Raw genomic sequence first — 114040 nt, forward strand, 5'->3', positions numbered from 1 at the left:
GTGGTCGGCCTGTGCGTCGCCCGGGCCCCAGACCCAGTCGGCGCCGAACTTCAGCGGCAGCGGCTGGCCGTTGGCGACCAGGCCGATGCTGCTCTTTTCCGGCAGCGCGCGCACGCCGGCGATCTTCACCGGCTGGCGGAAGCTGCCCCCGTTGACCGGCTGCAGGCCGATCGCGGCGGCCTGGGTTTCCAGGTAGGTGACGGTCAGTTCGCCACCGCGCTGGCCGGTGCCGCGGCCTTCGACCGCGTCGGAGGAGAGGAAGGCGAGGTGGGCGCGCAGCGGCGCTTCCTTGACGGTGGCGGCGGAGGCTGGCGCCTTTGGCGCGGCTGCCTGTGCCGGATAAGCCAGCGCCAGGCTGCCGGCGAGGGCGGTGAGAACCAGGGAGGAGACAATCTTGTGCATGGTTTCCTGCTGCTTGGGTTGATCGAGTGGCACGGTGTGCAGCAGGCATTGTATGCCAGGCCGCGGGCTCAGTAGAACCGCAACACGTCCGACGAAACCGTCATGCCGGTTCCCGCCAGCCGGTGCGGGCCACCCGGCGGCAGCAGGTGCACCGGCAGGCCTGGCATGCGCTCCTCCACCACCACCGCCAGGATATCGTCGGCGGGGGCGTCGAGCGTGAAGCGCAGCAGCCGGTCCTGCATCCCGTACAGGGATAGCGACCACGCGCTTTCCCTGGCGGTGAGCTGGCGGCCGTTGAGGGTGGAGCGCTGCGGCTTGGTACCCGCTGCCCACATCTCGATGTGCGGCGCCCGGTTCTTCGAGCGCAGCGTGAATTCCACCTGGCGCAGCGCTGGCCGCTGCCCGGGCCTGGCCAGGCGCGGGTTCTTCAGCATGAAGGCTTCCGGATAGGCGATGGCGTCCTCGCGCGGTGCGATCGCAAGCCACTGGCGCGGGCTGTTCCAGCCGAACACGTCGACCTGGACCTCGGGTTTGGTCAGGTTCGGGAACAGTTCCCTGGTCCAGCGGTCGAGCGGCCGTCCCTGGCGCTCGTCCCGCAGCAGCCAGTAGGCGCGCCAGCTGTTCATGTCCTTGAAATACACCAGGCCTTCCGGCGCGCGCGCCGGGTGCTCGGCTAGCGTGGCTTGCATGGCTTGCGTGCGTGCGGGCTGGCCTGGCGTCGCCAGGCCGGGCGCCAGCGCCGTGGCCAGCAGCAGCGCCGCCCCGACCACGCGTCCGAGCGGCAGCAGCAGCAACAGGCTGGCAAAGCACAGCAGCATCACCGTCAGCACCAGCGCCGGCAGGTAGATGCCGTGCGGGGCCAGCGCGCTCCAGCTGGTGCGCAACGCGGGTACGAACAGCAGGAGCGCGGGCACCAGCCCGAGTGCCAGGATCAGGAACCGGGAGTTGGTATCGCGCGGCGTTTGCAGCGCAGTGAACGCGGCCAGCGCCGCCACCAGTGGCCAGGCCAGCAGGTAGGCGGCATCCGGCGCCAGCGCCAGCACCCCGAGCAAGGCCACGGCCAGCCAGGCCATCGTTCCGAGGAACACGGAAGCGGCGCCCGCCAGCCGCCGCAGCAGGTAGAGCGCGCCGATGAACAGGCAGGCACCGGCCAGGGCGAACACCAGGGCCGCCCCGCCGTCCTGGTCCCGGGTCAGCGCGGCCAGCTCGTGGCGCCGTTCCCAGAGCAGCATGCGGGTGGCCAGCAACAGCACGGCCACGCCGAAGAAGCCGCGCAGCAGCGGGACGGCACCGGCCGCGCTGCGGGCCAGCGTCGTGTGGTAGCCACGCACCAGCAGCAGGGCGGCCAGCGCCGCCAGGCCCCAGGACAGGATCGCCGGATGCCGCACCTGGCCCAGCACGGGCAGCGTGAACCAGGCATGCGGCTGGCGCGCACCGCGTGCCAGCGGCACGTTGCCGAACTGCTGCGCCAGGCGCAGCATGCTGTCGCCCAGCTGCGCCAGCAAGACCGGGTCGGGACGCTCGGCAGCGGCCCGCCGGCCGGTGTTGGCAAATAGCAGGGCCGGGGCATCGATGTCCGCGAGCGGGCCGGTGCGCGGCATGTCCGGCAGCAGCCGGTACAGGCGCGCCGTCAGCGCGCTGCCCGGCATGCCGGGCGTGGCCGCGGCCCAGCCGCGCAGCACCTGGCTGCCCGCGCCGCTTGCATCGGCCAGCACCAGCGGCCCGGCGCCGCCGGTGCCGTCGAACTTCAGCACCAGGCCGATCCTGCGCGCCAGCGGATGCTGCTGGACGAAGCCGCTGGCGCCGAGCGCCCCCACATCTTCGCCATCGGCGAACAGCAGCACGATGTCGTTCAGGTGCGCCTGACCCGTGTGCAGCGCACGTGCGGTCTCGATCAGGGCCGCCACCGGCGCCACGCCCCGGTTGCCGAGCGCCGCGCCAGGCGTCAGTGTGCCGCTGTCATAGTGGGCCGCGATCAGCAGGGCGGGACGGCGCAGCCGGTCCGGTGCGCTGCCGGGCAGGTGCACCACGATGTTGTGCACGACGCCCAGCGTCACGTGCGTGCCGCCCCACTTGCGGATGCTGGACTTCTGCACCGTGGCCGTCTGTACCTGCGGTGCCAGGCCAATGCCGCGCAGCTGGCCGACGATGTAGGCGCGCGCCGCCGCATTGGCGGCGGTGGCGATCGGGCGCGGCGCGGCGCCCAGCAACGCCATGTGGCGCAGCATGGGCGCGAGCCGTGGGGCGGCCTGCGCATCCGGCGCCGGCGGGGCGGCCGGTCTGGTGAGCCAGCCCAGCGCCAGCAGCACAACAGCAATCAGCAAGCCGACGCCCAGTGCAGCCCGGCCCGGCGCCCGCGCCGGCGCCGTCGGTATTCCAGCAGTAAACATGTCTCTCTCTCATTCTTGATGTTGTGGTTGGTGCTGCGGTGCTGCGGTGCTCATGCAAGGGGCGAAAAAAAGCCCGCGAACCAGGCGGGCCAAAAAGGGAACCAATGTGGTTTATTCGAGTGTCCAGACATAGGCGATCTGCCCCCAGCCCGCTTCGGCGACGCCGTTGTTCATGGCCGGCTTGAACTGGCACAGGCTCAGGGCGTTGAGGGCGGCGCGATCGAGTTCGCGGTGGCCACTCGATGTCCGGACCTTGGCGTTCTGCACCCGGCCGTCGGCGCCGACCAGCAGCGCCAGTGTCACGGTACCGGTGTCGCCGTTGCGCGCCGCGGTTACCGGGTAGTCCGGCTTGGCGCAGCCGTCGGCATTGGCCAGCACGGCGCTGAACATCTGGCCCGGGTTGCCGCTGCTGGCCGCCGGCTGGGCGGGCGGCGCGTCGCTGGCCGAGGGCAGGGCGGGTTCCGGCGCCGGCTCGGCCTCGGTGGTGGCCTGCACGGTATTCTCGATCGGCGGCGGCGGCACCTCGACGTCGGGCTTCGGCACCACGATGTCCGGCTTGACGGCTTTTGGCCGGGGCGCCGGCGGTTCCGGCGGCGGTGGCGGGGGTGTCTGCGGCTGGATCCACACGGTGGCGTCCTCGATCAGCTTGGGCAGCACGATGCCTTTCGAATTCATCACATTGATCAGGCCCATCGCCACCAGCACGTGCAGGCCGGCCACCAGGGTGAACTTGCCGGCCTTGCCGCCGGCGCCATCGTTGAGTTGCGTGAAGTGCATGACGAGCTCCTTGTTATTGGGCCCAGCGAGCGGGTCGCAGGACTTTTTGCTTAAGGAAAGATATGCATCTGGCAGTTCATGGAATTAATATATGCTAGGTCCTAGCAATGTGTAAAGCTATTTGTTGGTAGTTATGCTTCTATTTGTAAGTCGTCCCCCCCTCGGGGCCGAGATCAAATGGGGTCTCGCGTCGCGCCGCGTTGTATGAAATAATCGTCCTGCTACCCGCGTTCTTTCCGTCGCTTGGCACACATAGCTGCCACAGATTGGTAAGCGGATGTAAGCGGGTCATGTCAGCAGGCGAAACAACAGGAGTGAGTGTGGTGTCCGAACAGAAAAAACCGATCCGTGTCATGCTTGCGGACGACCACCCGATCGTGATGACCGGGTTTGCCATGTCGCTCGAAGCGGCCGGCATGCAGGTGGTGGGGCAGGCCAAGACCCCGAGCGAAGCAGTGGCGCTGTATGCGGCGCAGCAGCCCGATGTCGTCATCCTCGACATGCGCTTCGGGACCGAGCTGACCGGCCTCGATGCCGCCCAGAGCATCTTGAAGGACGATCCGCGCGCGCGCATCATCTTCCTGAGCCAGTTCGACCAGGACAGCCTGATCAAGGAAACCTACCGCATGGGCGCGCATGCCTTCGTCACCAAGGACTGCGATCCGTCTGACCTGGTGACCGCGGTACGCCATGCGCACGACGGCAAGCTGTATTTCCTGCCGCAGATCGCCTCGCGCCTGGCCAGCATGGCGGTGCGCGGCGACGTCACGCCACAGTCGCAGCTGGACGAGCGCGGGCTGGAAATCTTCAAGCTGATGGCCGAGGGGCTGACCAACGCCGAAATCGCCGAGAAGCTCGACCTGTCCACCAAGACCATCAGCAACATCAGCCAGTCGATCAAGGAAAAGCTGGGCGTGCACCGCCAGGCCAACATCACCCTGCTGGCCGTGAAGCATGGCCTGATCGAGCCCTGAGCGAGCGATGGGTTTCCTCGCCTCCCTGTGCGCGGCCCTGGCTGCGCTCGCGCTGCTTGCCGGCCCCGCGCATGCGCAGGACGACGCGCGCAAGGACGAGGAGGGCGTGGGCTTTCGCTTCCAGATCCTGACCGGCGACGACAGCGAAGTCACGCGCCGTATCGCCGAAGACCTGTACAAGCGCCTGGTGCCCACCTTCGCCGGCTTCCGCACCGAACTGGCCCAGCGCCGCCGCATGCTGTACGTGGCGATCGGCCCGGCCGCGCTGCGCGACGCGGTAGCGCGCCGCTGCGACTGCGTGGTGATCTCCGCATTTACCTCGAGCCAGGTGTGGCGCGCGCTGACCGACAGGACCCCGGCCGCGCGTGCCGGCCTGCTCACCGCCGTGTATGCCGAACCGGCGCCGGCCGACCAGCTGCGCCTGGCGGCGCTGCTGTACGGCCGGCCGGCGCGGGTCGGCGCCATCCTCGGCACCGACACCGCCTTCCTGCGCCCGGCGCTGGGCAGCGAGGTCGAGGTTCAGCTGTTCGCTCCTGGAGACGACATCAACCATACGCTGAGCCGCATGACGCGCGCCGAGGTGCTGCTGGCCATGCCCGACGGCGACGTGTACAACCCGGAGAACGTGCGCAACATCCTGCTGTCGACCTACCGCCGCAAGCAGGGCGTGATCGGCTTCTCGGCCGACATGGTGAAGGTGGGCGCGCTGGCCACGACCTATTCGGAAATCGAGGACATCAACACCCAGGTGGCCGAGATCGCGGCCGCCTTCGTCGTCACCGGAGAGTTGCCGCCGCCGCAGTTCCCGCGCTACTTCCGCACCCTGGTCAACGAGGGCGTGGCGCGCTCGCTCGACGTGCGCGTGACCGACGCCGCGCGCCGCTTCTCGCACCTGCCGGCCCGCCTTGGCGCGCGGCCGGCGGCCAAGCCATGAAGCTGCGCGTCTGGCCCGGCTGGCGTTTCTGGCGCGGCTGGAGCATCGGCCGGCGCATGACCTTCATCACCATGCTGCCGGTGACCTTCCTGTTCACCGCCTTCGTGTGGTATTCCTATTATTCGCACCGCGCCCAGGTGGCCGAGGAACTGGCCGAGCGCGGGCGCACGCTGGCGCGCGCCCTGGCCGAGACCAGCGAATACAACGTCATCTCGGGCAACCTGTCCGACCTGCGCCTGACCATCAACGGCCTGGTGCAGTCCGACAGTAGCATCTACCGCATCGAAGTGGTGGGCACGGACGGCATCCAGGCCGTGCGTGTCGATTCCGAATCGGCGATCGACGCCCAGTCGCACCACTACGAGGCGCCGATCAAGAAGCAGGTGGTGTGGATCAACCTGTTCACCGACAACGGCACGCCGCACGTGTCGGCGTCGAGCGATTTGCGTCCGCCCACCCTCACCACCGAGATCGTCGGCTGGGTGCGGGTAACGATGTCGCCCTCGAACATGATGGCCAAGCAGACCCGGCGCTTTCGCTTCGAGGTGGGCATGGCCGCGCTGGCGCTGGTGGTCAGCGGCGTGCTGGCCTGGGTGCTGGCGCGCTCGCTGACAGTGCCACTGCGCGAGGCGATCGGTGCCCTGAGCCGCATCCGCAACGGCGACTTTCGCGTGCACCTGCCGGTCACCACCGGCGGCGAGGTGGGCGAGCTGCAGGCCTCGATCGGCGAGATGTCGCTGGCCCTGGACGAATCCAAGCGCGACCTGGAAAACAAGGTGGCCGAACGCACCCGCGACCTGCTGGCCTCGCGCAACGAGGCGCTGCGCGCCGACGCCGACAAGCGCAAGCTGATCCAGAAGGTCAATTCCATCATCGAGGACGAGCGCAAGAGCATCGCGGTCGAGATCCACGACGAACTGAACGCCTCGCTGATCGCCGCGCGCCTGGAGGCGCAGTCGATCGGCGCGCTGGCCGCCAAGGCGCCGCCCAGCACGGAAGTCGAGGAAATCGGACGCAAGTCGCAGGCCATCACCAAGCTCGCGCTCGACCTGTATGCCAACGGCCGGCGCCTGGTGCGACGCCTGCGTCCGGAAGTGCTCGACATGCTCGGGCTGCACGGCGCGGTGGAAGAGATGGTGCGCCACTACGACGGCAGTTCCGGCTGCAGCTTCGATTTCCACGGCGAGGGCGATTTCTCCGGCCTGTCGAACGAGCTTGCGATTTCCGCCTACCGCATCGTGCAGGAAGCGCTGTCGAACGTCATGAAGCACGCCCATGCGACGTCGGCCCAGGTGCGCCTGGTGCTGGACGAAGGCGCGCAGACCCTGCGCATCGTGGTCGCCGACGACGGCAACGGCTTCGATCCGGCCAGCGCCTCGGAAGGCATCGGCATCATCGGCATGCGCGAGCGCGTGTATGCGGTGCACGGCGTGATGGACGTGCGCTCCAGCCCTGGCGGCGGCACCGTGGTGGCGATCACGCTGCCCCTGCAGGCGCCGGCGGCGGTATCATCCATCCCTTCGATCTAACTACTTCCCATCCATGTCCACTGAACTGCTGACGCCCTACGAACAGGGTAACCTCAACCAGACCACCACCCACGCGCAATGCATCGCCTGGTACGACACGCTGGCGCGCCTGTATCCGGGCGTGCTGCGCTTCGAGCAGGTGGGCGTGTCGGATGCGGGCGTGCCGATCCATGCGGGCGTGGTCAGCAGCGACGGCGTGTTCGCGCGCGCAGAAATCAAGGCTGCCGGCCGCCCGGTCTTCTTCAACAACAACGGCATCCACCCGGGCGAGCCGGAAGGCGTGGACGGCTGCATGGCGCTGGTGCGCGATTTCTGCACGCAGCCGGAACGCCTGGCGGCGCTGGGCAAGACCGTGTTCCTGTTCATCCCGCTGTACAACGTGGACGGCAGCCTGAACCGCGCCGACACGTCGCGCGTGAACCAGGACGGTCCCGAGCAGTTCGGTTTCCGCGCCATGAGCCGCCACCTCGACCTGAACCGCGATTTCGTGAAGTGCGATTCGCTCACCGCGCGGGTGTTCAACCGCCTGTTCTCGGACTGGGACCCGGACGTGATGGTGGACACCCACACCTCCAACGGCGCCGACTACAGCTATACCATGACCCTGATCCACACCCAGCCGGACAAGCTGGGCGGGGAGCTGGGCGCGTTCCTGCGCGAGACCATGCTGCCGGCCCTGTACGCCGGCATGGAGCAGCGCGGCTGGCCGACCTGCCCCTACGTGAACCCGGTCAAGGACAGTCCGGACCACGGCATCGCCGACTTCCTCGAAACGGCGCGCTTCTCGACCGGCTACGCGGCGCTGCACCACACCATCGGCTTCATGCCCGAGACCCACATGCTCAAGCCCTTCAGGGACCGCTACGAGTCGATGCGCGCGCTGGTCGACACGGCGCTGGCATTCACGGTGGCGAACGCGGACCGGATCCAGGCCCTGCGCCGCGCCGCCAAGGCGGCCAGCGGCACGCGCCGCGAGTGGCCGGTGCACTGGGCGATGGACGAGGCCAATCCGGACAGCTTCCGCTTCAAGGGCTACGAGGCCGGCTACAAGCCGAGCGTGCTGGGGAACTATGCGCGCCTGTGGTACGACCGCAGCAAGCCCTGGGAGCGTGACATCGCCTGGTACAACCGCTTCCCGGCCGACATCCACGTGCCGGCGCCGCGCGCCTATGTCGTCCCGCAGCAGTGGGTTGAAGCGATCGAGCGCCTGCAGTGGAACGGCGTGCGCATGGAGCGGGTGGAAGCGGACCGCGTGGAAGAGGTGGACTATTACCACATCGTGTCGGTGATTTCGCGTCCTAACGCCTACGAGGGCCACATGTTCCACGACGACGTGGTGCTGGAACGGCGCCGCGCCCGGGTCGCGCTGCGCGCAGGCGACTTCATCGTGCCGCTGGACCAGGACAATGCGCGCTATGCGGTCGAGACGCTCGAGCCGCTGGGCCACGACAGCTTCTTCCGCTGGGGCTTCTTCAATAGCGTGCTGGAGAAGAAAGAGGCGTATTCCGACTACGTGTTCGAGGACCACGCGGCCGAACTCCTGAACGACGAGCCGGTACTGGCGGCGAAGTTCGGGGCGTGGAAGGCGGCCAATCCTGCGCTGCTGGGGAATCAGGAGGCGGTGCTGGACTTCATCTTCGCCAATTGCGCGCGGTACCACGAGCCGGAGTGGCGCCGCTACCCGGTCTTCATGATCGCTTGACCGGGTACTGCACACCATCATGATGCTTCAGCCCGGGCAGCACATCGTCATGAGGGGAGCCTACCTGTATGACGAACTAGTCCCCTGCGAGGTCGTGATCGTGCGCGGCCCGGTCTTCTATGGTTCCGGCGACGACGAAGACCCGCCGGAGCTGGCCGATGACCGGGAACAGGCGAGCTTCTATATCTGGTATGGAAGCCCTGCTGCAGGCGGTCAGTTCAATGCGGGAGGTGGCGTGCGCTTCTCGCTGCTCGAAGCGATGCAGGCAGTCGAGAACGCGCCGGGGATCGGCAGCTCGGTGCGCTGGATCGACGCTTAAAGCCTCAGAACACCGCGTCCGCCCTGTGGCTGGCATCGCTCGCAGAGATGCTGACCAGCTTCCAGGTCTTTCCTGACTTGGACCAGACTTGCGTTTCGCCCCCGGCCTGTCGAACGAGCTCGCCGTTTTTCAGACGAATGGTCTGCCTGAATTCGTTGACCAGGATGGCGGTCGACGGATTGATGACAGTGACCTTGACCCTGGCGAATGCAAGATCGACGATCTCGTCGATCATCTGGAAGCCGTTCGAAATGAGCTGCTCCAGAGCCTGGAAGGAATGCCAGGTCGTGCCGTCGGCACTCAAGCCGGTAAATCTTTCTTGATCGATGGCGGCGAAATAGCGCCCCGGGTCGAGCGCTCGCGAGGCCTCGACCAGCTCCCTGAATGCCTCCACGACTTCTGCTTCGGTCAGGCCTGTCTCTGTCATCCTCGTACCTGCTTTGCTTGATCTTCGCCAGCCGCGGACCTTAGCACGAACCGGATTGGCGGTTTCCACTGTTGATGCTCGGCTAAGCCTCGAGCCTGGCGTCACGCGCGCCGAGCTCGAGGCGGGTGCCGAGCAGCCCCACTTCTTCGCCCAGCGCGTCGAGCGGCGCCGACGTCGGCTGCCAGGACGCCAGCGCCTGCATCAGGTCGCGCACCAGCGTATGCCGTTCCGGCATCGTGGTGTCCGACTTCAAGCGTCCGAGCACATAGGTGCGCACCCGCTCGGACTGGCTCACCGATTGTTCGAGGCGCGCCGCCTGAAGGCTGCCTTCCATGTAACCAAGCGCGACGCTGCTGCGGGCGCTGTCGTCGATCTCGTGGTAGCGGTAGTTCTGGGTCTCTGAACGGAAATCGAAGGCCAGCGGGGCGTCCTTGGACAAGGCTTCGTGGAAGCTCGCTTTCAAGCGTGCTTCCTGGACCTGTACCAGCGAACGACGCGCTCCCTTCTCCTCGACCTGCGTGGCCTGGGACAGCGCGTAGTGAAAGCCCGTGACCTCTTCGCGGCGCGCCGGATTGTCGTGTCGCGAGCTTGCGGTGATGCTCGCTTCGAAGTCCGCCATGCCGGTCATGACGGCGCGCTCAGCCCCGGGCTGGACCCGGACCTGCGGCGCCCGGCTGGAAGTCCTGCTCAGGTCGCTGAAGCCGTCCTTGAACATCATAGCCAGTTGCGGATCGCCATGACCACGCCGTGCAGCCTGCTCGAACTGCTTCAGGTAGTTGTCGATGGCGCGCGACTGCTGCTCCGGTGTGCCGAGCAGCTCGGGCCTGCTGGTGTCGATGCCGATGGCGATCGCGCCGCGCGGCCCGTCGATCGCGAGCGTGCGCCGCTGCGCGTCGATGTGCAGTTTCAGCGACTGCCGTTCCGGCGGATCGCCCGGCAGGGTGACCCGGGCTTGCAGGTCGACCGACTGGAGCAGGGGATGGCCGAAGCGGGCGAGTTCGGCCAGGCGCACCTTGGGCGGCACCAGCGCCAGGCCGTCGATCGCGTCCTGGAAACCGCGCGCCAGCCCGGCCAGGGCCTCGCGTTCCGCCGCACTTAGCTCGGGATCCGCGTCGACCCGCACGAACAGCTCGCCGCCCGCGTCGGCAAGCACCAGCTCGGCCTTCCTGCCGCTTGCCGTCAGCACACTGAGCGCGAAGCGATTGTCCGGTGTGTCCGGCAGCGCCGCATCCGCCAGCTTGCCCGCGGCGCCGCTCGCGAGGGTATGCAGCAATCCCGCCGCCTGCCCCTTGTAGCGCAAGGCCGTCGATATCGCTGCCGGCGCCCCGCTGTCGGCCAGGGCGCTGGCCAGGCCGGCAGTACTGAGGCTGACCACGGACGATGGTCCCGCGGCGCCGGCCTGCGGGGCGGCAGCCGGCCTGCCCTGAAGCCGTGGGAATGCGGTGGATGGCTGAAGCTGGGTAAAGGACGATATCGCGCTCATAGGTGCATAACGGCAGGGATGGCGACGGCATGAGCCCATGCGAAGGAGAGAGGCCGGCGCCGGCTGGCGCTCACGACGCGCTAGCCGGTCCGCGTGCCGCGGCGCACCAGCGCCAGCGGCGGCTCCTGCGCCTTGACCAGCACCCGGTCGCGGCCTGCTTTCTTGGCCGCGTACAGGGCCTCGTCGGCACGGGCCATCGCGCTCTTGACGTCGTCTTCGGGCGAAAACAGCGTCACGCCGATCGAGAGGGTGAGGACCGGCGCCGCATCGCCTGCGTTTCCCGCGCCACGCACGGCATGCTGCAGCCTGGCGCCGACGGCCGCCGCACCGTGCAGGCCCGTCTCGGGCAGCAGCAGGACGAACTCGTCGCCGCCCAGGCGCGCCACGCAGTCAACGGCACGCAACATGCCGCGCGCGGCCAGCGCGACGCGCTGCAGGGCGGCATCGCCCGCCTCGTGCCCCCAGCTGTCGTTGATCGCCTTGAAGTTGTCCAGGTCGACCAGCAGCAGGGCGAGCGGCTGCCTGTTCCGGTCGGCGCGCGCTTTCTCGCGCGCGGCGATCTCGAAGAAGGCACGCCGTGATGCCGCACCCGTCAGGTAATCATGGTTGGCCGCATGTTCGGCCCGGACCAGGATCTGCCTGTGCGCGACCAGCAAGGCGCCGACCATCAAGGCCGGCAGGGCCAGCGCAACGGCGGTAAGGAAGGAAATGCTCCATGCACTCGGCTGCAGCAGGGAACCCGGCGGGACGCTGGCCAGCGCCAGCCATGCCATCCTGCCGCCGTGCCCCAGGGCGACGAGGATGCACATCGCCAGCACGAAGAAGTACACGTAGAACGGTCGATGCCAGCCCGGGCGCGACGCCAGCATCAGCATGGCAATCTCCATGCATGCAGCGATCTGGAAGGTGGAGACGATGGCGCTGCGCGCCACGAACGAGTCGAAGCGATAGTGGAACAGCGCCACGAGCAAGCCCAGCAACAGTACCAGCGAAGTCAACTGTGCCACCCGGGGCGGCTTCCCCCACAGGATGCGGTAACCGGCGACCAGCGCCGCGCTGGCGGCCGCGTACACCACATTCGCCGCTTCGTAGGCCAGCAGGGGAGGCAGCTCGCGCCCGAATGCATACAGGACGTTTCCTCCAATGCCGAGCACGGAGGATAGAAGCAGTGCACGCGTACCCCGAACGTCGTTCGACGTCACCGACAGCAATGCCAGGAAGCTCAGGAAACAGAGCAGCGCTGCAATGAGAAAAATCTGTTGAGTAGCAAGTATCGGTTGCTGGGGCAGCTATCGAAGGCGGCGGTGGAGGCGGAGGTGGACAGAAAGCGCGCAAGTTGCACTGCATCAGTGTAAGACCAATCCTACATTTCATTGCAGTATTTTTGAATATTTCACATTGCTGTGGCGGGCAGGGCACACTGCTGGCGCGGGTTGCGGCGAGTTCCGGCCCGGTTCGATGCGCTATCGCTGCGCAGCGAACCGGGCGCCGGCCTGTGCCAGTCTGGCAGGCCGGACAAGGCGTCTAGGCGACTGCCAACGCCGCCTCGTGTTCGGCAATCCAGGCGTTGTCGCGTTCCGCCACCCGCTTCGATGCCGGACGCGCCGCCATCCGCCCGGCATACTCGACCAGGGCAGGCAGGCGCGGTACGCCGGCGAAGGCCATGCCCCAGACCAGTGCCGACCCCCATAGCACGTCGGCAGCCGACATGGTGTCGCCGAGCAGGTAGGGTGAGCGCTGCAGCTGGGCGTCGATCACGCCGATCATGGCGTCGAAGTCCCCGTAGGGCGAGCTCATGGCAGGACCCGGGTCACGGCCCAGCGAACGGTCCACCAGCGCCGGCTCGAAGCACGCCGCATAGTAGACCAGCCAGCGCAGGTAGGCGCCGCGCCGTGGATCGTCGAGCGAGGGCGCCAGGCCCGCTTCGGGAAACCGGTCGGCCAGGTGAATGAAGATCGCCACCTGCTCGGTGACGATGGTCGCGCCGTCCACGATGGCCGGCACCTTACCCAAGGGGTTCACGGCCAGGTAGGTGGGTTGGCGCTGTTCGCCGGCTTTCATGTTCAGGACCCGCAGTTCGTAGGGGACGCCAAGTTCTTCGAGAAGGATCAGGGTGCTCGAGGCACGCGTGTGGGGCGAATGGAAGAAGGTGATGCTGTGCTGGGTGCTCATGGTATGCCTTGATGAATGGTGGATGTCGGTGGGCCGATCCGCGGTCGACTGACAGCATGGTAGGCCTGTCAAGCTGACATCTCCTGTCAGGTATGCGCTACACTCGAGCGATGCGCGCCAGCCGACTCCTGTTCATCCTCACGACGCTGCAGGCACGCGGCCGCGCCAGCGCACGCGCGCTCGCCGACGAGTACGGGGTGTCGCTGCGTACGATCTACCGCGACGTCGACGCCCTGAGCGCCGCCGGCATCCCGATCTACAGCGAACGCGGCAACCAGGGCGGCTACCGCTTGCTGGACGGCTACCGCACGCGCCTGAACGGCATGTCGGCGCTGGAAGCGGAAGCCCTGTTCCTGAACGGCTTTTCCGGCCAGGCGGCCGAACTCGGGCTGGACGCGGCCTGCGCCAGCGCGAAAGACAAGCTGCTGGCCGCGCTGCCCGCCGACGTACGCGCAGGCGCCGGCCGGATGCGCTCGCGCTTCCACCTGGACGTCCCCGGCTGGTTCGAAGCGAGCGAACGGCCCGCCTGCCTGCCGCAGCTGGCGCAAGCGGTCTGGGGCGAGCGGCCGATCCGCATCCGCTATCGCAGCTGGAGGGCCGAGAAGGAGCGCCTGCTGGACCCGCTCGGCATCGTGCTCAAGGGCGGCGCCTGGTACCTGGTCGCCAGCAGCGACGGCAAGGCGCGTACCTATCGCGTATCCCGCATCCTCGAACTCAATGTGCTCGACGGCCGCATCGAGCGCGGCGCCGATTTCGACCTGCCGGCCTACTGGGCCGAGAGCGCGCGCCGCTTCGAGCAGGAGCAGCATCCGGAGCAGGCCACCTTGCGGTTCTCGCCCTGGGGATTCAAGATGATGGAGGTGATCCTGCCGCCATTCGCGCTGGCCCACGCCGTGATCGGGGAAGCCGGCCCGGACGGGTGGCGCACCGTTACCGTTCCCGTCGGACCGGTGCGCTACGCCGCCCACGAACTGCTGCGCTTCGGCGCGGATGCCGAAGTCCTTGCGCCGGAAGCGCTGCGTGCCCACGTGGGCAGCATTGCGGCGGCGCTGGCGCGGCGCTACGGCACTGCGGCCGAGGTGGACTCGGTGATGGCCGCAGACTGCGTCAAGGACGAGCACCGTTCGAACAGCGGCTGTTGCAACCGGGCATAAAAAAACCGGGGCGCACCCCGGTTTCGCCGCGACCTGCGCGGACATTCGCCTCGAGTAAGGCGTTGCGGCTCGCTCAGTGAGCCTTGCGAGCGCGCAGGAAGCCCAGGCCCAGCAGGCCGGCGGCGAACAGCGCCATGCTCGCTGGTTCCGGCACCTCGCTGGCGGGTGGCGGCGTTTCGATCGCGGGTGCCTTGGCCTTGAAGTCGGCCGTGATGTACATGGTCGAGGTCCGGCTTTCGGGATTGAACCAGTAGGTGCCGTCGAAGCTGCCGGCGCCGGCGAGCTGGTATTTCAGGTCGGAGATCTCGAGCCCGTCCAGGGCGAAGGATAGGCCGCTCAGGTCGGCCAGCGTCAGGCCCATCAGCACGTCGCCGGCCGGGTTCGCGGTATTCAGGATCGAGAAGTTGAACACTTCCTTGTCGCTCACCGCATTCGGCTGGTTGAAGCGGATGTTCAGCGTGTAGTCGACGTTGAAGCGGTCAGGCGTGAGCCAGTCGACGGTGGCGCGGTTGGTCCAGACCAGTTCGGCGAGGACCACGTCGTTGGCCTGCGCGAGATCGACATTCCACTGGCGCTCCTGCGCAACCAGCGTCGAACCGTTGGTGAACAGGCCGAAGCCCCACTCGAGTTTCGAATCCGGCTTGCCGCTGCGGTCGAACACGTAGCAGGTTCCCCAGCAATGCGAGACATTCGAAAACTTGCCATCGGAACTACCCTGGATCGTGGTGGCCTGGGCGCTGCCTGCACCGAACAGGACAGGCAAGACGAGCGCAGCGTGCAACAGCGTGGAGCGGAAGAAATTCATATTTCCCTCGAATAAATAAAATTATGAATATGCAAGGAGAAGTATGCCATATTGCAAAGTATTATTATCAGGAAATTATCTTTTTTATTGTGTCGCTGTGTAAAAAACAACATTGCGTGCCGGATTGCACGCAAAAAAGCCGGGGGTGCCATGCACCGCCCGGCTCCCGATCGCGTCTGCGGTCTTATTTCGATGCGGCGATCCAGCGATCTACCTTGTTTTCCAGTACTGCCAGCGGCAGCGTGCCTTCACCCAGCACGATCTCATGGAACTTCGGCAGGCTGAACTTGTCGCCCAGTGCATCCTGCGCGCGCTTGCGCAGTTCCATGATCTTGAGCGAGCCGATCTTGTAGCCCAGCGCCTGGCCCGGCCACACCATGTAGCGCTCGATCTGGGCGCGCGCTTCGTGTTCCGAATAGCCCAGCGTGTCCTGGAAGTAGCGGATGGCCTGGTCGCGGCTCCAGCCCTTGGCATGCAGGCCGGTGTCCACCACGAGGCGTGCCGCGCGCAGCATCTCGTCGTTCAGGTGGCCGAAGTAATCCTCGGGCTTGTCGAACAGGCCCATCTCCTTGCCCAGGGTCTCGGCGTACAGGGCCCAGCCTTCGGTAAAGGCGTTGTTGCCGCCGAACTTGCGGAAGTTCGGCAAGCCCAGTTCCTGCACCAGCGCGATGTGGAAGTGGTGGCCCGGCTGGCCTTCATGCAGGTAGAGCGTGACCATGCCGGTGCTGCCGTACTGCTTCGGGTCGTTCACCACCGACCAGAACACGCCCGGACGCGAGCCGTCTGCCGCGGGCGGGGTGTAGTGGTCCGAGGCGGATGCCCGCGTCAATTCCGGCTCCAGGCGCAGGTCGAGCGGCGCCTTCGGCCGCAAGGTGAACAGGGCCGGCAGCTTGGCGCGCACCCTGGTGTCGAGTTCGCGGAACACGTCGATCACCTGCTGGTCCGAGGTGAAGGGCTTGTACTTTGGCTGTTCCGACACCCAGCGCGGCAGGCCGGCCGCCGGGCCGGTATAGCCCATCTTCGGACCGGTCACGGCGTATTCGCCCTGGATGCGCGCCACTTCCTTCAGGCCGATCTGGTGGATCTGTTCCGGCGTGAGGCTGGTGGTGGTCATCGCCGCCACCCGCGCCGCGTACCAGGCGGCGCCATCTGGCAGGGCGTTCCAGCCGGCGCTGGTGCGCGTCTTCGGCAGGTAATCCTTCTCCAGGTAGGTCGCCAGGCGCTTCAGGGCCGGATTTAGCTTGTTGCCGATGGTCTCGCGGTAGGCCTGCTGCAAGCTGCGCTTCTCGGCGGCCGGGAAGCTGGCCGGCATGTTCTTGATCGGCGTGTAGAAGATGCTCTCGTCGGCCTTGCTTGCCACCAACTGCTGGAACTGGGGCAGGGCGGATTGCATCGGCTCGCGCGGTTGCACGACGCCGCGCTTGACGCCTTCACGCATGTTGGCGATCGCCTGGTCGATGTGCGGCACCAGCTGCGCCAGGCGGCTCAGGTAGGCGCGGTAGTCGCGCACGCTGCTCAGGGGCTGGGCACCCTGGCCGCCCGCGTAGTTCGCCAGGATCACCGGCATGCTGACCATCTGGTCGATCGGCAGCAGGTGTTCGGGGAAGGCGGCCAGGCGCAGCGCGCTGTCGAGCTCGAACTTGAGGATGTCGTAGCTGGTCTGGTCGCGGCTGTCGAGGCGCGCGCGCGGGATGGCGGCCAGGCGCTTCAGGTAGCCGCGATACAGGGCGAATTGCTGCTCGCGCAGCTTGGGCGAGATCGACAGGCCGAGCTTGTCGTTGAAGCGGCTGTCACCATTTTCGGTGGCCCATACCGGCTCGAAGCGTGCCAGTGCCTCGTAGTATTCGTCGGCCAGCGCATTGAGCTGGCGGCCTTCCCGGCTGGTCGCCGTGGATGCGGACTGCGGCGCGTCGGCCGGTGCGGCCTGGGCCGGCGCGCAGGCCAGCAGCGCGGCCGCAGCCAGCGTAAAGCATGCTTTCATCGTGTGGTCTCCGGAATCAGTAGCTGGCCAGCGGCGTGAGCGCCCCGTTCTTGAAGGTATAGACGGTGACGGTGGTTTTCTTCAGGTTGCCCTTCGGGTCGTAGCCATAGGTGCCGACCACGCCCTGGTAGCTGATCGCATGCATGGCCGCGCCGACCTTGGCCGCGTCCAGCGAATTCGCGGTCTTCATGGCCTGGGCGATGAACTTCGTCTGGTCGTAGAACGACGGCGCGTACACGTCGGGATCACGCTTGAAGCGCGCCTTGTAGGCGTCGATGAAGGCCTGGCCGCCCGGTTGTTTGGCGACGATGGCGCCAGCCTGGGCGCAGCGCACGTTCTCGCCGACCGCGGCGCCGCCGAGCTTGGCCATCTCGGGGCTGCACAGGGTGTCGCCACCCAGCAGCGGCACGTTCAGGCCGAGCGCCTTCATCTGGCGCGCCATCGGCGCGGCCTGTGGCGCGTAGCCGCCGAAGAACACCGCGTCCACGCGCCTGGCCTTGAGCGTGGTGAGGATGGCGGCGAAGTCGGTCGCCTTGTCGTTGGTGTATTCGTGGCCGGCGATCCTGATGCCGTTGGCCTGGGCCTGGCGCTTGAATTCCATCGCCACGCCCTGGCCGAAGGCGCCGCGGTCGTCGATCACGCCGATGTTCTTCACCTTCAGCTCCTTGGCCGCATAGGCCGCCACCGAGCCGCCCACCTGGGTGTCGCTGGCGACGATGCGGAACACGGTCGGGTAGCCGGCCTGCGTGATCTTGGGGTTGGTGCCGACGGTCGACATCAGGATGCCGTTGTCGTTGTAGACGCGCGATGCGGGGATCGCCACGCCCGAGTTGTAGGGGCCGAGCACGAACTTCACCTTGGCGTCGGCGAACTTCTGGGCCACGGTCACGCCCTGTTTCGGGTCGCCCGCGTCGTCCTCGGACTGCAGCTCGAAGCGGATGGTGTTGCCGCCGACCTGGAGCTTCTGGGCGTTCAGTTCTTCGACGGCGAGGCGCACGCCGTTCTCGTTGTCCTTGCCGGCGAAGGCATTCGCGCCCGATAGCGGGCCGCTGACGCCGATCTTGACGACCTGTTCGGCGGCGCAGGCGCCGGCGGCATGCAGCGCGAGCAGCGCGGCCAGCGCTGCCTGTGCAAGCGGCGCCTTGTGCAGTGTGGATGGCATTCCCTTTGGTCTCCGTGTTATGCGAACGGATGCCATCATCGCATGAAACCCGGCCGTGGTTAAGCCGACCGCGTTCGCTTCTTCAAGCGGGCACGCCGTGCGAAATCAGCTCCAGCGGCAGCGCGGTGGTGCACTTGATCTGCTCCATCGAGAAGGCCGACGAGACCCCGGTCAGGCGCGCCGCCTTGATCAGCTTCTTGTAGAAGCGGTCGTAGCCCGCGATGTCGGTGGTGACCACCTTCAGCAGGTAGTCGACGTCGCCGCTCATCCGGTGGAACTCGAGCACCTCCGGCAGCGCCACTACGGCGGCGGCGAAACGCGCCAGCCATTTTTCATCGTGCTCGCTGGTGCGCACGCTGACGAATACCGTGACCGGCAGCCCGACCTTGTCGCGGTTGACAATGCTGACCCGGCTTTCGATATACCCCTCTTCCTCGAGGCGCTTGACGCGTTTCCAGCATGGGGTACTGGACAGGCCGACCTTTTCGCTGAGGCCGGAAATGGAGAGGGTGGCATCTGCCTGCAATGCGGCAAGGATGGCGCAATCAAACTTGTCGAGTGAGTTCATTTTCCCTATATCGATATATCGAGAATGTATATGCCAATTCGACGCAACAAAGCGCATAAATGAGGATATCTTTGTCGGTGCGACTCCGTAACATATTCACGAACAATAACACGATCCGCAGCAACAAATTACCTTTTTGTAATTCTCATGAGCACTGAACTCTACCTCGACGCCAACGCCACCTCGCCTGTCCTGCCCGCCGCCGCCGCGGCCGCCATGGCGGCCATGCAGGATTGCTTCGGCAATCCGAGCAGCAGCCACGCCTGCGGCCTGCGCGCCCGCGCGCTGCTGGACGGGGCGCGGGCGCGGGCGCGCCGCGTGCTGGGTGCGGCCAGTGGACGGGTACTGTTCAACAGCGGCGCCACCGAGGGCATCCAGACCGCCGTGCTGTCGGCCCTGTGCGCGGTGCGCGAGCGTCGCCAGCGCGGCGAAGCCTGCGGCGACCTGCTGGTATACGGCGCCACCGAGCACAAGGCGGTGCCGGAAAGCCTGGCGCACTGGAACCGCCTGCTCGGCACCGGCCTCGAACTGCGCGTGCTACCGGTCGGCGCCGATGGCCGCCACCGCCTGGACCTGCTGCGCGAACTGGCGCCGCGCGCCGCCTTTGTCTGCACCATGGCCGCCAACAACGAGACCGGCGTGGTGTCCGACCTGGACGGTATCGCCCGCGTACTGGCCGAGGCGCATAGCCCGGCCCTGTGGATGGTCGACTGCGTGCAGGCCCTGGGCAAGCTGCCGCTGGCGCTGGACGCGACCCGTATCGACTATGCACCGTTCTCCGGCCACAAGCTGTATGCGCCGAAGGGTATCGGCATGCTGTACGTGCGCGAAGGCGCGCCCTACACACCGCTGCTGTGCGGCGGCGGCCAGGAAGCGGGACAGCGCTCCGGCACCGAGAACATGGCCGGCATCGCCGCCCTCGACGCCGTATTGCAGGCGCTGGAAGAAGGCGGTACCTTCCGCACGCCGGCCCAGCTGCAGGCCGGCCGCGACCGGCTCGCCGCCAGCCTGCAGGCCGCGTTTCCGGCGCTGGTATTCAATGCGCCGCTGGCGCAGGCGCTGCCGACCACGCTGAATTTCTCGGTGCCTGGCCTGGGCAGCAAGGAACTGCTCGACCTGTTCGACGCCGCCGGCGTGCGCGTCAGCGCCGGCTCGGCCTGTTCGGCGGCCAAGGCGGCGCCGAGCTATGTACTGGATGCGATGGGTGTGCCGCCCGAACGCAGCGCGTCCGCGGTCCGCCTGTCGTTCGGGCCGCTGGCCGACGATGCCTTCATCGATGCCGCCTGCGAGCGCATCGCGCACTGCGGCCGCGCGCTGAGGCTGACGCAAACCCCGGCGCAGACGGCAGGCCAGGCCGCAGCGCACCTGCAACAGGTCGAATCCTGCGGCGCCAGCGGCTGGCTGCTGTTCGACGAGGCGGGCCGCGACTGCGTCGCGATCGACCCGCCGGCCGCGCTGGCGGCGCGCATCGCCTCCGACCTGCGCGCCCGCGGCTGCCGCCTGCTGGCCTGCTTCGACACCAGCCACGGCGCCGGCGGCGCCGATACGCTGGGCGAACTGCTCGGCCTCGCACCCGGCTGGCCAGCGGGAACGCCGCTGCTGCAGCCGGTGCGCCTGGCCAGTGGCGCGATCGTGGACGCGCTCGCGCTGGGCGCGGACATCCTGGCCAGGGACGGCGACGCCTACCTGCTGGGCCGTGCCCGCAACGGCATGCTGGCCAGCGCGGACGTGCGTTTCGTGTTCGGCGCCTTGCCCGCCGATGCCGGCTACCCGGGCGCCCTGTGCTGCCACCGCATCGGCGAGCCGGCCGTGTCGCGGCCCGGCACCGCGTCCTGGCCCGACGGCGACATCGACCTCGATGCCGGCGCTGCCGCGGCCTACCTCGCGGCCCATCCGGACGCGCTGCTGGTCGACGTGCGCGAACTGCCCGAACACGCGGCGGGGGCGGCGCGTCTGCATGGCCACGACGCCCGGCACGTGCCGCTGTCACAGCTGGCCGGGCATGCCGCCGGCTGGCTGCGCGCGGAGGCGCGTCCCCTGGTGTTCGTGTGCCGCAGCGGCAACCGCAGCGCGCGCGCCGCGCGCCTGCTGCGCCGCCTCGGCCATGGCCAGGCCTGGCACGTGGCGGGCGGGCTGGCGCTGGCCGGCTGAGGTGGCGCGCAGCCCCTGAACGGAGGCTGCGCTACTGTACGCCAGCGCACAGTCCCCGCCGCCGGCTTCTCCTAGCATGGCGAAGGCCGTGCGCGCCCTGCGTTTCCCTTCCCCTCGACCCGCCCCCCGGCGCCTGCCGCGCCAGCAGTCGACAGCGCGCGCCTTTGTATCGGTGCTCCTGCGAGCTGTCTGCGAGGTTTGGTTTTGACGCGAGAGAAGAATCCGAAGGCCGACGATGTCCCCGCCGCCAGCCTGGCTGCCGGCATTCCCGGCCTGCGTGCGGCACTCGAGCGCGCCTGTGACGCGCTCGAGCGCGCACGCCAGGACGGCGCCGTGCTGCCGCCCGCCGCCGGCGCCATCCTGGACGGCACGGCGCTGATCGACGCCCAGCTGCGCCAGGCGCGCGGCCAACTGCTGCACGACCGTGGCCGCCTGCCGCTGGCAGACGCCGGCGGCGCGCGCATCCTCGTGCTGGCCCGCAGCCTGGCCGCCCGGGAGGACGGCCGCATTGAACGTTCAAGCCTCGCGCACTTCCTCGCCGCGCCACCCGCTGGCGCCGCCCTGTGCCTGGCCGAACTACGCCTGTTCCCCGCCGCGCTGCGCCTTGCCCTGTTTGATACGCTGCGCGAGGTCGCCGAGCGTGCGTCCGCCAGCTGCGCCGAGCGGCGCCTGGCCGCCGGCTGGGCCGACCGCATGCTCGACACCGCGACCTACCGCTCGGGCGACCTCGTGCTGCTGGTGGCAGACATGGCGCGCCAGGTCACGCCGCTGGGCAGCAGCTTCGTGGCCGAACTGGCGCGCCGCCTGCAGGGGCAGGGCGGGGCGGTGGCGCAGGCGCTGGCCTGGATCGACGCGCGCCTGCTCGACGAGGGTTCCAGCGTCGGCCAGCAGGTGCAGCGCGAGCGCGACACGCTGGCGGCCGACGGCGCGCTGGCGGATAACCTGTTGGCCAGCCTGCGCCTGCTCGGTACCCTCGACTGGCGCGCACTGGCGGAACAGGCTGGCGCCATCGACGCGTTGCTGCGCGCCGATCCGGACGGCAGCTATCCGCGCATGGATGGCCCCACGCGCGACCGCTACCGCCTGGCCGTCGAGACGCTGGCGCGCAGCAGCGGCCGCAGCGAAGAGACCGTGGCGCAGGAAGCGCTGGCGCTGGCCGGCGTGCACCGCGTCCCCGGCGAGGGGGGACTCGACACGCGCCGCCGCCATATCGGCTACTACCTCGCCGGGCCCGGCCTGGCGACGCTGGAGGCGCGGCTGCAACCCGCGCCCGGCCCGGTGGCGCGCCTGCGGCGTGCCTTGCGTGCGCAACCGGGTACGGTGCCGCTGGCGCTCGAGGCAGGCGCCATGGCGCTACTGACCCTGCTGTTCGCGGCCAGCGTTGTCCTGTGCGCGCGCCGCGAAGGGGCAGGCCTGCTGCTGCAGGTGGCGGTCGCCCTGCTGGCGCTGCCTGGGACGAGCGGGCTGGCGCGCGCCCTGGCCGACATGATGGCGGCCTGGCTGGCGCCGCCGCTGCCCATGCCGCGCATGGATTTCAGCGCCGGCATCCCGGCCGATGCCCAGACCCTGGTGGCGGTGTCCGCGCGCCTGGCGAACGCCGACCAGGTCGACGCCCTGTGCCGCGACCTCGAGGTGCGCTATCTCGCCAACCGCGATCCCGGGCTGCGATTCTGCCTGCTGGCAGACCTGCACGATGCCCCGTCCGAAACCATGCCGCAAGATGCCGCCCTGGTCGCGCATGCGGTGGCCGCCATCGATGCCCTTAACCAGCGTTATGCGCGCAAGCACGACTTCACGACCATCGACGAGGACGGCCATCCCGCCACCGAATGGCGCCGGGTCGAGCCCTTCCTGTTGCTGCAGCGTCCACGCGCGTGGAGCGAGGGCGAGCGGGCCTGGATCGGGCGTGGCCGGCGGCGCGGCCAGCTGGCTGATTTGAACGCCTTCCTGGCCGGCGCCGCGCGTGAAGGTTTCGCGACGACCGCCGGCAGCACCGCCGGGCTGGCCGAGATGCGCTACGTGATCGCGCTCGATGCCGCCACCGATCTGCCGCGCGACACTGCGCGGCGCCTGGCGGGCGCCATGGCGCATCCGCTCAACCAGCCGGTGCTGGACGCAAGCGGGCGCCAGGTGGCCGAAGGGCATGCCTTGCTGCGTCCGGACACCGGCATCGCGCTGCCTGGCCAGCAGGCGAGCCGCTATCAACGCCTGTGGAGCGAGGCACGCGGCAGCTGGGCCGCGCGCCTGCCGGGCGCCGACGGCGAGGAGCGCGCCATGCTGGGCTGGGCCGCGATCTACGATGTCGACGCCGCTGACCAGGTGGCGCGCGCGCATTTGACGCACGAGGCGCTGCCGGCGCCCGGGCTGGTCGATGAAGGTTGCCTGCACGCGGCGCGCGACTGCGGCGTGCGGCTGGAAGAAGCGGCGCCCGCCAGCCATGGCGAGCACGCGGTGCGCCGGCACCGTGCGGTGCGCGCGGCCTGGCAGGTGGCGGGCTGGGTAAGGCGCCGGCTGCCCGCCGCCGATGCCGCGCGCGCTCCGGGCCCGCGCGTGCCCAATCCGATGACGGCCGCGGCGCGCTGGCAGCTGTTCGACAGCTTGCGCGACAGCCTGGCGGCGCCGGCGCTGGTGGCGCTGCTGGTGCTGTGCTGGAGCACGCTGGCGGCGCCCGCGTTCTGGACCGCCGTGCTGCTGGCGCTCCTGTTCCTGCCGGCCCTGCTGGGCAGCCTGCTGGCGCTGGCCGACCGTCCGCACGACGCGCCCTGGCGCCAGCATCTCGACAGCTGGGTGCGCGGCGCGCGCGTGGCCCTGGTGCGGGCCGCCCTGGCCACCGCCTTCCTGCCCCACGCGGCCTGGTGCCAGCTCGACGCGCTGGTGCGCGCGCTGTGGCGCCGCTACGTGTCGCGCCGCGGCCAGCTCGAGTGGCGCCTGCCGGCGCTGGCGCGTCCGGCCGCCGTGGTGCGCAACAACTGGCTGGCGATGTGGTTTGCGCCGGTGCTGGCGGTGGCCATCGCGCTGCTGCTCACCTTTGCCAACCCGTATTCGCTGTTCAGTGCCGCGCCGGTGCTGCTGGTGTGGTTCCTGTCGCCGCTGCTGGCCTGGTGGACCGGGCTGCCGCTGCGCTCGTGGCCGCCGCGGCTGCCGCGCCTGCCGCCCTCGCGCCGCGCCGCGCTGGAGCGCCTGGCGCGGCGCAGCTGGCGCTTCTTCGAAGACCATGCGGGCCCGGCCAACAACTGGCTGCCGCCGGAAGGCGTGCAGGAGCACCCGCAAGCACTGGCCGACGCGCGCAGCACGCCGGCCGGCATCGCCATCTACCTGCTGTCGGCGCTGGCCGCGCGCGACTTCGGGTTCTTGCCCCCGGGCGCGCTGCTGCGCCGCCTGGACGCGTCGCTGGCATCGCTGGCGCTGCTGGAGCGCTGGAACGGCCACTTCCTGGCAGCCTACGACAATGCCACGCTGGCGCCGCTCGAGCCGGCCCGCGTCCTGACCCGCGACAGCGGCTGGATGGCGCTCGGCATGCGCCTGCTGGCGGGCGGCCTGGACGAACTGCCCGATTGCCCGATCGCCGGCGCGCAGGACCTGGACGGCCTGCGCGCCGTGCTGCAGGTGGTGGACGAGCTGGCGCAAGGCCAGCCGCCGCAGGTCGGCACCCTGGTGGCGGCAGCCTGGGCGGCGCTCGACCCGCAGCGCTGCCGCGCGGCCGATACCTTGCCGGGCCTGTGGGAATGCCTGCAGCAGGCCAGCGCCGCCGCCGGTGCCCTGGAAGACGGCCTGCCACAGGACGCCGGCCCGGCGCTGCGCGACTGGAGCGCCTGCCTGGCGGCGCAAGCCCGCACGCTGTGCGACGAGCTGCTGGCGCTGGCGCCCTGGATGCGCGCTTCCCAGGAATACGTGCTCGACGCCAGCCTGACGCGCATTCCGACCCTGCGCGAACTGGCCCGGCTCGACACCGCCCCCGGCGCGCAGCATGGGCTGGCGCGCCTGGTGCGCGACGGCCGCCAGCACGCGGGCAGGCTGCTGGGCGAGTGCGAACGGCTGGCGGCGCAGGCGCGCGGCTTGGGCGCCATGGATTTCGGCGCGCTGCTCGACCCGGCCAGCGGCCGGCTGGCCACGGGCTGCGACGTGCGCGAGGAGAGCCTGGCGCGCACGAGCTGCGACCTGCTGGCATCGGAAGAGCGCCTGGCCAGCTACCTGGCGGTGGCCCAGGACCAGCTGGCGCAGCAGCACTGGTGGGCGCTCGGGCGGCCGATGCGCGTGGCGGGCGCCGAGCAGCTGCTGCTGTCGCACGAGGGCGCGCTGTCGGACTACCTGGCGCCCCAGGTCCTGCTGCCGTCCTGGCGCGACACCCTGCTCGACCAGGCCGGCCGCGCCGCGGTGCGCGTCCAGGTGGCGCACGGCGCCCGCCTGGCCATGCCCTGGGGTTTTGCCGAGTCGGCCTGCCATGCGGTCGATGCCCAGCTGCGCTACCAGGATGGCCGCTTCGGCGTCCCGGCCGCCGCCCTGGCGCGCGGCGCCAGCCAGGACCTGGCCGCCGCGCCCTACGCGGTCCTGCTGGCGCTGCCGGTGGCGCCAGGTCCGGCGCTGGCCAACCTGGAGCGCATGGCGCAGGAGGGCATGTCCGGCAACTACGGCCTGTTCGATGCGATCGACTACGGGCCGGCGCGCCTGCCGCATGGCGAGCGGCGCCACGTGGTGCGCGTGGTCGCGGCGCGCCACCAGGGCCTGGGCCTGCTGGCCCTGCTGCAGGTGCTGCGCGGTGCGCCGATGCAGCGCCGCTTCCTGCGCGATGCCGAACTGCGCGCCGCACTGCCACTGCTGCAGGAAGCGCCGCCGGCAAGCGGCGCCACCGTCATTCCCTTGGGCACGAGTGCGGCGCTCCATGCCGGCCCTGCGCACGGGCGCCGCATCGACCGCGCAGCGCAGGACGCCGCCCTGGCCGAGGTGCAGCTGCTGTCCAACGGCAGCTACCACCTGGTACTGGACAGCGATGGCGCCGGCCGTAGCCTGTGGCAGGGGACGGCCCTGACACGCTGGGAGCCGGATCCGCTCGGCGCGCGCGGCGGTCTGGCCTGCGTGCTGCGCGATACCGGCTCGGGCGAGCTGTGGTCGGCCACCTTGGCGCCGCTGTACGGTGAACCGGAGCGCTACGAAGCCGTGTTCGCCGAAGGCCGCGCGAGCTTCGTGCGCGAAGAGCGCGGCCTGGAAATCGCCAGCGACGCGGTGGTGGCGCCGGACGACGATGCCGAGCTGCGGCGCATCCGCATCCGCAATACGGGCGCCGCGCCGCGCACGCTCGAGGCTACCTGCCACGTGGTGCTGGCCGCGGCCACGCCGCACGCGCGGGTGCGGGTAGATGGGGCGTCGGAAGCGCTCCTGTGTTCCTTCGGGCCGGGCGCGCCGGTGCTGTGCTGCGCCATGCGGGTGCGCGGCGCGGCCGGCGCGCCGGCCTACAGCAGCAGCTGCGCCGATCCGGCCGGCGCGCTGCCGCCGCTGGAGGAAGCGCCGGCGCTGGCGGCGCTGGCGATCCGGCGCAGCCTGGCGCTGGCGCCGGGACAAGAGATCACGCTCGACCTGGTGCTGGGCGCCGCCGCCACGCCCGCCGCCGCGCGCGCGCTGGCGGCGCGCCACGCCGGCCCGCAGGCGGTGGAAGCGGCGATCGAGGCTGCCTGGACCCATGGCCAGGCGGCGCTGCAGGCGGCTGGCCTGGACCAGGCCCGGGCCCAGCGCTTCAACCTCCTGGCGGGCTGCCTGCTGGCGCCGCGCCCCGGGCTGCGCGCCGATGCGGGCATACTGGAGCGCAACGTGGGCGGCCGCGCCGCCCTGCGCGCCCTCGGACTGGACCCGGGACGCCCGCTGCTGGTGCTGCAGCCCGGCCTTGACGGCGGCCTGGCATCCGAGATCCTGCAGGCGCATGCCTACTGGCGCGCACGCGGCTTCGCGGCTGAACTGGTGCTGCTGTGCGAGAACCGTGCCATCCGCGACACGGTGCTGGCGCTGGCGCCGGAAGCGCTCGATGGCGCGCCGGGCCCGCACCTGTTCCTGCTGGACGAACTGGCGCAGGAAGACCGCATCCTGCTACTGGCCGCGGCTGGCGTGCTGTTGCAGGAGGAACGCGGCAGCCTGGCCGACCAGCTGCGCCGCGCGGCCCCGGTGCTGCCCGTCCTGCCAGCTCCCTTTACGCCTCCGGCCGACGCTCCTGCATGGACGGCCCCGCCCGCGCCGGTGCAGGAAGAGACGCTGCGCGGCGATGACGGCGCGATGGGGTTCTCGCAGGATGGCCGCGAAGCCGTGGTCCGCAGCGGCGTGGCGCTGCCGGCGCCCTGGGAACACCCGCTGGCCAATCCCGGGTTCGGCGCGCTGCTGCCGGCCACCGGCCCCGGGCGCAGCTGGTACGGGCAGCGCACGCAGGCCGTGAGCGCGCCGCAGGGCGAAGCCTATTACCTGCGCGACGAGGATAGCGGGGCAGTGTGGTCGCCCACGCCGTGGCCGCTGCCGTCCGGCGCGCCCTACCGCACGCGCCACGGTTTCGGCTACACCCTGTTCGAGCACGAGGCGCACGGCATCGCGTCCGAATTGCGCTGCTTCGTGGCGCACGAAGCGCCGCTCAAGTACGCGGTACTGCGCCTGCATAACCGTTCGGATGCGCCGCGCCGCCTGTCGGCCACCGGCTATGTGCAATGGTGGCTGGACGGGCTCGAGGACGGACAAGCGCCGCCCGGACCACAGGTGGTCAGCAGCATCGATGTCGCCAGCGGCGCGCTGCTGGCCCGCCACGCCTTCGGTACCGGCTTCGGCGACCGGGTCGCCTTCTTCCACGTGGATGCGCCGCAGCCGGCCTACACCGCCGACCGGCGCGAATTCGTCGGCCGCCACCGCAGCCTGGAACGGCCGGCGGCGCTCGCGCGCAAGGGGCTGGCGGGCACGCTCGGCGCGGGGCTCGACCCGTGCGCGGCGCTGCAGGCCCGCATCGCGCTGGAGCCGGGAGCCAGCACCGAGCTGGTGTTCCTGCTCGGCGTGGCGGGCCCGGACAGCCTGGCGGCCAGCCGCGCCGTGCAGCAGCATGGCGGCGCGAAAGGGGCGGCGCTGGCGCTGCGCCAGGTGCACGCCTACTGGGACACGCTGCTGGGCGGCCTGCGCCTGGCCACTCCCGAGCCGGCCTTCGACCTGTGCGCCAACGGCTGGTGGCGCTACGCCGCGGTGGCAGGGACCCTGGGCGGCACGCCGGCTGCCCAGCTGCAGGGTGCGCTGGCAGCGCTGCCGGGCAGCCCGGACACGCTGCGCGCCACGCTGCTGCGCGCCGCGCGTGCGGACCTCGGCGCGGCCGGCGCGCCGGCAGAAGACTTTCTGTGGCTGCCCTGGGCCCTGCAGCGCTACCTGGGCGCGACCGGCGACTATGAGGTGCTGCGCGAGCCGGCCGGTGGGGAGCCGACCAGCGGCACGCGGCTGGCGCGCGACGACCTGTACCAGGTCTGCATGCATGGCCTGCGCGGGTGCCTGCGCTTCGGCGCGCGCGGCCTGCCGCTGCGGGGAGCCGTCATGCACGAGGACGTAGCGGAGCTTGATACGCGGCCGGAAGACCTGCGCTTGGCCTTCCTGCTGGCCACGGTGCTGCAGCGCTTTGCCGAGGTGGCCGATCGGCGCGCCGATTTCGGCTTCGCCACCACCTGCCGCGGCGCGGCGCTGGCGCTGGCGGCACAGGCCGAGGAACATGGCTGGGACGGCGCCGCCTATGCGCTGGACGGCGCCGCGCCGGAGAGCGCCACCCAGGCCTGGGCCGCCATCGCCGGCGCCGACCCTGGCCGTGTGGATGCGGCCCTGGACGCCACCGCCACTGCCGGCAGCGGCGCAGCGCAGGCGCCGCATGCGCCCTGGCTCGGGCTGGCGCTGGCGGGCAGGGGGGCGGGCACCCGCGCCTGGCAGCTGGCACGCGTGCGCTGCGCGGCCACGCCTTGCCTCATGATGGCGCGTGAAGACGCCATCGCTGCGGCCTGGGCCTGCGTGCTGCTGGACGAAGGCCTGTTGGGACTGCGCCCCGGCGTGGGCCGGCTGGCGCTGGCGCCGCTGCTGCCCGAGGACTGGGACGCGCTGCGTTTCCGCTATCGCCATGGCCGCAGCGATTATCATGTCGTGGTGCGGCGCGCCACGGTGGGTGAAGTGCTGGTGCTCGATGGCGTGCCGCAGCCGGAACTGGGGATCGAACTGGCCGATGACGGCCGCGAGCACCAGGTGGAACTGACTGTGGAACGGCGGCCGGGCGATGCGCGTGCCGCTCACGGAAACAACGAGCAAGGAACAAGGACATGAGCTCATGAGCACGAAATCGATCGCGGCCGCCTGCGCCGCCCTGCTGTGCTGCAGCACCCCCGCCGCAGCGGTGGACTGGAGCGACAACGCCATCAGCTACCGCTACGGCACCCGCTTCGCCGAACCTTTCAATGCGGAGCACATCAACAAGCACATCGTCGCCTTTACCCACGCCAGTGGCTACAAATACGGCAGCAACTACCTGAACCTGGATCTGCTCAAGTCCGACAGCCGCGACCCGCGCTCGCTGGGGAGCAGCAGCGGTGCGCGCGAAGCCTACCTGCTGTACCGCCATACGCTCGACATCGGTGCGCTGCGCGGTTCCGAGATCCGCTTCGGCAAGGTCAAGGGACTGGGCCTGACGGCCGGCTTCGACCTCAATCACAAGGACGATGTCGGCTACAACTCGCGCAAGCGCATGCTGGTGCTTGGGCCGACCCTGATGTGGGACGTGCCGGGTTTCCTCAACACCAGCATCCTGTGGCTGCGCGAATCGAATGCACCGAGCGGCGCCTTCCCGCCGATCTCGAACGTGCGCGGGCGCTATACCTACGACACCCACCCGATGTTCGGCGCCAGCTGGGGCATTCCGGTGAGCGAGGGCTGGTCCTTCGAGGGCTACCTGAACTTCATCGCCGCGAAGGGGCTGGACGAAACCGGCAACCCGACCGGGGCCGAGACCAACCTCGACATGGCGCTGATGGTCGACATCGGCCCGCGCTTCGGCCAGGCGCCGAAGAAGATCCGGGTCGGGATTGGCTACCAGTTCTGGAACAACAAGTTCGGCAACACGCGCCGGACCACCGGCGGGGCGGGGCAGCGCGCCAGCACGCCGATGCTGCGCGCGGATTTCCACTTCTAGTTCAGGCGCCCGCCAGTCCGCCCGCGCCGAGCAGGGTCGCGATGCCTGCTGCGGCAAACACGAGGGCCGCGATGCCGTGCGCGATGGCCAGTGCCGCGCGTCCGGCGATGCGCCCGCCGGCAAACACGAGGGGCACGTTGGCCAGCATCATGCCGAACGTGGTGCCGGCCACCACCGCCGCCATCGGCTCGTAGCGCGCCGCCAGCGCGACGGTCGCGACCTGGGTCTTGTCGCCCATCTCGGCGATGAAGAAGGCGAGCGCGGTGGCCAGGAACACGCCATGGCGCCCCAGCGGCGGCTCCTCGCGTTCGCCGGCATGGGGAAGATTCTGGAGCACGGTCCAGATGGCGATGCCGAGGAAGGACAGGCCCAACAGCCAGCGCACCGCCACGGGACCGAGCAACTCGCCCACCAGGACGCCGGCAGCGGCGGAAAACGCGTGGTTGAGCAGCGTCGCCACCAGGATGCCGAGCACGATCGGCAGCGGGCGGCGCAGGCGGGTGGCGAGCAGGAGGGCCAGCAGCTGGGTCTTGTCGCCGATCTCGGCAAGTCCCACGATGCCGGTCGAGACGAGGAATGCATCCATGAAGCGCAGGCTGGCCGATACGAAGCTCAGGTAAGGGGCCCGATCTTAGCAGAGGTGGCGCTCGCGGCAGCGCGCGCCTGTCCGGCGGTGCGCCGCATCCACTTCTCCGCCACGATCGAAAGTGCTATCCTGCCTGCGCCCACAGTCCAGCCGGGCTGATCGACGGGCTCGAACCTTCCACGAGAGACCATGAAGACAAGCACCCTGCTGCGCGCCACGGCCTGCGCCTTTATCTGCCAGTGGAGCGCCTACGCGTTCGCACTCGACCCCCTCAGCTACGCCAGATACGACCAGGTCAAGACCACGGCCCTGCACCTGGACCTGAAGGCCGACTTCACGCGCAAGACCCTGGCCGGCTACGCCGACTTGACCCTGAACTGGATCGACAAGCAGGCCGCCACGCTCGACCTCGATACCCGCGAGCTGCGGATCTCGAAGATCGAGGCGCAGGATGCGAAAGGCGCCTGGCAGCCGGTGAAGTACACCCTCGACAAGCTCGATGCCGAGAAGGGCCAGGCGCTGCACATCGCGCTGCCCGGCCAACCGGCGAAGGTGCGCATCCACTACCAGACCGCGCCGACCGCCCCGGCCCTGCAGTGGCTTACGCCGAAGCAGACCATGTCGGGTAAGTATCCCTTCATGTTCAGCCAGTCGCAGCCGATCGCGGCGCGTTCCTTCATGCCGGTGCAGGATACGCCGGCGGTGCGCTTCACCTACACCGCGCGCATCCAGGCCCCGGAAGGCATGCGCGTGGTGATGAGCGCCGACAACGATCCCAAGGCCACGGGCAAGGGCGGCTGGACCTTCAAGATGCCGCAGCCGGTGCCGTCCTACCTGGTGGCGATCGGCATCGGCGAGCTGGAGGCGCGCACCCTGGGCGGGCGCACCGGCGTGTATGCCGAGCCGCAGCGCATCAAGGCCGCCGAATACGAACTGGCCGACACCGAGAAGATGGTGGCCGCGGCCGAGTCGCTGTATGGCCCGTATCGCTGGGGCCGCTACGACATGCTGGTGTTGCCACCGTCCTTCCCGATCGGCGGCATGGAGAACCCGCGCCTGACCTTCCTGACCCCGACCATGATCGCGGGCGACCGCAGCCTGGTCGACCTGGTCTCGCACGAGCTGGCGCACAGCTGGTCGGGCAACCTGGTGACCAACGCCTCCTGGAAGCACTGGTGGCTCAACGAAGGTTTTACCACCTACGTCACCACCCGCATCCTCGAGAAGCTGTATGGCGAGGAAGTCGCCAACATGAACCTGCAGCTGGAGCAGGAAGAAGCGCTCGACTCGCTCAAGGATATCCCGAAGGCCAAGCAGGCCCTGGTCACGCGCGACCCGGACACCAGCTCCCAGCACTACACGGATGAAGGCCTGGCCTATCCGAAGGGTGCCTGGTTCCTGCGCACCCTCGAGCAGCGCGCCGGCCGCGCCGCCTTCGACCCGTTCCTGCGCGGCTGGTTCGACCAGCACGCCTTCCAGAGCGTGACCACCGACCAGTTCGTGCAATACCTGCGCGCCAAGCTGCTGGCCAAGAATCCGAAGATCATGAGCGATGCGGAACTGGACGAGTGGCTGTACGGCCCGGGCATCCCGGCCAGCGCCAAGAAGGTCGTCTCGACCCGCCTGGCCAAGCTGAACGACACCACCGCGCGCTGGCTCAAGGGCGAGATCACGACCGCCCAGCTGCCAGCCAAGAACTGGAATGCGGCCGAGTGGATGAAGTTCCTGAACGATATCGACAACAAGGCGAATGCGGCCAAACTGGAAGAACTGGACAAGGCCTACGGCCTGGCCAGGACCGGCAACAATGAAGTGGCCTTCCGCTTCTACCGCGCCGCGGTGCACGCAGGCTACCGTGCGATCCGCCCGAACCTGGAAGCGTTCCTGATGAGTGTCGGCCGCCAGAAGTTCGTGGTGCCGCTGTACGGCGCGCTGCGCGCCAATAGCGAGGACCGTGCCTGGGCCGAGCGCGTCTACAAGGCTGCGCGCGAGCGCTACCACCCGGAGACGCAGGGCAGCGTCGACAAGCAGATGAACAAACAGTAAGAGGATGAACCCCGTGCTTTCCATGAACCGAATCGCAGCCGCGGTCCTGATCGCGATGTCCACTGGCGGCGCTGCCCTGGCGCAGACCGCCGCCGTGCCGGCGACCGCCGTCCAGTCCCCGGCCTACAACCTGAAGCTTGATGTCGAACGCGTCATGAAGGAATTCGACGTGCCGGGCATCGCCATCGCCGTGGTCAAGGACGGCAAGGTCCTGGCCGCCCAAGGCTTCGGCGTGCGCAAGCGCGGCGAGCCGGCGCCGGTCGACGGCAAGACCATCTTCGAGATCGCCTCGAACTCCAAGGCGTTTACGGCCGCCGCGCTGGCCATGCTGGTCGACCAGGGCAAGCTGGCCTGGGACGACCCGGTGATCAAGCACCTGCCGGACTTCCGCATGTACGACGCCTACGTCACCGCGGAGATGACGATCCGTGATCTGCTGACCCACCGCAGCGGCCTGGGCCTGGGTGCCGGTGACCTGATGTGGTGGCCGACCACCAATTTCACCACCGACGAGATCATTCACAACCTCCGCTACATCAAGCCGGCGACCAGCTTCAGGAGCAGCTACGCCTACGACAACCTGCTGTACATCGTGGCCGGCAAGATCATCGCCGCCAAGTCGGGCAAGGGTTGGGGCGAGACCATGCACGAGTGGATCCTCAAGCCGGTCGGCATGACGGGCACCACCACCAGCCTGGACGAAAACAAGAACTTCGCCAATGTCTCCGCGCCGCACAGCAAGATCAACGGCAAGGCGGTGCCGGTCAAGCCGATGCCGGTGGCGAACGCCGTCGGCGCGGTTGGCATCAACACCAATGCCGAGGACATCGCACGCTGGATGCAGGTGCTGCTCGATAATGGCAAGGTTGGCCCCGACAAGCGCCTGTGGTCGGACAAGCAGGCGCGCGAGATGTGGACCGCCCAGACCCCGATGACGATCAGCACGCCGCGTCCGCCGCTGGCGGCGACCAAGCCGAACTTCTTCGCCTATGGCCTGGGCTTCCAGCTGCGCGACTACCAGGGCAAGCTGGTGGCCATGCACGGGGGCGCGCTGCAGGGCTTCTATACCCGCGTGATGCTGGTGCCGGAAGCGAAGCTGGGCATCGCGATCTTCACCAACGCCGAGAGCGGGCCGTCGCTCAACGCCCTGCAGTACCGCCTGCTGGACCAGTACCTGGGGGGGGCGCCGACCGACTGGATCGGCCGCATCGCGGCGATCGACCGCGAGAACCAGGCCAGGGAAGCGGCGCGCGTGAAAGGCGAAGCGGCCACGCGCGCGGCGGCGTCGAAGCCTTCGCTGGCGCTAGCCGCGTATGAAGGGGAGTACCAGGATGCCTGGTACGGCAAGGCAACGATCCGCCGCAATGGCGACAGGCTGGTGCTGTCGTTCGCCAAGACACCGGACCTCACGGGGGAGATGGAGCACTTCCAGCACGACACCTTCATCGTGCGCTGGAAGGAGCGCAACTTCAACGCGGACGCCTACGTGACCTTCTCGCTGGACCACGACGGCAGCATCGAGCGGATGCGCATGAAGCCGGTGTCGACCGAGACCGACTTCAGCTATGACTTCCAGGACCTGCTGTTCGTGCCGGTGAAGAAGGACAAGGAGGGCTGATTCACCGCTGGCCGAGCAGCCCACCCCGACGCAGGGTGGGCAGGGTAAAACAGTCCGATGGACTGTTTTACCCCTACGCGTTCAACAACGCCCAGAGGCGTCGCACCGCCTCACTTCCCGTTCCACACCTTCATCATGTCGTCCGAGCCCTGGGTCCGGATGCCGTTGTCCGACAGGATGCCCTCGGTCGCTTCCAGCGCGGCCTTGCGCGGCAGGATCAGGTTCTCGCCGTAGCGCTGGTCGAACTTGAACACCACGAACTCGTCCTTCAGGTCGCGCAGCAGCGCCACCAGGTGGGCCAGGCTGCGCACCCTGGTGCCGTTCACCGATTCCACGACCGACCCGAAGCGGTTGCTGTAGCCGGTAACCAGCTTGTGCGGGAAGAAGGGACCGCTGACCACCACCAGTTCCTCGCGCGCCGCGTCGGGCGAATCGCCGCGCTGCGTGACCAGCGGGCTGTTGTTGAAGGCGTAGGCGGCGGTAGCGGCCGGGTTCACCATCAGGAAGGTGAGGAATTCGCTGGTGGCGCGCGTAAACACCACCGGGCCGTACACGAAATAGGACGGATAGCCGCCGTTCAGGTCGGGGATCAGGAGCGGCCGCGGGCCGCTGGTGGGCACCTCGACCTTCATCGGCTTGCCGCCGCGGACGATGCTCATCGGGACCTTGCCGTTCCTGGCCACCTGCTGGATACGGTACTGGAAGCGCACGCGCAGGTTCGAGCCCAGTTTCACCATGCCCTGGTTGTCGATCGGGTACTCGCCGATGTGGGTGATGATGTCGCCTTCCTTCAGCGGCCAGCTGGCGTCCGTCTTGTAGGGACGGTGCACCAGCGTGCCTTCCACCGAGCGGTCGATCTTCAGGTATTGGCGCAGCGCCGGGTTTTCCAGCGTCTGGGTGCTGTCGTGCAGCAGCGGCTTGCCGTCGTAGCGGCCGTCGGCCACGTCCTTCAGGAACAGCTCGATCTCTTCGTTCGGGATCACGTAGCCGATGTTCTGGGCCCCGGCCGCCATCGAGAAGGCCAGGCCGATCATCTTGTCGCCGGCGATCACCGGGCCGCCGCTGTTGCCGGGGTTGATCGGCGCATCGATCTGGATCCGCAGGCCGGAGCTGAACGAGCCGTAGCCGACGAACTCCACGCGCGAGACGATGCCGCGGGTGGTCGACAGCGAATTGCCGCCCACCGGATAGCCGTAGGCGAACACCGCCTCGCGCACGTCCGGCAGCACGGCCGCGCGCGCGAGCGGCGGACGCTTGTCGAAGAAGGACGGGTCGTCCAGTTCCAGCACCGCCAGGTCGAGGCCGCGCGCCAGCGCGATCACCCTGGCCGACACCTTGTCGCCCGACTGGCTCGCCTGCACCTCGACCTGGCTGGCGTAGCCCACCACATGGGCATTGGTCAGGATGCGCTTGCCCTCGATGATGACGCCGGAACCGGTGACGTCGGCGGGCGACTGCTTGCTCCAGGGTTTATACGGGTCGGGACGGCGCACGGTGGCGAAGATCTTGACCACCGAGTTCTCGACGGCCGGCAGGGCCGGCGCCTGGGTGGCCGACGGCGTCGCCACGGCGGCCGAGGGCGGGGTGGCAGGCGTCGGGCCCGCGGGGGGAGTCGTGTCCTGTGCGTGGACGATGCCGGCCAGGGCGAATGCCACGGCGGCGGCGAGGCGTACGGTTTTCATGGGTTCCTTCGGTGGCGTGCGAAATGATGCAAATCGCAAGAATATACACGCTGGCCGCCGAAGGAAATGCACAAAATTTCACGTTGGGAGGCCGCGCTCCCCGCGCAGGCTTATTGCTTGACGAACTTCAGGGTCATGCGGTCGCTCTCGCCGATCGCCATGTACTTCTCGCGGTCCTTGTCCTTGTTGGCCAGCACCGGCGGCAAGGTCCAGACACCTTTTTCGTGGTCGGCCTTGTCCTTCGGATTGGCGTTGACCTCGGATTTTCCGGCCAGCTTGAAGCCCGCGCTTTCGACAGTCCTGATCACCCACGCTTCATGCACGTAGCCGCTCGAGGCTTTCGCATCCTGCGTCATCGACGCCGGCAGGCGGTGGTCGACGATGCCCAGCACGCCGCCAGGTTTCAGCACCTTGTGGATTTCCCTGAAGGTGGTCTTCAGCGCGTCTTCGCCGTTGCCGACCCAGTTGTGCAGGTTGCGGAAGGTGAGCACCATGTCGACGCTGTTCGGCGCCGCGATCTGGTAGGTGGCGGGCGGTTCGAACACGGCCGGCACGACCTTGTCGTACAGCGCGGGCGCCGCGTCGAACTTGGCCTTGAGCGCCATGCCGCCGCGCTTTTCCGGCACGAAGGCCTGGCCGGCGGCGATCAGCTTGCCGTTCGGGCGCAGGTAGGGCGCCAGGATCTCGGTGTACCAGCCGCCGCCCGGCACCAGTTCGACCACCGTCATGTTCGGCTTGATGCCGAAGAAAGTGAGGGTCTCGTAGGGGTGGCGCGCCGCGTCGCGCGCCTTGTTGGCGGCGCTGCGGTGTTCGCCCGCGATGGCGGCTTTCAGGGCGTCGTCGGCCTGGGCGGCGCCAGCGGCAAGTCCGGCAGCCAGGCCGGCGGCAAGGATCAGTCGTTTCATCGGTTCGAGGTCTCCAGGTGATTGTGCGCGGCCGGACGGGACGCCGCCGCCGCGCCGATGATCGGCCACACTTGGCGGACAGTCAAGTGTTCCATGTATATGCATATGCTAGCCGCAGGCTGTCCGGCAAGTGTCCGCTGCGGACGGCCGGACACCCTCGCGGACAGGCGTGGCGGACAGCGGATAGGAAGCCAGGCGCATACCAAAACATGTACTTGGAAAATGCTTTGATCTGGCACAACAATTGCCTATTCAAAAGCTTAAGTTGCTGCTAAGGTTGACAAGTTTGCCGGGGCCATCCAACCCGGCGAAGAGCTCATTCCGCCGTACATACAAGAGCGGACCGCGTTGTCCACGGGACGCTGCCCAGAAATAGCTTTGATTTCAGGAGACATGATGGAACGCCGTACTTTTCTTAATTTCAGCAGCCTGGCGCTCGCCTCGACGCTCGTCCCCTTTACCCGCGCCATCGCCGCTGAAGAGCTGCTGAGCAGCATGCCGACGGCCGCCAAGAAGGCGCTGGCCGACGTCGCCCTGAACGCCGCCACCAAGGCCGGCGCCAGCTACGCCGACGTGCGCATCGGGCGCTACCTGAACCAGTTCATCACGACCCGCGACCTGAACGTCGAGAACGTGGCCAACACCGAATCGGCCGGCATTGGCGTGCGCGTGATCGCGAACGGCGCCTATGGCTTCGCCGCCACCTCGGACATGAGCAGCGACGGCATCGCCAACGCGGCGCGCCAGGCGGTGGCGATCGCCAAGGCCAACGCCAGGCTGCAGTCCGAGCCGGTGCGCCTGGCGCCGGTCAAGGGCGTCGGCGAGGTTTCGTGGGCCACGCCGATCAAGAAGGACTGGCGCACGGTGCCGATCAAGGAAAAGGCGGACCTGCTCATCGCCGCCAACAAGGCCGGCATGGACGGCGGCGCGACCTTCATGAATTCGATGCTGTTCCAGGTGAACCAGCAGAAGTATTTCGCCTCCACCGACGGTTCCTACATCGAGCAGGACGTGCACCGCCTGTGGGCACCGTTCCAGGCTACTGCCGTGGACAAGGCCACCGGCAAGTTCCGCTCGCGCTCGGGCTTGGGCGCGCCGGTCGGCATGGGCTACGAATACCTGGACGCCCGCCCCGAGCACAAGCTCAAGGCCGCGGGCGGCGTGGCGACGCTCTACACCGGGTCCTATGACCTCATCGAGGATGCGAAGGCGGCCGGCCGCGATGCCAAGACCAAGTTGACGGCGAAATCGGTCGTTCCGGGCAAGTACGACCTGATGCTCTCGCCGGAACACCTGTGGCTCACCATCCACGAGAACGTCGGCCACCCGACGGAACTGGACCGCGTGCTCGGCTACGAAGCCAACTACGCCGGCACCAGCTTCGCCACCCTCGACAAGTGGGAAACCAAGAAATTCAAGTACGGCAACCCGATGGTCAACCTGTTCGCCGACAAGACCACCCCGGGCTCCCTGGGGTGCGTGGGCTACGACGACGAAGGCGTCAAGACCAAGAAGTGGGACATCATCAAGGACGGCATCCTGGTCAACTACCAGGCCACGCGCGACCAGGCCCACATCATCGGCGAGAAGGAATCGCACGGCTGCTCGTACGCCGACTCGTGGAACTCGGTGCAGTTCCAGCGCATGCCGAACGTCTCGCTGGCCGCCGGCAAGAAGAAGCTCACCCCGGACGAGATGGTCAAGGACATCAAGAAGGGTATCTACATCGTCGGCGACGGCTCGTTCTCGATCGACCAGCAGCGCTACAACTTCCAGTTCGGCGGCCAGCTGTTCTATGAAATCAAGGACGGCAAGATCGGCCCGATGCTGGAAGACGTGGCCTACCAGGCCAATACCCAGGAATTCTGGAATGCCTGCTCGGCCATCTGCGACGAGCGCGACTGGCGCATGGGCGGTTCCTTCTTCGACGGCAAGGGCCAGCCGCCGCAGATCAGCATCGTCTCGCACGGCTCGTCGACCGCGCGCTTCAACGGCATCAACGTGATCAACACCGCACGCAAGATCGGCTGAGGCGAGGGACACCATGAGCATCCTGAGCCAAGACCAGACCCGGCGCATCGCCGAGCGCGTGATGTCGCTCTCGAAGGCCGATGAGTGCATCGTCAACATCGAGGGCGCGCGCATCGGCAACATCCGCTTCGCGCGCAATGCGGTGTCCACCGCCGGCCTGTCGGACGACACCCAGATCCAGGTGCAGGTCGCCTTCGGCAAGCGCCAGGGCACTGCCACCATCAACGAGTTCGACGACAAGTCGCTGGAAAAAGCCGTGCGCCGCGCCGAGGACCTGGCGCGCCTGGCGCCGGAGAACCCGGAATTCATGCCGGCGATCGCCAAGACCGGCTACCAGGCCTCCGAGACCTACGTCCAGAAGACCGCCGCCATCGACCCGGAATTCCGCGCCCAGGCCGCCGCCTATGCGATGGAAGCCTGCCGCAAGAAAGGCCTGGTGGCAGCCGGCTTCTTCACCGACCGCGAGACCTTCGAGACCGTGGCCAACTCGAACGGCGTGTTCGGCCACCAGGTCGCCACCTCGCTCGACTTCACTTGCACCGTGCGCACCGAAGACGGGCGCGGTTCGGGCTGGGTCAAGCGCTCGGCGCGCGACGTGGCGCGTTTCGATGCGCGTGAAGCGGCCGATGTCGCCATCGAGAAGGCGCTGCGCTCGGTGGACGCGAAAGCGCTCGAGCCGGGCCGCTACACGGTGGTGATGGAGCCATCCGCCACCAGCGACCTGCTGACCTTCATGATCGGCGGCTTCAATGCGCGCATGGCGGACGAAGGCCGCAGCTTCCTTTCCAAAAAGGGCGGCGCCAACCGCCTGGGCGACAAGCTGTTCGACCAGCAGGTCAACATCTGGACCGATCCCTGGGACAAGGACGTGCCGGTGCTGCCATGGGACGGCAGCATGCTGCCGCGCGAACGCATCCACCTGGTGAAGGATGGCCGCATCAATGCGCTGAACTACTCGCGCTACTGGGCCCAGAAGAAAGGCCAGCGCGCAACCGGCAGCGCCGGCAACATCATCATGGCCGGCACCGACAAGAGCACGGCGGAACTGATCGCGAACACGAAAAAAGGCGTGCTGGTAACCCGCACCTGGTACATCCGCATGGTCGACCCGCAGTCGGTGCTCGTCACCGGCCTGACGCGCGACGGCACCTTCTACATCGAGAACGGCAAGGTCAAGCATCCGATCAAGAACTTCCGCTTCAACGAGAGCCCGGTGAGCATGCTGAACAACATCGAGGAGATCGGCAAGCCGCTGGTGATCGGCGGCGACGAGGCGAATTATTCGATGCTGATCCCGGCGATGAAGATCCGCGATTTCAACTTCACCTCGCTGTCGGACGCGGTATAGATAACGGAAAACCCCACATGGAACGTCGTAAATTCCTCCAAATCGGCGCCGGCACGGCCGGCGCCATGCTGATCCCGGTGTTTGGCCATGCCATCGCCGCCGATGAGCTGATGAGCGCCATGCCGGCCAGCGCCAAGAAGCTGCTGGCCGACGTCGCGCTCAACGCCGCCACCAAGGCCGGCGCGTCCTACTGCGACGTGCGCATCGGTCGCTACCTGAACCAGTTCATCGTCACGCGCGACCTGAATGTCGAGAACATCAGCAATACCGAGTCGAGCGGCGTCGGCGTGCGCGTGATCGCCGGCGGCGCCTATGGCTTCGCCTCGACCAACGACATGAGCCCGGACGGCGTGGCCAACGCGGCGCGCCAGGCGGTAGCGATCGCCAAGGCCAACGCCAGGCTGCAGAGCGAGCCGGTACGCCTGGCCCCGGTCAAGGGCGTGGGCGAGGTGGCCTGGGCCACGCCGATGAAAAAGGACTGGCGCGGCATCCCGGTCAAGGAAAAGGCCGACATGCTGATCGCCGCCAACAAGGCGGGCCTGGACGCCGGCGCGACCTTCATGACCGCGTCGCTATTCCAGATCAACCAGCAAAAGTATTTTGCTTCCACCGACGGTTCCTACATCGACCAGGACGTGCACCGCCTGTGGGCACCGATCAACGCCACCGCCGTCGACAAGGCCAGCGGCAAGTTCCGCTCGCGCGCGGGCCTGAGTTCGCCGGTGAGCATGGGCTACGAGTACTTCGACGCGAAAGCCAGCGACAAGGTGCAGGCCGCGGGCGGCGTGACCACGCTGTACACCAACTCCTACGACATCGTGGAAGACGCCCGGTTGTCGGGCAAGCAGGCGCGCGAGAAGCTGGGCGCCAAATCAGTGGAGCCGGGCAAGTACGACCTGGTGCTCTCGCCGGAACACCTGTTCCTCACCATCCACGAGAACGTCGGCCACCCGACGGAACTGGACCGCGTGCTCGGCTACGAAGCCAACTACGCCGGCACCAGCTTCGCCTCGCTCGACAAGTGGGAGACGAAGAAATTCAAGTACGGGTCCGAGCGCGTGAACTTCGTTGCGGACCGCACCACGCCGGGTTCGCTCGGCCTGATCGGCTACGACGACGAAGGCGTGCGCGCCAAGAAGTGGGACATCATCCGCAACGGCATGCTGGTCAACTACCAGGCCACGCGCGACCAGGCCCATATCATCGGCGAGAAGGAATCGCACGGCTGCTCGTATGCCGACAGCTGGAGCACCATCCAGTTCCAGCGCATGCCGAACGTGTCGCTCGAAGCCGGCAAGGCCAGGCTGACGCCCGACGAGATGGTCAAGGACGTGAAGAAGGGCGTCTACATCCTGGGCCGCGGCTCCTATTCGATCGACCAGCAGCGCTACAACTTCCAGTTTGGCGGCACGCTGTTCTACGAGATCAGGAACGGCAAGATCACCGGTCCGCTGGAAGACGTGGCCTACCAGGCGAATACCCAGGAATTCTGGAACGCCTGCTCGGCCATCTGCGACGAACGCGACTGGCGCATGGGCGGCTCGTTCTTCGACGGCAAGGGCCAGCCGAGCCAGGTCAGCGCGGTCTCGCATGGGTCGAGTACCGCGCGCTTCAATGGCATCAACGTCATCAATACCGCACGCAAGATCGGTTGAAGGGGAGACATACATGAAACAGCTGAACCAGGAACAAGCAAAACGCATCGCCGATCGCGTCATCGGTTTCTCGAAAGCCGACGAGTGCAACGTCTCGATCACCGGCAACCGCACCGGCAACATCCGCTTCGCGCGCAACAGCGTGTCGACCGCGGGCCTGACCGAGGACACGCAGCTGGCCGTACGGGTTGCCTTCGGCAAGCGCACCGGCACCGCCGTCATCAACGAGTTCGACGACAAGTCGCTGGAAAAGGCCGTGCGCCGCGCCGAGGAACTGGCGCGCCTGGCGCCGGAAAACCCGGAATTCATGCCGGCCGTGGGCAAGCAGGAATACCGCAGCACCCAGACCTTCGTGCCAGCCACCGCCGCCATCGACCCGGACTACCGCGCCGAAGTGGCGGCCGCCTCGATCGGCCAGGCGCGCGCCAAGAAGCTCGTCACCGCCGGTTTCTTCACCGACAGCACCAGCTTCTCGTGCGTGGCCAACTCGAACGGCGTGTTCGGCTTCCAGGAATTCACGGATCTCTCCTTTACCTGCACCGCACGTACCGAAGACGGCCGCGGCTCGGGGTGGGTGACCCGCTCGGCGGTCGATGCGCGCCGCTTCAACGCCGCCGAGGCAGCCGAGATCGCGATCGACAAGGCGCTGCGCTCGGTCGACGCCAAGGCGCTGGAGCCGGGCCGCTATACCGTGATCCTGGAGCCGGCGGCGACGTCTGAAATTTTGGGCAACATGTTCAGCTCCTTCAGCGCGCGCGCCGCCGACGAAGGCCGCAGCTTCCTGGCCAAGAAGGGCGGCGGCAACCGCCTGGGCGAGAAGCTGTTCGACCAGCAGGTCAACATCTGGGCCGACCCGTGGAATCCGGACGTGCCGGTGGCTCCGTGGGACGGCGGCACCATGCTGGCCCGCAAGCGCACCGACCTGATCAAGGATGGCCGCGTCGCCTCGCTCGGCTACTCGCCCTACTGGGCCAAGAAGACCGGCAACATCGCCACCGCCGGCCACGGCAACATGATCATGGCCGGCGGCACCAAGTCGCTGGAAGAGCTGGTTCAGGGCACCAAGAAGGGCATCGTGGTCACCCGCACCTGGTACATCCGCATGGTCGATCCGCAGTCGCTCCTGATCACGGGCCTGACCCGCGACGGCACCTTCTATGTCGAGAACGGCAAGATCAAGCACCCGGTGAAGAACTTCCGCTTCAACGAGAGCCCGGTCACCATCCTCAACAACATCGATGAACTGGGCAAGCCGGAAGTCATCGGTGGCGACGAAGTGCCGTTCCAGATGGTGCTGCCGCCGATGAAGGTGCGCGACTTCAACTTCACCTCGCTGTCCGACGCGGTCTGAACCGGGGGCAGCGGCGCGCATATGGCATCCTTCGATTTCTACTTCACCCGCCTGAGCTACGAATCGGGCGACTGGGACGTGGATATCCGTATGCCCAGCAACGTGCTGAACTCGCTGGTCGAGTACACCACGCTGCGGGTGGATCCGGCGGAGCGCATCGTCGCGCTGTCGGATCCGAAGATGCTGCAGGCGCCGTTCTGCTACTTCGCGGGGCACAAGCTGGTGCAGTTCACCCCGCAGGAACGGCGCAACCTGGAAAAATACCTGCGCGGCGGCGGCTTCGTTTTCGTGGACGACTGTAACCACGACATCGATGGCCTGTTCGCGAAGTCCTTCGAGGCCGAGATGACGAAGATCTTCGGCGCCTCGGCCCTGAAGAAGATCCCGAATACGCATCCGCTGTATTCGTGCTTCTTCAAGTTCGACGGACCGCCGACCACCGGCGGGGAACTCAATGGCTGGGGCGACGACCTGGTCCACGATTACCTGAAGGCGATCGAGTTCGGCGGGCGCATCCGCCTGCTGTACTCGAACAAGGACTACGGATGCGAGTGGGACTACGACTTCCGCAACAAGCGGTTCCTCGCGGTCGACAACACCCGCTTCGCGGTCAACATCATTCAATATGCGTTGGGAGCTTGAGCAGTGTCGGAACGTGATGCGGTAGCGTGGAGTGAAAGTGAAATCGCGTCCCTGGGCGCGAAGATTGGGGCGCTCAAGGCCAGCATGGCGCGCGTGATCATCGGCCAGGAAGAGGTGGTCGACCTCCTGGTCACCTGCCTGCTGGCGGGCGGCCACGCCCTGGTGGAAGGGGTACCGGGCCTGGGCAAGACCCTGCTCGTGAAATCGCTGGCGCAAGCCACCGACATGGAATTCCGACGGGTGCAGTTCACGCCCGACCTGATGCCCTCGGATATCGTGGGCACCGAGATCCTGGAAGAAGACGCCAGCACGCGCCAGCGCGTATTCCGCTTCCAGCAGGGCCCCGTGTTCACCCAGGTGCTGCTGGCGGACGAGATCAACCGCGCGCCGCCCAAGACCCAGTCAGCCTTGCTGGAAGCGATGCAGGAGCGCGCCGTGACCTTCGCCGGCACCACCCACAAGCTGCCGCGGCCCTTCTTCGTGCTGGCCACGCAGAACCCGATCGAGCAGGCTGGCACCTATCCGCTGCCGGAAGCGCAGCTCGACCGCTTCCTGCTGCGCATCGACGTGGTCTATCCGACCGAGGACGAAGAGGTGCTGATGGTCTCGCGCACCACCCATGCCGGGCTGGACGATGCCGAACCGGCGATGACGGTCGAGGAGCTGCTGCGCCTGCAGCAGCTGGTGCGCGACATCGAGATCGGCGAGCACCTGCTGCGCTACGCCACGCGCCTTGTGCGCAACACCCGCCCGGCCTTGACGACGGTGGCGGCGGTGAAGCAGCACATCGGCTGGGGCGCCGGCCCGCGTGCCGGCCAGGCGCTGGTGCTGGCTTCGAAAGCGCGCGCCCTGATGCAGGGGCGCCTGGCGGTCACGCGCGACGATATCCAGGCCATGCTGCTGCCGGTGCTGGCGCACCGCGTGCTGCGCAACTTCGAAGCCGAAGCGGACGGCATCGCCATCGCCGACATCCTGCACGCCCTCCGCAACGAGATCCGGGTCGATTAATCTTGTCGCTGGCGAAGACCGCGCTGATCGCGCACACGCAGAAGCTCGACCTCGTGATCCGCCATGTGCTGGCGGGACTCGGCCACGGCGTCCACGCCGGGCGCGAGCGCGGGGCCGGCGTCGAATTTTCCGAATACCGGGCCTACGCGCCCGGGGACGAGTGGCGCCGTGTCGACTGGAAGCTGCTGGCGCGCGCCGACCGCTATTTCGTGCGCGAAGCCGAGCGCGACAGCCACGTGGCGGTCTGGCTGGTGCTGGACGCCAGCGCCTCGATGCTGGAACCGAGCCGGATAGTAAGCGGGGTCGACAAGCTGGCCTATGCGCGCACCCTGCTCGGCTGCGTGGCGGCGATCGCCCAGCGTCAAGGCGATGCCTTCGGCCTGGTCGTGCTGGGCGAGGGCAGGGTGCAGTTCACGCCCGCCCTGCGCGGCCCACGCCAGTTGCAGCGCATCCTGCTGCAACTGAGCCGGGCGCAGGCGGCCGGCGCGCTGCCCGATGCCGATACCCTGCGCGCCAGCCTGCACTTCGCCCAGTCTCCGAGTGTGATCTTCGCCGCCAGCGACCTGCTCGACTGGCCCTCGCCCCTGTCGCAGGCCCTGGTGCGCCTGCGCGGCATGCGCCACGACGTGCGCGTGCTGTGCCTGCAGACCCAGGCCGAGGTCGACGCCAGCTTTTCCACCGCCCAGGCCTATCGCGACCCGGAACGGGACGATGGCGTGGTGCGCTTCGGCGCCGACCTGAAGGAAGGCTACCGCAAGAACCGCGAACAGCATTTCGCGAACGTGACGGCGGGCTGCCGCAAGCGCGATATTCCGCTCGTCGCCGCGCGCATCGAGCAGGCGCCCGGCGAAGTCCTGCGCCTGTGGTTGCGCCGTCCCGGGAGCCGGCCATGAACGCGCTGTGGTGGCTGGCCCTGCCAGTCCTGCTGCTGCCCATCTGGTGGCACCGGCGCAAGCGCGAGCAGCACCAGGCCGAAATGCTGGCGACCAGCCGCTTCCTGCCGCGCACCGAGCCGCGCCAGACCCGCGCCTGGCGCTGGCAGGACCTGCTCCTGCTGCTGCTGCGCTGCCTGCTGCTGGCCACCGCCATCGCCTGGCTGGCCGACCCGGTCATGCCCTGGCGCGGCGACACCGTCATCGTGGCCACCGGCACCGATGCCGGCTGGACCCGCGGCCAGGCGGCCCAGGCCGGGCTGGAGAAAGCCGAACGCATCGAGATGCCGGCCGCGCAGGCCTTTGCCTGGCTGCGCGCCCATGAGCGCGAGTGGCGGCCGGATGCACGGCTGCTGGTGCTGGGCGACCTGCCGATGCCGGCGCAGCCGCCGGTCTTCGGGCGCCGCATCGAACTGCGCACGCTGGCGCGCCCGCCCCAACAGACCGAACACCGCGTCCACATCGCCAGCGAGCGGCCGCAGGCCTGGCGGCGTGTGTTCTCCGCCGCCGGCATCGCCATCGACGAGGCGCCGGGCCCGGAGACCTCTGTCGTCGTCTGGGACCGCAAGGACGCGCCGCCGACCGGGCTGCGCGCGCCGCTGTGGCTGGTCACGGATCGCTCCGCCTTCCCGGAACTGGCCAGGGCGCCGCAGGTGGACGGCCTGCGCTACGCCGACAGCGCGCACGGCCGCCTGTGGCAGTCCGACGCCTGGCCGCCGGCCAGCGCCGCAGCGGCGCGCGCCCTGCTGGACGACTGGCGGCGCCTGCACCTCGGCCCGCAGGTCCACACCGCGCCTTCGCAGGTGTTCGGGGCGGCCGCCGGCGTCCGTGCGCCGGAGCCCAGCGGCGCCCTGCGCGGCCTGCTGATGGCGCTGCTGGTGGCCCTGTTCGTACTCGAAAGGATCCTGACGCATGCAAGCAGGCGCTGAGATTGCCCGGCGCGTCTGGCGCGCCGCCCGGCTGCGCCGGCTGCCCCTGTGGATTGCCGGGGCCCTGCCATGGCTCGTGATCCGTTCCGCGCCCGGCCTGATCGCCTGGAGCGCATTCTGTGCCTGGGACTGGGCGCTGCTGCGGCGCCGCGTGGCGATCGAGTGGAGCGCCTGGCTCGATGGCGCCGTGCCCGAGATGGAAGACAGCAGCGCCCTGCTGGCGCATGCGCCGACCCCGGTGGCGCAATTGCAGCAGCGGCGCCTGCTGGAACGGCTCGACGCCGCCCTGAACCGCCAGCAATTGCGCGCGATCGCGCGCCGCCGCGTGACCACGGGCCTGCCCTGGCTGCTGGGCAGCGTCGTGGCGGCCGCCTCCATCTGGTTCGCCACCGCGCCCGCGCAGCAGGGCGGTGTGTCCGCGCCCGGTGCCGCACCACATGCATCGGCTGCGCCAGCCTCCGCCCAGCTGCTGGTGCGCAGCACGCCCCCGGCCTACACCGGCGTCGCGCCGGCCGAATCGGCCCCGCAGGACCTGCAAGTACCGGAACAGACGGTGCTCAGCTGGTGCCTGAAGGCGCCGGCCGGCGGGCTTGAAACGATCGAGCTCAGTACCGGGCAGAAGCTGGCGCCGGGCCGCGAATGCGCGCGCTGGACCGCCACCGAATCGGTGTTCTGGCGCTGGCGCGGCAAGCGCTACACGGTCAAGGTGATTCCGGACCAGGCACCGGAAATCACGGTCATCGCGCCGACCCAGATGGTGCAGGAACTCCCGGAATCGGCCACGCACGCCGCGATGGGCGTGCAGGTGCGCGACGACTACCGCATCGTGCGCGCCACCCTGCACATGACGCTGGCGCGCGGCAGCGGCGAGAACGTGCGCTTCACCGACCGCGAGATGCCGATCCCCGCCTCGGCCAACCCCAAACGGCGCGACTGGTCCAGGAACTGGTCGCTGGCCGAGCTGGGCATGGAGCCGGGCGACGAGCTGTACTTCTTCGTGCGCGCGGTCGACAACGCGGCGCGCCCGCATACGGTGCAGTCGCCCACCTATACGCTGCGCCTGCCGGCCCCGCCTGAAGAAGCGGAGGAAGAAAGCGCCGCGATGCCGATGCTGGTCAAGCCGCAGAGCCTGCGCAGCCAGCGCCAGATCATCATTGACACCGAGCAGCTGGTGGCCGACATGCGCAGCACGAAGATGAGCGAGGAAGCGGTCCTTGAACGCAGCCAGAAGATCGCCAGCGACCAGGGCGCGCTGCGGCGCCGCTATGGCCAGTTCCTGGGCGAGGAATCCTCGCTGTTCGCGGACGGCGACGACGACCATGACGACCATGGAGGTGGCGGCGAAGGAACCGGTGGGGCGCAGGACATCCTGCACCAGTACGGCCACGCCCACGACGAAGCCGAGAACGCGACCCTGTTCGACGAGGAGACCAAGAAGGTGCTGCGGCGTGCGCTGATGGCGATGTGGGATGCCGAGAAGGCGCTGCGCGCGCTCACGCCGAAAGTGGCGCTGCCGCCCGAGCACAAGGCGCTGGAAGCGATCAAGCAATTGCAGCAGGCCGAGCGCGTCTACTTGCACAAGACCGCCTTCGCCCCGCCGCCGATCAAGGAAGAGAAGCGCATGACGGGCGACATGATTGGTGCGGCCAGCTACCGCCGCGCGCAGGGCGGGGCCGAGCGGCAGGTGCCGGAAGACATCGGCCTGCTGGTGGCGGCGCTGTCCGGCGACGGTGCGCTGCCGGCGCTGTGGACCCGCGGCGCCCACGATTGGGTGCGCACCCACCTGCAGGACGATGCACAGCGCCTGGCGGCCCAGGGTGCGATCCAGGACGTGGCGGATGGCTGCCTGCCCTGCCGCCCGGTGCTGCGCGCCTGGCTGCGCCAGGGTGCGGGGCAGGGCCAGGTGCTGCTGCAGGCCCGCCCGGTGGTCGAGACACCCTTTACACGCGCCTGGCGCGAAGGGAACAAGCCGTGAACGGGATCCTGATGAACACGACGCTGTTGCTGGCCCTGGCCGGCGTGGCGGGCCTGGCCAGCGCCGCCCTGTATGCGCGCCGGCGGCAGTGGATCGATGCCCTCTTGGTGCTGGTGGCCGCGCTGGCGCTCGGCCTGTTCGCGGCCGGCATCCGCCTGCCGGGCGAGGCCGGCCATAGCCTGGCGCTCGCACCCGACACCCCGTCGCCGCTGCTGGAGGGCGTGGCGAGTTTCAGCGTGGACGGCGACGGCCTGCGCGCCGCGCAATGGAACGACCTGCCGGCACTGCCCCTGCAATGGCAGCGTCCCGAGGGCGGCACCCTGCGCCTGCACCATCCGCGCCAGCTGGCGCTCGGACGTACTTTCACGCTGCGCATGCAGCGCGACGACAAGGCGGAGGCGCGCCTGCAGCTGCTGGCCGAGAACGGCCAGCTCATCGCCGAGGCGCGCGGCAGCGGCGACCTGGCGGTGAACTGGATGCCGCCGCTGGCCGAGCGCATGGTGCTCAAGGCGCGCCTGCTGGACGCGGCCGGCAAGCTGCGCGCCGAGGGGCCGGTGCCGCTGACGATCCACGCGCCGGACATCCTGCAGGTGCAGGGCCGCTTCGGCGCGCCTTCGTTCGACCTGCGCAGCCTGAACGAGCTGCTGGCCGGCAGCGGCGCGCTGCTCGACTGGCAAGTGGTGCTGGGCCGCGCCATTACCCGCACCGAACTGCCGCTGGCCGAGATGACAGCGCCGAACCTGCTGGTAGTCGATGCCGCCTGGTTCGAGCGTCTAGGTGCCGCCGAGCGTTCCGCGCTGCTCGGCCGTGTGGCGGGCGGCCTGCCGCTGCTGGTGCTGGGTGCGAACGCGAACGACCCGGGTATCTGGGCGCGCAGCCTGGGCCTGGCGCTGCGGCCGCAGGCGGCGGACAAGAAAGCCGGCGCGCCACTGGAGATGCTGGCCGCGCCTCTCAACCCTGCCACGCGCACGGCAGGCGAGTGGACCAGCACCGACGACACCGTCTGGACCCGCGACTGGCAGAAGGGCCGCGTCGCCTGGCTGGGAGCCGCCGGATGGCACCGCCACGCGATCGCCGAGCCGCAGGCGCTGGCGCTGTGGTGGCAGGGCGTGCTGGACCACGTGGGCATCGACATGCCGCGCCAGGTCGAATGGCTCGAGCCGGAAGAACTACCCTTGCCGGGACAGCGCATGGAACTGTGCGCGCGCGGCGTGCAGGGCGAAGCCGTGTTCCCGGACCTGAAGCTGCGCCGCAGCTGGAAGCCGCGTGGCGATGCCGCGTGCGTGGCCGTCTGGCCAGGACGGAGCGGCTGGCTGCGCGTCGAGGATGCGCGGGGCGGTGCGCATGCCGTCTACGTGTACGCCCCGGGCGACTGGCCGCAGTGGCAGGCGGCGCAGCGGCGCGAAGCGACTGCGCGCTACGCCGCCCGCACGCCCGACCGGGCGCTGGCCGGCGCCGCCCGCGCCTTCCCGGCCTGGGCGTTCGCGCTGGCCTTCGTACTGGCCATGCTGCTGCTGTGGTGGCGCGAGCGGCGCTAGTCAATGCGGTCCCTCATTCGCACAAAAATGGGTCGAGGATGCACGGCGGCCGCGTTGGTGACTGGCGCTTGGCAAGGTGTTGGATAGACTTCCTGTTAATCTTTGATCCGACCTGCTCTATTCACCTGGCCAGGGCCGTGCAGGCTGTGGCGCCCGGAGGATGCCGATGATGCGTGTACCCCAACCCAGACTGCGCATGAAGCGCATTGTGCCGTGGACGGCGGCCTTGCTGCTGGCCTTTGCCGCCGCCGCTTACTACGGTAGCCCGGAAACGTCCAGGGAAGCCTTGCTGATACTGAACCGTAGCCTGTCCGGTCTCGAAGAAAAGACCGTGCAGGTCGGTACCCATACCGTGCACTACCTCGAGGGCGGCGAAGGCGAAAGCGTGCTGCTCTTGCATGGCATCTTTGCCGAGAAAGACCATTGGGTCGATTTCGCGCGCCAGCTCACTGGCCACTACCACGTGATCGCTCCCGATTTGCCCGGCTACGGCGAGAGCGGCCGGCATGCCGGCCAGGCCTACGACTATGCGGCGCAAACGGTAAGGCTCAGGCAGTTCATGGATGCGCGGGGTATCGCACGTGCCCATCTTGCCGGCAATTCCATGGGAGGGACGATCGCCGCCCTGTTCGCCGTCCGCTATCCCGAGCGCGTGGCCAGCCTGGCTTTCATCGGGGCCCCGCATGGACTGCGTTCTGGAACGGCAAGCGCGATGGACCGGCTGATCGGCGCCGGCCAGGCGCCACTGGTGGCGCGCAATGCCGCCGAGTTCGATGCGATGCTTGCGCTGGTATTCGGCGACCGGCCTTTCCTGCCTTATCCGATATTGCACATGGCGGAGCGGGAAGCGATCGCCAATGCCGGATCCAACCGGCGGATGTGGGATGAGCAATTAAAGAACCGCTACCTGCTGCAAGAGTACATTGGCAAAGTAACGGTGCCGACGCTGGCGCTATGGGGGAGCAAGGACAAGGTGTTCGACGTGTCCGGAGCGCAAACCCTGACAGCGCTGCTACCGCAAGCAGAAGTACGCATCCTTCCAGGGATCGGCCATCTGCCGATGATGGAGGACCCCAGGGAAACCGCAGGGCTTTACGCGGCCTTCCTGCGCAGGATGCCATCCAGCGGGGCGGGGCGCTGAGCGCTTCCGCGCAGCGCGTGCAAGCGCAGGAGGTTTTTCTCATTCATAACTACAGTGAATTGATTCTAAGCAAGTAACCATCCGTCCACGGATGGTAACTCTGTCATCTGAACATTTTTTATCAATGACGGATTACCGATGGAGGGATGCATGGAACTGGTGTACAAGAACGAGAAAACCCTGTTTACGATCATGATGGTGTATTCGGTGGTGTTCTGGACGGTGCTGGTCATCGGCACGCTCGGCCTGGCGCTGCTGTACATGCTGATGTTCTTCGTGGTGTACTGCTTCGTGCAGTCGGCCTTCATTTCCTACATCAAGGGCACGGGCGTGCGCATCACCGAGGAGCAGTTCCCCGACCTCAAGCGCCAGATCGCGCAGTGCTGCGCGCGCCTGGACATCGAGGTCGAGCCGCAGGCCTACGTCCTGCAGATGGGCGGCGCCCTGAACGCCTTCGCCACCCGCTTCCTGGGCCGCGACTTCCTGGTGCTGTACACCGATGTGGTGGATGGGCTGGCCGACAATCCGGACGCGCTGAACTTCTACATCGGCCATGAGCTGGGTCACATCAAGCGCCGTCACCTGACCTGGGGCCGGGTGCTGCTGCCAGCCACCCTGCTGCCCCTGGTCGGCGCGGCCTATGCGCGCGCGCGCGAATACACCTGCGACCGTCATGGACTGGCCGCCTGCGGCGACCCGGCGAGCGCCGAGCAGGGACTGGCGGTACTGGCCGCCGGCAGCCGCCGCTGGCGCGACCTGAACAAGACCGCCTTCATCGCCCAGTCGCACAGCAGCAATGGCTTCTGGATGTCCTTCCATGAGCTGGTGGCCGACTATCCATGGCTGGTTAAGCGCATGGCGGCCGTGCGCGCACTGGCTTCCGGCCAGGAAGTGACGCAGCCGCGCCGCCACCTGGGCGCCAAGATCCTCGCCTTCTTCATGCCGCGCATGGCCGGCGGCGGGGTGGCGGGGGCCGTGATGGCCTTTTTCATCATTGGGATCCTGGCGGTGGCCGCGCTTCCCGCCATCCAGGCGGAGATGCAGAGGTCGGCGCTCGAGCAGGCATTCGGGGCGGATGGCGCCGTCCTCGAACAGATCGCGCGCGAGCTCAATAGCGCCGAGCCGGAAGAAAGCGCCGGAGAAGACGGCGAGCAGGCCGACGCCCTGGACACGATGCTCGTCGACGACGAAGGAGAAAACGAGGGCGGTGACGAGGCCGGCGAGGCCGGCGAGGACGCGTCCGCGGAGGTGGAGGAAGCACCGGAACCGGCATCGGCGTCAAGTGCCAGCCGCGGCTGAGCGGCAAGCAGGGCGCCTCAGGCGTGGTCGCGCATCCACTCCTTCAGCCCGTCCACCCATTTCTTTGCCGGCAGGTTGAGGTGGCGCCGGATCTCGCCTGCGCGTTCGTACAGTGTCGAGAAGTCGAGCTGGGGTGCATGCCTGAAAGCGAGGACGACGATGTTCGCGTCATGCACTTCGGGCAGCCAGACCACGGCGTCGAATACCTGCTGCATGGCGAGCAGGTTCCTGTCGTAGCTGTCGATCTGGCCGAACACGTTGGCGGTCATGATCCCGTCCGTGCTCAAGCAGTCGTAGCAGCCCTGGTAGAACTCGGGCGAATCGAGCACCGGGCCGCGCGCATCGTGGTCGTACAGGTCGACCTGCAGCACGTCGACCTGGCCGTGGTTGGCGGCATCGAGCACGAAGTCGAGCGCGTTCATCTCGCGCACGTCGAGCCGGTCGTCGTTCTCGGGCAGGCCGAACAGGGCGCGGCAGATCGCGATCACGTTCGGATTGAGCTCGGCGGCCGCTACCCGGGCCTGGGGAAAGCGCCGGTAGCAGAACTTGGTGAGCGCGGCGCTGCCCAGCCCCAGCTGGACAATGCGGCGCGGCGCGTGCTGGAACAGGGTCCACATCATCATCATCTGGACATATTCGAGTTCGATGGCGTCCGGCTTGGACAGGCGCATTGCGCCCTGCACCCAGGAGGTGCCGAGGTGCAGGAAGCGCACGCCGTCGAATTCGTCGATGGTGGCGGGCGGGTGGCCGGGCTGGGCGAAACGGGGATCGATGCGGGCGTAGGAAGGCGGCATGGCGGCAACACGGGAGTAAGCCGCGATCATACCGTACCGTCCGTGCTGCTTGCCTCCCGGCTCACATCCCCGGCGCGGCCGGCGGCGCCGGCAGGATCAGCGTCACGGCCAGTCCGCCCCCGTCCCGGTTCGACAGCATGATGCGTCCCCCATGCGCCTCGGCGATCTCGCGCGCCAGCGCCAGGCCCAGGCCGGTGCCGCTGCGCTTGGTGGAGTAGAAGGGCACCAGGGCATTGGTGAGTACCGTCTCGCTCATGCCGCTGCCGCGGTCGAGCACGTCGATGCGTACCGCCTCCTGCATCCGGCGCACCTGCAGCGCCACCGCGTCCGGGCGCGAGTCCGATTCATGGGCGTTCTTGAGCAGGTTGAGCAGGGCCTGCTCCATCTGGGCGGCGTCGATCCAGACGGGTTCCTGCGGCAGTTCGCCCAGCAGGCGGAAGGCTACCTGGTCCGCCAGCCGGTCCACGAAGACCTGCCACGGCACCGCCGCCAGGCGCGGGGCGGGCAGCTTGGCGAAGCGCGCGTAGCCGAGGATGAAGCTCTCCAGATGGCGGGTGCGCTCGCCGATGGTCTGCAGGATCTGCGGCAGTCGCTCGGTCTGGCCGCGCCGTACCAGCTCGGCGCCGGAATGCGCGAGCGAGGCCAGCGGCGCCAGCGAATTGTTCAGTTCATGGCTGATCACGCGGATCACCTTTTTCCAGGTCTGCACTTCCTGGCGCCGCAGTTCGGTCGTCAGGTGGCGCAGCAGCAGCAGTTCGTGGCGCCGGCCGTTCAGGGTAAAGCTGCTCCTGGCCAGGTGGTAGACCTCTTCCTCTTCCGATTCGCCGGCCGTGAACAGGCCGTCGCCGCCGCGCGCCAGCGCTTCCTTCAGGGCCGGGGCCGCGCCGTCCAGGATGGCGTCCAGCCCATGGCCTTCCAGCTTGCGCCCTTCCGACAGGAGCTGGCGCGCCGCCAGGTTGGCGTACACGATGGTGCCGGCCTGGGTGCCGGCGCTGGCGAAATCGGTCACCAGCAGCATCGCCACCGGGGTGTTCTGGACCATGGTGTCGAGCAGCAGTTCGCGCTGGACCAGGCCCAGGCGCTGTTCGCGCAGCACCTGGCCGAGGGCGTTGTGGGCGGCGATCAGGTCGGCCAGCTCGTCGTTCTGCGGCCAGTGCAGGCTGAAGGAAAAGTCGCCGTCGCGGTAGCTCGCGACCGTGCCTTCGAGGGCGCGGAACAGCGACAGGATGGGCTGGATCTGGGAACGGATGGTGATGATCGCGATCGGGACGATCGCAGCAAGGCAGGCCACGAAGACCAGCACCGGATGCCCGGGGAACAGGTGGTCCAGCCCGAGCGCGACCAGCATGCCGAGCGCCAGCAGGGTGCCGACCAGCGCCGACCAGCGCGTGACCAGCGAGAGGCGAACGCCCCTGCGCCCGTCCTTGCTCATGCCGGCCTGGCGATGCCGAGCCGTTCCATGCGCCGGTACAGGGCCTGGCGCGACAGGCCCAGCTCGGCGGAGGCCTGGGACACCACGCCGCCGGCGCGCGCCAGCGCCTGCACGATGGCTTCGCGGTCGGGTTCCGTGTCCTGCGTCGGAGCCACCGTCACCGGCAGGCCGAGGTCGGCCGCCTTGATGACATCGCCCTGCGCCAGCAGGCTGGCGCGCGCCATCACGTTCTTCAGTTCGCGCACGTTGCCGGGCCAGCCGTGCGCCTGCAGCGCCGCTTCCGCCGACGGATGCAGGCGTTTACCGCGCAGGAAGGACAGGGCCAGCGGCAGGATGTCGCCCGGGCGCGCAGCTAATGGCGGCAGGCGCAGTTCGATCACGTTCAGGCGGTAGAACAGGTCTTCGCGGAAGGTCCCGGCGCGGATCATGGCGCCGAGATCGGCATTGGTGGCGCTGATCACGCGCACCTTCACCTGCCGCTCGCGGTTCGAGCCGAGGCGCTCGAAGCGTCCGGTTTCCAGCACGCGCAGCAGTTTCATCTGGCCGGCCAGCGGCAGGTTGCCGATCTCGTCGAGGAACAGGGTGCCGCCGTCGGCCGCCTCGAACTTGCCTTCCCGGGCTTTGGAAGCACCGGTGTAGGCGCCGGCATCGGCGCCGAACAGTTCGGCCTCGATCAGTTCCGAGGGCAGGGCGCCGCAGTTCAGCACCACGAAGGGGCCGTCGGCCACCTGCGAGTTGGCCTGGATGATTTCGGCGATGCGTTCCTTGCCGGTGCCGTTCGGGCCGGTGATGAGCACCGGCACGTCGGCGCGCGCCACCTGGCAGGCCAGGGTGAGCACGCGTTCGGTGGCCGGGTCCTGCCATACCAGGCCGCGCAGGTCGAAGTTCTGTTCCAGCTCGCGTTTGGCCTTGCGCTCGCGCTGCAGGCGCTGATTCAGGGCGCGGTTGGCCTGGCCCAGTTCGATCAGGTTGCTCACCGTGGTGAGCAGGCGCTCGTCGTCCCAGGGCTTGGACAGGTAATCGGCGGCGCCGGCCTTGATCAGTTCCACCGCGGCATCCAGGTGGGTCCAGGCGGTGAGCAGGATCACCGGCAGGTCCGGATAACGCCGGCGGATCTCGCGAAACAGCGCCACGCCTTCCTCGCCGGAAGTCGTATCGGCCGTGAAGTTCATGTCCTGGATGACCAGGTCGACCGCCTCGCGCCCGAGGATGGCCAGTCCTTCCTCCGGCGACGCCGCGCGCAGCGAGGCGATGTCGTGCAGGGAGAACAGGACCTCGAGCGCGATCGCGACCGCGGCGTTGTCGTCGATGATCAATACGGTAGGCATGACGGCAAGTGTAGCACTGGTTGGTTGCCCAAAGTTAATACTCTGGCACGCCTCAAGTGAGCCGTCATGCGCTGCGCGTGGCCGTCGCCGGCGAGATGCTGGCCGCGCGCCAGGCCGGGCCATACGCCGCCAGGATGCCGAGCGCCCAGAACACGAACGCGCCGCCGACCAGGTAGGGCGCCGGCAGGCGCGCCATCTCGAGCCTGGTCACCAGGAGGTGGTTCAGCCCGAGGCCCAGCACGACGCCACCGAACACGCCGGCGCTGGTGATCATCACGTTCTCCACGATGAAGTAGCGCAGGATGTCGAGCTTGCGCGCGCCCAGCGCACGCCGCACGCCGATCTGCTTGCGGCGCTGGGTGACCCACAGGCTGGCCATGCCGACGATGCCGGAACAGGTGATCAGGAGCAGCAGCACGCTGACCGTGATCAGCATCCAGGCCAGCGCGACGTCGCCGCGGTAGCGCTTCTGGCGGTCTTCCTCGACCGTCTTGGCCTCCAGGATCATCGGCGTGGCCGAGGACTTGCGCAGCGCGGCTTCCGCCTCCTTCATCACGCGGTCGCGCTGGCCCGCTTCGGCGCGGATGGCGTACAGGGAACCCGGATTGCCATACAGGCGTGCCGGCACCAGGGCCGACCACTCGCCGCGCTCGCCGACATCGCCGTGGGCCGATTGCAGGCGCTCGACCACGCCGACGATCTGCGCACCCTGGGCTTCCTCGCCGGTGCCGAAGTACAGGGTCTTGCCGATCGCCGAACCGTTCGGCCACAGCTTGTCGGCCAGTGGCTTGGTGATGATCAGCTGCTTGGGCAGGTCACGGCTGGCGTTCTCGTTGACGTCGACCAGTTCCTGCGGCTGGAAGTCGCGTCCTTCCACCAGGCGCAGGCCCAGCGTCTTGACCAGCGAATCGCCGGAGATGTACACCGAAGCGAGCGCGCTCTCGCGCTCCTGGCGCCGGTCGAGCGCGACGCTGTTGGTGCTGCCGCTGCCGGAGATCGGCATCTGCGTCACCTGGGCCACCGACACCACGCCCGGCACCGCGCGCAGCACCTCGGTTTCGCGCTTGATGGTGGCGAGCATCTGTTCGGGGCCGTCGCTGTTCAGGTTGCGCACGTTGAAGTAGAAGGTGGCTGCTTCATCCTGCAGGCCTGTGGGGCGCGCCGCCACCGCGCGGCGCTCGTTCACGACGTGCAGGGCATTGGCCAGGATCGCCAGGCTCAGCGCGACCTGCAGCGCAACCAGGATCGGACCGGTCTTGTTGCGCATCAGCGCGGACAGGATAGGCTTGATTTCCATGATGGTTTCTTTCCTTGTCTGGTTGTCACTGCGATTTCAGCTGGATGGCCGGGGTCACCTGGCAGGCGCGCCAGGTCGGCAGCAGGCCGGCGAGGATGGCGGCGGTGACGGACATGATGAAGGTCAGCATCAGCATCTGCCAGTCCATGCGCGCGACCGCCGCCATGCCCTTGCTCTGCATGCCGATCAGCGCCAGCGCGCCGAAGGACAGCGCCAGGCCGAGCACGCCGCCGACCAGGCCGACCACGCCGGTCTCGATCAGGAACTGCTTGAACACGTCGCGGCGCGAGGCGCCAAGCGCGCGCCGCACGCCGATCTCGGAGGCGCGCACGGAGAACTTCGCCAGCAGCAGGCCGACGGTGTTCACCAGGCACAGGATCAGGAAGCCGAAGGCCAGCCAGGCCGACAGCTTGCTGTCGTTGCCGACCACTTTCATGTGTTCCATCCACTCCATCACGTTATACAGCTTGTTCGGCGCATTGCGCTTCAGGCGGCCCAGCTTGCGCTGCTCGCTCGCATAGTTGTCGAGCCAGGACTGCAGCTCGGCGCGGTCGCCGGCCGAGCGGGTCTCGAACCAGAACTGGAGCCAGGTGCATTCCGAGGCAAGCAGGTTGGCGAAGCCCGGGTCGCGGTTGGCGCTGCAATTCATGCTGCCGTTATGGCCCATCTCGTGGCGCAGCGCGGTGGAGAAGGGAATGAAGAACTCTTCCGGGTTGCCGAAGCGGCTGCCGCCGATCAGGCGGTAGTAGCGCGGCAGCGGGTTCCAGGCGTCGAGCACGCCGACCACGGTGTAGGGGAAGCCGCCGATGCGGATCTGGCGGCCAACCGGGTTGGCCTCGCCGAACAGCTTCTCGGCCACCGCGCGGCCCAGTACCACGACATCGGCGCCACGCGTGTCGTCGCCTTCCGTCCAGGCCTGGCCATGCAGGAAGGGCACCTTGAACATGGTGAAGAAGTCGCGCGTGGGCGCCAGGCCGGAGGCGGTAAAGGCCGGCATGTCGGCGCGCGGCGGTTCGATCGGCTGGAACACGCCGTACATCGCGGTGCGGCGCTCGCCCTGGCCGCTCTTGAGCAGGTTGGCGGCGTCGATGTAGCCCAGCTGGTCGTCGTTCGGGCCGTCGCTCGGGGACCAGCCTTCGACCGGGCCGTTGTCCACGTGCGGCACGAACAGGCGCTCGCTCTTCTCGGGGATCGGGTCGCCCGACATCATGTGCAGGATGGTGAGCGTGGAGACGCTGGCGGCCACGCCGATGGCCAGGGTCAGCACCATCAGCGCGGTCAGGGCCGGGTTGCGGCGCAGGCTGCGTACGCCAAGCTTGAAGTAATAGGAGAACATGGCGCCTCCCTCCTTATGCCGACACCGCGGCCGCCTTGGCGTCGACCAGGGTCGGGCCCTTGCGCACCAGGTCCGAGACCTGGCCGTCGATGATGTGGACGTTGCGGTGGGTGCGCACCGCCAGTTCGGGGTCGTGGGTCACCATCAGGATGGTGGTGCCGGCCGCGTTGATCTCTTCCAGCAGCTCCATCACGCCGCGCGCCATCTGGGTGTCGAGGTTACCGGTCGGTTCGTCGGCCAGCAGCAGCTTGGGCGAACCGGCCAGCGCGCGCGCGATCGCGACGCGCTGCTGCTGGCCGCCGGACAGCTCGGCCGGATAGTGCTTCATGCGCGAGGCGAGGCCGACCTTGCCGAGCGCGTCCTCGATGCGTTCCTTGCGCTCGGTCTTGTTGAAGCCGCGGTAGCGCAGCGGCACGTCGACGTTGTCGAACAGGTTCAGGTCGGGGATCAGGTTGAAGCCCTGGAAGATGAAGCCCAGCTTCTCGTTGCGCAGGCGCGAGCGGGCGCTGTCGTCCAGTCCCTTGACGTTGATGCCGTCCAGGATGTACTCGCCCGAGGTGAATTCCTCCAGCAGGCCGGCGATGTTCAGGAAGCTGGTCTTGCCGGAGCCGGACGGTCCGGTGACGGTAACGAACTCGCCCTGCTTGACGTCGATCTCGAAGCCGCGCAACGCGTGGGTCTCGATCATGTGGGTGCGGTACACCTTGCTCAGGTTGGTCATGCGCAGCATGGGATTCTCCTAGTTTGTGTTGGTCTTGTTCAGGGACGACTCGGTTGACTCAGTTGATCGTGACGCGGGCGGCATTGTTGAAGGTGTCGGTGCCGGAGACCACCACCTTGTCTCCCTGCTTCAGGCCGGACAGGATCTCGACGGCCGAGATGCTGGTGGCGCCGAGCTGGATCGGGGTGCGCACGGCGATTCCGTCCTGCACCACATAGGCATGGCGTCCGCCCTCGCTTTCGACGAAGGGGCCGCGCGGCAGCATCAGGACGTTCGGCCTTTCCTCGATCAGCAGGCGCGCGCTCACGCGCTGGCTCTGGCGCAGGCCCTTGGGCTGCTCGCCGTCGAAGCGGATGCGCGCCAGCACCTGGTTCTTGACCACTTCCGGCGACAGCGCGGACAGCTTGCCGGTCGCCGTACCCGAGGGCAGGGTGATCTCGGCGTTCATGCCCAGGCCGATATCGGCCACATAAGTCTCCGGCACCTCGACTTCGACTTCGAGCTTGGACAGGTCCACCAGGGTCATCAGGGGCGCATTGGCGGCCACCACCATGCGGTTCTGCACGTTCAGGGTGCCGATGAAACCGTCCACCGGCGCGCGCACGGTCAGCTCGTCCACGCGGCGCTGGGCGTTGGCCAGCGACAGGCGCTGGCGTTCCAGTTCGTTGATCTTGGTCTTCAGGGCCAGCTGCACGTCGTCGCTTTCCAGGCCCGCGGCCTGGGACGCGTGGCGCGCACGGATCTCGGCAGAGTTCAGCGCATCCTTGGCCTTCTGGTAGTCGATCTTGGCGATGATGCCGACCTGCGCCACGCTCTCGTAGCGTTCCAGCGTGCGCTGGGCCGACAGGCGGTCGATCTCGGCGGTGTCGGCTTCCTTCTGCGCCAGCAGCTTCTGCTTGCGCGCCAGGATCTGCTGGCGCGCCACCTCGGCCTTGAGCTGCTCGTAGCTCGAGGTCTCGCGCTTGAGTTGATCGGTGAGGTCGGGCGACTCCAGCACGGCGAGGACATCACCGCGTTTGACGGTGTCGCCGGCGGCAACCTTCAGGTTGACGGTGGACGGGGCGGTGGAATACAGGGTAGGGCTGATGGCGGCCACGATGCGGCCATTCACCGAGGCGTCGCGCACCAGGGTGCCGCGCGTGACCTCGGCGATGCGCAGGCGCGCTTCCTTGACCGAGTGTTCGCTGCTGGTCCAGGCGCCGAACACGGCGGCGCTGGCGGCGAGGATGGCGATGGCGCCACCCACCCACAGGGCACGGCGCTTGAGCTGGTGGACCGGTGCCGGCGTGATGACGGCGTCTTGGTGGGAGGTGTCGCGGATCATGGCTTTTCTGGTTGACAACGTGAATGCAGCTGTCAATGCAGGATCTGTGCCAGTAAGGCAAGTACCTGATTTTCCGGGGAAAGCCGCTGCCGTGTCCGGTGTCCGCGGTGTCCGTCAATACGCCCTCGGACACTGTACGCGGACAGTGGGTGGGAATGCGTGAGATTTGATGTCCGCCACGCTGCCAGGATGCGGCATGATCCGATCTTCATTGCCGACCTGCTGCGCCCTCTCATCGATTTCTATACCCCGCAGGCGAAGCAGCCCGAGGCGCGAGCGCAGCGCGCCAGCCTCAGTAGCGCTTGAGCGGCTTGCCGTTCGCGATCACCTCGCGGCAGTCGCCGCGCATCTTCGCGTCGTCGTAGTCGGTCCAGCCGTAGCTGTCGACGTAGCGCTTGTGGCGCTGGAAGGCCGGGTTCACGAAGCTCCAGGCAAGCCGCTCGTCCGGATAGCGGATGTCGGCCATGTCGAGGACGGTATGGAACATGTTCTCGGTCGAGAGTTTGGCGCCGCGGTGGCGCTGCAGCTGCGCGATCTTGCCGGGGAAGCGCTCGCCATAGCTGCGCGAGTACCAGACGAAGGCCGGCACGTGGAATTCGTACTGGGTGTTATGGCCGTGGAAGGCGATCTTGCACGACTTGTCGTACAGGGTCTGGCCGTGGTCGGCCACGTACAGCATCGAGGCCGGCAAGCCGCTCTCCTTGAGCACGCCGATCACGTTCGACAGGAACCAGTCGGTGTACAGGATCGCACTGTCGTAGCTGTTGTTCATCTCCGGCTCGATGCGCGGATTGGTGTAGTCGGGCTTGTCGAGCGCGCGCAGCGAGGGTAGCCAGCGGTCGAATTCCTGCGGATAGCGGTGGGCGTAGTTCCAGTGGCTGCCCAGCGTGTGCAGCACCACCAGCACCTTTTGCGCCGGGTCGGCGACGGCGCGCCGCAGCGGTTCGAGCAGCACCGCATCGTGGTTCGAGGCGCCCGAGGTGTCGCCCAGGTTCAGGAACTGGACCTCGTCCGCCTCCTGCGCAAACACCGACACCGGCGTGTCGAACTTGCCGAACGAGACCTGGTTCGAGATCCAGAAGGTCTTGAAGCCGGCTTCCCTGAAGGCGGACAGGAAGGATTTCTCCGAGAAGCCATCCTTCAGGCTTTGCATCGCGGGCTTGCGCGAGATGATCACGGGGACCGACAGGCGGGTGGCCGACACCGGCGTGATCACGTCCTTCAGCATCACCAGGTTCTCTTCGCGTGCCAGCAGGGGATTGGTCTGGCGCCCATAGCCGTTCAGGCTCCAGCGGTCGAAGCGCGAGGATTCGCCGAGTACCACCACGACGACCTGCGGCGCGTGTTCGTCCCCAGCCTGCCGCGCGCCGAAGCGGAAGTCGGCGCTGCGCCGCTTCAGTTGCGCGAGGTAGACCCGCTCTTTATAGAAGTCGAGGCCGCGCGCGGCCAGGCCGAAGGGCCAGGAATGGGCGAACAGGTCGAGGTCGAGCGGCGGCCTGGCCCAGGCGGGAAGGGCCGGCCAGCTGCCCGCCATGGCGCTGACGGGCGCGGCGGCGCGCTTGCCCTGCGATTGGACATAGCCGAATGCCTGCCCGTAGGCCAGCACCGCCGCGCAGGCGCCGAGCACTCCCAGCACGGCCCAGCGCGAGCGGTCGTTCCAGTCCAGGGTGCGCGTGCGCCAGGCCACCGCCCAGGTCGAGCCGAACCACAGCAGTACCGCGAGCAGCACCGCGCCGAGCAGCCAGGCTTTCCCGCCCAGGAATTCCAGCGCCTCGCTGGGGCTGGTTTCGGCGATGATGCCGAGGTGGTGGGTCGAGATGCCCTGGCCATAATAGACAAGCAGATAGAGCTCGACCGGCAGTGCCAGGAAGGCGGGCAGCAAGGCCCAGTGGAACCAGGCCGGGCGCTTGCCCAGGGCCCAGGCCGCGATCCAGGCGAACAGGCCGGCGCCCAGCAGCTGCCATGGACTGTCCGCCTGCTCCTGCGCATCCAGCAGCCGGCCGGCGAAGGGCATGGCGGACAGCAGCGCATAGCTCAGCAGCAGATAGAGCGGGGCGGGGCGCAGCAGGTTCGGCAGGGGACGGGACATCGGTCGGGCGGGGAGGGGGCGAAATCGGCTATTATCCCGTCTTTATAATGGGAAACGCACTATCCTGCTTGCAAGCCAGGACAGGGCGTTGTCGCAGGCTTGCCACATCCATCACGGTAAACCCCGGTTTACTCCCGCAGGCGGCCTGGCCGGCCGGCAAAGCGGTTGACCCACTCGACTATCGGGTCTATACTCGCGAGTTCTCGAATTTATTCTGCACACCGTATACGCATTCGCAGCCGCTCCTTTGGTGAGTGGCTTTCGTCGCCTCCGCTGTCCAGTAATGTCGGGACTAGGTTTCAGTCCCCGGGCAACACGCAATATCCTGCCCGGGTCATCAACGTAGTAATTTTGTTGGATTTTTGAACGATGCCAACCATCAATCAACTGATTCGCAAGCCGCGTGAAGCCGCGGTTGTGAAGAGCAAGTCCCCGGCACTGGAAAACTGCCCGCAGAAGCGCGGCGTGTGCACCCGTGTCTACACCACGACCCCGAAGAAGCCGAACTCGGCACTGCGTAAGGTCGCCAAGGTGCGCCTGACCAACGGTTTCGAAGTCATTTCGTACATCGGCGGTGAAGGCCACAACCTGCAAGAGCACAGCGTCGTCCTGATCCGCGGCGGCCGTGTGAAAGACTTGCCGGGTGTGCGTTACCACATGGTCCGCGGCGCACTGGATACCCAGGGCGTGAAAGACCGTAAGCAGGCTCGCTCGAAGTACGGTGCCAAGCGCGCCAAGGCCGGCGCCAAGAAGTAATTCTGCGGACCCTGTCACGTACAGGCCACATTAAAAAGTTAAGTTGAGCCGGCCGGAAGGCCGAGTAAGTGAAAGATCATGAGGGTCTTTCGCGAGTGCGGATCCCGCACTCAACTGAAGATAGGAAGGAATTGAAATGCCACGTCGTCGTGAAGTACCCAAGCGCGAAATCCTGCCGGATCCAAAATTCGGCAACACCGATGTCGCCAAGTTCGTCAACGTTCTGATGCTGTCCGGTAAGAAATCGGTCGCTGAAAACATCATCTACGGTGCGTTCGAGCACATCCAGCAAAAATCGGGCAAGGACCCACTGGAAGTGTTCACGACCGCGATCAACAACTGCAAGCCGATGGTCGAGGTGAAATCCCGCCGTGTCGGCGGCGCCAACTACCAGGTGCCAGTGGAAGTTCGTCCGGTTCGTCGTATGGCGCTGTCCATGCGTTGGTTGCGCGAAGCCGCAAACAAGCGCAGCGAAAAATCCATGCCGCAACGCCTGGGTGGTGAACTGATGGAAGCGGCTGAAATGCGCGGTGGCGCAATGAAGCGCCGTGACGAAGTGCACCGCATGGCAGAAGCGAACAAGGCGTTCTCGCACTTCCGCTTCTAAGCACATGGCCAAACCCTTCAGGGGGCGCGGCCAACGCAGTATTCGTTGTTCAGGCCGGGCACATTTTGACTCCAAGATGCCGCCCGGTTTTGTCCATTCAAAGATTTAGGAAAAATTATGGCACGCAAGACCCCCATTGAGCGCTACCGCAATATCGGTATTTCCGCTCACATCGATGCTGGTAAGACCACCACCACCGAACGCGTCCTGTTCTACACGGGCGTGAACCACAAGCTGGGCGAAGTGCACGACGGCGCCGCCACCATGGACTGGATGGAGCAGGAGCAGGAACGCGGCATTACCATTACCTCGGCAGCGACGACCTGCTACTGGAGCGGTATGGCCAAGAACTTCCAGCCTCACCACATCAACATCATCGACACCCCGGGCCACGTCGACTTCACCATTGAAGTCGAGCGTTCGATGCGCGTGCTGGACGGCGCTTGCATGGTTTACTGCGCAGTCGGTGGCGTGCAGCCACAGTCGGAAACCGTGTGGCGTCAGGCTAACAAGTACAAAGTCCCGCGTCTGGCATTCGTCAACAAGATGGACCGTACCGGTGCGAACTTCTTCAAAGTGTACGAGCAGATGCGCGCACGCCTGAAGGCGAACCCAATCCCGGTCGTGATCCCAATCGGCGCGGAAGAAAACTTCCAAGGCGTAGTCGATCTGGTCAAGATGAAAGCAATCATCTGGGACGAGGCTTCGCAAGGCATGAAATTCGAATACGCTGACATCCCGGAGCACCTGGTTGAGCTGGCGAACGAATGGCGTGAAAAACTGGTCGAGACCGCTGCTGAAGCGAACGAAGACCTGATGAACAAGTACCTGGAAGAAGGCGATCTGTCGGAAGAAGAGATCAAGGCCGCCCTGCGCCAGCGCACCATTGCATCGGAAATCGTGCCGATGTTGTGCGGTACCGCGTTCAAGAACAAGGGCGTGCAAGCCATGCTCGACGCCGTGATCGAATACCTGCCATCGCCAGTCGACATCCCGCCAGTGGCAGGTACCGATGAAGACGACCAGCCGGTCACCCGTAAGGCTGACGATAACGAGAAGTTCTCGGCACTGGCGTTCAAGATCATGACCGACCCGTTCGTCGGCCAGCTGATCTTCTTCCGCGTCTACTCGGGCATGATCAATTCGGGCGACACCGTCTACAACCCGGTCAAGGGCAAGAAGGAACGCCTGGGTCGTATCCTGCAGATGCACGCCAACCAGCGCGAAGAAATCAAGGAAGTCCGCGCCGGCGACATCGCCGCTGCAGTCGGCCTGAAAGAAGCGACCACGGGCGAAACCCTGTGCGATCCTTCGGCTGTCATCACCCTGGAGAAGATGGTGTTCCCGGAGCCGGTCATTCAGCAGGCTGTCGAGCCGAAGACCAAGGCTGACCAGGAAAAAATGGGCCTGGCGCTGAACCGCCTGGCACAGGAAGATCCGTCGTTCCGCGTGCGTACCGACGAAGAATCGGGCCAGACCATCATCGGTGGTATGGGCGAGCTGCACCTGGAGATTATCGTTGACCGCATGAAGCGCGAGTTTGGCGTGGAAGCAACCGTCGGCAAGCCGCAGGTTGCCTACCGCGAAACCATCCGCAAGGCAGTCACCGACGTCGAAGGCAAGTTCGTCAAGCAGTCGGGCGGCCGCGGCCAGTACGGTCACGCTGTCCTGTCGATCGAGCCGCAAGAGCCGGGCAAGGGCTTCGAATTCGTCGACGCCATCAAGGGTGGTGTCATTCCTCGCGAATACATCCCGGCAGTCGAGAAGGGTGTGCGCGAGACCCTGACCAGCGGCGTGCTGGCTGGCTACCCGGTCGTTGACGTGAAAGTCACCGTGACCTTCGGTTCGTACCACGACGTCGACTCGAACGAGAACGCGTTCCGTATGGCCGGTTCGATGGCATTCAAGGACGGCTGCCGCAAGGCGAACCCGGTCATCCTCGAGCCGATGATGGCCGTGGAAGTGGAAACGCCGGAAGACTACGCCGGTTCCGTGATGGGCGACCTGTCGTCCCGCCGCGGCATGGTGCAAGGCATGGACGAAATCCCGGGCGGCGGCGGCAAGATCATCAAGGCCGAAGTCCCGCTGTCGGAAATGTTCGGTTACTCGACCTCGCTGCGTTCGGCGACCCAGGGCCGTGCAACCTACACGATGGAGTTCAAGCACTATTCGGAAGCTCCGAAGCACGTGATCGACGCTATCGTGACCGCGAAAGCCAAGTAATAAAAAACCGGAGACGGGTTCCTCGTGGAGCCCGTCTCCAAACAAGCTAGAACAAATAAATCGTTTCTTTTAAAGGAAGATAGGAAATGGCAAAAGGTAAATTCGAACGGACCAAGCCGCACGTCAACGTCGGCACCATCGGTCACGTTGACCACGGCAAAACCACCCTGACGGCTGCAATCGCAACCGTCCTGTCGAAGAAGTTCGGCGGCGAAGCCAAGGCCTACGACCAGATCGACGCGGCTCCGGAAGAGAAGGCACGCGGCATCACCATCAACACCGCGCACGTCGAGTACGAGACCGAAAACCGTCACTACGCGCACGTTGACTGCCCAGGCCACGCCGACTACATCAAGAACATGATTACCGGTGCCGCGCAGATGGACGGCGCGATCCTGGTGTGCTCGGCCGCTGACGGCCCGATGCCGCAGACCCGCGAGCACATCCTGCTGGCGCGTCAGGTTGGCGTTCCGTACATCATCGTGTTCCTGAACAAGTGCGACCTGGTCGACGACGCAGAACTGCTGGAACTGGTCGAAATGGAAGTGCGCGAGCTCCTGTCGAAGTACGAGTTCCCGGGCGACGACCTGCCAATCATCAAGGGTTCGGCACGTATGGCCCTGGAAGGCCAGCCGGGTCCGCTGGGCGAAGAGTGCATCATGCAACTGGCTGAAGCCCTCGACACCTACATCCCGACCCCGGAACGTGCCGTTGACGGCGCCTTCCTGATGCCGGTGGAAGACGTGTTCTCGATCTCGGGCCGCGGTACCGTGGTGACCGGTCGTGTCGAGCGCGGCATCATCAAGGTCGGCGAAGAGATCGAAATCGTCGGTATCGTCGACACCGTCAAGACCACCTGCACCGGCGTGGAAATGTTCCGCAAGCTGCTGGACCAGGGTCAAGCTGGCGACAACGTCGGCCTGCTGCTGCGCGGCACCAAGCGTGAAGACGTCCAGCGTGGCCAGGTCCTGGCCAAGCCGGGCTCGATCAAGCCGCACACCGACTTCACCGGCGAAGTGTACGTCCTGTCGAAAGACGAAGGCGGCCGTCACACCCCGTTCTTCAACAACTACCGTCCGCAGTTCTACTTCCGTACGACTGACGTGACCGGTTCGATCGTGCTGCCGGCCGACAAAGAAATGGTCATGCCAGGCGACAACGTGTCGATCACCGTCAAGCTGATCGCTCCGATCGCGATGGAAGAAGGCCTGCGCTTCGCAATCCGCGAAGGCGGCCGTACCGTCGGCGCCGGCGTGGTTGCCAAGATCATCGCCTAAGTTCGCTTAGCCTGATCCAACGGTGGGCTTGTCCCACCGTGACAACGATGGGGACAGACTTTTTAGTCTGTCCCCATCTTTATGAGAGGGAACGATGTTATACTCCCGCCTCTTGAGCAGTACCGAAGCACCTTTCACACATTGCCGGCACCAAGCCGGAACGTTCTTTTAAAGGAAATAGCATGTCCGCTCCGAACCAGAAAATCCGCATCCGCCTGAAAGCCTTCGACTACAAGCTGATCGACCAGTCTGCCCTGGAAATCGTCGACACCGCCAAGCGCACCGGCGCAGTGGTCAAGGGCCCGGTCCCGCTGCCGACCCGTATCCAGCGTTTCGACGTCCTGCGTTCGCCGCACGTCAACAAGACCTCGCGCGACCAGTTCGAAATCCGCACCCACCAGCGCCTGATGGACATCGTGGATCCGACCGACAAGACCGTTGACGCGCTGATGAAGCTCGACCTGCCGGCTGGCGTCGACGTCGAAATCAAGCTGCAGTAATCGTGTTATCCGCTGGCGGAGTGATCCGCCGCGGTAGCAGGGGCCGGGAGTTCGCAAGGACTCCCGGCCCTTGTCGTTTCCGCCCAGGCAACCGTGCTGCTTCCTGCGGCCAGCGAATCACTCCTGCCGAGCAATGACTGCTGGTAGCGCCCCAAAAAAAAAAGAGCGCCGAAGCGCTGTTTTCCGGGGTGATCAGTTCTTCTTGCGGCGGCGCGCGGCGCCCAGGCCGGCCATCGCGAGACCCATCAGCGCCAGGCTGCCCGGTTCCGGCACGGCAGCCGCATCCACGTTCAGGTTGGGGGCCGTGACGGTGAAGACCACACCGTTGTCCACATTGGCGGTGCGGAAGCCGACCGAGGTGATCTGGGTGGACTTGTTGCTACCTGCAGCTTTCACCTTCGTGTCGGCGTGGACGTGCGCGCCGGTCAAGCTCAGCATCTCGGACTGGCTCGGATTCAGCCAGGCATCCAGGTTGTCGTAGTAGGCGCTGCCTTCGCTCTTGTAGAGGTACGCGAAGATCCGGTATTCCTTGCCGTCTTCGAGGTCGCTGCCTTTCAGGAAAACGCCGCTGGTACCGCCCAGGCGCACAAACACGTCGTCGGTGCAGGTGCCGTCGCCGCAGTTGGCCTTGACGCCAACACTCGCGTCGTTCGAGCTGTTGAACCAGAAGCCCAGGAAATCATTGTCCTCCAACTCATCCTTGGCCTTCTTCGACTTGGTCGGCGTGAAACTGAACGTGAAATCGATGCTGATGCCATCGGTATCTGCCTTCGGCAGCGTATAGGTCGCCGAGTTTGAACTGTTACCGGCATACTTCTTGGCGAAACCCGGCAGGACGACAACGCACTGGCAAGCCAGCGCGTTGCCCGGTCAACCCTTGGTTCCCGTCTTCCAGCGCATGCCGAAGCCGAAATGGCGGTCCATCAGTTCGTGCGCGCTGGTGCCGCCCTGCTGCTGGAAGTACTCGGCCAGCTTGGTGACCTGCAGGCTACCGTTGCGGTTCTCGATCAGCGCGATCGCGCACATGATCTGGTTACCGCCGCCGTCCAGCCGCACTTCGATCGGCGCCTGGCCGGGCGCGGCGATGGTCACCACGCCATCGGTTGCCGACCAGTTGGGCACGCCTTCGTAGATGAACGAAAAGATCAGGGCGCGCCGGATCTGGTCGAAGCGCTCGCCGTTGATGTACAGGTTCTCGCCGCCGGCCGCGGCGCCAGTGCGGTCATCTGCGTCGAGCCGGATGTAGGGTTCGCGCTCGAAGTCGCCCCAGGCATTGCCGAGCGCCTGCACCAGGCCGCGCCGGCCGTCGGCCAGTTCGTACATGCAGCCGAGGTCGAGGTCGATGCCGCCGCGGCCCTTACGCGCCCCGCCACCCATGCCGCCCATGCCGCCCATCAGCTTGTCGAAGAAACCGGTTTTCGCAGGCTGTTGCGGCGGCGCCGCCGTGGCCGACTGGTTCCAGTTCAGGTTGACGTGGATGCGCCCGAAGCCGCCGCCGGCGCGCTTGTCGAGCGAGACCTTGTCGCCACGCTTTTCCAGCGTGACTTTCGACAGCGAGACCTTCGGGCCCGGGGCCGGGGCAGGAGCGGCAGGAGCGGCCGCCGGCGCGGCAGGCGCCGCCTCGGTACCGCCGAAGTGCGCGAGTAGCGCCGACAGGCCCCCATTGAAGCCCTGGCCGACGGCGCCGAAGCGCCAGCTGCCGTCACGCCGGTACAGTTCCGCCACGATGACAGCCTTCTCGTCGCCGAAGTCGGCGCCCGACCACGGGAAGCGCACCGCATTGCCGAGGTTCAGGGCGCAGGCGCCGAGCGCGCGCATGGTTTGCGCGCCGTCGATCGCTGCCACGAACACCAGCTTCGCGATCGTCGCCGGCAGGGCGTCGAGATTCACGGCGAAACGGGCCAGCGCGCCGCTCAGCTCCAGCCGCACCGCGCCTTCCGGGGTGGCCAGCTGGTTGTAAAAGACCATGTAGCGCTCGTCCGACAGCTTGTCCGCCGCATCCAGGCCGAAGCAGGAGACGTCGACCGACATGCCGGGCGCGGCGATGTCCAGCTCCACGATGAAGGCGCTGCCGCAGCCAAGGTCGGCCAATTTGCCCTTCTGGCCACGCGAAAACAGGTTCATGAGGGTTCTCCTTCCATCGAACGGGATCCAAAACGGTGGGATTGCTCCACCAGACGCTCGGCCCAGGCGCGGTGGGTGGCCACTTCGCACATCGCGTCATCCATGCGGAACACGGCGGGACTGGCTTCGTCCAGGATGGCGCGCGCCACCGCCAGGTCCTGCGGCCGCACCTGGTAGTGGCGCTCGATCGGTTCGACCTGGGTCGGGTGGATCGCGGTCTTGCCGACCATGCCGTGGGCCAGGTCTTCCAGCACCTCCTGGTCGAGCAGTTCCGGCAGGTCGAGGTATTCGAACACCGGCGCCGTCAGCGCGAAGCCATAGGGGCGGAAGGTGGTGACCAGGCGCGCGATCACCTGGCCCAGCGGGGTGCGGTAGATGGTCATGCCGCGCGGCCGGCGCAGGCCCAGCAGGGCCAGCAGGTCGTTGCCGCCGATGCGCAGGGCCAGGATGCGGTGGCGCACGCCGGGCGCCTCGAACACCGCACGCAGCTGCTGCATCTCGCCGTCGCTGAAGACCTCGGCCGTTTCCAGCGTCGGCATCAGGACGTGGCCCGTATCGCGCACCAGGCGGAAATAGGTGTCGAAATTGTGGCGCGTGATCTTCGGCAGCACGAAGCCGGCCAGCTTCTCCACGCCGGGCATGGCCAGTACGCGGGCCAGCACTTCCGGGTTGCGTACCCGCACGAAGCGCTCGACGGCGGCGTCGGCGCGCATGTTGGCCAGCACCACCGACAGGTTGAACAGCGACCAGCTCAGTTCGCGCTCGGCGATGGCGTCTTCCAGGCAGAAGATGAGCGAGCGCGCGCCGGGCAGCTTGTCGCCATTGGCGATGCTGGCCAGGTCCTTGTGGTTGGCCGGCACGTAGAGCGACGCGCCGAGCGACTGGTTTGCCAGCTTAAGCATCCGATGCACTCCTGATCAGGGAAACGGCATGATAGGGCAGCTCCGGGTCGATGACGACCGGAACCTGTTTTTCCTGCGCCAGCAGCTCGAGGTGCGCCACCTCGGCGTGGCCGGCCCGGCGCAGCACCAGCAGGCGCGGCACGCGGCGCAGCAGCACGCGGGTAGCTTCGCCGATGCCGGGCTTGACCAGGTTCACGTCCTGGATGCCATGGCGCGCCAGCGCCACCTCCAGGTAGCCGCGCGAGCGTGCGGCCGCGGCGCGGGCGTCGAGCGGCTGCGCGTCCGGGACCGCGGCGGGCGCCAGCGCCACCAGCGCATCGACGAAACGCTGCGACTGGTCGTGCGGGGCGAACTGTTCGTAGAACACGCAGCCGTGGAAGTCGTCCGGGCCGATGCGTTCGTCCAGCACCGTGCGGCTGACCAGGCCCGACACCGTGGCATTCAGGATGCTCGACGGGATCAGGTAATCCTCGCCTGACGCCGCGCAGGCCGCCGCGCCGGCCAGGTCGGACAGCACGTACAGGCCGTGGTCGATGCAGGTGTCCTGCGCCGCGTTGAAGGCGGACACCGAGCGCGCCAGTTCGCGCGCGATCACGCCCTTGCCGGTCCAGCCGTCCACGAACACGATCGATGCCGGCGCGTGGCCGCTGGCCAGGATGTGGCGCAGCGCCGCCGCGTCGATGCCGCGGTCGCGCACGATCGACACCGAATAGTGCACCGCCTGCCGTCCGAAGGTTTCGCGCAGCAGGCGCCCCACCACCACGCCCACCGGGGTGCCTGCACGCGCCAGCGAGACCAGGGTGATCGGGCCGTCGCGGCGATCGGCGATCAGCGCCGCCAGCCGCAGGCAGTCGGCCGCCATGCGCGCATTGTTGGCGCGGCAGGCCTGCTCGAACAGGTCCATGTAGCGCTGCGAGGGCACCGCTTCGGGCGACAGCATCTGGCTGTAGTGGCGCTGGCCGGACTGGATCAGGCGTTCCTTGGCGGCGACGTCGGTGAAAGCCTGGGCCTGCAGGCGGGTCAGCAGGAAGTCCACTTCGCCGTTGCGGTAGCTGCCGGCGAAGCTCATAGCGCCTCCACCGTCAGGCGCGCCAGCTGGGTGGCGCGCGGCACGATGGCGTAGTCGCAGGCCGCCATGAAGCGCGCATCGGAGCGGCTGTCGCCCATGCCGAAGGTGACGATGTCGCCGTGCTCGGCGCGCAGCTTGTGCGTGACGTGGGCCACGGCGTTGGCCTTGTCGAGCGCCTTCGGCAGGATCGCCAGGTTGTTGCCGTTGCGGTGCACGGCGTAATCGCGGTCGCCGGCCGCGATCCAGGGCCGCACCACCTCGTCCTCGATCGGCGCCAGCCGCGCGTGCTGCTTGTCCGGGTCCTTCACCACCAGGAAGAAGGGGGTCGCGAAGTCCTCGATCATGCGCGCGCGGCCGCCGAAACCGGTGGCCGCGGCATAAGCGTCGATGTGGCGCGCCAGCTCTTCCAGGCCCGGCAGGGCGGCATGCATGGCGGCGCGCATGTCTTCCAGCCAGGGCTGGTCGGGGACGCCGCCCGGCTCCAGCACCACGCCGCCATAGTTGATGATGGCGTAGCTGTCGAACGGCAGGTGCACGCGGCGCAGGCCGTCGTGGTCGCGCGCGGTGGTCGGGATCACCGTCATCCCGTCCTGCACGAAGCCGAGAAAGGCGCGCTGGGCGCGCGTGGTGTACGAACAGATGCTGCCGTCCTTGTAATAGGCGGCCGGTTCGAGGTGCGCGCGCGGCGCGCATTTCTCGAAGGTCTGGAACAGGGTATCGTCCAGGTCAGCGAACAGGAACTTCTTCAACGTCGGTCTCGGACTGGAAGTGGAACAGGCGCGCGCCGAGCTGGCCGGCGAAGGCGCGCAAGGCGGCATTCGGTGCGGTCTCGTGGCAGACCAGCACGTGGTCGTACTGGCCGGGCGCGATGTTGTAGATGAAATTGGGCACGCCTTCGCCGTAGTTGTCGGGGAAGGACAGGGCATGGTCGACCGCGCCCCAGGTGAGGATGGGCGAGCGCGTGCTCGACTGCACGCGCACGTCCAGGCCGCGGTTTTCCAGCGCCCGGCCGAGCAGCAATGCCGCGTGCATGAATTCACCCGTACCCAGCACGGCGACGCGCGCGCCAAGGGTGAATTCGCCCGCCAGCCTGGCCGCCAGTTCCGTCGGAGCGCGCAGTGTGGCGCGCAGCCCGAGGCGCCCGAAGGCGGGGCTGGCGCCGCGGTCGGCGTCCGGGTCGAAACGCTGGGCCATACCGGCAGGGGCCACGTAGTCGGCCGGCGCGAAGCGGTACTCTCCGCTGACCAGGGCGCCCATGCTCACGGGCAGGCCAAAACGCGCGGCCAGGCCTGCGGTGGCGGCGCGTCCCATGAAATTGGTGATCGTGGCCAGGTGCACGCGCGCGATGCCCGGATTCAGGCGGCGGCAGGCATCGGTCAGGTTCAGGAAGGTATTGCCGGTGCTGGCTTCGTCGTCGACCAGCACCAGCGTGCGTGCGCCCAGCAACAGCGCGCGCAGCGCCGGATCCTCGGGCAGGTGCAGGAACTGGCGCGGCGCGTGGCTGTGCGCTTCCTCGAATTCGATCAGCGGCCCGCTGCCCACGCGGTAGCGCGTGGTGTGGATGAACAGCGCCTCACGGCCCGGATGCGCGCGCAGCCAGGCCTCGAACACACCCTGGCCCAGGCCGATCGCGGTTTCGGCCATCGCGATGAAGACCAGCGGGCCTTCGTCTTCCGGCACGGTGGCGGCCAGGCGCTCGTGGACGGCGAGCATGGCGGCCGGCCTGGCCGGCCAGTGCTTGCCCAGCACCTTGCTCAGGAACAGGAAGCCGCGCTTGGCATTGGCGCGCGCGGCGAAACCGAGCAGGTCGTCGGCTTCTGCGGCGCCGTCGTCGAGGGTGAGCTCGAGCAGGCCGGTGGGCAGCGCTACGCTGCGCCGGGCCAGCAGGGCCGGGTCGGACGTGGCGTTCATGGCAACTCCAGCGCGTCGGCCACTTCGGCCACCCGCATGCCGTTGGCGACCGGCGGCACCTCGACCGTGTCGAAGCCGTCGGCGAAGCCCTTCAGCGCGATCCAGGGCAGGTTCGGCCCGGCCGCGCAGGCCATGCCGATGCCGCCCGACATGCGCGGGTTGATTTCCAGCAGGCGCGGTGTACCGTTCGCTTCGCGGAACTGCACGTTGAACACACCGTTCAGGCCATGATCGGCGGCGAGCTGCGTGGTGGCCTCGATGATCTCGGGCCGCATGTCGATCAGCTGGCCGGCGCCGGCCTGGCCCAGCTTGCGGCGCGCTACCGCCGCCACCAGGCGGCCCGCGTCGCCGACGCAGTCGACGCTGTACTCGTGGCCCTCGAGGAATTCCATCAGCAGCATGGTGCGGAACTCGCCGAGTTCGGCCAGGCCGCGGCGCAGGTCGTGGTAGCCGATGTGGTATTCGATCCCGCCCAGCAGCAGGGCGGCGCTGCTGCGCTCCTCGTCGACCACGGCAAAGCCGATGCCGTAGATGCCGTGCGAGGGCTTGATGCATAGTTTCGCATGGCGCGGGCGCAGCTCGGCCCAGGCGGCGTCGAAGCCGGCCAGGTCCTCGAAGCGGCGGAACTCGGCCACCGGCGCCTGCGGCAGCCGGGTTTCGGCATAGAAGCCGGCCTTGTCGTGGATGAGCTGTAGCCGGGCCGGCGTGGCGGCGCTCAGCACGCGCGTGCCGATCTCCAGGAAGCGCGCGTGGTGGGCCGCCAGCGCGGTCGCCTCACGGCCCGGCACGAAGATGTCGATGCGCTGGGCGCGGCAGAATTCCAGGCACCAGTCGACGTAGGCCGCCGACTCGAGCCCGACCGGTTCGCGGTGGAATTCGTGGGCCAGCAGCGCGGCCGGCGTATGGCGGTTGGCATTGCTGTGGATGATGGTGAAGCGGCCGGCCGTATCGGCGGCGCGCACCAGCCGGATCGCGGCGTAGACGGACGAGAAGGTCCTGTTGTACCAGACGCGCATGGGCTCTTTCAAGACAGGTGGACAAACGCCCGCCGGAAGGGCGGGCGCGGTAATGCAGGCGGCTGGCGCCGCTCTTTGTAGAAACCGGGATGCTTAGACGTTGACGCCGAACGAGCGGGCCAGCGGACCCAGGCCGCCCTTGAAGCCCTGGCCAACCGCGCGGAACTTCCATTCGCCGCCATGGCGGTACAGTTCACCGAAGATCATCGCGGTCTCGGTCGAGCTGTCCTCGGACAGGTCGTAGCGCGCGATCTCGGCTTCGCCGTTACCGTTCAGGCAGCGGATGTAGGCCTTGGCGATCATGCCGAAATTCTGGCGGCGCGCATCGGCGTCGTGGATGGTGACGCAGAACGAGATCTTCTCGATGTCGGCCGGCACGCGCGACAGGTCGACCGCGATCTTCTCGTCGTCGCCATCGCCCTGGCCGGTGGTGTTGTCGCCGGCGTGGACCACCGAGCCGTCGGTCGACTTCAGGTTGTTGTAGAAGATGAAGTCGCTGTCGCCGCGCACCTTGGCATCCGCCTTGAGCATGAAGGCGCTGCCGTCGAGGTCGAAGGCCGCGCCATCGGTGGCGCGTGGGTCCCAGCCCAGGCCGATGATGACCTTGGTCAGGCCGGGGGCTTCCTTGCTCAGGTTGACGTTGCCGCCTTTTTGCAGACTGATTGCCATATGAACTCCTATGAAAGGTCAGGGTGGATCGGCCAGCCTCGTACCGCGAAGGGCACGCAGGCCGGCGGACGTACATTATCCGATTGTACACGCTACGGATTTCACAATGTTCACTCTCTCGCGTGTTTGTATGTCACGCTGGCAGCGCGTTTACGCGGCTTCGCGCTTGTCGGGCGCCACTTGGTCCACCAGCGGCTGGCTGCTGGCCGTGTCCAGGCGCACCTGGTGGGCCGGCAGCGCCAGGCGCACGCCCTGCTGGCCCAGCATGGCCACGATGCCCAGGTAGATTTCCTGCTGCACGTCCATGTAGACGCGGTAGTCGGCGCTGTTCACGTAGTACACCACTTCGAAGGTATAGGCCGGCGCCGCGAGCGAGCCCAGGTGCGCGCGGTCGAAGCGCACCTGCGGCTGGGCCGTGACGATCGCTTCGAGCAGGCCGGGCAGGGCGCGCAGGGTGGGCTCGGGCGTGTCGTAGGTGACCGCGATCCGGAACACCACGCGCCGTTCTTCCATGCGGCGCAGGTTGCGGATCCGGCTCTTGAGCAGGTCGGCATTCGAGAACACGATCTGCTCGCCGTCCAGGCTGCGCACGCGGGTGGTCTTCAGGCCGATGCGTTCGACCGTGCCCAGCATGCTGTCGACGATGATGAAGTCGCCCGCCACGAAGGGCTTGTCGACCACGATCGAGAGCGAGGCGAACAGGTCGCCCAGGATGCTCTGCACCGCCAGCGCCAGCGCGATGCCGCCGATACCGAGGCTGGCCACCAGCGTGGTGATGTTGACGCCCAGGTTATCGAGGATCATCAGGCCCACGACCGACCACAGCGCCACCCGGCCCAGGTAGGCGATCGCCACCGAGGTGGTGACGCGGTCGGGATCGGCCACCTGCCGGGCGCGGGCGGCGGCCAGCCAGGCCCGCACCGCATGGTCGCCCCAGATCGCGCACTGGGCGAGCACCGCGGCGATCGCCACGCGGCCCACCAGGAGCTGCGCGCGTTCGGACAGCGTGAGCAGGCTGGCGCCGGCGTACAGGCCGATCACGACCAGCACCGCCAGCCGGGTTGCCGACAACGCGGCCAGCGCCACGGCGGCCGGGCGCGCAGTTTCCGGCGCCGCGGCGACGTAGGCCCGCAGGCGCCGTAGCAGGATCGATTTCAGCGTATCGAGGCCAACCGCGACGATGGCCGCCAGTGCCAGCGCCACCAGCCAGTCGCCCAAGGGGTTGGCGAGGAAAATGGTGTTCATGCGTGTTCCTTTCTTCAGGCGGCCGAACGTTCGTCGCAGGCGGGCGCGTCCTGCGGCGCCAGTGCGGCCAGGAAGCCGTCGCCCCAGCGCGTGACGTCGTGTTCGTCCACGATCATCGCCAGCCGCCCGGCGCGGTAGGCGACTTCGTCCTCGCCCATGCTCAGCGCCTGGTACAGGGTCTCGCTCATGGCGTTGGCGTCGTAGGGATTGACCAGCAAGGCGCCATGCAGCTCCACTGCGGCGCCGGCGAATTCGGACAGGATCAGTACCCCGGGCCGTCCCACCGCAGCGCGGGTGGCGACATACTCCTTGGCCACCAGGTTGAGGCCGTCGCGCAGGGGCGTGATCCAGGCGATGCCGCAGGCGGCGTAGTGGGCTACCACGTCCTCGAAGGGCAGCGAACGGTAGAAGTAACGCACCGGGACCCAGTCGAGCGTCGAGAAGCGGCCGTTGATGCGGCCCACGGTGCGGTCGAGTTCCTCGCGCAGGCTGTCGTAGATCTCCATGCCGCTGGCGGCCGGCGTGACGATGTTCAGCAGCGTCACCTTGCCCAGCAGTTCCGGATGGCGTTCCAGCATGCGCTCGTAGGCCTGCAGCTTCTCCAGCGAGCCCTTCACATAGTCGAGGCGCTCGATCGAGACGATCCCGGTCCTGCCTTCCAGCAGGCCGTCGAGTTCGGCCAGCTGGCGCTGTACCTCGCCCCCGTCGAGCAGGCGCCGGATCAGCTTGACGTCGGTGCCGACCGGGTGGGCGCCCAGCGCCACCCGGCGTCCGCCGACCTCGATCGCGGTGGTCATGCGGTCGACCCCGAGCGCGCAGCCATAGGTGAGGAAGCGCGGCGCGCACGGGACGCTGCCGGCTACGTCCACCGGCGCGAACGAGCGTACCGCATCGACGAAGTTCTCGACGTAGCGCGGGATGTGAAAGCCCACGTAGTCGCACTGCAGCAGGCTGCCGATGATGTCGCGTCGCCATGGCAGGATGTTGAACACGTCGCTCGAGGGGAAGGCGGTGTGGTGGAAGAAGGCGATCGTCAGGTCCGGGCGCAGCGGGCGCAGGAAGGCCGGCACCATCCACAGGTTGTAGTCGTGGATCCAGGCGGTGGCGCCGTGGGCGGCCTCGCGCGCGGTCTGCTCGGCGAACAGGCGGTTCACTTCCAGGAAGCGCTCCCAGTGGGCCTGGTGGAATTCGGCCTTGTCGGGGAAGGAGAAGATGATCGGCCAGAAGGCCTCTTTCGAGAACTTCTTGTAGAACAGATCGATGTCCTCGCCGGTGAGGGCGATGCGCGCCGCCTTGAGCTGCGGATAGCGCTGCGGGTCGACCGCCACGTGGGTGTCGAAGCCTTCCGGCGTGCGCGAGGCCTGCTGCGACCAGGCCACCCACGAGCCCTTGCGCCCGCCCGCGAAGAAGTTCAGCAGGGTTGGCATGATGCCGTTCGGGCTCTTCGGGCGGCGCTGCAGCGTGATGCCGTCCACCACCAGTTCGTCGTAGGGCAGGCGGTGGTAGACCATCACCAGGTCGGCGTCACCCATGGCCGGGGGCGCGGGCAGCGCGGCTGCGGCACCGGCCGACATGCCGTGGTGCGCCAGGCCTTCCAGGATGCCGCCGCAGCCTTCGGCCTTGGCCAGGTGCACACGCGGATTGCGGCGTACGCGCTCGACCAGGGCCGGCTCGGAGCCGCCCACGGCCACGCCCCGCAAACCGGCCTCGAACATCGACAGGTCGTTCAGGGTGTCGCCCGCCACCACCACGCTGGCCGGATCGAAGCCAGCGACCGTGACCAGGCGGCGCAGGGCCGCGCCCTTGCCGACGCCGCGCGGCAGCACGTCGAGGTAGCGGCCGGCCGAGAACAGCAGCTCGCAGTCGAGCGCAGCCACCGCCGCGCGCAGTGCCGGCGTGATGGCGTCTTCGGTAGCGAGGAAGGAGCAGCGCCTTTCCTGGGGCACGCTCTGGCGCACCAGTTGCGGAAAGCCGGCCAGGGCGCGCAGCACGGCCTGGCTGCCCGGCCAGTGGGCCGTGAGTTCGTGCTGGATCGGCTCCACCGGGCGCAGCTCGCGATCGACCACGGTGGCACCGACGTCGGCGATGATGTAGTCGGGACGCGGGATGGTCGGATCGCTCAGCAGGGGCATCACGGTTTCCAGGCCGCGCCCGGTGACGAATACGAGGGTGGGACGGGGTGTCTGTTGGGTGCCGGTGGCGCTGAACAGGTCGCGCACGCGGCGCCGCGCCTCGGGCGTACCGGCCAGCAGTGTGCCGTCGAGGTCGGTGGCGAGCACGAGGCAGGCGGGATCGAGGGGGCGGGACCAGCGTTGTGCATCAATGACAGTCATGGTGCATCCTTTTTTGCGATGCGTCCGCGCGCAGGGCTGCGGACCGGGTCGGGGCATGGGGAGGCCGCCAGCGGGCGGACATGCCAGGGAACAGGGCAGGGCGCGGCACAGTTGCCGCAGGCACTGCCGCGCCGGCTGCCGGCGAAGGAAAACATGGGAATGCGGGAGGACTGGCCGGTGGCCGCAACGTGCCATGCACGTCGCCGCCGGCGCCTGTTCCGCAAAATGCATTTGTACAATAACATTTTGAGCGGGCAACGACAACCCGCGATCCGCCAGCCCGTCCGCGCAGGAGCGGCGAGGCTTGCAACCGGGCCGTTCAACACGATCGAAAAAAAGCTATTGCAAAACTGCTGTGCCGCTACGTATAATGCGGCTCCCCGGGCGGTTAGTTCAGCTGGTTAGAATACTTGGTCGACATCCAAGGGGTCGCAGGTTCGAATCCTGCACCGCCCACCAGACTTCCAGATCGCAGGCTCCCAGCAATGGTCGTAGCCTGCAGAGAAAAGGCGCAGCGGTGTGCCTTTTCTGTGCTGACCAGCAGGTCAGATTCCTTGCTCTCTCCAGCTACTGCGGAAAACGCAACAGGCCGAGGTCACCTCGAATTTATCCTGTTGCGCCGTTGCCGTTTGCGCGCTATACTAGCCGGCTTCGGTATGGGCACGTCTTTTTCAGCCCATGCTTTTTTAGTAGTACTAATTAGCCCCGCCCAATCGTAGGTGGGAATGGAGAAAAAATGAGCCTGGGCCTCCTCGGTCGCAAGGTTGGCATGATGCGTATCTTCACGGATGACGGCGATTCGATCCCTGTCACCGTGCTGGACGTGTCCAACAACCGTGTTGCGCAAGTCAAAACCCCTGAAACTGACGGCTACACTGCTGTGCAAGTCGTCTTCGGCCAGCGTCGCGCTTCCCGCGTGAACAAGGCTGCTGCTGGTCACTACGCCAAAGCTGGCGTGGAAGCTGGCACGATGCTGCGTGAATTCATCATCGATTCCGCCAAAGCCGCTGAACTCAAAGCCGGCGACACCATCAATGCTTCGATGTTCGAAGTGGGCCAGAAAATCGACGTGCAAGGCACCTCGATCGGTAAGGGCTACGCCGGTACCATCAAGCGTCACAACTTCGCCTCGGGTCGTCAGACCCACGGTAACTCGCGTTCGCACAACGTTCCTGGCTCCATCGGTATGGCGCAGGATCCGGGCCGCGTGTTCCCAGGCAAGCGCATGACCGGTCACATGGGCGACGTTACCGTCACCACCCAGAACCTGGAAATCGCCCGCATCGACGCTGACCGTCAGCTGCTGCTCGTGAAGGGTGCCGTTCCTGGCGCCAAGAACGGCCAGGTGATCGTCAAGCCGGCTGTCAAAACCAAAGCCAAGAAAGGAGCCTAAGTATGGAACTCCAGCTCCTGAATGAGCAAGGTCAAGCTGGCGCCGGCGTTGCAGCTGCCGACACCGTGTTCGGCCGCGAATACAACGAAGCCCTGATCCACCAGATCGTGGTCGCCTACGCCGCCAACGCGCGCAGCGGCAACCGCAAGCAGAAAGACCGTGAAGAAGTCAGCCACACCACGAAGAAGCCATGGCGCCAGAAGGGCACCGGCCGCGCTCGTGCTGGTATGTCGTCGTCGCCTCTGTGGCGCGGCGGTGGTCGCATCTTCCCGAACACCCCGGACGAGAACTTCTCGCACAAGGTCAACAAGAAGATGTTCCGCGCAGGTATCTGCTCGATCTTCTCGCAGCTGGCCCGCGAAGGCCGTCTGAACGTTGTCGAAAACCTGTCGATCGAAGCTCCGAAGACCAAGCTGCTGTCGCAAAAGCTGCAGGGCATGGGCCTGGAATCGGTCCTGGTGATCACCGACACCATCGATGAAAACCTGGAACTGGCATCGCGTAACCTGCCGAACGTGCTCGTCGTCGAGCCGAAGTCGGCTGACCCGATGTCGCTGGTGTTCTACAAGAAAGTCCTGGTCACCAAAGCTGCTCTGGCCAAGATCGAGGAGATGTACGCATGAGCACCGCTATCAAATTCAGCGAAGAGCGCCTGATGAAGGTGCTGCTGGCTCCGGTTATTTCCGAAAAGGCGACCTTCGTCGCTGAAAAGAACGAACAGATCGTGTTCAAGGTTCTGCCGGATGCAACCAAGCCGGAAATCAAGGCTGCCGTCGAACTGCTGTTCAAGGTCGAAGTGGAATCGGTGCAAACCGTCAACCGCGAAGGCAAGGTCAAGCGTTCGGGCCGTTTCACCGGTCGCCGCAACCACACCAAGCGCGCTTTCGTGGCCCTCAAGCCGGGCCAGGAAATCAATTTTGTCGAGGAGGCTAAATAATGGCACTCGTTAAGATGAAGCCAACCTCCCCAGGCCGTCGCGGCATGGTGAAAGTTGTGACCGAAGGCCTGTACAAAGGCCGTCCGTTCGCAGCCCTGGTTGAGAAGAAATCGAAGACTGCTGGCCGTAACAACAACGGTCACATCACCACCCGCCACATCGGCGGTGGCCACAAGCAGCACTACCGTCTGGTCGACTTCAAGCGCCAGAAGGATGGTATCCCTGCCAAGGTCGAGCGTATCGAATACGACCCGAACCGTACCGCGCACATCGCTCTGCTGTGCTACGCGGACGGCGCCCGTGCGTACATCATCGCTCCGAAGGGCGTCGCTGTCGGCGATACCCTGATGAACGGTTCGGAAGCACCGATCAAGGCCGGTAACTGCCTGCCGATCCGCAACATCCCGGTTGGTACCGTGATGCACTGCGTCGAAATGCTGCCTGGCAAAGGCGCACAGATGGCCCGCACCGCCGGCGCCGCTGTCGTCCTGATGGCCCGCGAAGGCACCTACGCCCAAGTTCGCCTGCGCTCGGGTGAAGTCCGTCGCGTGCACATCGAGTGCCGTGCAACCGTGGGTGAAGTCGGCAACGCCGAACACAGCCTGCGCAAGATCGGTAAAGCCGGTGCGATGCGTTGGCGCGGTGTGCGTCCGACCGTCCGCGGTGTCGTCATGAACCCGATCGACCACCCGCACGGTGGTGGTGAAGGCCGTACGGCAGCGGGTCGTCACCCGGTGTCGCCATGGGGCCAGCAGACCAAGGGCAAGAAGACGCGTTCGAACAAGCGCACTTCGTCGATGATCGTCTCGCGCCGCGGCAAGAAATAAGGGATAAAACATGACTCGTTCATTGAAAAAAGGGCCGTTCATTGACGCCCACCTGGTGAAGAAAGTCGAAGCCGCGCAAGCGACCAAAGACAAGAAGCCAGTCAAAACCTGGTCGCGCCGCTCGACGATCACTCCTGACTTCATCGGTCTGACCATCGCCGTGCACAACGGCAAGGTCCACGTGCCGGTGTACGTGTCGGAGAACATGGTCGGCCACAAGCTCGGCGAATTCGCGCTGACCCGTACGTTCAAGGGCCACGCTGCTGACAAGAAGGCGAAACGATAATGGAAACTAAAGCAATCCTCAAAGGCGTTCGCCTGTCGGAACAAAAGGGCCGCCTGGTGGCTGACCTGATCCGCGGCAAGAAAGTTGACGCAGCACTCAACATTCTGCAGTTCAGCCCGAAGAAGGGCGCGACCATCATCAAGAAGGTTCTCGAGTCGGCAATCGCCAACGCGGAACACAACGATGGCGCCGACATCGACGAACTGAAGGTCGTGCAGATCTACGTTGAAAAGGGCCCGATCCTGAAGCGCTTCACCGCACGTGCGAAGGGCCGCGGCGATCGTATTTCGAAACAATCCTGTCACATCTACGTGACTGTCGGTAACTAAGGGGTCACACGATGGGTCAGAAAATCCACCCAACCGGCTTCCGCCTGGCGGTCACCCGTAACTGGGCGTCGCGCTGGTACGCTGGCAACGGCAACTTCGCCGAGATGCTGAAGGAAGACCTGGAAGCTCGCGCTTTCCTGAAGAAGAAGCTGAAGAACGCTTCGGTCGGCCGCGTCGTCATCGAGCGTCCTGCCAAGAACGCGCGCTTCACGATCTACTCGTCGCGTCCTGGCGTCGTGATCGGCAAGAAGGGCGAAGACATCGAAGTGCTGAAGTCGTCGCTGGCGAAGATCATGGGCGTGCCTGTGCACGTCAATATCGAAGAGATCCGCAAGCCGGAAATCGACTCGCAGCTGATCGCCGATTCGATCGCCCAGCAGCTCGAAAAGCGCATCATGTTCCGCCGCGCCATGAAGCGCGCGATGCAGAACGCCATGCGCCTGGGCGCGGTCGGCATCAAGATCATGTCGTCGGGCCGCCTGAACGGCATCGAGATCGCACGTACCGAATGGTACCGCGAAGGCCGTGTGCCTCTGCACACCCTGCGCGCCGATATCGACTACGGCACCAGCGAAGCATCGACCACCTACGGCATCATCGGCGTCAAGGTCTGGGTCTACAAGGGCGACCGTTCGGTCACCGGCGAAGCCCCAGTCATCGACACCCCGCCGGATGAGAAGAAGCCACGCGGCCCGCGTCGCGACGACGGCAAGCCGTCGCGCGGCCCACGTCCGGCTGGCGCCGGCCGTCCTGGTAATGCAGCACCTACCGTCCGTGCACGTCCGGCTGTCAAGCCTGCCGCTCCGGCCGCCGCTGCGCCAGCTGAGAAAGCAGGAGAATAAGCATGCTGCAACCATCGCGCAGGAAGTATCGTAAAGAGCAGAAAGGCCGTAACACCGGCATTTCGCACACCCGCGGCACCGCGGTCTCGTTCGGCGAGTTCGGCCTGAAGGCAGTTGCCCGCGGCCGTATCACCGCACGCCAGATCGAAGCGGCGCGTCGCGCCATGACCCGTCACATCAAGCGTGGCGGCCGTATCTGGATCCGTATCTTCCCGGACAAGCCGATCTCGAACAAGCCGGCTGAAGTCCGTATGGGTAACGGTAAGGGTAACCCGGAATACTACGTCGCTGAAATCCAGCCAGGCAAAGTCCTGTACGAGATGGATGGCGTCGCAGAAGAACTGGCGCGCGAAGCGTTCCGCCTGGCCGCTGCCAAACTGCCGCTGGCGACCACGTTCGTGGTCCGTCAAGTCGGCCAATAACAGGAGTTGAATATGAAAGCATCGGAACTCCGCGGCAAGGACCAGGAAGCGCTGCAGAAGGAGCTGAATGAGCTGCTGAAGGCCCAGTTCGGCCTGCGCATGCAAATCGCTACCCAGCAGCTGGGCAATACCGCGCAGCTCAAGAAAGTACGTCGCGACATCGCGCGTGTGAAGACTGTGATGAACTCGAAGGAAGCCAAATGAACGACACCACTAAAACGGCGCTGAAGCGTACGCTGGTCGGCAAGGTCGTGTCCGACAAAATGGACAAGACGGTGACCGTCCTGATCGAGCGTCACGTGAAGCACCCGCTGTACGGCAAGATCATCGTGCGTTCGAACAAGTATCACGCGCACGACGAGACCAACCAAGTCAAGGCCGGTGACACGGTCGAGATCACGGAAGGTCGCCCGATCTCGAAGACGAAGGCCTGGACCGTGACCCGTGTTGTGCAGCAAGCACAGGTCATCTAAAGCCTAAAAATTTGTCTTGCGTGGCCCGCTGGTATCTGTGATACTAGCGGGCTTCGTTCATGTGTTGCCGCAGTATTCCTCCGCGGTCCTGCGGCCTGTAACGAATGGAAAGTCCATCACCCAAACATGGGGCTCCAGCAGGGGCGTCATGGCGGGACCAAGACTGACCGCAGGCCCACGGTTTCCGTGGGGTTTTCTACGGCTTAAGTTGGGAAAGAAAATATCATGATTCAAACCGAAAGCCGGCTCGAAGTAGCCGACAACACCGGTGCCAAGGAAGTTCTGTGCATCAAGGTGTTGGGCGGCTCGAAGCGCCGTTATGCGAGCATTGGCGACATCATCAAGGTCACCGTCAAGGTGGCTGCGCCGCGTGGTCGCGTCAAGAAGGGCGAAATTTACAACGCCGTGGTTGTGCGTACCGCTAAAGGTGTGCGCCGCCAGGACGGTTCCCTGGTCAAGTTCGACGGCAATGCCGCCGTCCTGCTGAACGCCAAGCTGGAGCCGATCGGCACCCGTATCTTTGGACCGGTCACGCGCGAACTGCGTACCGAGAAGTTCATGAAGATCGTGTCGCTGGCACCTGAAGTTCTGTAAGGATTCGACATGGATAAAATTCGTAAAAACGACGAAGTCATCGTTCTGGCCGGTAAGGACAAGGGCAAGCGTGGCGTCGTTCAGAAGCGTGTAGACGCTGAACACGTCATCGTTGAAGGCGTCAACGTCGCTAAGAAAGCGACCAAGCCGAACCCGATGACCGGTGTTACTGGTGGTATCGTCGACAAGACTATGCCGATTCACGTGTCGAACGTCGCGCTGTTCAATGCTGCGACCGGCAAGGCAGATCGCGTTGGCTTCAAAGACCAGGACGGTAAAAAAGTCCGCGTCTTCAAGTCGAACGGCGAAGTAGTGAAGGGGTAAGAACAATGGCCCGTCTCCAACAAATTTACAAAGACAAAGTCGTCGCCGAGCTGACCGAGAAATTCGGTTACAAGTCGATCATGGAAGTCCCGCGCCTGACCAAGATCACCCTGAACATGGGTCTGTCGGAAGCAGTCGCTGACAAGAAGATCATCGAGCACGCCACTGGCGACCTGACCAAGATCGCCGGCCAGAAGCCGGTCGTCACCAAGGCGCGCAAGGCAATCGCAGGTTTCAAGATCCGCGAAGGCTACCCGATCGGTACCATGGTCACCCTGCGTGGCAACCGCATGTACGAATTCCTGGACCGCTTCATCACCGTGGCACTGCCGCGCGTGCGTGACTTCCGCGGTGTCAATGGCAAATCGTTCGACGGTCGTGGCAACTACAACATCGGTGTCAAGGAACAGATCATTTTCCCTGAAATCGACTACGACAAGATCGATGCGCTGCGTGGCATGAACATCTCGATCACGACCACCGCTAAGACCGACGAAGAAGCCAAAGCGCTGCTCGCCGCCTTCAAATTCCCGTTCAGGAACTAAGAGCATGGCAAAACTTGCACTGATTAACCGCGAACAGAAGCGTGCAGACCTGGTGGAGAAATTCGCCGCAAAGCGTGCAGCTCTGAAAGCGATCATCAACGACCAGTCGAAGTCGGAAGAAGAGCGTTACGAAGCACGCCTGAAACTGCAGGCCCTGCCGCGCAACTCGGCCCCGACCCGCCAGCGTAACCGCTGCGCCATGACCGGCCGCCCACGTGGCACTTTCCGTAAATTCGGTCTTGCCCGCACCAAAGTCCGCGAATTCGCCATGAAAGGCGAAATCCCGGGTATGACCAAAGCCAGCTGGTAATAGGAGAATAAGCAATGAGTATGAGCGATCCTATCGCCGATATGCTGACCCGCATTCGCAACGCACAAACTGTTTCGAAAACCACGGTCGCAATGCCGTCGTCGAAAGTCAAGGTTGCCATTGCCAACGTCCTGAAGGACGAGGGTTACATCGAAGATTTCGCCGTGTCCACCGAAGGTGGCAAGTCGGAACTGAAAATCGGTTTGAAGTATTACACCGGCCGTCCGGTCATCGAGCGCATCGAGCGCGTGTCCCGTCCTGGCCTGCGCGTCTACAAGGGCAAGAACGAAATCCCGTCGGTCATGAACGGCCTGGGCGTGGCAATCGTTTCGACTCCGCAAGGCGTGATGACTGACCGCAAGGCACGTGCTACCGGCGTCGGTGGCGAAGTGCTGTGCTACGTGGCTTAAGGAGTAGACATGTCTCGAGTAGCTAAGATGCCAATCGCCGTCCCGGCAGGTACCGATGTCGCGATCAACGCGTCGTCGATCACCGTCAAGGGCCCGCTCGGCACCCTGACCCAGCCGCTGAACGGCCTGGTCAAAGTGGAAAACAACAATGGCACGCTGACTTTCGACGTGGTGGACGATTCGCGTGAATCGAACGCCATGTCGGGCACCCTGCGCGCCCTGGTCAACAACATGGTTACCGGCGTCACCAAGGGCTTCGAGAAGAAGCTGAACCTGGTCGGCGTGGGCTACAAGGCAGCAGTGCAGGGCAACGCCCTGAACCTGTCGCTGGGCTTCTCGCACCCGGTGCTGCACGCGATGCCGGAAGGCGTCACCGCAGTGACCCCGACCCCGACCGAAATCCTCATCAAGGGTATCGATCGCCAGAAGGTCGGCCAGGTTGCCGCTGAAGTGCGTGCTTACCGCGCTCCTGAGCCTTACAAGGGCAAGGGCGTCCGTTATTCGGACGAAGTGGTGAAGCTTAAAGAAACCAAGAAGAAATAATCGGAGCTGACATGGACAAGAAACAATCGCGTCTGCGTCGCGGACGTCAAACCCGCATCAAGATCGCCCAGCTTGGCGTGAACCGTCTGTCGGTTCACCGCACCAACCTGCACATCTATGCGAACCTGATCAGCCCGGACGCAAAGGTGCTGGTGTCGGCTTCGACGCTGGAAGCAGAAGTGCGCGCCGAACTGGCTGGCAAGACTGGCGCCGGCGGCAACGCTGCCGCTGCTGCCCTGGTCGGCAAGCGCGTCGCCGAGAAGGCACTGAAAGCAGGGATCACCGAGGTCGCTTTCGACCGTTCGGGTTTCCGTTACCACGGCCGTGTCAAAGCGCTGGCAGAAGCTGCCCGCGAAGCCGGTCTGAAGTTCTAAGGAAGAATCGTCATGGCAAAAATGCAAGCGAAAATGCAAAGCGACAAGCCGGATGATGGCATGCGCGAAAAAATGATCGCGATCAACCGCGTGACCAAAGTGGTCAAGGGTGGTCGTATCATGGGTTTTGCAGCGCTGACCGTTGTCGGTGACGGCGATGGCCGCATCGGCATGGGTAAAGGCAAGTCGAAGGAAGTTCCAGTCGGCGTGCAAAAAGCGATGGAAGAAGCCCGCCGCAACCTGATCAAGGTGCCCCTCAAGAACGGTACGCTGCACCACACCGTGACCGGTCGTCACGGCGCCTCGCGCGTCATGATGTCGCCGGCCAAGCCGGGTACCGGCGTGATCGCTGGTGGCGCAATGCGCGCTATCTTCGAGGTGATGGGCGTGACCGACGTGGTCGCCAAGTCGACCGGTTCGTCGAACCCGTACAACCTGGTGCGCGCAACCCTCGACGGCCTGTCGAAAATGAGCACCGCATCCGACATCGCTGCCAAGCGCGGCAAGTCGGTTGAAGACATCCTGGGTTAAGGGGAACACACATGGCAAACACTGTCAAAGTCAAGCTCGTCAAGGGCCTGATCGGTACCCGTCAGGATCACCGTGCCACCGTGCGCGGCCTGGGTCTGCGTCGTGTCAACTCGGTCTCCGAGCTGCAGGACACCCCAGCTGTGCGTGGCATGATCAACAAAGTCGCGTACCTCGTTAAAGTTGTTTCGTAAGCCCTCGGGCTTACGTACGGAGAAATCAATGGAACTCAATACCATTCAACCAGCGGACGGCGCCAAGCACGCGAAGCGTCGCGTTGGCCGCGGTATCGGCTCGGGCCTGGGCAAGACTGCCGGCCGCGGTCACAAGGGTCAGAAATCGCGTTCGGGCGGCTTCCACAAGGTCGGCTTCGAAGGCGGTCAGATGCCTCTGCAGCGTCGTCTGCCGAAGCGCGGCTTCAAGTCGCTGAACGCGACCTTCAAGGCTGAAGTGCGTCTGTCGGACCTGAACAACCTGGCTGTCGGCGAAATCGACATCCTGGTGCTCAAAGCAGCAGGCATCCTGCCGGTGGTGGCACGCGATGTGCGCGTCATCCTGTCGGGCGAGATCACCAAAGCGGTGACCCTCAAGGGCCTGAAGGCAACTGCCGGCGCGAAAGCGGCGATCGAAGCAGCTGGCGGTTCGGTCGCTTAATCGCGGCCCTGCCTGATCGGAGCAAAAATTGGCGACTAATTCACAACTTGGTAAAAGCGCCGCTTCCGGCTTCCCCTGGGGTCGGCTGTGGTTTTTGCTTGGCGCATTGGTCGTGTACCGCATCGGTGCTCACATCCCGGTCCCCGGGATTGACCCGGTGCAGCTGGCAGCGCTGTTCAAGCAGAACGAAGGCGGCATCCTGGGCATGTTCAACATGTTCTCGGGTGGCGCCCTGTCCCGCTTTACCGTGTTCGCCCTCGGCATCATGCCTTACATTTCGGCTTCGATCATCATGCAGCTTGCATCGATCGTCTCGCCGCAACTCGAGGCGCTGAAGAAAGAGGGCGAGGCCGGCCGCCGCAAGATCACCCAGTACACCCGTTACTTCACGGTGGCACTGGCGCTGTTCCAGGCGTTCGGCATCGCGGTCGCGCTCGAAGCGCAGCCTGGCCTCGTGCTCGATCCGGGCATGGGCTTCCGCTTCGTCACGGTAGTGACGCTCCTGACCGGCACCATGTTCCTCATGTGGCTGGGCGAGCAGATTACCGAGCGTGGTCTTGGCAACGGTATTTCGATCATCATTTTTGCCGGTATCGCAGCAGGTCTGCCGTCGGCTCTGGGTGGCCTGTTCACCCTGATCTCGAACGGTTCGATCAGCAGTATCTCCGCGATCATCATCGTTCTTCTGGTGGCAGCAGTGACCTACGCGGTCGTGTTCGTTGAACGCGGCCAGCGCAAGATCCTGGTCAACTACGCCAAACGCCAGGTCGGCAACAAGATCTATGGTGGCCAAAGCAGCCACCTGCCCTTGAAGCTGAACATGGCAGGCGTGATTCCTCCGATCTTCGCATCGTCGATCATCCTGTTCCCGGCGACGATCGTCGACTGGTTCACGCGCGGCAAGGACTCCAGTGGCCCGGTTATCGGGTTCCTGAAAGACCTCGCAGCGTCGATGGCACCGGGCGAGCCGATCCACGCGTTGCTGTATGCGGTGGCGATCGTGTTCTTCTGCTTCTTCTATACCGCGCTGGTATTCAACAGCAAGGAAACGGCGGATAACTTGAAGAAGAGCGGCGCGTTTGTTCCGGGCATCCGCCCGGGTGAGCAGACCGCACGCTACATCGACAAGATCCTGATGCGCCTGACCCTGGTCGGTGCGGTCTACATCACCCTGGTGTGCCTGGTGCCGGAGTTCCTGACCGCCCAGTGGAAGGTTCCCTTCTACTTCGGTGGCACGTCCCTCCTCATCGTTGTGGTGGTGACGATGGACTTCATGGCACAAGTGCAGAACTACGTCATGTCGCAGCAATACGATTCGCTGCTGCGCAAGGCGAACTTCAAGGGCGGGATTCCGTCGCGTTAAGCGGGGAAGGCATAGACCGAATGGCAAAAGACGACGTCATCCAAATGCAGGGGGAGATTCTCGAGAATCTCCCGAACGCAACATTTCGCGTGAAGCTGGAAAACGGGCACGTGGTTCTGGGACATATCTCGGGTAAAATGCGGATGAATTACATCCGCATTCTCCCGGGTGACAAGGTAACGGTGGAACTGACCCCGTACGATCTGTCCCGGGCCCGCATTGTGTTCCGCACCAAGTAAAAATCATTAAAGTAAACGAACCGAAGAGAGTGCAAAATGAAAGTTAACGCTTCAGTCAAGCGGATCTGCCGCAACTGCAAGATCATCAAGCGCAAGGGCGTGGTCCGTGTGATCTGCGTCGAGCCGCGTCACAAGCAGCGTCAAGGTTAATTTCGAGGAATAACGAATGGCACGTATTGCAGGGGTTAACATCCCAAATCATCAGCACACCGTGATCGGCCTGACGGCTATCTACGGTATTGGCCGCCCACGTTCGCAGAAGATCTGCGATTCGACCGGCATCGCTACCAACAAGAAGGTCAAGGACCTCGACGATAACGAACTCGAGAAGCTGCGTGACGAAGTTGCGAAGTTTGTCGTGGAAGGCGACCTGCGCCGCGAACTGTCCATGAACATCAAGCGTCTGATGGACCTGGGCTGCTACCGCGGCATGCGTCACCGCAAGGGCCTGCCAGTGCGCGGTCAGCGTACCCGCACCAATGCGCGTACCCGCAAGGGCCCGCGCAAGGCAGCTCAATCGCTCAAGAAATAATCTAGGAACCGACCATGGCCAAGCAACAGAGCAGCGCAGCCGCAGCAGCAGCCCGCGCACGCAAGAAAGTCAAGAAGAACGTCGCCGAGGGCATCGCCCACGTGCACGCGTCCTTCAACAACACCATCATCACGATCACCGATCGCCAGGGCAATGCCCTGTCGTGGGCAACCTCCGGCGGCGCCGGCTTCAAGGGTTCGCGCAAATCGACCCCGTTCGCAGCGCAGGTTGCTGCCGAAGCCGCAGGCAAGGTCGCTCAGGAATCGGGCGTGAAGAACCTGGAAGTGCGTATCAAGGGCCCAGGCCCGGGCCGTGAGTCGGCTGTGCGTGCACTGAACAACCTGGGCATCAAGATCACCGAAATCCAGGACGTGACCCCGGTTCCGCACAACGGCTGCCGTCCGCCGAAGCGTCGTCGTATCTAATACGATTGCGCCAGAGCGAAAGCAGGACGGTTTCACGCCGTCCTGCGTCGCGAAAAGCCAACGACGGGGCCTTGTGCCCCGTTGTGTTTTACGAGATTGGCCGGCGCAGTGCCCTGAATTGGGTTATACTGCCCGGCTCTTGTCGTCTGCCGTTTTCACGGCGGGCGTTTTTTCAAGCCACGTCCGCTCTCATGCAGAAGCGGACTAGCGCCTGCCGCATCGTTCGCGATGCCTCCGGGGCGTGATTATTATTTTAAGGATTCAACGTGGCACGTTATATCGGACCAAAAGCAAAACTGTCGCGCCGTGAAGGCACCGACCTGTTCCTGAAGAGCGCACGCCGCTCGCTCGATTCGAAGTGCAAGCTGGACGTCAAGCCAGGCCAGCACGGCGTCAAATCGGGTGCCCGCACCTCGGACTACGGCAACCAGCTGCGTGAAAAGCAGAAGGTCAAGCGCATGTACGGCGTGCTTGAGCGCCAGTTCCGCCGCTACTTCGCCGAAGCATCGCGCCGCAAGGGCAACACCGGCGAAACCCTGCTGAAGCTGCTGGAAGCCCGCCTGGACAACGTCGCCTACCGCATGGGCTTCGGCTCGACCCGCGCCGAGGCACGCCAGCTGGTGAGCCACAAGGCCTTCACCGTGAACGGCAACGTCGTGAACATCGCTTCGTACCAGGTCAAGACCGGCGACGTGATCGCTGTGCGCGAAAAGGCCAAGAAGCAAGTGCGTATCCAGGAAGCCCTGTCGCTGGCTGAACAAGTCGGCATGCCGAGCTGGGTGTCGGTCGACAGCAAGAAGATGGAAGGCACCTTCCGTTCGTTCCCGGAACGTAACGAGATCGCTGCCGACGTCAACGAAGCGCTGATCGTCGAACTGTACTCGCGTTAATGGATCGCGGCGCCCTGGCGCCGCCGTCCTTACCGGCAGGAAGCCGGCGGCGCGCCGCCGCTTCCTGCCGGTAGAACCCCGAATCCGAGTCGTACCCGCCTGCTTGCCGCGAACGGCAAGTGGGCTTTTCTACTAATGCCATCAGCCTTATCGGTGTAACGAGCCGAGGGTATTGAAAAGGACATTTCATGCAAAACAGTCTGTTGAAACCACGTATCATCGACGTCGAAACCCTCGGCGCCGGCCACGCCAAAGTCGTGATGGAGCCGTTCGAACGTGGTTATGGCCACACCCTGGGCAACGCGCTGCGCCGCGTGCTGCTGTCGTCCATGACCGGCTACGCGCCGACCGAAGTGACGATCGCCGGTGTCGTGCACGAGTACTCGTCGCTGGATGGCGTGCAGGAAGACGTCGTCGACCTGCTGCTGAACCTGAAGGGCGTGGTGTTCAAGGTCCACAACCGCGATGCCGTGACCCTGACCCTGAAGAAGGAAGGCGAAGGCGCCGTGCTGGCTTCGGACATCGACCTGCCGCATGACGTGGAACTGATCAACCCGGATCACGTGATCGCTCACCTGACCGCCGGCGGCAAGCTGGACATGCAGATCAAGGTCGAGAAGGGCCGTGGCTACGTTCCTGGTAACGTGCGCCGCCTGTCGGAAGACACCAACAAGACCATCGGCCGCATCATCCTGGACGCTTCGTTCTCGCCGGTGCGCCGCGTGTCCTACGCCGTGGAATCGGCCCGTGTCGAACAGCGTACCGACCTGGACAAGCTGATCATCAACATCGAGACCAACGGCGTCATCACCCCGGAAGAAGCGATCCGCCAGTCGGCACGCGTGCTGGTCGACCAGCTGAACGTATTCGCCGCCCTGGAAGGCACCGAAGCCGCCGCCGAAGCACCGTCGCGTGCTCCGCTGGTCGATCCGATCCTGCTGCGTCCGGTGGACGACCTGGAACTGACCGTCCGTTCGGCGAACTGCCTGAAGGCCGAGAACATCTACTACATCGGCGACCTGATCCAGCGTTCGGAAAACGAACTGCTCAAGACGCCGAACCTGGGCCGCAAGTCGCTCAACGAAATCAAGGAAGTCCTGGCTTCGCGCGGCCTGACCCTGGGCATGAAGCTCGAGAACTGGCCGCCGGCTGGTCTCGAAAAGTAATTGTTGTACCTGCCCGGATAATGTTGTCCGGGCAGTTTTAAACCCCTAGAACCGGTCCGCGGACATGCGCAAGCATGAACGATCGAAGAACTGGACATTAAACACTCGAAAGGAAGTACCATGCGTCACCGTCACGGCCTCCGTAAACTGAACCGTACCTCGTCCCACCGCCTGGCAATGCTGCGCAACATGACCGTCTCGCTGCTGCGTCATGAAGCCATCAAGACCACCGTGCCGAAAGCCAAGGAACTGCGTCGCGTCATCGAGCCGATCCTGACCCTGGGCAAGACCGACACCCTGGCCAACAAGCGCCTGGCATTCGCCCGCCTGCGCGACCGCGAAATGGTGCAGAAGCTGTTCGCCGAACTCGGCCCGCGTTACGCCAACCGCAACGGCGGCTACCTGCGCATCCTGAAAATGGGTTTCCGCGTGGGCGACAATGCGCCGATGGCCTACGTCGAACTGCTGGACCGTCCGGAAGTCACCTCGGCTGAAGAAGCACCGACCGCCGAGTAATCGCTTCTGGCGACGACTGAAAAAAACCAGGCTTCGTGCCTGGTTTTTTTTCGTCCGCGTGGTGCGCGGCCGGGGCGCCTCTGCAAAAGGTGTAGCTGACCCGGCAATATTTTCATGCGATAGTCGGCAGTGCTGACAAGCAACGTTTTCGGCTGACTTGCCCGCATCCCGCGTCAGCGCTTGTTCTCACGAAGCACATCCGGTATCCATGAAAAAACTCATCTTTCTGCTGTTACTTGCCATGCAGCCCCTGCATGGCCATGCCCAATCGCATCGCGCCCATCTCGCGGAAAAGATCGACATCGCAAACCTCGACCTCAAGATGCTGGGCGAGCAGATCACCGCCAGCGACCAGACCGATTACCAGAAAGCCGTCACGCTGCTCGACTGGGTCAGCAACCGCCTCGAATGGAAGGCAACCGACTACCAGCGCCGCAGCGTCAAGGAAATCCTGGAGCGGGGCGGTGGCAACTGCTACGACCTGGCGCTCGTGTATGTCGAGATCGTCAAGGCCCTGGGCATCAAGACCCGTTCGATCGCCGAAATCAACCTGGCCACCCCGAACGCCGAACGCCAGCAGCAGGCCGGCCAGATGGTCAGGGAAAAGGGCGCGCGCTATTCCCTGTTCGGCGCCCGCCACAACGACCATCGCTGGCTGGAGGTGTATGACGAGACTTCAAGCAGCTGGCTGCCCGTCGATCCGACCATGGGCGTGATCGGGATCGACCAGTGGGTGATGGCGCGGCTCGGCTTCGGACAGCGCAAGAGCATCGACCCCGTGATTTCCGGGCAGATGATCGCGCCCTTCGCGATCTTTGTCGCAGGCGATGGCAAGCACCTGATGACGGAAGACCGTTCCATGTTCTACCTGGTCGAACAGTTCGACCGGGTGCATGGCGGGCGCCTGGCGGCGCTGCCTTCCTGGAGCAGGTGGGTCGCTGCGATCCGGCTGCTTGCCGGGAGCGCCCGTCATGCCTTCGAGGGCAAGGAAAACCTGCACGAGCAGTCGCGCCAGATCGAAGAGCTCGATGCGATCTACCGCGCCCTGAAGAACGAATACCAGGACGCGCAACAGCCGCGCGCGGCCGGCACCCGGGCCTGAGGCGGTCCGCCAGCCATCGCGGCGGCACCAGAAGGGCGCTACCATTTTCGGGCTGTAACAGACAGCTTGGCCGTACCGGTGTACCATTCCCGCCGGCACCAAACTTCGTCCTACACCATGATCCTGACCAACGTCCGCCGCCTGTGGCAGGCCTGCCTCCTGTTCCTCACCGCTTTTGCAATGCTGCAAGCCGGCCCGCTGCGTGCGGCCGAGCAGGACTTCCTCGACCCGGCCATCGCTTTCCGCTTCAGCGCACGCATGGCCGATCCGCAGACGGTCGAGCTGCGCTACCAGATCGCCGACGGCTACTACATGTATCGCGAGCGCTTCGCCTTCCGCGCGCAGGGCGCGAAGCTGGGCGCGGCCGAGATCCCGACAGGCACGGTAAAGTTCGACGAGACCTTCGGCAAGGAGGTCGAGACCCACAAGGGCGAGCTCCTGATCCGCATCCCGGTCGAGGGCGCCGGTCCGTTCACCCTGAGCGCCAGCAGCCAGGGCTGCGCCGATGCCGGCCTGTGCTATCCGCCGCAGGAGCACAGCGCGCAGCTGACGAGCGGCACCGGTGCGGGCGCAGTGCCCGCCCTGCCGACCGGCGTGAATGCGGCCCAGCTTCCGGATGCGCCGCTCGGCACCGCAGCGGCGCTGGACATGGCGCCGCCCATGCCTGCGCAGGCGCCGGCAGCAGGAGCGGCACCAGCCGGGGTGGCAGCCATGGCGGCGGCGCCCGCTGCCGGCCCGGCCCCGCAGTCAGACCTGGCCGGCATCGCCGGGATCCTGGCCGGCGGGCGCCTGCTGGCGATCGTTCCCGCTTTCGTCCTGCTCGGCCTGGGCCTGGCCTTCACGCCCTGCGTGCTGCCGATGGTGCCGATCCTGTCCTCGATCATCGTGGGCGAGGGCAGGCAGGCGGGGCGTGCGCGCGGCTTCCTGCTGTCGGCCACCTATTCCCTCGGCATGGCCATCGTGTACACGGCGCTGGGCGTGGCCGCCGGCCTGGCCGGCGAAGGCCTGGCCGCGGCCCTGCAGAACCCCTGGGTGCTGGGCGCCTTCGGCCTGCTGATCGTGGCGATGGCCCTGTCGATGTTCGGTGTCTATGAACTGCAGCTGCCGGCTGCGCTGCAGACGCGCCTGGCGCAGGCGTCCGGCCGCCAGTCCGGTGGCAAGCTGGCCGGCGTATTCGCGATGGGCGCGATCTCGGCCCTGATCGTCGGTCCCTGCGTGGCTGCGCCGCTGGCCGGCGCCCTGGTCTACATCAGCCAGACCCGCGACGTGGTGATCGGCGGCGCGGCCCTGTTCGCGATGGCGGTCGGGATGAGCATCCCGCTGCTGCTGGTCGGGGTCTCGGCCGGTGCGCTGCTGCCGCGCGCGGGTGCCTGGATGGAGTCGGTGAAGCGCCTGTTCGGCGTCCTGATGCTGGCCATGGCCCTGTGGCTGGTGTCGCCGGTACTGCCGTCCCTGGTGCAAATGCTGGGCTGGTCGGCGCTGCTGCTCGGCTACGGGGCCTATCTGCTGCGCCGCCACCGGCACTGGGGCGCACTGGCGGCGGGCGCCGCGTTCGCGCTGCTGGGCGGTGTGCAGCTGGTGGGGGCGGCCACGGGCGGGCGCGATGCGCTGGCGCCGCTGGCGCACCTGACCGGCGAGGCGCACGGGGGGCTGGCATTCAAGCGCATCAAGACGGTGCAGGACCTGGACCGGGAGCTGGCGAATGCCGGTGGCCAGACCGTGATGCTCGATTTTTATGCGGACTGGTGCGTGTCCTGCAAGGAGATGGAAAAGCTGACCTTCGTCGATCCGGCGGTGCAGGCGAAGCTGGCGAATACGATCCTGCTGCAGGTCGATGTCACCGCCAACGATGCCGCGGACAAGGCGATGCTGAAGCGCTTCGGGCTGTTCGGGCCGCCAGGAATCATCCTGTTCGGGGCGGACGGGAAAGAGATCGTGGATAGCCGGGTGATCGGCTACCAGGATCCGGGGAAGTTCTTGCGTTCACTGGCTAAGCTGCCGTGAGCTGAACGCGTGGGCGAGGGACTCGCCCACCCTACGAGAAAACGCCCTTGCGGGCGTTTTTTGCATTCCGGGGCCGCTTAGCCGCGCATCATCTTGCCGTGGCCGCCATGGTGACGGCCACCGCGGCGCTGCTGCTGCTCGTCGAACAGCTTGCGCTGTTCCGGCGTGAGGGCTGCGTACAGGCTGTTCAGGGCCGACAGGCGCGCTTCCATGCGGGCGGTACGCTGCTTCTGCAGGGCGATGCGGCGTTCCAGGCGCTGCGGGGCACTAAGGGCGGCGCGCTGTTCCCTGGTCAGGCGCTGGCCGGCGCGTTCACCCTGCTGCGGCGTGGTGCTGGCGACAAACGCCTGCCATACCGGCTGCTGGGCCGGCGTCAGTTTCAGCGACTCGGCCAGCTTTGCCTGGCGCGCGGCGCGCTGCTCGAGGCGCTTGGCGCGGAACTCGGCCATCTTCGCCTGGCGCTGCTCGGGGGTGAGCTTGAGGAATTCGGCGCGCATGGCCTGGCGCTGCTCCTTAATGACGGCATGGCCCTGGCGGCCGTCAAGCGGGGCAGTGGTCTGGGCCTGCACGCCGAGCGATGCGCCGGCGATGCCGAAGGCGGCCAGGGCGATCACGATGTGTTTGTGGACGGTGTTCATTGTGTATTCCTTTAGTGAGAAGTCGGCTTGGTGTGCACTTTGCATCCGGACTGCTCGCTGCACGGTTCCCATCATCGCGCCCAAGTGTAACCACGGGATTTCCCCTGCCAGACACTTTGTATCAATATGTTTCGCCCCTATCGGCATATACAAGCCGATACAAAACCGTTGTCCAAGCCTGCAATAGATGCGGATAATTGAGGCTATGGACAATCCCTCTACGATTTTGATCGTCGACGACGACCGCGACATCCGTTCCCTGCTCGCCGATTACCTGGAATCGAACGGCTACCGCACCATCGCGGCCGCCGACGGCACCGGCATGTGGAAGGCGCTCGACGACGCGCGTCCCGACCTGATCGTGCTCGACCTGAACATGCCGGGCGACGACGGCCTGACCCTGTGCCGCAAGCTGCGCGCCACCTCGAGCCTGCCGGTGATCATGCTGACCGCCCGCAACGAGCCGCTCGACCGCATCCTCGGCCTCGAGATGGGCGCCGACGACTACCTGCCGAAACCCTTCGAGCCGCGCGAGCTGCTGGCGCGCATCCGCAGCGTACTGCGCCGCTCGCACGCGATGCCGTCCAATGCGCCGACGGAGAACGTGCAGCAGATGCGCTTCTCGGGCTGGACCCTGGACCTGACCGCGCGCCACCTGGTCAACCCGCAGGGCGTGGTCATCATGCTCTCGGGCGCCGAGTTCCGGCTGCTGCGCGTGTTCCTCGAACATCCGAACCGCGTGCTCAACCGCGACCAGCTGCTCAATCTCACCCAGGGCCGCGACGCCGATCCATTCGACCGCTCGATCGACATCCAGATCTCGCGCCTGCGCCAGAAGCTGGGCGAGGACGCGCGCATGCCGCAGATCATCAAGACCGTGCGCAACGGCGGCTACGTGCTGGCCGGCCAGGTGACCGTGGAGCCGCCTGCGTGAAAGCTTTTTTCGGATCGATGACCGGGCGCGTGTTCGTCACGCTGCTGCTCGGTATCCTGATCTCTGCGACACTGACCCAGCTGGCCGCCGACCTGGAACGCCAGCGCGTCATCGAACAGCAGCGCGACCAGCACCTCCTCGAACGGGCCGAGCAACTCGTGATGGCGACCGAGATCGTGCCGACCTCGGCGCGCTCGGTCTACCTGTCGGTGGCCAATCGCCCCGGCCTGCGCCTGGAAGTCGGTACGCCGCAGCCACTGGCCCACGGGCAAAGCTGGTTCGCGCGCTCGCTGGCGGCGCGCCTCGGTGACGGCTACCGCATCAGCTCGGCGTCCGGCCGCCCCGCTTCCTGCGACATGCCGCACCAGCAGACCGTCCTGTATGGCCTGATCCGCACCCAGTGGAAGGGCGCCTGCGAAACCCTGAACGTGCGCCTGCGCGACGGCGAGGAGCTGCGCCTGTCGGTGCTGCCGCCGCGCTCGGTCTTCACCGGTCCGGAAACCGACTATCGCACCACCATCGGCCTGTTCCTGCTCAGCATCGCGGCCCTGGCCTATGTGGTGGCGCGCATGACCACGCGGCCGTTGAAGGTGCTGGCGCGCGCCGCCCAGGACCTGGGCCAGGACATCAACCGCCCTCCGCTCGAGCTGAATGGCGCCAGCGAGATCCGCCAGGCCAGCGCGGCCTTCAATGCGATGCAGGCGCGCATCCGCCAGTACATCCTGCAGCGCACCCAGATGCTGGCGGCAATCACCCACGACCTGCAGACGCCGCTGACCCGCATGCGCCTGCGCCTGGAAAAGGTGGCCGATACCGAACTGCAGGAACGCCTGATCGGCGACCTGTCGGCGATGCAGGAAATGGTGCGCGAAGGCCTGGTGCTGGCGCGCAGCATGGACACCACCGAGAACATGCAGATGCTGGACCTCGATTCGCTGCTGGAAGCCGTGTGCGCCGACGCGGTCGATGCCGGCCAGCAGGTGGACCTGAAAGGGCGCGCCGGCATCGCCCTGCTGGGCCGTCCGCTCGACCTGCGCCGCTGCCTCGGCAACCTGATCGACAACGCGGTGAAGTATGGCCGCGAAGCGCGGGTCTGCGTCGAACGCATCAACGGCGCGGCGCGCGTGCGCATCCGCGACAGCGGCCCGGGTATTCCGCTCGGCGAGCAGGCACGGGTATTCGATCCGTTCTACCGGATCGAGACGTCGCGCTCGCGCGAATCGGGCGGCACGGGCCTCGGCCTGACCATCGCGCGCAACATCGCCGAACAGCACGGCGGCAGCATCGCGCTGGCCAACCACCCCGACGGCGGCCTGGAAGTGACGCTGGTCCTGCCGGAGTACTATCCGAACAAGTAAAACGCCGACTACAAGTCATGAACCCTGGTGTGCGAGAATGCAGCGCCGCAATCGCGGGCCTGCCGCGCGCCGGATAACACGAGAAAGAGCTGCCGGGACGGGCGGCAAGGGACGAACATGAAAAAGAAGAATGCAGGGTTGATCGTGGGCGCCGTGGCGCTGGCCGTGGCCGGCGCCTGGTACCTGAACAAGGACGAGGGCGCCCACGCCGAGGCCAAGGGCGGGCCAGGCGGGCCGGGGGGCAAGGGCGGCATGCCGCCAGTCACGGTCAACGTGGTGGCGCCGCAGCGCCAGGACGTGGGCGTGGAACTGTCGGCGAACGGCACGGTCACTCCGGTGCGCACCGTCGACCTGCACCCGCAGACCACCGCCACCATCCGCCAGGTGCACATCCGCGAAGGCCAGTTCGTCAAGGAAGGCCAGCTCATGTTCTCGCTGGACGACCGCGCCGACCGCGCCAACGTCGCGCGCGCCGAGGCCCAGGTGGCCCAGAACCGCGCCACCCTGGCCGACCTCGAGCGCCAGTACAAGCGCAGCCAGGAACTGTCGGCCCAGGGCTTCCTGTCGCGCAGCGCCACCGATTCCCTGAAGAGCCAGGTGGAAGCGGCGCGCGCCCTGGTCCAGAGCAATGCGGCGGCCGCCCGCGCCAGCCAGGTCAGCGCCAGCTACACCGCGATCCGCGCCCCGATGTCGGGCCGTGTCGGCGCGATCGACATCCACCCGGGCGCCCTGGTGCAGCCGTCCACCTCGCTGACCACCATCACCCAGCTCGACCCGATCGACGTTTCCTTCACCCTGCCTGAGTCCGCCCTCGGTTCCGTGCTGGCAGCCCAGCGCGCCGGCAAGGTGGCGGTGCAGGCCTCGACCGGGGCCGGAGATGCCGCGGCGGCGCTCACGGGCGAGCTGAAGTTCGTGGACAACGCGGTCGATCCCGCTGCCGGCACCATCCGCGTGAAGGCCCAGTTCGCCAATCCGCAGAGCGCGCTGTGGCCGGGCCAGTACGTCAGCACCCGCATCACCGTGCAGACCATCCGCGATGCCGTCGTGATCCCGCAAAGCGCGATCATCACCGCCACCAATGGCACCTTCGTGTACGTGGTGGGCGAGGGCAACGAGGCGCGCCAGGTCAAGGTGGCGCGCCTGCACGGCTTCGGCGAGTATGCTGCCGTCACCGGCCTGCAGGGCAGCGAAAAGGTCATCACCGAGGGCAAGCAGAACCTGCGTCCGGGCGGCAAGGTGCGTCCGGCCGGCGCGCCGGCGGCCGGCGCCAGGGCCCAGGGCGCGCCCGCATCGGCACAAAAAGGTGACAAGGCATGAACCTGTCGGAACTGTGTATCCGCCGTCCCGTGATGGTGGTCCTGCTGTCGCTGGCCCTGGTGCTGGTCGGCGTGCTGGCCTACATGCACATCCCGGTGGCGGCGCTGCCGAGCTATAACACGCCGGTCATCAACGTCAACGCCAACCTGGCCGGCGCCAGCCCGGAAAACATGGCCTCGTCGGTCGCGCTGCCGCTGGAAAAGCAGTTCGCGACCATCGCCGGCATCAAGATGATCAGCTCGACGAACACGCAGGGCAACACCTCGCTGACGCTCGAGTTCGACGAATCGATCGACGTCAACCAGGCCGCCGTGGACGTGCAGGCCGCGCTGCTGCAGGTGCAGCGCCAGCTGCCGCAGGAAATGACCGACCTGCCGTCCTATCGCAAGATCAATCCGGCCGACTCCCCGATCCTGTTCATGCACATGACCTCGCCGTCGATGGACTTGTCGGAGCTGAACGATTACGCGGAAAACCTGGTCTCTCCGGCGATCTCGACCCTGCCCGGCATCGCCCAGGTGACGGTCAACGGCGGCAAGCGCTTCGCCGTGCGGGTACGCGCCAGGCACGACCTGATGAGCGCGCGTAACATCTCGATGACCGAGCTGGCCGCCGCGCTGCGCTCCGCCAATTCGATCACGCCGCTCGGCATCCTGGACGGCCCGAGCCAGAGCCTGACCATCCAGGGCGGCGGCCAGCTGATGCGCGCCGCCGACTTCGCCGGCCTGATCGTCGCTACCCGCGACGGCCTGCCGGTGCGCCTGCGCGACATCGCCGAGGTGGAAGACAGCTACCAGTCGGTCAAGGCTACCGGCAGCCTGAACGGCGAGCGCTCGATCGTGCTGATGGTGCAGCGCCAGCCCAATGCCAACACCGTGCAGGTGGTCGACGCCGTGCGCGAACTGATGCCGCGCTTCGAGACCCAGCTACCGCAGTCGATCAAGATCCACCTGGTGAACGACCGCTCGGATTCGATCCGCGAAGCGATCCACGACGTCAACCTGACCCTTGCCGGCACCATCGTGCTGGTGATCCTGGTGATCTTCCTGTTCCTGCACCGCCTCACGGCCACCTTCATCCCGGCGGTGACGGTGCCGATCTCGCTGCTGGGCGCGCTGTCGCTGCTGTATGCCTTCGGCTACAGCCTCGACAACATCTCGCTGCTCGGCATCACGCTGGCGGTGGGCCTGGTGGTCGACGACGCCATCGTGGTGCTGGAAAACATCGTGCGCCACATGGAGATGGGCAAGAAGCCGATGCAGGCCGCGCTGGTCGGCTCGCGCGAGATGGGCTTCACCATCATCTCGATCTCGATCTCGCTGGTGGCCGTGTTCATCCCGATCTTCTTCATGCCGGGCGTGATCGGCCTGCTGTTCCGCGAATTCGCCGTGATCGTCGGCCTCGCGGTGCTGGTCTCGGCGGTGGTCTCGCTGACCCTGGTGCCGATGCTGTGCTCGCGCCTGATCAAGCATGGCGGCCACGTCGATCCGAAGGAAATGTCCTGGATCGGCCGCCGCTTCGAAGCCATGTTCACCAATGTGCGCGACGGCTATGCGCGCACCCTGGACATGGCGCTGCGCCACCGCTTCGTGGTGCTGATGCTGGCGCTCGGCACCGTGGTCCTGACCGTCGTGCTGTACTCGACCATGCCGAAAGGTTTCTTCCCAGAAGAAGACATCGGCCAGCTGCGGGTGATGGTGGAAGCGTCCGAAGACACGTCTTCGTTCAAGCTGATGCAGCTGCAGGCGCAGGTGGTGGACATCGTGCGCGCCAATCCGCACGTGAAGGACGTCACCTCGTTCAGCGGCGGCGGCAATACGGGCCGCATGTTCCTGGTGTTGAAACCGCGCAGCGAGCGCCCGCCGATGCCGGAGGTCGTGGACGCGCTGCGCAAGGCCACCCGTGCGGTGGCCGGGGTGCAGGTGTTCCTGTCGCCGGTGCAGAACCTGCAGCTGGGCGGACGCCAGTCGAAGAGCCGCTACCAGTACACGCTGCAGAGCGTGTCGGGCGGCGAGATCGGCGGCTGGGCCGAGCAGTTCCTGGAGCGCATGCGCCAGGACCAGCGCTTCCGCGACGTCACCAGCGATTCGCAGAACAAGGCGCTGCAGGCCACCATCGACATCGACCGCGACAAGGCCGCGCTGCTGGGCGTGGAAATGGCCGACATCCGTACCGTGCTGTACGCCTCCTTCGGCGAACGCCAGGTCTCGACGATCTATTCGACGGCGGCCAGCTACTATGTGATCCTTGAAGCAGCCCCGAGCGACCGCTACTACGACGAGGCGCTGTCGCGGGTGTCGGTGCGCGCCAAGACCGGCGACCTGGTCAAGCTGTCGAGCTTCGCCACCGTCAAGCGCACCGTGGGCCCGCTGGCGGTCAACCACCAGGGCCAGCTGCAGGCGATCACGCTGTCGTTCAACCTGGCACCGAACGTGCCGCTGGGCGACGCCACCGCCGCCATCGAGCAGATGGGCCGCGACATGAAGCTGCCGGCCTCGATCATCACCAACTACGGCGGCGACGCGGCGGTGTTCAAGGACACCCAGTCGAGCCAGCTGATCCTGATCATCGCCGCGATCGGCGTGATCTACGTGCTGCTGGGCGTGCTGTACGAGAGCTACATCCACCCGCTCACCATCCTGGCCGGCCTGCCGTCGGCGGCGGTGGGCGCGCTGCTCACCTTGTGGCTGTTCGACATGGACCTGACCCTGATCGCGATGATCGGCATCCTGATGCTGATCGGTATCGTCAAGAAGAACGCGATCATGATGATCGACTTCGCACTCGACGCCCAGCGCACCCAGGGCCTGAAGCCCCAGGAAGCGATCCGCGAGGCCTGCATCCTGCGCTTCCGTCCGATCCTGATGACGACGCTGGCGGCGATGATGGGCGCGCTGCCGATCGCGCTGGGCATCGGCGCCGGCGCCGAGCTGCGCCAGCCGCTCGGCCTGGCCGTCGTGGGCGGCCTGATCTTCTCGCAGGTGATCACGCTCTACATCACGCCCGTGATCTACCTGTACCTCGACAAGTACAGCGGCACCGGACCGATGACGGACAAGCAACTGGCAAAGCTGGAAGCCGCGCATTGACGCCAGCGCAGGCGGGATCCTTCCCGCCTGCCGGTCTCCCCGCTGCTGAAACATCTTGTAACATCCTTCCGGGCCGTGGAAGCCTGCCTAAGCTTGCCCTAAGCTGCGCCGCTTCCACAAAACGGTTAGACTTCGGCTCTCGTGCAGTATTGATAGACGCCGATCCAGGACCCGTTCGACCTTGCGTGACCATTCCCATACCTACGACGAGCACAGCGACGTGTGCGCGCACTGCGGGCAGCCGCTGCCCCAGGCGGAGCGCAGCGTGCTCGCGTACGGCCGCCAGGGACCGAACCGCCCGGCGCTGGCCGGCACGATCCTGCTGCACGTATTACTGGTGCTGATCTGGTTGTTCCATCCCGACAAGGATGCGAAGCAGGCGAAACCGGCCTCGGGCGACGATGGCAAGGTCGTGTACGTGTCGCCGATGAAGCAGAAAACCACGGAAGCGCCGCGCGAGCAGGCGCCCAAGCCGCTGCCACTGCCGCCCGTCCCGGTTCCGCTCCAGGAGCGCATCGAGATCGCGCGCCTGCCCGACACCATCACCACGCCGCCGGAACAGCCGGTGAAGGAAACCCGGCCGCCGCAGAAGTTCGACGAATCGCGCCCGGTCGACATGCGGGAATTCATCGAAGCGCGCCGCCGCCAGCGCGGTGCGGCCAGTGGCAGCGAATCCTCCTCCGAGGAAAGCGAATCGGCCAAGGGCATGCGCAATGCGCTGGCCAACGTTGCCGCCATCAATGGCCGCGGCCGCGAAGACCGCAACGAGACCGGCGGGGTGTTCTCGGTGTCGAACAAGACCTTCCACAGCATGGACCTGAAGTTCCGCGGCTGGAACCCGAACTTCCAGCGGCGCTGGCTGACCCAGGTGACGGTGGAGCAGGGCAGCGAAGCGGATGTCGAAATCGCCGTGGTCAAGAAGATGATCGAACTGATCCGCCGCGAGAAGAAGGGCGACTTCGAGTGGGATTCGCACCGGCTGGGCCGGATCGTGAAGCTCAGTGCCCGCGTGGAAGATACCGATGCCCTGATGACTTTCCTGTTCAAGGAAATGTTCCCGGAATACAAGCCGCCGCAACAGTGGCGTTAAGGCCCGGGCCAAGAAAAACGGCGCCTTTGCGCCGTTTTCGCATGTTGGCCGTCCTGCAGGCGTAGCGTGCCGCCCAGGGCCTGTCAGCCCTGGGCCTTGAGCTTGCGCGCCACGTCCAGCGCGAAATAGGTCAGCACCCCGTCCGCCCCGGCGCGCTTGAAGGCCATCATCGCTTCCATCATGACCTTGTCATGGTCCAGCCAGCCATTCTGGGCGGCGGCCTTGAGCATCGCGTATTCGCCGCTGACCTGGTAAGCAAAGGTCGGCACCTTGAACTCGTCCTTCACGCGGCGCACCACGTCCAGGTAGGGCATGCCCGGCTTGACCATCACCATGTCGGCGCCTTCGGCCAGGTCGAGCGCCACTTCGCGCAGGGCCTCGTCGCTGTTGGCGGGATCCATCTGGTAGGTGTTCTTGTCCGCCTTGCCCAGGTTGGCGCTGGAACCGACCGCGTCGCGGAAGGGGCCGTAGAAGCTCGATGCATACTTGGCCGAGTAGGCCATGATGCGGGTGTGGATATGGCCCTGCTCTTCGAGCGCGTTGCGGATCGCGCCGATCCTGCCGTCCATCATGTCCGAGGGCGCCACCACGTCCACGCCGGCCGCGGCCTGGGCCAGCGACTGCCTGACCAGCATCTCGATGGTCTTCTCGTTGACGATATAGCCGCTCTCGTCCGGCAAGCCATCCTGGCCGTGAGTCGTGTAGGGGTCGAGCGCCACGTCGGTCATGATGCCCAGTTCCGGGAAGTGGCGCTTCAGTTCGCGCACGGCGCGCGGCACCAGGCCCTCCGGGTTGGTCGCCTCCACCCCGTCATAGGTCTTGAGGGCGGCATCGACCACCGGGAACAGCGCCAGCATTGGGATGCCGAGCGCCACGCATTCCTCGGCGACCGTCAAGAGCAGGTCGACCGAGAGGCGCTCCACGCCCGGCATCGAGGCCACCTGCTGGCGCTGGTTCTGGCCGTCGAGGATGAACACCGGGTAGATCAGGTCCGAGGCGGTAACGACGTTCTCGCGCATCAGGGCGCGCGAGAAAGGGTCGCGGCGCATGCGGCGCATGCGCGCGGCCGGGTAGCTGGCGGGGGTGATGATGGTCATGGCGTCTCTTATCAAGAAAAACAATACCGCACTTGAGGATTATTGCGAATCCGGATGATCCTGGGCGCTGTCATCCGGCGCTTGCGCTTCGTCGGCGTCCCGGTCCAGGCCGAGCAGTTCAAGGATCTTGGCGTCCGCCTCCTCGATGCCGATGCGCTTGAGCGCCGAGAACAGCTGCACCGTGAACGGAAAACCCTCGCCTTCCTCGTCGACGTAGCTGTCGAGGATCTTCTGCGCCTGGCGCAGGACATTGGTCTTTTCGTTCTGGTTGAGCTTGTCGGCCTTGGTGAGAATGCAGTGGATCGGCTTGCCCGTGGGGGCGAACCATTCGAGCATCTGCACGTCGAGGTCGGTGAACGGGCGGCGCGCATCCATGATCAGGACCAGCGCGGCCAGCTGTTCGCGGCGCTGGACGTAGTCGCCCAGCAGTTTCTGCCAGTGCAGCTTGGCCGTGCCGGACACTTCGGCATAGCCATAGCCCGGCAGGTCGACCAGCAGCGCCCGGATCTCGTCGACGATGGTCGGGTCCTTGCGGTGCTGGCCCACGTGGGCGCCGCCGATCGAGAAGTAATTGATGTGCTGGGTGCGGCCCGGCGTCTTGGACGCGAAGGCCAGGCCCTTCTGGTTGGTGAGAATATTGATCGCCGTGGATTTGCCCGCGTTCGAGCGCCCGGCGAAGGCGATTTCGGGAACCTGGGTGCCCGGCAGGTCGCGCAACTGATTAACGGTCGTGAAGAACCGGGCTTGCCATAATTTGGACATAAGAGGAGGCCTGGAAGCAGGCTGAAATGACAACGAAATGGCGATAAGGAAACAAAGCTATTGTACAATAAGGGGTTGATCCATGCTCCGCCCCGGGGGAGCGCCAAGAAGACTGCTGCACTGTTTCACTGTAAATTCCAAAATCTGTTTTTGACTTTTTCAGGGTGCTTGAATGAATCGTTTGACGTTTCCGCTTTTGAAGTCCTTGTTGGTTGCAAGCCTGGCCCTGTGCGGTAGCGTGTCCGCGGCCGATGCACCGCACACCGCCGTTGCCAAGGCCGACCCGGCCAAGGGCGGAACCCTGTACGATTCGGGCGATGCCGCGCGCGGCCTGCCCGCCTGCATGTCCTGCCACGGCGCCGCCGGCAACTCGACCATCGTCGCCAATCCGAAGCTGGCCGGCCAGATCGACGCCTATACCCACAAGCAGCTGGTCGACTTCACCACGCCGAACCGCCAGAACCCGGTGATGAGCACCTACGCCAAGATGCTCACCGAGGCCGAGAAGCGCGATATCGCCGCCTACCTCTCGACCCAGAAGGCCAAGCCGGGCGCCGCCAAGAGCAAGGACACCGTGGAACTGGGCCGCAAGATCTATCGCGGTGGCATCGCCGAGAAGGGCGTCGCCGCCTGCGCCAGCTGCCACGGCGCCACCGCCAATGGCATCCCGGCCCAGTACCCGCGCCTGTCGGGCCAGCACCAGGACTACACCTATGCCCAGCTGGACGCGTTCAAGAACGGCGCGCGCAAGAACAGCATCCAGATGACCACGCTGGCGCAGCGCATGTCGGCGGAAGAGATGAAGGCGGTGTCCGACTATATCGCGGGCTTGAAATAAGCAGCGCGGCGAAGCAATTCGCGACGTCTCGTTGTTCGTAGGGTGGGCGGCTGTGCCGCCCACGCGTTCAGCCAGAAGAGGAACAGCCGCACAGGCAGCATCGCCGAGGTTTGAACGCGTGGGCGGGAAGACCGCCCGCCCTACATTGCGGTATGCTCGATGATTTGCTGGCGCTTCACGAAAGCTGTAACGAATGAGTACCACCGGAATTGAACTGAATACCCGCCGCCGCTGGCTCGCCGAAGCGGTCGAGCTGGTATCCTCGATGCGCTTCGCCATCAGCCTGCTCACCATCGTGGCGATCGCCTCGGTCATCGGCACGGTGCTCAAGCAGAACGAGCCGATGCCGAACTACGTGAACCAGTTCGGTCCCTTCTGGTTCGAGATCTTCGCCAAACTCGGCCTGTACAGCGTGTATGCCAGCTGGTGGTTCCTGCTGATCCTGGTCGTCCTGATCGTGTCCACCGCCCTGTGCGTGGTGCGCAACGCGCCGAAGATGCTGCGCGACATGCGCAGCTGGCGCGAACACGTGCGCGAAGAGTCGCTGCGCAACTTCCACCACAAGCTCGAATGGCAGGCGCCGCTGGATCAGGCCGCGCTCGCCGGCCAGACCGCCGAACGCCTGCGCCATGCCGGCTATGCCGTGAAGCTGGTCGAGAAGGAGCGGGGCATCCTGGTGGCGGCAAAAAAGGGCGCCGGCAACAAGTTCGGCTATATCTTCGCCCACACGGCCATCATCGTGATCCTGCTGGGCGGCATGCTCGATTCGGAACTGCCCGTCAAGTTCCAGCAGTGGTTCTTGGGCAAGACGCCGTTCGGTGGCAGCGGCGTGATTGCCGATATTCCGGCCCAGCACCGCCTGAGCGTCTCGAACCCCAGCTTCCGCGGCAATACCCTGATCGCCGAAGGCCAGACCAGCCATACCGCGCTGCTGCCGCAAGCGTCGGGCGTCCTGGTGCAGGAACTGCCGTTTTCCATCGAGCTGAAGAAATTCCACATCGATTTCTACTCGACCGGCATGCCCAAGCTGTTCGCCAGCGACGTCATCGTGCACGATCCCGAGAACGGCAAGCGCTTCCCGGCCACCATCAAGGTCAACCATCCGCTGATCTACAAGGGCATCGCCGTCTACCAGTCGAGCTTTGACGATGGCGGCAGCAAGCTCAAGCTCACCGGCTTCCCGATGCGCGGCAGCGCCAGCAAGGATTTCCTGGTCGAAGGCACGGTCGGTTCCACGACCGAGCTGAAGCAGGATGGCGAGGCCTGGACCGTTGAATGGTCGGGCTTCCGCCCCTTCAACGTCGAGAACGTGGCGGCCGGGCAGGACGCGCGCGCGGTGGCCAAAAACACGCCCTTCGACCAGCAGTTCGCGGCCACCCTGGGCAAGGCTTCCGGCTCGGCCGCGAAGAACCACGACAACAAGGACCTCAAGAATGTCGGCCCGAGCGTGCAGTACAAGCTGCGCGACAAGACCGGCCAGGCGCGCGAATTCCTGAACTACATGCAGCCGATCACGCTCGAGGGCGCCCAGGTGTACCTGGCCGGCGTGCGCGCCAGCCCGTCGGAAAACTTCAGCTTCCTGCGCATCCCGGCCGACGACGCCTACAGCGTGCGCACCTGGATGCGGCTGCGCGCGGCGCTGGCCGACCCGGCCCTGCGCCAGGACGCGGCGCGGCGCTATGCGGCGCGCGCGCTGGCGCCGGGACAGGACAAGCTCAGCGGCCAGCTGGAGGAATCGGCGGCGCGCACCCTGGCCATCTTCGCCGGAGAAGGGGCAGGGGCAGGGGCAGGGGCGGGCGGCGGACGGGGCGGCTTCGTGGGCGTCTCGCAATTCCTGGAAAAGATTCCGCCGGCCGAGCAGGAAAAGGCCGCCGCCATCTTCATGAAGATGCTCAACGGCTCCCTGTGGGAGCTGTGGCAGGCCGCCAACGCGCGCGCGGGCGAGCCGCCGGTCGAGCCCACCGAGGCCCACGGCCGCTACCTGCAGCTGGCCACGAATGCCCTGTCCGACAGCGTGTTCTATGGCGCCCCGGTCTACCTGCAGCTGGAAGAGTTCACCGAGGTCAAGGCTTCCGTGCTGCAGCTGACCCGTTCCCCCGGCAAGGGCATCGTCTACTTCGGCTGCCTGCTGCTGGTGGCGGGCGTGTTCGCAATGTTTTATATTCGTGAACGGCGCATGTGGGTCTGGGTGCGCAATGCGGAGGGCGGCGCGCATGCGCTGATGGCCATGAGCACCCAGCGCAAGACGCTCGACTTCGAGCGCGAGTTCGAGGATTTGAAAGCAAAACTGCCGCAGCGGGCCTGAACGCGGCAAGGAGACCAAGATGGAACTGTCGCAATCCAAGACCGTGCAGCCGGGCGCGTATGTCCAGAAGCCGGGCTTTTTCCGCAGCCTGAACGCGATCGACTGGCTGTACGGTGCGGCCCTGCTGGCCGCGGCGCTGTTCGCGCTGAACCGCTACGCCCATCACATGGACATCTACGAGCAGGTGATCCTGGTGCTGAGCGCGCCCACCTTCGCCCTGCTGGGCTGGCACTGGAAGCCGGTGCGCTGGCTGATCCCGCTGGTGGCCGTGCTGGCGCTGTGGGCGATCGCGCAGTATGGCGGCGCCATCGATGCGGCCAACCAGAAATTCTTCCTCAAGTACATGCTGTCGAGCCAATCCGCCATCCTGTGGATGAGCGCCCTGTTCGTGTTCTCGACCGTGTTCTACTGGCTGGGGCTGGTAAGCCGTTCGAACTTCGGCGGTGCCGTCGGCAGCAAGCTGTGCTGGGCGGCCGTGGTGCTGGGCTGGACCGGCATGATGGTGCGCTGGTTCGAGTCCTACCTGCTGGGACCGGACGTGGGCCACATCCCGGTGTCGAACCTGTACGAAGTGTTCATCCTGTTCTCCCTGATCACCGCGATGTTCTACCTGTACTACGAGGCCCGCTACGGTACCCGCCAGCTGGGGCCCTTCGTGCTGCTGGTCATCGCGGCCGCCGTCGCCTTCCTGCTGTGGTACACGGTCTCGCGCGACGCCGCCCAGATCCAGCCCCTGGTGCCGGCCCTGCAGAGCTGGTGGATGAAGATCCACGTGCCGGCCAACTTCATCGGCTATGGCACCTTCGCGCTGGCCGCGATGGTCGGCTGCGCCTACCTGCTCAAGTCGCACGGCATCCTGGAAGACCGCCTGCCGTCCCTGGCGGTGCTGGACGACGTGATGTACAAGTCGATCTCGGTCGGCTTCGCCTTCTTCACCGTCGCCACCATCCTCGGCGCCCTGTGGGCGGCCGAGGCCTGGGGCGGCTACTGGTCCTGGGACCCGAAGGAAACCTGGGCCCTGATCGTCTGGCTCAACTACGCGGCATGGCTGCACATGCGCCTGATGTCGGGCCTGCGCGGGCGCGTGGCGGCCTGGTGGTCGGTGGTGGGCCTCCTGGTGACGACCTTCGCCTTCCTGGGCGTGAACATGTTCCTGTCGGGCCTGCACTCCTACGGCGAGCTGTAAGCCTAGTTGCCCCGGTAGGTCGAGTAGCCGTAAGGGCTCAGCAGCAGGGGAATGTGGTAGTGCTGGGCCGGCGCATCCACCGTGAACTCGACCGGAATCTGCGGGAAGAAGCTGGCCTGTCCCTTGCGCCCGTAGTGCTCTCCGGTCTTGAACACGATGCGGTAGTTTGCCGCCGCCATCGGCTTATCTTCCGGATACAGGGCCGGGATGCGGCCCTGCGCGTTCGTGACGCCGCGCGCCAGTTCGCGCCATTCGCTGCCCGCGCGCTGTTCCAGCGTGACTTCGATACCCGCGCTGGGCTGGCCGCTCTGCAGGTCGAGCACGTGGACGCTGAGCGGATTCGGCGCGGCGGCTGCCGCAAGGCTGGCGCAGCCCAGCAGGCTGGCAAGGGCGAGTCGGCGGATGGTTCGCATGGTGTTCTCCTAAGTAAAGACAAAAAAATTCAAGGGGTGGGTTGGTCGAGCCCGGGCACGGCGCCGATGGCGCGCTGCGCGCAGGCATGGTCGTTCAGCGGCCCGCCGCCACCGGCCACGCCGATGGCGCCGACCACCTGCTTCTCTACCAGCAGCGGTACGCCCCCGCCGAGCAGCAGGAGTTCGGGCAGGGTCGCCAGGTTGCGGGTGTCGGGGACGGCCTGCGCATCGCGAGCCAGCTGCAGCGTCGGCTTACGCGTCGACAGCGCGGTATAGGCCTTGCGCCGGCTGGCCTCGGTGTTGTGCGGGCCGACGCCGTCGTCGCGCTGCAGGGCGACCAGGTTGCCGCCACGGTCGACCACGGCGGCGGCGATCGCACGGCCTTCTGCACGGCAAGATGCGATCGCGCGCGCCGCCAGCCGGTTGGCGGCTTCCAGGTCGAGATCCGGATGCCGGGGCAGTGCGGCGCCGGCCGGTGCCGCGGCCAGCGCGGCGAGGAGGATGACAAGCTGCTTGGACATGGTGTTCCTTCGTGGTGGGATGGACGCCATCCTGGCATGCGCCTGGCAACGCCAGCCTGACCGCCAGATGACAATCCTGTCATGTCGGAAGCGGCGGCATCGGCCTAGAATGAGGTTTTGTTCCCCTTGCCAGCGCCATGACCATCCTCGTGATCGAAGACGAGCCGAAAACCGGCGATTACCTGCAGCGCGGCCTGGCCGAGTCGGGCTTTGCCGTGCGCCTCGCGCGCAATGGCCGCGACGGCCTGGCCATCGTCCGCGAGGACGAGATCGAGCTGGTCGTGCTGGACGTGATGCTGCCGCGCATGGACGGCTGGCAGGTGCTCGACGCCCTGCGCGCCGACCCCGATACCGAACAGCTCCCGGTGCTGTTCCTGACGGCGCGCGACGAAGTCGAGGACCGGGTGCGCGGACTGGAACTCGGCGCCGACGACTACCTGGTCAAGCCTTTCGCTTTCGTGGAACTGGTGGCGCGCATCCGCACCCTGTTGCGGCGCGGGCCGGTGCGCGAGGAAGAACTGATCCGGATCGCCGACCTCGAGATCGACGTGCTGCGCCGCCGCGTGCGGCGCGGCGGCGCGACGATCGCGCTCACGGCCCAGGAATTCGCGCTGCTGCACCTGCTGGCGCGGCGCCAGGGCCAGGTGCTGTCGCGCGCCCTGATCGCATCCCAGGTATGGGACATGAATTTCGACAGCGACACCAACGTCATCGACGCCGCCGTGCGCC

104 protein-coding genes and 1 tRNA gene (2 of these 105 only partly in view) are annotated in these 114040 nt (G+C 66.4%); 68 read left to right on the forward strand and 37 right to left on the reverse strand.

Features of this window, described 5'->3' with window-relative positions; genetic code table 11:
* From LE190_RS08665 to LE190_RS08675, 3 genes are all read right to left on the reverse strand, one after another.
* A protein-coding gene (locus LE190_RS08665; RefSeq protein WP_225238334.1) for a M28 family peptidase crosses the window boundary here: on the reverse strand, positions 1–402 show its 5' end (the start). The gene continues 1242 nt to the left of window position 1, outside the view; 402 of the gene's 1644 nt are visible here — the first part of the coding sequence; its start codon is at positions 400–402; the stop codon falls past the left edge of the window.
* Between the two features lie 68 nt (positions 403–470).
* Entirely contained in the window at positions 471–2792 is a 2322-nt protein-coding gene (locus tag LE190_RS08670) for a M28 family peptidase (protein ID WP_225238335.1), read from the reverse strand.
* A gap of 111 nt (positions 2793–2903) precedes the next feature.
* Positions 2904–3569 (reverse strand): energy transducer TonB, encoded by a 666-nt coding sequence (locus LE190_RS08675; protein WP_225238336.1) that lies wholly within the window; start codon positions 3567–3569, stop codon positions 2904–2906.
* A gap of 323 nt (positions 3570–3892) precedes the next feature.
* On the opposite strand from LE190_RS08675, the gene LE190_RS08680 reads away from it, so the two are divergent.
* The 5 genes from LE190_RS08680 to LE190_RS08700 are packed head-to-tail and all read left to right on the forward strand — an operon-like array spanning position 3893 to position 9027.
* The gene (locus LE190_RS08680; RefSeq protein WP_224944173.1) at positions 3893–4543 is read left to right on the forward strand and encodes a response regulator; all 651 of its coding nucleotides are present in this window, start codon (positions 3893–3895) and stop codon (positions 4541–4543) included.
* 7 nt (positions 4544–4550) lie between these two features.
* Positions 4551–5477 (forward strand): hypothetical protein, encoded by a 927-nt coding sequence (locus tag LE190_RS08685; protein ID WP_225238337.1) that lies wholly within the window; start codon positions 4551–4553, stop codon positions 5475–5477.
* Positions 5474–7006, forward strand: coding sequence for a sensor histidine kinase (locus LE190_RS08690; protein ID WP_225238338.1), 1533 nt, complete (start codon positions 5474–5476; stop codon positions 7004–7006). The genes LE190_RS08685 and LE190_RS08690 overlap by 4 nt, the downstream gene beginning before the upstream one ends.
* A 13-nt stretch (positions 7007–7019) precedes the next feature.
* Entirely contained in the window at positions 7020–8708 is a 1689-nt protein-coding gene (locus tag LE190_RS08695; RefSeq protein ID WP_225238339.1) for a M14 family zinc carboxypeptidase, read from the forward strand.
* A 49-nt stretch (positions 8709–8757) separates the two neighbouring features.
* Positions 8758–9027 (forward strand): hypothetical protein, encoded by a 270-nt coding sequence (locus tag LE190_RS08700; RefSeq protein WP_225238340.1) that lies wholly within the window; start codon positions 8758–8760, stop codon positions 9025–9027.
* Positions 9028–9031: 4 nt separating this feature from the next.
* Here the strand turns inward: LE190_RS08700 and LE190_RS08705 are convergent, their stop codons facing one another.
* The 4 genes from LE190_RS08705 to LE190_RS08720 all read right to left on the reverse strand — a co-directional run bounded on the left by LE190_RS08705 (position 9032) and on the right by LE190_RS08720 (position 13109).
* Positions 9032–9454: a nuclear transport factor 2 family protein gene (locus LE190_RS08705; protein WP_225238341.1), complete on the reverse strand. Its 423-nt coding sequence runs from the start codon at positions 9452–9454 to the stop codon at positions 9032–9034.
* Positions 9455–9536: 82 nt separating this feature from the next.
* Positions 9537–10829: a hypothetical protein gene (locus LE190_RS08710; protein WP_225238342.1), complete on the reverse strand. Its 1293-nt coding sequence runs from the start codon at positions 10827–10829 to the stop codon at positions 9537–9539.
* A 188-nt stretch (positions 10830–11017) separates the two neighbouring features.
* Positions 11018–12091 carry a GGDEF domain-containing protein gene (locus LE190_RS08715; RefSeq protein ID WP_225238343.1) on the reverse strand — a complete coding sequence of 358 codons (1074 nt, stop codon included), beginning with the start codon at positions 12089–12091 and terminating at the stop codon, positions 11018–11020.
* A 370-nt stretch (positions 12092–12461) separates the two neighbouring features.
* A complete protein-coding gene (locus LE190_RS08720) occupies positions 12462–13109 on the reverse strand; it encodes a glutathione S-transferase family protein (RefSeq protein WP_225238344.1) in 648 nt (215 codons plus the stop codon).
* Between the two features lie 92 nt (positions 13110–13201).
* Between LE190_RS08720 and LE190_RS08725 the strand changes: the two genes are divergently transcribed.
* Complete coding sequence (locus LE190_RS08725) at positions 13202–14263, forward strand: helix-turn-helix transcriptional regulator (RefSeq protein ID WP_225238345.1); 1062 nt, start codon at positions 13202–13204, stop codon at positions 14261–14263.
* A 73-nt stretch (positions 14264–14336) separates the two neighbouring features.
* Here LE190_RS08725 and LE190_RS08730 read toward each other — a convergent pair whose 3' ends face one another.
* The 4 genes from LE190_RS08730 to LE190_RS08745 all read right to left on the reverse strand — a co-directional run bounded on the left by LE190_RS08730 (position 14337) and on the right by LE190_RS08745 (position 18779).
* A complete protein-coding gene (locus tag LE190_RS08730; protein ID WP_225238346.1) occupies positions 14337–15068 on the reverse strand; it encodes a choice-of-anchor K domain-containing protein in 732 nt (243 codons plus the stop codon).
* 184 nt (positions 15069–15252) lie between these two features.
* The gene (locus tag LE190_RS08735; protein WP_225238347.1) at positions 15253–17049 is read right to left on the reverse strand and encodes a DUF885 domain-containing protein; all 1797 of its coding nucleotides are present in this window, start codon (positions 17047–17049) and stop codon (positions 15253–15255) included.
* Positions 17050–17065: 16 nt separating this feature from the next.
* Positions 17066–18211, reverse strand: a complete 1146-nt coding sequence (locus tag LE190_RS08740) for a branched-chain amino acid ABC transporter substrate-binding protein (protein WP_225238348.1) — start codon at positions 18209–18211, stop codon at positions 17066–17068.
* 82 nt (positions 18212–18293) lie between these two features.
* A complete protein-coding gene (locus LE190_RS08745; RefSeq protein ID WP_224944196.1) occupies positions 18294–18779 on the reverse strand; it encodes an Lrp/AsnC family transcriptional regulator in 486 nt (161 codons plus the stop codon).
* 147 nt (positions 18780–18926) lie between these two features.
* On the opposite strand from LE190_RS08745, the gene LE190_RS08750 reads away from it, so the two are divergent.
* The 3 genes from LE190_RS08750 to LE190_RS08760 all read left to right on the forward strand — a co-directional run bounded on the left by LE190_RS08750 (position 18927) and on the right by LE190_RS08760 (position 30096).
* Positions 18927–20930: an aminotransferase class V-fold PLP-dependent enzyme gene (locus tag LE190_RS08750; protein ID WP_225238349.1), complete on the forward strand. Its 2004-nt coding sequence runs from the start codon at positions 18927–18929 to the stop codon at positions 20928–20930.
* Positions 20931–21134: 204 nt separating this feature from the next.
* A complete protein-coding gene (locus LE190_RS08755) occupies positions 21135–29234 on the forward strand; it encodes a GH36-type glycosyl hydrolase domain-containing protein (protein WP_225238350.1) in 8100 nt (2699 codons plus the stop codon).
* Between the two features lie 4 nt (positions 29235–29238).
* Positions 29239–30096 carry an outer envelope protein gene (locus LE190_RS08760; RefSeq protein ID WP_225238351.1) on the forward strand — a complete coding sequence of 286 codons (858 nt, stop codon included), beginning with the start codon at positions 29239–29241 and terminating at the stop codon, positions 30094–30096.
* Between the two features lies 1 nt (position 30097).
* Here the strand turns inward: LE190_RS08760 and LE190_RS08765 are convergent, their stop codons facing one another.
* Positions 30098–30682, reverse strand: a complete 585-nt coding sequence (locus tag LE190_RS08765; RefSeq protein ID WP_225238352.1) for a TMEM165/GDT1 family protein — start codon at positions 30680–30682, stop codon at positions 30098–30100.
* A gap of 189 nt (positions 30683–30871) precedes the next feature.
* On the opposite strand from LE190_RS08765, the gene LE190_RS08770 reads away from it, so the two are divergent.
* Both LE190_RS08770 and LE190_RS08775 read left to right on the forward strand, forming a co-directional pair.
* Positions 30872–32728 carry a M1 family metallopeptidase gene (locus LE190_RS08770; RefSeq protein ID WP_225238353.1) on the forward strand — a complete coding sequence of 619 codons (1857 nt, stop codon included), beginning with the start codon at positions 30872–30874 and terminating at the stop codon, positions 32726–32728.
* 22 nt (positions 32729–32750) lie between these two features.
* Positions 32751–34346, forward strand: coding sequence for a serine hydrolase (locus LE190_RS08775; RefSeq protein ID WP_225238354.1), 1596 nt, complete (start codon positions 32751–32753; stop codon positions 34344–34346).
* Between the two features lie 110 nt (positions 34347–34456).
* On the opposite strand, the gene LE190_RS08780 is transcribed toward LE190_RS08775, so the two are convergent.
* Both LE190_RS08780 and LE190_RS08785 read right to left on the reverse strand, forming a co-directional pair.
* Positions 34457–36028: a S1C family serine protease gene (locus LE190_RS08780; protein ID WP_225238355.1), complete on the reverse strand. Its 1572-nt coding sequence runs from the start codon at positions 36026–36028 to the stop codon at positions 34457–34459.
* Positions 36029–36138: 110 nt separating this feature from the next.
* Positions 36139–36933 (reverse strand): class I SAM-dependent methyltransferase, encoded by a 795-nt coding sequence (locus LE190_RS08785; protein WP_225238356.1) that lies wholly within the window; start codon positions 36931–36933, stop codon positions 36139–36141.
* A gap of 396 nt (positions 36934–37329) precedes the next feature.
* Between LE190_RS08785 and LE190_RS08790 the strand changes: the two genes are divergently transcribed.
* From LE190_RS08790 to LE190_RS08845, 12 genes are all read left to right on the forward strand, one after another.
* Entirely contained in the window at positions 37330–38964 is a 1635-nt protein-coding gene (locus tag LE190_RS08790; RefSeq protein WP_224944290.1) for a TldD/PmbA family protein, read from the forward strand.
* Positions 38965–38977: 13 nt separating this feature from the next.
* Complete coding sequence (locus LE190_RS08795) at positions 38978–40312, forward strand: TldD/PmbA family protein (protein WP_225238357.1); 1335 nt, start codon at positions 38978–38980, stop codon at positions 40310–40312.
* Positions 40313–40329: 17 nt separating this feature from the next.
* Positions 40330–41967 (forward strand): TldD/PmbA family protein, encoded by a 1638-nt coding sequence (locus tag LE190_RS08800; RefSeq protein ID WP_225238358.1) that lies wholly within the window; start codon positions 40330–40332, stop codon positions 41965–41967.
* A 13-nt stretch (positions 41968–41980) separates the two neighbouring features.
* Positions 41981–43318 (forward strand): TldD/PmbA family protein, encoded by a 1338-nt coding sequence (locus tag LE190_RS08805; protein ID WP_225238359.1) that lies wholly within the window; start codon positions 41981–41983, stop codon positions 43316–43318.
* A 21-nt stretch (positions 43319–43339) separates the two neighbouring features.
* On the forward strand, positions 43340–43960 hold the full coding sequence (locus tag LE190_RS08810) for a DUF4159 domain-containing protein (RefSeq protein WP_224944242.1): 621 nt from the start codon (positions 43340–43342) through the stop codon (positions 43958–43960).
* Positions 43961–44044: 84 nt separating this feature from the next.
* A complete protein-coding gene (locus LE190_RS08815) occupies positions 44045–44968 on the forward strand; it encodes an AAA family ATPase (protein ID WP_229517018.1) in 924 nt (307 codons plus the stop codon).
* 2 nt (positions 44969–44970) lie between these two features.
* Entirely contained in the window at positions 44971–45861 is an 891-nt protein-coding gene (locus LE190_RS08820) for a DUF58 domain-containing protein (protein ID WP_225238361.1), read from the forward strand.
* Positions 45858–46829, forward strand: coding sequence for a BatA domain-containing protein (locus LE190_RS08825; RefSeq protein WP_225238362.1), 972 nt, complete (start codon positions 45858–45860; stop codon positions 46827–46829). The genes LE190_RS08820 and LE190_RS08825 overlap by 4 nt, the downstream gene beginning before the upstream one ends.
* A complete protein-coding gene (locus LE190_RS08830) occupies positions 46813–48804 on the forward strand; it encodes a DUF4175 domain-containing protein (protein WP_225238363.1) in 1992 nt (663 codons plus the stop codon). Before LE190_RS08825 ends, LE190_RS08830 begins: the two co-directional genes overlap by 17 nt.
* Positions 48801–50342, forward strand: coding sequence for a hypothetical protein (locus tag LE190_RS08835; RefSeq protein ID WP_225238364.1), 1542 nt, complete (start codon positions 48801–48803; stop codon positions 50340–50342). Before LE190_RS08830 ends, LE190_RS08835 begins: the two co-directional genes overlap by 4 nt.
* A gap of 196 nt (positions 50343–50538) precedes the next feature.
* Positions 50539–51483 (forward strand): alpha/beta fold hydrolase, encoded by a 945-nt coding sequence (locus tag LE190_RS08840; protein WP_225238365.1) that lies wholly within the window; start codon positions 50539–50541, stop codon positions 51481–51483.
* 150 nt (positions 51484–51633) lie between these two features.
* Positions 51634–52782, forward strand: coding sequence for a M48 family metallopeptidase (locus LE190_RS08845; protein WP_225238366.1), 1149 nt, complete (start codon positions 51634–51636; stop codon positions 52780–52782).
* A 17-nt stretch (positions 52783–52799) separates the two neighbouring features.
* Here the strand turns inward: LE190_RS08845 and LE190_RS08850 are convergent, their stop codons facing one another.
* The 8 genes from LE190_RS08850 to LE190_RS08885 all read right to left on the reverse strand — a co-directional run bounded on the left by LE190_RS08850 (position 52800) and on the right by LE190_RS08885 (position 63103).
* Positions 52800–53576, reverse strand: a complete 777-nt coding sequence (locus tag LE190_RS08850; protein WP_225238367.1) for a spermine/spermidine synthase domain-containing protein — start codon at positions 53574–53576, stop codon at positions 52800–52802.
* A gap of 61 nt (positions 53577–53637) precedes the next feature.
* Positions 53638–55008: a sensor histidine kinase gene (locus LE190_RS08855; RefSeq protein ID WP_225238368.1), complete on the reverse strand. Its 1371-nt coding sequence runs from the start codon at positions 55006–55008 to the stop codon at positions 53638–53640.
* The gene (locus LE190_RS08860; RefSeq protein WP_225238369.1) at positions 55005–56336 is read right to left on the reverse strand and encodes a sigma-54-dependent transcriptional regulator; all 1332 of its coding nucleotides are present in this window, start codon (positions 56334–56336) and stop codon (positions 55005–55007) included. The genes LE190_RS08855 and LE190_RS08860 overlap by 4 nt, the downstream gene beginning before the upstream one ends.
* 64 nt (positions 56337–56400) lie before the next feature.
* Positions 56401–57633 (reverse strand): ABC transporter permease, encoded by a 1233-nt coding sequence (locus LE190_RS08865; protein ID WP_225238370.1) that lies wholly within the window; start codon positions 57631–57633, stop codon positions 56401–56403.
* A gap of 25 nt (positions 57634–57658) precedes the next feature.
* On the reverse strand, positions 57659–58969 hold the full coding sequence (locus LE190_RS08870; RefSeq protein ID WP_225238371.1) for an ABC transporter permease: 1311 nt from the start codon (positions 58967–58969) through the stop codon (positions 57659–57661).
* Between the two features lie 13 nt (positions 58970–58982).
* Complete coding sequence (locus LE190_RS08875) at positions 58983–59699, reverse strand: ABC transporter ATP-binding protein (RefSeq protein WP_224944310.1); 717 nt, start codon at positions 59697–59699, stop codon at positions 58983–58985.
* A gap of 49 nt (positions 59700–59748) precedes the next feature.
* Positions 59749–61014 carry an efflux RND transporter periplasmic adaptor subunit gene (locus LE190_RS08880; protein WP_225238372.1) on the reverse strand — a complete coding sequence of 422 codons (1266 nt, stop codon included), beginning with the start codon at positions 61012–61014 and terminating at the stop codon, positions 59749–59751.
* A gap of 292 nt (positions 61015–61306) precedes the next feature.
* Positions 61307–63103, reverse strand: coding sequence for a phosphoethanolamine transferase (locus tag LE190_RS08885; RefSeq protein WP_225238373.1), 1797 nt, complete (start codon positions 63101–63103; stop codon positions 61307–61309).
* 369 nt (positions 63104–63472) lie between these two features.
* On the opposite strand from LE190_RS08885, the gene rpsL reads away from it, so the two are divergent.
* The 5 genes from rpsL (at position 63473) to rpsJ (ending at position 68466) form a co-directional block, all read left to right on the forward strand.
* Entirely contained in the window at positions 63473–63859 is a 387-nt protein-coding gene (rpsL, locus tag LE190_RS08890) for a 30S ribosomal protein S12 (RefSeq protein ID WP_027867278.1), read from the forward strand.
* Positions 63860–63995: 136 nt separating this feature from the next.
* A complete protein-coding gene (gene rpsG, locus LE190_RS08895; protein ID WP_027867277.1) occupies positions 63996–64466 on the forward strand; it encodes a 30S ribosomal protein S7 in 471 nt (156 codons plus the stop codon).
* A gap of 117 nt (positions 64467–64583) precedes the next feature.
* Positions 64584–66689, forward strand: a complete 2106-nt coding sequence (fusA, locus tag LE190_RS08900) for an elongation factor G (RefSeq protein WP_225238374.1) — start codon at positions 64584–64586, stop codon at positions 66687–66689.
* Positions 66690–66775: 86 nt separating this feature from the next.
* Positions 66776–67966 carry an elongation factor Tu gene (gene tuf, locus LE190_RS08905; protein ID WP_225238322.1) on the forward strand — a complete coding sequence of 397 codons (1191 nt, stop codon included), beginning with the start codon at positions 66776–66778 and terminating at the stop codon, positions 67964–67966.
* A 182-nt stretch (positions 67967–68148) separates the two neighbouring features.
* Positions 68149–68466 carry a 30S ribosomal protein S10 gene (gene rpsJ / locus LE190_RS08910; protein ID WP_005663509.1) on the forward strand — a complete coding sequence of 106 codons (318 nt, stop codon included), beginning with the start codon at positions 68149–68151 and terminating at the stop codon, positions 68464–68466.
* 192 nt (positions 68467–68658) lie between these two features.
* Here rpsJ and LE190_RS08915 read toward each other — a convergent pair whose 3' ends face one another.
* From LE190_RS08915 to ggpS, 10 genes are all read right to left on the reverse strand, one after another.
* Positions 68659–69159, reverse strand: a complete 501-nt coding sequence (locus LE190_RS08915) for a PEP-CTERM sorting domain-containing protein (RefSeq protein ID WP_225238375.1) — start codon at positions 69157–69159, stop codon at positions 68659–68661.
* A 177-nt stretch (positions 69160–69336) separates the two neighbouring features.
* The gene (locus tag LE190_RS08920; protein WP_225238376.1) at positions 69337–70590 is read right to left on the reverse strand and encodes a TerD family protein; all 1254 of its coding nucleotides are present in this window, start codon (positions 70588–70590) and stop codon (positions 69337–69339) included.
* Complete coding sequence (locus LE190_RS08925) at positions 70587–71492, reverse strand: HpcH/HpaI aldolase/citrate lyase family protein (protein WP_225238377.1); 906 nt, start codon at positions 71490–71492, stop codon at positions 70587–70589. The genes LE190_RS08920 and LE190_RS08925 overlap by 4 nt, the downstream gene beginning before the upstream one ends.
* Positions 71485–72561, reverse strand: coding sequence for a cysteine protease StiP family protein (locus tag LE190_RS08930; protein ID WP_225238378.1), 1077 nt, complete (start codon positions 72559–72561; stop codon positions 71485–71487). The genes LE190_RS08925 and LE190_RS08930 overlap by 8 nt, the downstream gene beginning before the upstream one ends.
* Entirely contained in the window at positions 72558–73310 is a 753-nt protein-coding gene (locus LE190_RS08935) for an HAD family hydrolase (RefSeq protein ID WP_225238379.1), read from the reverse strand. The genes LE190_RS08930 and LE190_RS08935 overlap by 4 nt, the downstream gene beginning before the upstream one ends.
* Entirely contained in the window at positions 73288–74472 is a 1185-nt protein-coding gene (locus LE190_RS08940; RefSeq protein WP_225238380.1) for a phosphoribosyltransferase domain-containing protein, read from the reverse strand. The genes LE190_RS08935 and LE190_RS08940 overlap by 23 nt, the downstream gene beginning before the upstream one ends.
* On the reverse strand, positions 74469–75488 hold the full coding sequence (locus LE190_RS08945; protein ID WP_225238381.1) for an ATP-grasp domain-containing protein: 1020 nt from the start codon (positions 75486–75488) through the stop codon (positions 74469–74471). Before LE190_RS08945 ends, LE190_RS08940 begins: the two co-directional genes overlap by 4 nt.
* A gap of 93 nt (positions 75489–75581) precedes the next feature.
* The gene (locus LE190_RS08950) at positions 75582–76157 is read right to left on the reverse strand and encodes a TerD family protein (RefSeq protein WP_225238382.1); all 576 of its coding nucleotides are present in this window, start codon (positions 76155–76157) and stop codon (positions 75582–75584) included.
* Positions 76158–76307: 150 nt separating this feature from the next.
* Entirely contained in the window at positions 76308–77402 is a 1095-nt protein-coding gene (locus LE190_RS08955) for a mechanosensitive ion channel family protein (protein ID WP_225238383.1), read from the reverse strand.
* Positions 77403–77416: 14 nt separating this feature from the next.
* The gene (ggpS, locus tag LE190_RS08960) at positions 77417–79735 is read right to left on the reverse strand and encodes a glucosylglycerol-phosphate synthase (RefSeq protein ID WP_225238384.1); all 2319 of its coding nucleotides are present in this window, start codon (positions 79733–79735) and stop codon (positions 77417–77419) included.
* Positions 79736–80117: 382 nt separating this feature from the next.
* Between ggpS and LE190_RS08965 the strand changes: the two genes are divergently transcribed.
* From LE190_RS08965 to dsbD, 31 genes are all read left to right on the forward strand, one after another.
* Positions 80118–80194, forward strand: a tRNA-Val gene (locus tag LE190_RS08965).
* 277 nt (positions 80195–80471) lie between these two features.
* A complete protein-coding gene (rplC, locus tag LE190_RS08970; RefSeq protein ID WP_159698345.1) occupies positions 80472–81128 on the forward strand; it encodes a 50S ribosomal protein L3 in 657 nt (218 codons plus the stop codon).
* A gap of 2 nt (positions 81129–81130) precedes the next feature.
* A complete protein-coding gene (gene rplD / locus LE190_RS08975) occupies positions 81131–81751 on the forward strand; it encodes a 50S ribosomal protein L4 (protein WP_036208965.1) in 621 nt (206 codons plus the stop codon).
* Positions 81748–82065 carry a 50S ribosomal protein L23 gene (gene rplW, locus LE190_RS08980; RefSeq protein ID WP_027867259.1) on the forward strand — a complete coding sequence of 106 codons (318 nt, stop codon included), beginning with the start codon at positions 81748–81750 and terminating at the stop codon, positions 82063–82065. Before rplD ends, rplW begins: the two co-directional genes overlap by 4 nt.
* Entirely contained in the window at positions 82065–82892 is an 828-nt protein-coding gene (rplB, locus tag LE190_RS08985; protein WP_225238385.1) for a 50S ribosomal protein L2, read from the forward strand. Before rplW ends, rplB begins: the two co-directional genes overlap by 1 nt.
* A 10-nt stretch (positions 82893–82902) precedes the next feature.
* The gene (rpsS, locus tag LE190_RS08990; protein WP_005663463.1) at positions 82903–83178 is read left to right on the forward strand and encodes a 30S ribosomal protein S19; all 276 of its coding nucleotides are present in this window, start codon (positions 82903–82905) and stop codon (positions 83176–83178) included.
* A complete protein-coding gene (rplV, locus tag LE190_RS08995; RefSeq protein WP_171085678.1) occupies positions 83175–83507 on the forward strand; it encodes a 50S ribosomal protein L22 in 333 nt (110 codons plus the stop codon). The genes rpsS and rplV overlap by 4 nt, the downstream gene beginning before the upstream one ends.
* Before the next feature lie 11 nt (positions 83508–83518).
* Positions 83519–84349, forward strand: a complete 831-nt coding sequence (gene rpsC / locus LE190_RS09000) for a 30S ribosomal protein S3 (RefSeq protein ID WP_225238386.1) — start codon at positions 83519–83521, stop codon at positions 84347–84349.
* A gap of 2 nt (positions 84350–84351) precedes the next feature.
* Positions 84352–84771: a 50S ribosomal protein L16 gene (gene rplP, locus LE190_RS09005; RefSeq protein WP_005663456.1), complete on the forward strand. Its 420-nt coding sequence runs from the start codon at positions 84352–84354 to the stop codon at positions 84769–84771.
* Positions 84772–84783: 12 nt separating this feature from the next.
* Positions 84784–84975 carry a 50S ribosomal protein L29 gene (gene rpmC / locus LE190_RS09010; protein WP_027867254.1) on the forward strand — a complete coding sequence of 64 codons (192 nt, stop codon included), beginning with the start codon at positions 84784–84786 and terminating at the stop codon, positions 84973–84975.
* Positions 84972–85244, forward strand: a complete 273-nt coding sequence (gene rpsQ / locus LE190_RS09015) for a 30S ribosomal protein S17 (protein WP_036246286.1) — start codon at positions 84972–84974, stop codon at positions 85242–85244. The genes rpmC and rpsQ overlap by 4 nt, the downstream gene beginning before the upstream one ends.
* 225 nt (positions 85245–85469) lie before the next feature.
* Positions 85470–85838, forward strand: a complete 369-nt coding sequence (rplN, locus tag LE190_RS09020; RefSeq protein WP_005663451.1) for a 50S ribosomal protein L14 — start codon at positions 85470–85472, stop codon at positions 85836–85838.
* A 9-nt stretch (positions 85839–85847) separates the two neighbouring features.
* Positions 85848–86162 carry a 50S ribosomal protein L24 gene (rplX, locus tag LE190_RS09025; RefSeq protein ID WP_027867252.1) on the forward strand — a complete coding sequence of 105 codons (315 nt, stop codon included), beginning with the start codon at positions 85848–85850 and terminating at the stop codon, positions 86160–86162.
* 5 nt (positions 86163–86167) lie between these two features.
* Positions 86168–86707 (forward strand): 50S ribosomal protein L5, encoded by a 540-nt coding sequence (rplE, locus tag LE190_RS09030; RefSeq protein ID WP_224946781.1) that lies wholly within the window; start codon positions 86168–86170, stop codon positions 86705–86707.
* 4 nt (positions 86708–86711) lie between these two features.
* Entirely contained in the window at positions 86712–87017 is a 306-nt protein-coding gene (gene rpsN / locus LE190_RS09035) for a 30S ribosomal protein S14 (protein ID WP_159698324.1), read from the forward strand.
* 14 nt (positions 87018–87031) lie between these two features.
* A complete protein-coding gene (rpsH, locus tag LE190_RS09040; protein ID WP_224946782.1) occupies positions 87032–87427 on the forward strand; it encodes a 30S ribosomal protein S8 in 396 nt (131 codons plus the stop codon).
* 9 nt (positions 87428–87436) lie between these two features.
* On the forward strand, positions 87437–87970 hold the full coding sequence (gene rplF, locus LE190_RS09045; protein WP_224946783.1) for a 50S ribosomal protein L6: 534 nt from the start codon (positions 87437–87439) through the stop codon (positions 87968–87970).
* A gap of 11 nt (positions 87971–87981) precedes the next feature.
* Entirely contained in the window at positions 87982–88344 is a 363-nt protein-coding gene (rplR, locus tag LE190_RS09050; RefSeq protein WP_005663438.1) for a 50S ribosomal protein L18, read from the forward strand.
* Between the two features lie 12 nt (positions 88345–88356).
* Entirely contained in the window at positions 88357–88875 is a 519-nt protein-coding gene (gene rpsE / locus LE190_RS09055; protein ID WP_224946784.1) for a 30S ribosomal protein S5, read from the forward strand.
* A gap of 11 nt (positions 88876–88886) precedes the next feature.
* Positions 88887–89066: a 50S ribosomal protein L30 gene (gene rpmD, locus LE190_RS09060; RefSeq protein ID WP_027867247.1), complete on the forward strand. Its 180-nt coding sequence runs from the start codon at positions 88887–88889 to the stop codon at positions 89064–89066.
* A gap of 28 nt (positions 89067–89094) precedes the next feature.
* A complete protein-coding gene (gene rplO, locus LE190_RS09065) occupies positions 89095–89526 on the forward strand; it encodes a 50S ribosomal protein L15 (protein WP_027867246.1) in 432 nt (143 codons plus the stop codon).
* Between the two features lie 28 nt (positions 89527–89554).
* Entirely contained in the window at positions 89555–90889 is a 1335-nt protein-coding gene (gene secY, locus LE190_RS09070; RefSeq protein ID WP_225238387.1) for a preprotein translocase subunit SecY, read from the forward strand.
* A gap of 20 nt (positions 90890–90909) precedes the next feature.
* Positions 90910–91128 carry a translation initiation factor IF-1 gene (gene infA / locus LE190_RS09075; RefSeq protein ID WP_005663428.1) on the forward strand — a complete coding sequence of 73 codons (219 nt, stop codon included), beginning with the start codon at positions 90910–90912 and terminating at the stop codon, positions 91126–91128.
* 36 nt (positions 91129–91164) lie between these two features.
* The gene (rpmJ, locus tag LE190_RS09080; protein WP_005663407.1) at positions 91165–91278 is read left to right on the forward strand and encodes a 50S ribosomal protein L36; all 114 of its coding nucleotides are present in this window, start codon (positions 91165–91167) and stop codon (positions 91276–91278) included.
* A gap of 16 nt (positions 91279–91294) precedes the next feature.
* Positions 91295–91660, forward strand: a complete 366-nt coding sequence (gene rpsM, locus LE190_RS09085; RefSeq protein WP_027867244.1) for a 30S ribosomal protein S13 — start codon at positions 91295–91297, stop codon at positions 91658–91660.
* Between the two features lie 14 nt (positions 91661–91674).
* Positions 91675–92085 carry a 30S ribosomal protein S11 gene (gene rpsK / locus LE190_RS09090; protein ID WP_027867243.1) on the forward strand — a complete coding sequence of 137 codons (411 nt, stop codon included), beginning with the start codon at positions 91675–91677 and terminating at the stop codon, positions 92083–92085.
* A 266-nt stretch (positions 92086–92351) separates the two neighbouring features.
* A complete protein-coding gene (rpsD, locus tag LE190_RS09095; protein WP_224946786.1) occupies positions 92352–92975 on the forward strand; it encodes a 30S ribosomal protein S4 in 624 nt (207 codons plus the stop codon).
* Between the two features lie 188 nt (positions 92976–93163).
* Entirely contained in the window at positions 93164–94141 is a 978-nt protein-coding gene (locus LE190_RS09100) for a DNA-directed RNA polymerase subunit alpha (protein ID WP_224946787.1), read from the forward strand.
* Between the two features lie 120 nt (positions 94142–94261).
* Positions 94262–94657: a 50S ribosomal protein L17 gene (rplQ, locus tag LE190_RS09105; RefSeq protein ID WP_005663400.1), complete on the forward strand. Its 396-nt coding sequence runs from the start codon at positions 94262–94264 to the stop codon at positions 94655–94657.
* Positions 94658–94865: 208 nt separating this feature from the next.
* Positions 94866–95759 carry a transglutaminase-like domain-containing protein gene (locus LE190_RS09110; RefSeq protein ID WP_225238388.1) on the forward strand — a complete coding sequence of 298 codons (894 nt, stop codon included), beginning with the start codon at positions 94866–94868 and terminating at the stop codon, positions 95757–95759.
* A 117-nt stretch (positions 95760–95876) separates the two neighbouring features.
* Positions 95877–97763 carry a protein-disulfide reductase DsbD gene (gene dsbD, locus LE190_RS09115; protein ID WP_225238389.1) on the forward strand — a complete coding sequence of 629 codons (1887 nt, stop codon included), beginning with the start codon at positions 95877–95879 and terminating at the stop codon, positions 97761–97763.
* A 77-nt stretch (positions 97764–97840) separates the two neighbouring features.
* On the opposite strand, the gene LE190_RS09120 is transcribed toward dsbD, so the two are convergent.
* Entirely contained in the window at positions 97841–98401 is a 561-nt protein-coding gene (locus LE190_RS09120; protein WP_225238390.1) for a Spy/CpxP family protein refolding chaperone, read from the reverse strand.
* Positions 98402–98606: 205 nt separating this feature from the next.
* Here LE190_RS09120 and LE190_RS09125 point away from each other — a divergent pair, with 205 nt between their 5' ends.
* The 5 genes from LE190_RS09125 to LE190_RS09145 all read left to right on the forward strand — a co-directional run bounded on the left by LE190_RS09125 (position 98607) and on the right by LE190_RS09145 (position 106189).
* Positions 98607–99335 carry a response regulator gene (locus LE190_RS09125; protein ID WP_225238391.1) on the forward strand — a complete coding sequence of 243 codons (729 nt, stop codon included), beginning with the start codon at positions 98607–98609 and terminating at the stop codon, positions 99333–99335.
* Complete coding sequence (locus LE190_RS09130) at positions 99332–100693, forward strand: ATP-binding protein (RefSeq protein ID WP_225238392.1); 1362 nt, start codon at positions 99332–99334, stop codon at positions 100691–100693. The genes LE190_RS09125 and LE190_RS09130 overlap by 4 nt, the downstream gene beginning before the upstream one ends.
* A 117-nt stretch (positions 100694–100810) precedes the next feature.
* On the forward strand, positions 100811–102010 hold the full coding sequence (locus tag LE190_RS09135) for an efflux RND transporter periplasmic adaptor subunit (RefSeq protein ID WP_225238393.1): 1200 nt from the start codon (positions 100811–100813) through the stop codon (positions 102008–102010).
* Positions 102007–105099 (forward strand): efflux RND transporter permease subunit, encoded by a 3093-nt coding sequence (locus LE190_RS09140; RefSeq protein WP_225238394.1) that lies wholly within the window; start codon positions 102007–102009, stop codon positions 105097–105099. The genes LE190_RS09135 and LE190_RS09140 overlap by 4 nt, the downstream gene beginning before the upstream one ends.
* A gap of 181 nt (positions 105100–105280) precedes the next feature.
* A complete protein-coding gene (locus LE190_RS09145) occupies positions 105281–106189 on the forward strand; it encodes a hypothetical protein (RefSeq protein ID WP_225238395.1) in 909 nt (302 codons plus the stop codon).
* Between the two features lie 83 nt (positions 106190–106272).
* On the opposite strand, the gene hemB is transcribed toward LE190_RS09145, so the two are convergent.
* Together hemB and yihA are read right to left on the reverse strand one after the other, a co-directional pair.
* Positions 106273–107286, reverse strand: coding sequence for a porphobilinogen synthase (gene hemB, locus LE190_RS09150; protein ID WP_225238396.1), 1014 nt, complete (start codon positions 107284–107286; stop codon positions 106273–106275).
* Between the two features lie 39 nt (positions 107287–107325).
* Entirely contained in the window at positions 107326–108048 is a 723-nt protein-coding gene (yihA, locus tag LE190_RS09155; protein ID WP_225238397.1) for a ribosome biogenesis GTP-binding protein YihA/YsxC, read from the reverse strand.
* A gap of 172 nt (positions 108049–108220) precedes the next feature.
* On the opposite strand from yihA, the gene LE190_RS09160 reads away from it, so the two are divergent.
* From LE190_RS09160 to ccsB, 3 genes are all read left to right on the forward strand, one after another.
* Entirely contained in the window at positions 108221–108886 is a 666-nt protein-coding gene (locus tag LE190_RS09160) for a c-type cytochrome (protein ID WP_224946798.1), read from the forward strand.
* Positions 108887–109079: 193 nt separating this feature from the next.
* Positions 109080–111191 (forward strand): cytochrome c biogenesis protein ResB, encoded by a 2112-nt coding sequence (locus tag LE190_RS09165; RefSeq protein ID WP_225238398.1) that lies wholly within the window; start codon positions 109080–109082, stop codon positions 111189–111191.
* A gap of 19 nt (positions 111192–111210) precedes the next feature.
* Positions 111211–112377, forward strand: coding sequence for a c-type cytochrome biogenesis protein CcsB (gene ccsB, locus LE190_RS09170; RefSeq protein WP_225238399.1), 1167 nt, complete (start codon positions 111211–111213; stop codon positions 112375–112377).
* A gap of 2 nt (positions 112378–112379) precedes the next feature.
* Here ccsB and uraH read toward each other — a convergent pair whose 3' ends face one another.
* Together uraH and LE190_RS09180 are read right to left on the reverse strand one after the other, a co-directional pair.
* A complete protein-coding gene (gene uraH, locus LE190_RS09175; protein WP_225238400.1) occupies positions 112380–112790 on the reverse strand; it encodes a hydroxyisourate hydrolase in 411 nt (136 codons plus the stop codon).
* Positions 112791–112819: 29 nt separating this feature from the next.
* Complete coding sequence (locus LE190_RS09180; RefSeq protein ID WP_225238401.1) at positions 112820–113311, reverse strand: GlcG/HbpS family heme-binding protein; 492 nt, start codon at positions 113309–113311, stop codon at positions 112820–112822.
* Between the two features lie 137 nt (positions 113312–113448).
* On the opposite strand from LE190_RS09180, the gene LE190_RS09185 reads away from it, so the two are divergent.
* Positions 113449–114040 carry the 5' portion of a heavy metal response regulator transcription factor gene (locus tag LE190_RS09185; protein WP_225238402.1) on the forward strand. 95 nt of this gene lie beyond the right edge of the window, so 592 of the gene's 687 nt are visible here — the first part of the coding sequence; the start codon lies at positions 113449–113451; the stop codon falls past the right edge of the window.

The organism is Massilia hydrophila (assembly GCF_020208145.1).
GTDB lineage: Bacteria > Pseudomonadota > Gammaproteobacteria > Burkholderiales > Burkholderiaceae_D > Telluria > Telluria hydrophila.

What these genes read in the sequence shown, in the direction of transcription:
- LE190_RS08670 (WP_225238335.1), bottom strand. Translation starts at nt 2,792, where the DNA reads ATGTTTACTGCTGGAATACCGACGGCGCCGGCGCGGGCGCCGGGCCGG.
- rplQ (WP_005663400.1), top strand. Translation starts at nt 94,262, where the DNA reads ATGCGTCACCGTCACGGCCTCCGTAAACTGAACCGTACCTCGTCCCAC.
- LE190_RS09110 (WP_225238388.1), top strand. Translation starts at nt 94,866, where the DNA reads ATGAAAAAACTCATCTTTCTGCTGTTACTTGCCATGCAGCCCCTGCAT.
- rplO (WP_027867246.1), top strand. Translation starts at nt 89,095, where the DNA reads ATGGAACTCAATACCATTCAACCAGCGGACGGCGCCAAGCACGCGAAG.
- rpsL (WP_027867278.1), top strand. Translation starts at nt 63,473, where the DNA reads ATGCCAACCATCAATCAACTGATTCGCAAGCCGCGTGAAGCCGCGGTT.
- LE190_RS08720 (WP_225238344.1), bottom strand. Translation starts at nt 13,109, where the DNA reads ATGAGCACCCAGCACAGCATCACCTTCTTCCATTCGCCCCACACGCGT.
- rplN (WP_005663451.1), top strand. Translation starts at nt 85,470, where the DNA reads ATGATTCAAACCGAAAGCCGGCTCGAAGTAGCCGACAACACCGGTGCC.
- LE190_RS08695 (WP_225238339.1), top strand. Translation starts at nt 7,020, where the DNA reads ATGTCCACTGAACTGCTGACGCCCTACGAACAGGGTAACCTCAACCAG.
- rplR (WP_005663438.1), top strand. Translation starts at nt 87,982, where the DNA reads ATGGACAAGAAACAATCGCGTCTGCGTCGCGGACGTCAAACCCGCATC.
- LE190_RS08780 (WP_225238355.1), bottom strand. Translation starts at nt 36,028, where the DNA reads ATGAAAACCGTACGCCTCGCCGCCGCCGTGGCATTCGCCCTGGCCGGC.
- ggpS (WP_225238384.1), bottom strand. Translation starts at nt 79,735, where the DNA reads ATGACTGTCATTGATGCACAACGCTGGTCCCGCCCCCTCGATCCCGCC.
- LE190_RS08830 (WP_225238363.1), top strand. Translation starts at nt 46,813, where the DNA reads ATGCAAGCAGGCGCTGAGATTGCCCGGCGCGTCTGGCGCGCCGCCCGG.
- LE190_RS08825 (WP_225238362.1), top strand. Translation starts at nt 45,858, where the DNA reads ATGAACGCGCTGTGGTGGCTGGCCCTGCCAGTCCTGCTGCTGCCCATC.
- rpsS (WP_005663463.1), top strand. Translation starts at nt 82,903, where the DNA reads ATGACTCGTTCATTGAAAAAAGGGCCGTTCATTGACGCCCACCTGGTG.
- rpsC (WP_225238386.1), top strand. Translation starts at nt 83,519, where the DNA reads ATGGGTCAGAAAATCCACCCAACCGGCTTCCGCCTGGCGGTCACCCGT.
- LE190_RS08740 (WP_225238348.1), bottom strand. Translation starts at nt 18,211, where the DNA reads ATGCCATCCACACTGCACAAGGCGCCGCTTGCACAGGCAGCGCTGGCC.
- LE190_RS08790 (WP_224944290.1), top strand. Translation starts at nt 37,330, where the DNA reads ATGGAACGCCGTACTTTTCTTAATTTCAGCAGCCTGGCGCTCGCCTCG.
- LE190_RS08805 (WP_225238359.1), top strand. Translation starts at nt 41,981, where the DNA reads ATGAAACAGCTGAACCAGGAACAAGCAAAACGCATCGCCGATCGCGTC.
- ccsB (WP_225238399.1), top strand. Translation starts at nt 111,211, where the DNA reads ATGGAACTGTCGCAATCCAAGACCGTGCAGCCGGGCGCGTATGTCCAG.
- LE190_RS08735 (WP_225238347.1), bottom strand. Translation starts at nt 17,049, where the DNA reads ATGAAAGCATGCTTTACGCTGGCTGCGGCCGCGCTGCTGGCCTGCGCG.
- LE190_RS09125 (WP_225238391.1), top strand. Translation starts at nt 98,607, where the DNA reads ATGGACAATCCCTCTACGATTTTGATCGTCGACGACGACCGCGACATC.
- LE190_RS09165 (WP_225238398.1), top strand. Translation starts at nt 109,080, where the DNA reads ATGAGTACCACCGGAATTGAACTGAATACCCGCCGCCGCTGGCTCGCC.
- LE190_RS08765 (WP_225238352.1), bottom strand. Translation starts at nt 30,682, where the DNA reads ATGGATGCATTCCTCGTCTCGACCGGCATCGTGGGACTTGCCGAGATC.
- rpsK (WP_027867243.1), top strand. Translation starts at nt 91,675, where the DNA reads ATGGCCAAGCAACAGAGCAGCGCAGCCGCAGCAGCAGCCCGCGCACGC.
- LE190_RS08845 (WP_225238366.1), top strand. Translation starts at nt 51,634, where the DNA reads ATGGAACTGGTGTACAAGAACGAGAAAACCCTGTTTACGATCATGATG.
- LE190_RS08840 (WP_225238365.1), top strand. Translation starts at nt 50,539, where the DNA reads ATGAAGCGCATTGTGCCGTGGACGGCGGCCTTGCTGCTGGCCTTTGCC.
- LE190_RS08930 (WP_225238378.1), bottom strand. Translation starts at nt 72,561, where the DNA reads ATGAGCTTCGCCGGCAGCTACCGCAACGGCGAAGTGGACTTCCTGCTG.
- LE190_RS09140 (WP_225238394.1), top strand. Translation starts at nt 102,007, where the DNA reads ATGAACCTGTCGGAACTGTGTATCCGCCGTCCCGTGATGGTGGTCCTG.
- rplX (WP_027867252.1), top strand. Translation starts at nt 85,848, where the DNA reads ATGGATAAAATTCGTAAAAACGACGAAGTCATCGTTCTGGCCGGTAAG.
- LE190_RS08865 (WP_225238370.1), bottom strand. Translation starts at nt 57,633, where the DNA reads ATGGAAATCAAGCCTATCCTGTCCGCGCTGATGCGCAACAAGACCGGT.
- uraH (WP_225238400.1), bottom strand. Translation starts at nt 112,790, where the DNA reads ATGCGAACCATCCGCCGACTCGCCCTTGCCAGCCTGCTGGGCTGCGCC.
- rpsM (WP_027867244.1), top strand. Translation starts at nt 91,295, where the DNA reads ATGGCACGTATTGCAGGGGTTAACATCCCAAATCATCAGCACACCGTG.
- fusA (WP_225238374.1), top strand. Translation starts at nt 64,584, where the DNA reads ATGGCACGCAAGACCCCCATTGAGCGCTACCGCAATATCGGTATTTCC.
- rplE (WP_224946781.1), top strand. Translation starts at nt 86,168, where the DNA reads ATGGCCCGTCTCCAACAAATTTACAAAGACAAAGTCGTCGCCGAGCTG.
- LE190_RS08760 (WP_225238351.1), top strand. Translation starts at nt 29,239, where the DNA reads ATGAGCACGAAATCGATCGCGGCCGCCTGCGCCGCCCTGCTGTGCTGC.
- LE190_RS08705 (WP_225238341.1), bottom strand. Translation starts at nt 9,454, where the DNA reads ATGACAGAGACAGGCCTGACCGAAGCAGAAGTCGTGGAGGCATTCAGG.
- LE190_RS08700 (WP_225238340.1), top strand. Translation starts at nt 8,758, where the DNA reads ATGAGGGGAGCCTACCTGTATGACGAACTAGTCCCCTGCGAGGTCGTG.
- LE190_RS09135 (WP_225238393.1), top strand. Translation starts at nt 100,811, where the DNA reads ATGAAAAAGAAGAATGCAGGGTTGATCGTGGGCGCCGTGGCGCTGGCC.
- LE190_RS08945 (WP_225238381.1), bottom strand. Translation starts at nt 75,488, where the DNA reads ATGCGCGTCTGGTACAACAGGACCTTCTCGTCCGTCTACGCCGCGATC.
- LE190_RS08880 (WP_225238372.1), bottom strand. Translation starts at nt 61,014, where the DNA reads ATGATCCGCGACACCTCCCACCAAGACGCCGTCATCACGCCGGCACCG.
- LE190_RS08690 (WP_225238338.1), top strand. Translation starts at nt 5,474, where the DNA reads ATGAAGCTGCGCGTCTGGCCCGGCTGGCGTTTCTGGCGCGGCTGGAGC.
- LE190_RS08860 (WP_225238369.1), bottom strand. Translation starts at nt 56,336, where the DNA reads ATGCCTACCGTATTGATCATCGACGACAACGCCGCGGTCGCGATCGCG.
- LE190_RS09160 (WP_224946798.1), top strand. Translation starts at nt 108,221, where the DNA reads ATGAATCGTTTGACGTTTCCGCTTTTGAAGTCCTTGTTGGTTGCAAGC.
- rplC (WP_159698345.1), top strand. Translation starts at nt 80,472, where the DNA reads ATGAGCCTGGGCCTCCTCGGTCGCAAGGTTGGCATGATGCGTATCTTC.
- LE190_RS08685 (WP_225238337.1), top strand. Translation starts at nt 4,551, where the DNA reads ATGGGTTTCCTCGCCTCCCTGTGCGCGGCCCTGGCTGCGCTCGCGCTG.
- tuf (WP_225238322.1), top strand. Translation starts at nt 66,776, where the DNA reads ATGGCAAAAGGTAAATTCGAACGGACCAAGCCGCACGTCAACGTCGGC.
- LE190_RS08770 (WP_225238353.1), top strand. Translation starts at nt 30,872, where the DNA reads ATGAAGACAAGCACCCTGCTGCGCGCCACGGCCTGCGCCTTTATCTGC.
- LE190_RS08850 (WP_225238367.1), bottom strand. Translation starts at nt 53,576, where the DNA reads ATGCCGCCTTCCTACGCCCGCATCGATCCCCGTTTCGCCCAGCCCGGC.
- rplF (WP_224946783.1), top strand. Translation starts at nt 87,437, where the DNA reads ATGTCTCGAGTAGCTAAGATGCCAATCGCCGTCCCGGCAGGTACCGAT.
- rplW (WP_027867259.1), top strand. Translation starts at nt 81,748, where the DNA reads ATGAGCACCGCTATCAAATTCAGCGAAGAGCGCCTGATGAAGGTGCTG.
- LE190_RS08675 (WP_225238336.1), bottom strand. Translation starts at nt 3,569, where the DNA reads ATGCACTTCACGCAACTCAACGATGGCGCCGGCGGCAAGGCCGGCAAG.
- rpsJ (WP_005663509.1), top strand. Translation starts at nt 68,149, where the DNA reads ATGTCCGCTCCGAACCAGAAAATCCGCATCCGCCTGAAAGCCTTCGAC.
- LE190_RS08870 (WP_225238371.1), bottom strand. Translation starts at nt 58,969, where the DNA reads ATGTTCTCCTATTACTTCAAGCTTGGCGTACGCAGCCTGCGCCGCAAC.
- rpsQ (WP_036246286.1), top strand. Translation starts at nt 84,972, where the DNA reads ATGAACGACACCACTAAAACGGCGCTGAAGCGTACGCTGGTCGGCAAG.
- LE190_RS08800 (WP_225238358.1), top strand. Translation starts at nt 40,330, where the DNA reads ATGGAACGTCGTAAATTCCTCCAAATCGGCGCCGGCACGGCCGGCGCC.
- LE190_RS08940 (WP_225238380.1), bottom strand. Translation starts at nt 74,472, where the DNA reads ATGAACGCCACGTCCGACCCGGCCCTGCTGGCCCGGCGCAGCGTAGCG.
- rpsG (WP_027867277.1), top strand. Translation starts at nt 63,996, where the DNA reads ATGCCACGTCGTCGTGAAGTACCCAAGCGCGAAATCCTGCCGGATCCA.
- rpsN (WP_159698324.1), top strand. Translation starts at nt 86,712, where the DNA reads ATGGCAAAACTTGCACTGATTAACCGCGAACAGAAGCGTGCAGACCTG.
- rpsH (WP_224946782.1), top strand. Translation starts at nt 87,032, where the DNA reads ATGAGTATGAGCGATCCTATCGCCGATATGCTGACCCGCATTCGCAAC.
- LE190_RS08750 (WP_225238349.1), top strand. Translation starts at nt 18,927, where the DNA reads ATGAGCACTGAACTCTACCTCGACGCCAACGCCACCTCGCCTGTCCTG.
- LE190_RS09120 (WP_225238390.1), bottom strand. Translation starts at nt 98,401, where the DNA reads ATGAACACCGTCCACAAACACATCGTGATCGCCCTGGCCGCCTTCGGC.
- yihA (WP_225238397.1), bottom strand. Translation starts at nt 108,048, where the DNA reads ATGTCCAAATTATGGCAAGCCCGGTTCTTCACGACCGTTAATCAGTTG.
- rplD (WP_036208965.1), top strand. Translation starts at nt 81,131, where the DNA reads ATGGAACTCCAGCTCCTGAATGAGCAAGGTCAAGCTGGCGCCGGCGTT.
- rpmC (WP_027867254.1), top strand. Translation starts at nt 84,784, where the DNA reads ATGAAAGCATCGGAACTCCGCGGCAAGGACCAGGAAGCGCTGCAGAAG.
- LE190_RS08885 (WP_225238373.1), bottom strand. Translation starts at nt 63,103, where the DNA reads ATGTCCCGTCCCCTGCCGAACCTGCTGCGCCCCGCCCCGCTCTATCTG.
- rpmD (WP_027867247.1), top strand. Translation starts at nt 88,887, where the DNA reads ATGGCAAACACTGTCAAAGTCAAGCTCGTCAAGGGCCTGATCGGTACC.
- LE190_RS08745 (WP_224944196.1), bottom strand. Translation starts at nt 18,779, where the DNA reads ATGAACTCACTCGACAAGTTTGATTGCGCCATCCTTGCCGCATTGCAG.
- hemB (WP_225238396.1), bottom strand. Translation starts at nt 107,286, where the DNA reads ATGACCATCATCACCCCCGCCAGCTACCCGGCCGCGCGCATGCGCCGC.
- LE190_RS08810 (WP_224944242.1), top strand. Translation starts at nt 43,340, where the DNA reads ATGGCATCCTTCGATTTCTACTTCACCCGCCTGAGCTACGAATCGGGC.
- rplP (WP_005663456.1), top strand. Translation starts at nt 84,352, where the DNA reads ATGCTGCAACCATCGCGCAGGAAGTATCGTAAAGAGCAGAAAGGCCGT.
- LE190_RS08875 (WP_224944310.1), bottom strand. Translation starts at nt 59,699, where the DNA reads ATGCTGCGCATGACCAACCTGAGCAAGGTGTACCGCACCCACATGATC.
- rplB (WP_225238385.1), top strand. Translation starts at nt 82,065, where the DNA reads ATGGCACTCGTTAAGATGAAGCCAACCTCCCCAGGCCGTCGCGGCATG.
- LE190_RS09100 (WP_224946787.1), top strand. Translation starts at nt 93,164, where the DNA reads ATGCAAAACAGTCTGTTGAAACCACGTATCATCGACGTCGAAACCCTC.
- LE190_RS08925 (WP_225238377.1), bottom strand. Translation starts at nt 71,492, where the DNA reads ATGCTTAAGCTGGCAAACCAGTCGCTCGGCGCGTCGCTCTACGTGCCG.
- LE190_RS08795 (WP_225238357.1), top strand. Translation starts at nt 38,978, where the DNA reads ATGAGCATCCTGAGCCAAGACCAGACCCGGCGCATCGCCGAGCGCGTG.
- LE190_RS08950 (WP_225238382.1), bottom strand. Translation starts at nt 76,157, where the DNA reads ATGGCAATCAGTCTGCAAAAAGGCGGCAACGTCAACCTGAGCAAGGAA.
- infA (WP_005663428.1), top strand. Translation starts at nt 90,910, where the DNA reads ATGGCAAAAGACGACGTCATCCAAATGCAGGGGGAGATTCTCGAGAAT.
- LE190_RS08920 (WP_225238376.1), bottom strand. Translation starts at nt 70,590, where the DNA reads ATGAACCTGTTTTCGCGTGGCCAGAAGGGCAAATTGGCCGACCTTGGC.
- LE190_RS08775 (WP_225238354.1), top strand. Translation starts at nt 32,751, where the DNA reads ATGAACCGAATCGCAGCCGCGGTCCTGATCGCGATGTCCACTGGCGGC.
- LE190_RS08725 (WP_225238345.1), top strand. Translation starts at nt 13,202, where the DNA reads ATGCGCTACACTCGAGCGATGCGCGCCAGCCGACTCCTGTTCATCCTC.
- rpsE (WP_224946784.1), top strand. Translation starts at nt 88,357, where the DNA reads ATGGCAAAAATGCAAGCGAAAATGCAAAGCGACAAGCCGGATGATGGC.
- LE190_RS09180 (WP_225238401.1), bottom strand. Translation starts at nt 113,311, where the DNA reads ATGTCCAAGCAGCTTGTCATCCTCCTCGCCGCGCTGGCCGCGGCACCG.
- dsbD (WP_225238389.1), top strand. Translation starts at nt 95,877, where the DNA reads ATGATCCTGACCAACGTCCGCCGCCTGTGGCAGGCCTGCCTCCTGTTC.
- rpmJ (WP_005663407.1), top strand. Translation starts at nt 91,165, where the DNA reads ATGAAAGTTAACGCTTCAGTCAAGCGGATCTGCCGCAACTGCAAGATC.
- LE190_RS08730 (WP_225238346.1), bottom strand. Translation starts at nt 15,068, where the DNA reads ATGAATTTCTTCCGCTCCACGCTGTTGCACGCTGCGCTCGTCTTGCCT.
- LE190_RS08955 (WP_225238383.1), bottom strand. Translation starts at nt 77,402, where the DNA reads ATGAACACCATTTTCCTCGCCAACCCCTTGGGCGACTGGCTGGTGGCG.
- LE190_RS08855 (WP_225238368.1), bottom strand. Translation starts at nt 55,008, where the DNA reads ATGAGCAAGGACGGGCGCAGGGGCGTTCGCCTCTCGCTGGTCACGCGC.
- LE190_RS08785 (WP_225238356.1), bottom strand. Translation starts at nt 36,933, where the DNA reads ATGAAACGACTGATCCTTGCCGCCGGCCTGGCTGCCGGACTTGCCGCT.
- LE190_RS08815 (WP_229517018.1), top strand. Translation starts at nt 44,045, where the DNA reads ATGGCGCGCGTGATCATCGGCCAGGAAGAGGTGGTCGACCTCCTGGTC.